This is a genomic window from Actinoallomurus soli, assembly GCF_024055715.1.
Lineage (GTDB): Bacteria > Actinomycetota > Actinomycetes > Streptosporangiales > Streptosporangiaceae > Actinoallomurus > Actinoallomurus soli.
The window spans coordinates 338252-453594 of sequence record NZ_JAMXMV010000003.1 but is presented as its reverse complement, the minus strand read 5'-3'; the positions used below and the strand labels follow the sequence as shown (position 1 = coordinate 453594).

At 70.1% G+C, this 115343-nt stretch carries 90 protein-coding genes, 1 pseudogene and 1 riboswitch (2 of these 92 running past the window's edge); of the genes and pseudogenes, 40 read left to right on the top strand and 51 right to left on the bottom strand.

Annotated features, from left to right (window positions below):
- Positions 1–143: the beginning of an SAV_915 family protein gene (locus NDW01_RS11210; protein WP_252819561.1), read on the bottom strand. 214 nt of this gene lie to the left of the window's left edge; the window shows 143 of its 357 coding nt (coding positions 1–143); the start codon lies at positions 141–143; its stop codon lies off the left edge, out of view.
- A 448-nt stretch (positions 144–591) separates the two neighbouring features.
- On the opposite strand from NDW01_RS11210, the gene NDW01_RS11205 reads away from it, so the two are divergent.
- From NDW01_RS11205 to NDW01_RS11190, 4 genes are all read left to right on the top strand, one after another.
- On the top strand, positions 592–1023 hold the full coding sequence (locus tag NDW01_RS11205; protein WP_252819558.1) for an SRPBCC domain-containing protein: 432 nt from the start codon (positions 592–594) through the stop codon (positions 1021–1023).
- Positions 1013–1342 carry an ArsR/SmtB family transcription factor gene (locus tag NDW01_RS11200; protein WP_252819555.1) on the top strand — a complete coding sequence of 110 codons (330 nt, stop codon included), beginning with the start codon at positions 1013–1015 and terminating at the stop codon, positions 1340–1342. Before NDW01_RS11205 ends, NDW01_RS11200 begins: the two co-directional genes overlap by 11 nt.
- Positions 1343–1434: 92 nt before the next feature.
- On the top strand, positions 1435–2184 hold the full coding sequence (locus NDW01_RS11195; protein WP_252819553.1) for a DUF899 family protein: 750 nt from the start codon (positions 1435–1437) through the stop codon (positions 2182–2184).
- A 151-nt stretch (positions 2185–2335) separates the two neighbouring features.
- Complete coding sequence (locus NDW01_RS11190; protein WP_252819551.1) at positions 2336–3832, top strand: glycoside hydrolase family 76 protein; 1497 nt, start codon at positions 2336–2338, stop codon at positions 3830–3832.
- A 32-nt stretch (positions 3833–3864) separates the two neighbouring features.
- Here the strand turns inward: NDW01_RS11190 and NDW01_RS11185 are convergent, their stop codons facing one another.
- From NDW01_RS11185 to NDW01_RS11145, 9 genes are all read right to left on the bottom strand, one after another.
- Positions 3865–4341, bottom strand: coding sequence for a hypothetical protein (locus NDW01_RS11185; protein WP_252819548.1), 477 nt, complete (start codon positions 4339–4341; stop codon positions 3865–3867).
- Between the two features lie 10 nt (positions 4342–4351).
- Positions 4352–4981: a thioredoxin family protein gene (locus NDW01_RS11180; protein ID WP_252819545.1), complete on the bottom strand. Its 630-nt coding sequence runs from the start codon at positions 4979–4981 to the stop codon at positions 4352–4354.
- A 39-nt stretch (positions 4982–5020) separates the two neighbouring features.
- Positions 5021–5800 carry a helix-turn-helix transcriptional regulator gene (locus tag NDW01_RS11175; RefSeq protein WP_252819543.1) on the bottom strand — a complete coding sequence of 260 codons (780 nt, stop codon included), beginning with the start codon at positions 5798–5800 and terminating at the stop codon, positions 5021–5023.
- A 16-nt stretch (positions 5801–5816) separates the two neighbouring features.
- Positions 5817–6749: an alpha/beta hydrolase gene (locus tag NDW01_RS11170; RefSeq protein WP_252819541.1), complete on the bottom strand. Its 933-nt coding sequence runs from the start codon at positions 6747–6749 to the stop codon at positions 5817–5819.
- Between the two features lie 478 nt (positions 6750–7227).
- Complete coding sequence (locus NDW01_RS11165) at positions 7228–7716, bottom strand: cupin domain-containing protein (RefSeq protein WP_252819538.1); 489 nt, start codon at positions 7714–7716, stop codon at positions 7228–7230.
- A 28-nt stretch (positions 7717–7744) separates the two neighbouring features.
- The gene (locus NDW01_RS11160; protein WP_252819535.1) at positions 7745–9145 is read right to left on the bottom strand and encodes an MFS transporter; all 1401 of its coding nucleotides are present in this window, start codon (positions 9143–9145) and stop codon (positions 7745–7747) included.
- Between the two features lie 289 nt (positions 9146–9434).
- Entirely contained in the window at positions 9435–9782 is a 348-nt protein-coding gene (locus tag NDW01_RS11155; protein WP_252819532.1) for an RcnB family protein, read from the bottom strand.
- 171 nt (positions 9783–9953) lie between these two features.
- Complete coding sequence (locus NDW01_RS11150) at positions 9954–10220, bottom strand: Imm7 family immunity protein (RefSeq protein WP_252819529.1); 267 nt, start codon at positions 10218–10220, stop codon at positions 9954–9956.
- Between the two features lie 125 nt (positions 10221–10345).
- The gene (locus NDW01_RS11145; protein WP_252819526.1) at positions 10346–11290 is read right to left on the bottom strand and encodes an SDR family NAD(P)-dependent oxidoreductase; all 945 of its coding nucleotides are present in this window, start codon (positions 11288–11290) and stop codon (positions 10346–10348) included.
- A 185-nt stretch (positions 11291–11475) separates the two neighbouring features.
- On the opposite strand from NDW01_RS11145, the gene NDW01_RS11140 reads away from it, so the two are divergent.
- Positions 11476–12357: a helix-turn-helix transcriptional regulator gene (locus NDW01_RS11140; RefSeq protein WP_252819523.1), complete on the top strand. Its 882-nt coding sequence runs from the start codon at positions 11476–11478 to the stop codon at positions 12355–12357.
- A 53-nt stretch (positions 12358–12410) separates the two neighbouring features.
- Here the strand turns inward: NDW01_RS11140 and NDW01_RS11135 are convergent, their stop codons facing one another.
- The gene (locus NDW01_RS11135) at positions 12411–12872 is read right to left on the bottom strand and encodes a MarR family winged helix-turn-helix transcriptional regulator (protein ID WP_252819521.1); all 462 of its coding nucleotides are present in this window, start codon (positions 12870–12872) and stop codon (positions 12411–12413) included.
- 101 nt (positions 12873–12973) lie between these two features.
- Here NDW01_RS11135 and NDW01_RS11130 point away from each other — a divergent pair, with 101 nt between their 5' ends.
- From NDW01_RS11130 to NDW01_RS11090, 9 genes are all read left to right on the top strand, one after another.
- The gene (locus tag NDW01_RS11130) at positions 12974–13534 is read left to right on the top strand and encodes an NADPH-dependent FMN reductase (RefSeq protein ID WP_252819519.1); all 561 of its coding nucleotides are present in this window, start codon (positions 12974–12976) and stop codon (positions 13532–13534) included.
- Between the two features lie 342 nt (positions 13535–13876).
- Positions 13877–14353, top strand: coding sequence for a hypothetical protein (locus tag NDW01_RS11125; RefSeq protein WP_252819517.1), 477 nt, complete (start codon positions 13877–13879; stop codon positions 14351–14353).
- Between the two features lie 235 nt (positions 14354–14588).
- Positions 14589–15188 carry a hypothetical protein gene (locus NDW01_RS11120; protein WP_252819515.1) on the top strand — a complete coding sequence of 200 codons (600 nt, stop codon included), beginning with the start codon at positions 14589–14591 and terminating at the stop codon, positions 15186–15188.
- Positions 15151–15309, top strand: a complete 159-nt coding sequence (locus NDW01_RS11115; RefSeq protein WP_252819513.1) for a hypothetical protein — start codon at positions 15151–15153, stop codon at positions 15307–15309. The genes NDW01_RS11120 and NDW01_RS11115 overlap by 38 nt, the downstream gene beginning before the upstream one ends.
- 166 nt (positions 15310–15475) lie before the next feature.
- Positions 15476–15733, top strand: coding sequence for a hypothetical protein (locus tag NDW01_RS11110; RefSeq protein WP_252819511.1), 258 nt, complete (start codon positions 15476–15478; stop codon positions 15731–15733).
- Positions 15734–15775: 42 nt separating this feature from the next.
- A complete protein-coding gene (locus NDW01_RS11105; protein ID WP_252819509.1) occupies positions 15776–16477 on the top strand; it encodes a Crp/Fnr family transcriptional regulator in 702 nt (233 codons plus the stop codon).
- 107 nt (positions 16478–16584) lie between these two features.
- Positions 16585–17385 (top strand): hypothetical protein, encoded by an 801-nt coding sequence (locus tag NDW01_RS11100; RefSeq protein WP_252819507.1) that lies wholly within the window; start codon positions 16585–16587, stop codon positions 17383–17385.
- Positions 17382–19349: a hypothetical protein gene (locus tag NDW01_RS11095; RefSeq protein WP_252819505.1), complete on the top strand. Its 1968-nt coding sequence runs from the start codon at positions 17382–17384 to the stop codon at positions 19347–19349. The genes NDW01_RS11100 and NDW01_RS11095 overlap by 4 nt, the downstream gene beginning before the upstream one ends.
- A complete protein-coding gene (locus NDW01_RS11090; RefSeq protein WP_252819503.1) occupies positions 19346–20062 on the top strand; it encodes a hypothetical protein in 717 nt (238 codons plus the stop codon). The genes NDW01_RS11095 and NDW01_RS11090 overlap by 4 nt, the downstream gene beginning before the upstream one ends.
- 201 nt (positions 20063–20263) lie before the next feature.
- Here the strand turns inward: NDW01_RS11090 and NDW01_RS11085 are convergent, their stop codons facing one another.
- From NDW01_RS11085 to NDW01_RS11065, 5 genes are read right to left on the bottom strand one after another with little or no spacing between them, the layout of a single operon-like run.
- Positions 20264–24907 carry a DEAD/DEAH box helicase gene (locus tag NDW01_RS11085; RefSeq protein ID WP_252819501.1) on the bottom strand — a complete coding sequence of 1548 codons (4644 nt, stop codon included), beginning with the start codon at positions 24905–24907 and terminating at the stop codon, positions 20264–20266.
- Positions 24904–28203, bottom strand: a complete 3300-nt coding sequence (locus NDW01_RS11080) for a hypothetical protein (RefSeq protein WP_252819499.1) — start codon at positions 28201–28203, stop codon at positions 24904–24906. The genes NDW01_RS11085 and NDW01_RS11080 overlap by 4 nt, the downstream gene beginning before the upstream one ends.
- Before the next feature lie 60 nt (positions 28204–28263).
- Positions 28264–28638, bottom strand: coding sequence for a DUF6416 domain-containing protein (locus NDW01_RS11075; protein WP_252819497.1), 375 nt, complete (start codon positions 28636–28638; stop codon positions 28264–28266).
- 54 nt (positions 28639–28692) lie between these two features.
- Positions 28693–29691, bottom strand: coding sequence for a CBS domain-containing protein (locus NDW01_RS11070; protein WP_252819495.1), 999 nt, complete (start codon positions 29689–29691; stop codon positions 28693–28695).
- Positions 29692–29699: 8 nt separating this feature from the next.
- The gene (locus tag NDW01_RS11065) at positions 29700–31499 is read right to left on the bottom strand and encodes a GmrSD restriction endonuclease domain-containing protein (protein WP_252819493.1); all 1800 of its coding nucleotides are present in this window, start codon (positions 31497–31499) and stop codon (positions 29700–29702) included.
- Positions 31500–31729: 230 nt separating this feature from the next.
- On the opposite strand from NDW01_RS11065, the gene NDW01_RS11060 reads away from it, so the two are divergent.
- Positions 31730–32434 carry a hypothetical protein gene (locus NDW01_RS11060; protein WP_252819491.1) on the top strand — a complete coding sequence of 235 codons (705 nt, stop codon included), beginning with the start codon at positions 31730–31732 and terminating at the stop codon, positions 32432–32434.
- Between the two features lie 116 nt (positions 32435–32550).
- Positions 32551–34146 (top strand): hypothetical protein, encoded by a 1596-nt coding sequence (locus NDW01_RS11055; protein WP_252819489.1) that lies wholly within the window; start codon positions 32551–32553, stop codon positions 34144–34146.
- 16 nt (positions 34147–34162) lie between these two features.
- Here NDW01_RS11055 and NDW01_RS11050 read toward each other — a convergent pair whose 3' ends face one another.
- The 4 genes from NDW01_RS11050 to NDW01_RS11035 form a co-directional block, all read right to left on the bottom strand.
- On the bottom strand, positions 34163–34663 hold the full coding sequence (locus tag NDW01_RS11050; protein WP_256511316.1) for a DUF6082 family protein: 501 nt from the start codon (positions 34661–34663) through the stop codon (positions 34163–34165).
- 157 nt (positions 34664–34820) lie between these two features.
- Entirely contained in the window at positions 34821–35423 is a 603-nt protein-coding gene (locus tag NDW01_RS11045) for a DUF6879 family protein (protein ID WP_252819485.1), read from the bottom strand.
- Positions 35416–35685: a hypothetical protein gene (locus NDW01_RS11040; protein ID WP_252819483.1), complete on the bottom strand. Its 270-nt coding sequence runs from the start codon at positions 35683–35685 to the stop codon at positions 35416–35418. The genes NDW01_RS11045 and NDW01_RS11040 overlap by 8 nt, the downstream gene beginning before the upstream one ends.
- A 107-nt stretch (positions 35686–35792) precedes the next feature.
- Entirely contained in the window at positions 35793–38456 is a 2664-nt protein-coding gene (locus NDW01_RS11035; protein ID WP_252819481.1) for a DEAD/DEAH box helicase, read from the bottom strand.
- A 512-nt stretch (positions 38457–38968) separates the two neighbouring features.
- Here NDW01_RS11035 and NDW01_RS11030 point away from each other — a divergent pair.
- Positions 38969–40351: pseudogene (locus tag NDW01_RS11030) on the top strand (helicase-related protein); the annotation flags it as partial.
- Between the two features lie 312 nt (positions 40352–40663).
- Here NDW01_RS11030 and NDW01_RS11025 read toward each other — a convergent pair.
- From NDW01_RS11025 to NDW01_RS11005, 6 genes are all read right to left on the bottom strand, one after another.
- Positions 40664–43795 carry a type I restriction endonuclease subunit R gene (locus NDW01_RS11025; RefSeq protein ID WP_252819479.1) on the bottom strand — a complete coding sequence of 1044 codons (3132 nt, stop codon included), beginning with the start codon at positions 43793–43795 and terminating at the stop codon, positions 40664–40666.
- Positions 43795–44997 (bottom strand): restriction endonuclease subunit S, encoded by a 1203-nt coding sequence (locus NDW01_RS11020; protein ID WP_252819477.1) that lies wholly within the window; start codon positions 44995–44997, stop codon positions 43795–43797. Before NDW01_RS11020 ends, NDW01_RS11025 begins: the two co-directional genes overlap by 1 nt.
- Positions 44994–46739: a type I restriction-modification system subunit M gene (locus tag NDW01_RS11015; protein ID WP_252819476.1), complete on the bottom strand. Its 1746-nt coding sequence runs from the start codon at positions 46737–46739 to the stop codon at positions 44994–44996. The genes NDW01_RS11020 and NDW01_RS11015 overlap by 4 nt, the downstream gene beginning before the upstream one ends.
- Positions 46740–47126: 387 nt before the next feature.
- Positions 47127–47456 (bottom strand): hypothetical protein, encoded by a 330-nt coding sequence (locus tag NDW01_RS11010; protein ID WP_252819474.1) that lies wholly within the window; start codon positions 47454–47456, stop codon positions 47127–47129.
- 649 nt (positions 47457–48105) lie between these two features.
- Positions 48106–48237, bottom strand: coding sequence for a DUF397 domain-containing protein (locus NDW01_RS44315; RefSeq protein WP_406567712.1), 132 nt, complete (start codon positions 48235–48237; stop codon positions 48106–48108).
- Positions 48237–49115 (bottom strand): helix-turn-helix domain-containing protein, encoded by an 879-nt coding sequence (locus NDW01_RS11005; protein WP_252819471.1) that lies wholly within the window; start codon positions 49113–49115, stop codon positions 48237–48239. Before NDW01_RS11005 ends, NDW01_RS44315 begins: the two co-directional genes overlap by 1 nt.
- A 344-nt stretch (positions 49116–49459) precedes the next feature.
- Here NDW01_RS11005 and NDW01_RS11000 point away from each other — a divergent pair, with 344 nt between their 5' ends.
- From NDW01_RS11000 to NDW01_RS10985, 4 genes are read left to right on the top strand one after another with little or no spacing between them, the layout of a single operon-like run.
- Positions 49460–50206 carry a class I SAM-dependent methyltransferase gene (locus tag NDW01_RS11000; protein ID WP_252819469.1) on the top strand — a complete coding sequence of 249 codons (747 nt, stop codon included), beginning with the start codon at positions 49460–49462 and terminating at the stop codon, positions 50204–50206.
- On the top strand, positions 50203–52836 hold the full coding sequence (locus NDW01_RS10995; protein ID WP_252819468.1) for an SUMF1/EgtB/PvdO family nonheme iron enzyme: 2634 nt from the start codon (positions 50203–50205) through the stop codon (positions 52834–52836). The genes NDW01_RS11000 and NDW01_RS10995 overlap by 4 nt, the downstream gene beginning before the upstream one ends.
- Positions 52833–53111 (top strand): hypothetical protein, encoded by a 279-nt coding sequence (locus tag NDW01_RS10990; RefSeq protein WP_252819466.1) that lies wholly within the window; start codon positions 52833–52835, stop codon positions 53109–53111. Before NDW01_RS10995 ends, NDW01_RS10990 begins: the two co-directional genes overlap by 4 nt.
- On the top strand, positions 53108–54337 hold the full coding sequence (locus NDW01_RS10985) for a hypothetical protein (RefSeq protein ID WP_252819464.1): 1230 nt from the start codon (positions 53108–53110) through the stop codon (positions 54335–54337). Before NDW01_RS10990 ends, NDW01_RS10985 begins: the two co-directional genes overlap by 4 nt.
- Before the next feature lie 84 nt (positions 54338–54421).
- On the opposite strand, the gene NDW01_RS10980 is transcribed toward NDW01_RS10985, so the two are convergent.
- Positions 54422–55657, bottom strand: coding sequence for an HNH endonuclease signature motif containing protein (locus tag NDW01_RS10980; RefSeq protein ID WP_252819462.1), 1236 nt, complete (start codon positions 55655–55657; stop codon positions 54422–54424).
- 396 nt (positions 55658–56053) lie between these two features.
- Here NDW01_RS10980 and NDW01_RS10975 point away from each other — a divergent pair, with 396 nt between their 5' ends.
- On the top strand, positions 56054–57067 hold the full coding sequence (locus NDW01_RS10975) for an endonuclease/exonuclease/phosphatase family protein (RefSeq protein ID WP_406567716.1): 1014 nt from the start codon (positions 56054–56056) through the stop codon (positions 57065–57067).
- Between the two features lie 403 nt (positions 57068–57470).
- Here NDW01_RS10975 and NDW01_RS10970 read toward each other — a convergent pair whose 3' ends face one another.
- The 5 genes from NDW01_RS10970 to NDW01_RS10950 form a co-directional block, all read right to left on the bottom strand.
- Positions 57471–57755, bottom strand: a complete 285-nt coding sequence (locus NDW01_RS10970) for a hypothetical protein (RefSeq protein ID WP_252819458.1) — start codon at positions 57753–57755, stop codon at positions 57471–57473.
- A 57-nt stretch (positions 57756–57812) separates the two neighbouring features.
- Positions 57813–58079 (bottom strand): hypothetical protein, encoded by a 267-nt coding sequence (locus tag NDW01_RS10965; RefSeq protein WP_252819455.1) that lies wholly within the window; start codon positions 58077–58079, stop codon positions 57813–57815.
- 65 nt (positions 58080–58144) lie between these two features.
- Positions 58145–58486 (bottom strand): hypothetical protein, encoded by a 342-nt coding sequence (locus NDW01_RS10960; protein WP_252819453.1) that lies wholly within the window; start codon positions 58484–58486, stop codon positions 58145–58147.
- Positions 58479–59807, bottom strand: a complete 1329-nt coding sequence (locus NDW01_RS10955) for a WXG100-like domain-containing protein (RefSeq protein ID WP_454923413.1) — start codon at positions 59805–59807, stop codon at positions 58479–58481. The genes NDW01_RS10960 and NDW01_RS10955 overlap by 8 nt, the downstream gene beginning before the upstream one ends.
- A gap of 68 nt (positions 59808–59875) precedes the next feature.
- Positions 59876–60172 carry a WXG100 family type VII secretion target gene (locus NDW01_RS10950; protein ID WP_252819449.1) on the bottom strand — a complete coding sequence of 99 codons (297 nt, stop codon included), beginning with the start codon at positions 60170–60172 and terminating at the stop codon, positions 59876–59878.
- A gap of 264 nt (positions 60173–60436) precedes the next feature.
- Here NDW01_RS10950 and mscL point away from each other — a divergent pair, with 264 nt between their 5' ends.
- Positions 60437–60889: a large-conductance mechanosensitive channel protein MscL gene (gene mscL, locus NDW01_RS10945; RefSeq protein WP_252819448.1), complete on the top strand. Its 453-nt coding sequence runs from the start codon at positions 60437–60439 to the stop codon at positions 60887–60889.
- 346 nt (positions 60890–61235) lie between these two features.
- The gene (locus tag NDW01_RS10940) at positions 61236–61484 is read left to right on the top strand and encodes an ATP-binding protein (protein ID WP_252819445.1); all 249 of its coding nucleotides are present in this window, start codon (positions 61236–61238) and stop codon (positions 61482–61484) included.
- Positions 61485–62102: 618 nt separating this feature from the next.
- Here the strand turns inward: NDW01_RS10940 and NDW01_RS10935 are convergent.
- Positions 62103–63008, bottom strand: coding sequence for a helix-turn-helix transcriptional regulator (locus NDW01_RS10935; protein WP_252819443.1), 906 nt, complete (start codon positions 63006–63008; stop codon positions 62103–62105).
- A gap of 147 nt (positions 63009–63155) precedes the next feature.
- Positions 63156–64061 carry an aldo/keto reductase gene (locus tag NDW01_RS10930; protein ID WP_252819441.1) on the bottom strand — a complete coding sequence of 302 codons (906 nt, stop codon included), beginning with the start codon at positions 64059–64061 and terminating at the stop codon, positions 63156–63158.
- A 301-nt stretch (positions 64062–64362) separates the two neighbouring features.
- A riboswitch (guanidine-III (ykkC-III) riboswitch) is annotated at positions 64363–64422 on the top strand.
- A 34-nt stretch (positions 64423–64456) separates the two neighbouring features.
- Between NDW01_RS10930 and NDW01_RS10925 the strand changes: the two genes are divergently transcribed.
- The 3 genes from NDW01_RS10925 (at position 64457) to NDW01_RS10915 (ending at position 67822) form a co-directional block, all read left to right on the top strand.
- On the top strand, positions 64457–64771 hold the full coding sequence (locus NDW01_RS10925) for a DMT family transporter (RefSeq protein WP_252819439.1): 315 nt from the start codon (positions 64457–64459) through the stop codon (positions 64769–64771).
- Between the two features lie 204 nt (positions 64772–64975).
- A complete protein-coding gene (locus NDW01_RS10920) occupies positions 64976–66403 on the top strand; it encodes a sialidase family protein (RefSeq protein WP_252819437.1) in 1428 nt (475 codons plus the stop codon).
- Between the two features lie 177 nt (positions 66404–66580).
- Positions 66581–67822 carry a PP2C family protein-serine/threonine phosphatase gene (locus tag NDW01_RS10915; RefSeq protein ID WP_252819435.1) on the top strand — a complete coding sequence of 414 codons (1242 nt, stop codon included), beginning with the start codon at positions 66581–66583 and terminating at the stop codon, positions 67820–67822.
- Positions 67823–67849: 27 nt separating this feature from the next.
- On the opposite strand, the gene NDW01_RS10910 is transcribed toward NDW01_RS10915, so the two are convergent.
- Complete coding sequence (locus NDW01_RS10910) at positions 67850–68350, bottom strand: hypothetical protein (protein ID WP_252819433.1); 501 nt, start codon at positions 68348–68350, stop codon at positions 67850–67852.
- Positions 68351–68627: 277 nt separating this feature from the next.
- Here NDW01_RS10910 and NDW01_RS10905 point away from each other — a divergent pair, with 277 nt between their 5' ends.
- Together NDW01_RS10905 and NDW01_RS10900 are read left to right on the top strand one after the other, a co-directional pair.
- Positions 68628–69107 (top strand): ATP-binding protein, encoded by a 480-nt coding sequence (locus NDW01_RS10905; protein ID WP_252819431.1) that lies wholly within the window; start codon positions 68628–68630, stop codon positions 69105–69107.
- Positions 69108–69284: 177 nt separating this feature from the next.
- Positions 69285–69698, top strand: coding sequence for a hypothetical protein (locus NDW01_RS10900; RefSeq protein WP_252819429.1), 414 nt, complete (start codon positions 69285–69287; stop codon positions 69696–69698).
- Positions 69699–69737: 39 nt separating this feature from the next.
- Here NDW01_RS10900 and NDW01_RS10895 read toward each other — a convergent pair whose 3' ends face one another.
- A complete protein-coding gene (locus NDW01_RS10895) occupies positions 69738–74072 on the bottom strand; it encodes an AAA domain-containing protein (RefSeq protein ID WP_252819426.1) in 4335 nt (1444 codons plus the stop codon).
- A gap of 225 nt (positions 74073–74297) precedes the next feature.
- Here NDW01_RS10895 and NDW01_RS10890 point away from each other — a divergent pair, with 225 nt between their 5' ends.
- Together NDW01_RS10890 and rox are read left to right on the top strand one after the other, a co-directional pair.
- Entirely contained in the window at positions 74298–74921 is a 624-nt protein-coding gene (locus NDW01_RS10890) for a DUF6000 family protein (RefSeq protein ID WP_252819424.1), read from the top strand.
- A gap of 254 nt (positions 74922–75175) precedes the next feature.
- Positions 75176–76603 carry a rifampin monooxygenase gene (gene rox, locus NDW01_RS10885; protein WP_252819422.1) on the top strand — a complete coding sequence of 476 codons (1428 nt, stop codon included), beginning with the start codon at positions 75176–75178 and terminating at the stop codon, positions 76601–76603.
- Positions 76604–76682: 79 nt separating this feature from the next.
- Here rox and NDW01_RS10880 read toward each other — a convergent pair whose 3' ends face one another.
- Positions 76683–77612, bottom strand: coding sequence for a helix-turn-helix domain-containing protein (locus NDW01_RS10880; protein WP_252819419.1), 930 nt, complete (start codon positions 77610–77612; stop codon positions 76683–76685).
- Positions 77613–77770: 158 nt separating this feature from the next.
- On the opposite strand from NDW01_RS10880, the gene NDW01_RS10875 reads away from it, so the two are divergent.
- Positions 77771–78493 (top strand): alpha/beta fold hydrolase, encoded by a 723-nt coding sequence (locus tag NDW01_RS10875; protein WP_252819417.1) that lies wholly within the window; start codon positions 77771–77773, stop codon positions 78491–78493.
- Here NDW01_RS10875 and NDW01_RS44310 read toward each other — a convergent pair.
- From NDW01_RS44310 to NDW01_RS10840, 8 genes are all read right to left on the bottom strand, one after another.
- Positions 78480–78692 carry a DUF2399 domain-containing protein gene (locus NDW01_RS44310; RefSeq protein ID WP_406567715.1) on the bottom strand — a complete coding sequence of 71 codons (213 nt, stop codon included), beginning with the start codon at positions 78690–78692 and terminating at the stop codon, positions 78480–78482. The genes NDW01_RS10875 and NDW01_RS44310 overlap by 14 nt on opposite strands.
- Before the next feature lie 69 nt (positions 78693–78761).
- The gene (locus NDW01_RS10870) at positions 78762–79379 is read right to left on the bottom strand and encodes a hypothetical protein (RefSeq protein WP_252819415.1); all 618 of its coding nucleotides are present in this window, start codon (positions 79377–79379) and stop codon (positions 78762–78764) included.
- Positions 79380–79870: 491 nt separating this feature from the next.
- Entirely contained in the window at positions 79871–81151 is a 1281-nt protein-coding gene (locus NDW01_RS10865) for a DUF2399 domain-containing protein (protein ID WP_252819413.1), read from the bottom strand.
- The gene (locus NDW01_RS10860) at positions 81148–85761 is read right to left on the bottom strand and encodes a hypothetical protein (protein WP_252819411.1); all 4614 of its coding nucleotides are present in this window, start codon (positions 85759–85761) and stop codon (positions 81148–81150) included. The genes NDW01_RS10865 and NDW01_RS10860 overlap by 4 nt, the downstream gene beginning before the upstream one ends.
- An 11-nt stretch (positions 85762–85772) precedes the next feature.
- A complete protein-coding gene (locus tag NDW01_RS10855; protein ID WP_252782561.1) occupies positions 85773–86567 on the bottom strand; it encodes a hypothetical protein in 795 nt (264 codons plus the stop codon).
- Positions 86564–88051, bottom strand: coding sequence for a hypothetical protein (locus tag NDW01_RS10850; RefSeq protein ID WP_252819410.1), 1488 nt, complete (start codon positions 88049–88051; stop codon positions 86564–86566). Before NDW01_RS10850 ends, NDW01_RS10855 begins: the two co-directional genes overlap by 4 nt.
- A gap of 90 nt (positions 88052–88141) precedes the next feature.
- Positions 88142–89293, bottom strand: coding sequence for an NAD(P)/FAD-dependent oxidoreductase (locus tag NDW01_RS10845; protein WP_252819408.1), 1152 nt, complete (start codon positions 89291–89293; stop codon positions 88142–88144).
- A gap of 119 nt (positions 89294–89412) precedes the next feature.
- On the bottom strand, positions 89413–90285 hold the full coding sequence (locus tag NDW01_RS10840; RefSeq protein ID WP_252819405.1) for an RNA polymerase sigma-70 factor: 873 nt from the start codon (positions 90283–90285) through the stop codon (positions 89413–89415).
- Positions 90286–90568: 283 nt separating this feature from the next.
- Between NDW01_RS10840 and NDW01_RS10835 the strand changes: the two genes are divergently transcribed.
- From NDW01_RS10835 to NDW01_RS10825, 3 genes are all read left to right on the top strand, one after another.
- Entirely contained in the window at positions 90569–92515 is a 1947-nt protein-coding gene (locus NDW01_RS10835; protein WP_252819404.1) for a hypothetical protein, read from the top strand.
- A gap of 1 nt (position 92516) precedes the next feature.
- The gene (locus tag NDW01_RS10830; RefSeq protein WP_252819403.1) at positions 92517–94034 is read left to right on the top strand and encodes an ABC transporter substrate-binding protein; all 1518 of its coding nucleotides are present in this window, start codon (positions 92517–92519) and stop codon (positions 94032–94034) included.
- Positions 94035–94173: 139 nt separating this feature from the next.
- Positions 94174–96486 (top strand): penicillin acylase family protein, encoded by a 2313-nt coding sequence (locus NDW01_RS10825; protein WP_252819401.1) that lies wholly within the window; start codon positions 94174–94176, stop codon positions 96484–96486.
- A gap of 210 nt (positions 96487–96696) precedes the next feature.
- Here NDW01_RS10825 and NDW01_RS10820 read toward each other — a convergent pair whose 3' ends face one another.
- From NDW01_RS10820 to NDW01_RS10800, 5 genes are read right to left on the bottom strand one after another with little or no spacing between them, the layout of a single operon-like run.
- On the bottom strand, positions 96697–98034 hold the full coding sequence (locus NDW01_RS10820) for a UDP-glucose dehydrogenase family protein (RefSeq protein ID WP_252819399.1): 1338 nt from the start codon (positions 98032–98034) through the stop codon (positions 96697–96699).
- Positions 98035–98048: 14 nt separating this feature from the next.
- On the bottom strand, positions 98049–99185 hold the full coding sequence (locus tag NDW01_RS43745) for a right-handed parallel beta-helix repeat-containing protein (RefSeq protein ID WP_252819397.1): 1137 nt from the start codon (positions 99183–99185) through the stop codon (positions 98049–98051).
- Positions 99182–101161: a right-handed parallel beta-helix repeat-containing protein gene (locus tag NDW01_RS10810; RefSeq protein ID WP_252819395.1), complete on the bottom strand. Its 1980-nt coding sequence runs from the start codon at positions 101159–101161 to the stop codon at positions 99182–99184. Before NDW01_RS10810 ends, NDW01_RS43745 begins: the two co-directional genes overlap by 4 nt.
- A 36-nt stretch (positions 101162–101197) precedes the next feature.
- Positions 101198–103135 (bottom strand): right-handed parallel beta-helix repeat-containing protein, encoded by a 1938-nt coding sequence (locus tag NDW01_RS43740; RefSeq protein WP_252819393.1) that lies wholly within the window; start codon positions 103133–103135, stop codon positions 101198–101200.
- Position 103136: 1 nt separating this feature from the next.
- Positions 103137–104402, bottom strand: coding sequence for a glycosyltransferase family 2 protein (locus NDW01_RS10800; protein ID WP_252819390.1), 1266 nt, complete (start codon positions 104400–104402; stop codon positions 103137–103139).
- 1066 nt (positions 104403–105468) lie between these two features.
- Here NDW01_RS10800 and NDW01_RS10795 point away from each other — a divergent pair.
- Positions 105469–106278: an SAM-dependent methyltransferase gene (locus NDW01_RS10795; protein ID WP_252819388.1), complete on the top strand. Its 810-nt coding sequence runs from the start codon at positions 105469–105471 to the stop codon at positions 106276–106278.
- 3 nt (positions 106279–106281) lie between these two features.
- On the opposite strand, the gene NDW01_RS10790 is transcribed toward NDW01_RS10795, so the two are convergent.
- The gene (locus tag NDW01_RS10790; protein ID WP_252819856.1) at positions 106282–107109 is read right to left on the bottom strand and encodes an SAM-dependent methyltransferase; all 828 of its coding nucleotides are present in this window, start codon (positions 107107–107109) and stop codon (positions 106282–106284) included.
- 177 nt (positions 107110–107286) lie between these two features.
- Between NDW01_RS10790 and NDW01_RS10785 the strand changes: the two genes are divergently transcribed.
- The 4 genes from NDW01_RS10785 to NDW01_RS10770 all read left to right on the top strand — a co-directional run.
- Positions 107287–108195, top strand: coding sequence for a helix-turn-helix domain-containing protein (locus NDW01_RS10785; protein ID WP_406567711.1), 909 nt, complete (start codon positions 107287–107289; stop codon positions 108193–108195).
- 70 nt (positions 108196–108265) lie between these two features.
- On the top strand, positions 108266–110626 hold the full coding sequence (gene pabB, locus NDW01_RS10780; RefSeq protein WP_252819386.1) for an aminodeoxychorismate synthase component I: 2361 nt from the start codon (positions 108266–108268) through the stop codon (positions 110624–110626).
- Positions 110627–110662: 36 nt separating this feature from the next.
- On the top strand, positions 110663–111949 hold the full coding sequence (locus NDW01_RS10775; protein WP_252819384.1) for a serine/threonine-protein kinase: 1287 nt from the start codon (positions 110663–110665) through the stop codon (positions 111947–111949).
- A 466-nt stretch (positions 111950–112415) separates the two neighbouring features.
- Positions 112416–115343, top strand: partial view of an AAA family ATPase gene (locus NDW01_RS10770; RefSeq protein WP_252819381.1) — the 5' portion only. It continues 1293 nt past the right edge of the window; only the first 2928 of its 4221 coding nucleotides appear in the window; its start codon is at positions 112416–112418; the stop codon falls past the right edge of the window.

Sequence of the window (115343 nt, the reverse complement as noted above, 5' to 3'; positions counted from 1 at the left end):
CCATCGTCGAGCCTGCGGAGCTCGAACGAGATGGGCTGCGGCGCGGTGCTTCCGGTGTCGCGGTAAGGCTTGGTCGGCACATAGACGAAGGCGATTTCGGGCGCTGTGTCCTGGCGCTCTTCAGTCACATCTTCGGAATCCACAGCGGCCTCATCCTGATGACTGGACGGCTCTGTCGACTCGGGTGGTGGAGGTGTGTCTTCGCGAGGTCGGTCGTCGTTGCGCGGAGGTGTCGGATGAATGACCGTACCGAGTAGGTCACTGAGAGATTTCTCGCCGTCCACCGCTGCCTTCGCCTCTCTCCCGTTCCGTTCGAGTGCCGATGTTACCGTCAGCGCCCAGTTCTTTGCATTACGGATATCACCCCGCGAATCGGTGCATCCCTAATAAGAGTTACCAGCATCCCTTCTTGGCTGCCGCGCTGACCACCTGGCCGTCGAGCGCGGCGGACCTCGCGGACCGGAGACCCTTCGCGGCGAGCCGCACCGCCAAGTCCGGCGGCATTCCAGGCTTGGTCAGAAGGTTGATGCAACCGATCGGTTGCGACTAGTGTGGCAACCGATCGGTTGCAACTCGTCTGAGGAGGCTGTCGTGGGTTTTCCTGACCGCATCGAGCGGACCGTCGAGGTCACCGCCCCGCCGAGCAAGGTATGGGCGGCGCTCACCACCGCCGAGGGGCTGGCCTCCTGGTTCGGCGACGGGGCGACCATCGACCTGCGCCCGGGCGGCGCGGCGCGGATGACGTGGGCCGGCGGTCAATCCGTCGACATGCGGGTCGAACGGGTCGAGGAGCCGACGGTGTTCGGGTTCACCTGGCAGATCCAGGAACTGCCGAAGGACGATCCACGCCGCACGTACGTCGAGTTCACCCTCGAACCGCTCGGCGCGGGCACCCGGCTCACCGTGGTCGAGACCGGCTTCGCCCAGCTCCCCGAGGACGTCCACCGCAAGGAGTACGACGCCCACACCCAGGGCTGGGCGAGCGAACTCGGCGAGCTGGTCGCCCACCTTGATGCCGCCTGACATCGAAGCGGTCGCCGAGCAGGTCTTCGTCGCCCTGGCCGACCCGACCCGGCGCGCCATCCTGGCCGAGCTGGCCTCGACGGGCCCGGCCACGGCCACCGACCTGGCCGCCCGGCTGCCCATCACGCGTCAGGCGGTCGCCAAGCACCTGGCCCTGCTCACCGACGCCGGCCTGGTCACGGCCGAGCCGGGGGAGCGGCGCCGGGTGCGGTACCGGCTCCGCTCCGAGCCGATGCGGGTGGCGCAGCAGTTCCTGGCGGCCCTCGCCCGCGACTGGGACGGCCGGCTCGACGCGTTGAAGAACCACCTCGACCAGTGATCCCCGCCCGGTGACGACGACCGGAGCGGGAGACGAACGAACGAATCGACGGAGACGCCGCCGCCCACCGCGGCGGCGTTCGGAGGCGCTCAATGAACGACGACTCGACGAACGCGGGCCTGCCGGCGGTGGTCGACCGGGCCACCTGGCAGGCCGAACTGGACGCGCTGCGGGTACGGGAGAAGGCCCATACCCGTGAGGGTGACGCGATCGCGGCGGCCCGCCGCCGGCTGCCGATGGTGGAGGTGGACTCCACCATCCCGCTCATCGGCCCGCACGGGCCGGTCACGCTGCTGGACGCCTTCGAGGGCCGCCGGCAGCTGATCGCCTACTTCCACATGTGGCACACCGGCCATCCCGCCGCCGAGCAGTGCGAGGGCTGCACGTTCTACAACGGGCAGGTTCGCGAGCTGTCCTACCTGCACTCCCGCGACGTCACGTACGCCACCTTCTGCCAGGGCCCGTACGAGGAGAGCGTCCGCTACCGGGACTTCATGGGCTGGGACGTGCCCTGGTACTCCGTGCGTGACTCCGCCGACCGTCTGCTCCCCGGACGCCAGGTCGGAATGTTCCACCTGGTCTGCTACCTGCGCGACGGCGACCGCGTCTTCGAGACCTACTGGACCAACGGCCGCGGCGTCGAGGTGATGGACTACAGCTACGGGCTCCTGGACCTGACCGCGTACGGCCGGCAGGAGACCTGGGAGGACTCGCCCGCCGGCCGGCCGCAGAAGTGGGACGCCGCCACCGGTGACACGGTCCGCACCGACGGACGTCCCACCGCCCAGTGGTCCCGCCTGGAGTCCGGCCGTTCCGACGACCTGGGCGCCACCGGGGGCTGAGCCCCTGCCGGCTCGTACGGCCCGGGTGGTCACGGAACCGGCGGAAGGCGCCGGCCCATCCCTTCGTCACCGGCTCTCATCCGATGCCGGTCGCAGCCTCGTAGCGTCGTTGACCATTGACGTGACCGTCTGTGCGGATCAATAGTCGGTCATGTCGTCCTCCCGCCCCGCTCCAGGCCGACGGAGCCCCGCCCGCCCATCGATTCGCCGGTTCATCCGCCTCCTGACGACCGCCTCTCTCCTCGCCGCCGCCGCGCTCCCCGCATTCGCCGGTACGAGCGCGGCCGCCGCGTCCATCTGCGACAAGTACTGCGACGGCCGCGACCCGGCCCAGACCGCCGGCGACCGTACGCCCGTCCAGGCCACCATCTACTCGCGGCAGATCACCCTCCACTTCGACGACCCCGACGACATGGCCTGGGCGAGCATCGACAACGGCAACCCGGCCGACGAGGTGTGGCTGGACCGTTCATTCGACGGCGGGGGGAGCTGGAGCCAGGGCAGCAAGCTCGGCGACACCACCGTCCCGAGCGGCAGCCGCGGCTGGCGCACCCTCATGTACAACGTCGACGACTGGAACAACCGCGGCGTCGGCGCCGTACGCGCCTGCGGCAAGGCCGGCGACCGCGCCGAGATCGCCTGCACCCCCTGGGCCCGTACGACCTGGAACGCCGGCAGCCGCTCCACCGCGGCGGCGACCGCGCTGATGATGTACTACAACAACGGCACCGGCCTGTGGAACACCACCAACTGGTGGAACTCCGCCAACGCGCTGACCGCCATCATCGACAACGTCCGGGTCAGCGGAATGGGCAGCTACAAGTACGCGGTCGCCACCACGTACGACGACAACCTGTCCGCCCAGGGCGGCCAGTTCCGCAACGACTACATGGACGACACCGGCTGGTGGGGTCTGACCTGGGTCGACGCGTACGACCTGACCGGCGACAGCCGCTACCTGAACACCGCCAAGACCGACGCCGACTGGATGACCTCCTACGGCGACGGCACCTGCGGCGGCGGCGTCTGGTGGCGCACCCAGCGCGACTACAAGAACGCCATCACCAACGAGCTGTACCTTCAGCTCACCGCCGCCCTGCACAACCGCATCCCCGGCGACACGAAGTACCTCACCCAGGCGAAGAACGAATGGTCCTGGTTCAAGGCCTCCGGGATGATCAACTCATCCCATCTGATCAACGACGGCCTGACCACGTCGACGTGCAAGAACAACGGCCAGCCGGTCTACACCTACAACCAGGGCGTCATCCTGAACGGCCTCACCGAGCTGTACCGCGCCACCGGCGACGCCGGCGTGCTCACCGACGCCCGTACGCTCGCGGGCGCCTCCACGACCGACCCGACCCTCAACCCGAACGGCATCCTCGCCGACCCGGGCGAACCCCAGTCCAACGGCGGAGCGGACGGCCCGTCGTTCAAGGGCGTGTACGCCCGGGGCCTGGCCGCCCTGAACAAGACGCTGAGCGACCACCCCTACACGGCCTACCTGACCCGCCAGGCGAACTCGGCGTACGCCTACGACCGCAACCCTCTGGACCAGTACGGCTACCACTGGGCCGGCCCGCTCGACTCCACCGACGCCGCCCGCCAGCAGAGCGCCCTGGACCTGATGAACGCCGCCGGGTGACGGAACCCGGCGTCCGCCGGTCCGGCCGCGGCTCAGCGGAGACGGATCACCGTCCGGTGATCGATGACCGGCGCCAGGCACGTGACGGCGCTGCACGCCCCGTACGACACCACGACGTCCGCGGTCCTGCCGGTACGGCGGACGGGGAGCGTCACGGTGACCGGACCGTCCGGGTAGACCGGGAGTCGTACACCGAGAGCCGGCAGGCTCAGCGTCCGCGGGGTCTCGTTCGCCGTCGCCGTCCCCGTGGCGACCAGCCCGCCGCGAACGCGCAGGCTGGTGGGCACGCCAAGGCCATCGATGCCGCCCTGGGGAAGGCCGATGCTGTAAAGGTGGAACCCGGCTCGGGTGGGCCGGTAGACCCCCCTCACGGTCGTCCGGGAGACCGCGAGCGTCACCTCGACGCCGCTGCTCGCGAAACGAACCGTCGTCGTCCGTGCCGGCGCGTGGCCGCATCCGGTGAGCAGCAACGACGCCGCCGCGCACACCGCCGGCAGGCGGCCTCGCACGGGTGGCGCCTCAGCCACGCGCCGGCCGGAGTGCCCGGCCCATCGCGGAAGGAGCAGCCGTCGGCTCGTCTTGTGCCGCGTAGCGCTTCAGCCACGCGGCGAGCGCTCTGGTCGGAATGCCCGGGTCGTTGGGGAAGGGACGACCGTCGATCTCGGCTCGCCTCCGGCCGTCGGGCTGGAGGATGAGAAGCGCCGGGATGCCGGTGGCATTCAGGTCGAGCCGGTATCTGCGCGCCACGTCCATATTGCGGTTGAACCTGCCGACGTCGACCGTCACAACGTGATAGCCGGCGAGTACGCGGTGCACGTCCTTGGCGCGGAACTCGTGCTCGACGACCTTGCAGTTCGGGCACCAGTCCGCGCTGAAGTCCAGCAGGATCGGCCGCTTGTCGATCCCGGAGCGCGCCAGCGCGGCCGTGATCTCGGCCTTCGGGTGCGGGTGCCGGGAGAACCCGTCCCCGTAGACCTCCGGAGGGAACGTCGACGGAGCCGGCGAGGGGGTCGCGGACGCCGGAGGGGAACCGGCGGAGAGGGCGGCGGCAGGACGTGAGCCGCGTGAACTCGCAGCCACGCCGTTGCCACCGCAGGCGGCGGTGGTCGCCGCGAGGACGGCGAGTACGAGGGGGAACTTCCGCGGCACGTATGCTCCCGGACGTCGGAGACAGGGCAATGGTGATCATTATGGTGCCGAGGTCCGACACGGCCGTCCGCTCGACTCCGTACCTCGTCGGTTCGTCCCTTCCCCGGAGGTCGTGAGTGGGGCCAGTGCCGCGGGTCGTACCGCGTCGGCGCCGGCGGAGCCGAGCAGGAGTTCGGTCAGGTCGTGGGGCCGTGCCCGGTCACCCGTGAGAGCCGCCGCCGTGATCCGGTCGAGCCGGAAGCCCCGGCCGGCGCGGCGGGTGCGGCACCAGGCGATGAGGTACCAGCGGCCGTCGGCGGTGAGCAGCCCGGCCGGTTCCACGACACGGTCGCTCGCGTTCCCCGCCGCGTCGGTGTAGGACAGCCGCAGCACCATCGCGTCGGCGAGCGCCCGCTCCACCACGCTACGGACCGCGGCGTCGCCGCGCGTCGGCACGGTGACGATCCGGGCGGCGAGTCTTCGGGCCGCCGCCGATGCCGGCCCGGTCATCGACGCCGCGATCTTCTGAGCCGCCGTACGGGCCGCGCCGGCGTAGGGAGTGGAGGCGTCGGACGCGGCGAGCACGGCGGTCAGCGCCGAGGCCTCCTCGGCGGTGAGGTGGATCGGCGGCAGAGTCATCTCCGGGTCGATCGACCAGCCTCCGCCTCGCCCGGGTACGCAGCGCACCGGGACACCGGCCTCCATCAGCGCCTGGAGGTCGCGCTGGACCGTACGCGCGCTGACCTCGAACCGCGCGGCGAGCGCCGTGACCGTCAGCGGCCGCCGCCTCGCCGCGCGCAGCTCCTCCACCAGCGCGTACAGCCGCGCGGTTCGGTTCATGCGGCCGACGCTACCCTCACGCGGACGCCAGGAAGTCCTGCTGCCGCCGCAGCTCCCGCTCGGTGACGGTCAGGGGGAACAGGGTGAAGCCGTGCATCGCGCCGGCGACGATCCCGAGCCGCACGGGCGCACCCGCCGCCTGCCACCGCGCGGCCAGGAACAGCGAGTCGTCCAGCAGCGGATCCTCGGTGCCGACGACGATCCGGGCCGGCGGCATCCCGTTCAGGTTCGCGTACAGGGGCGAGATCTCCGGGTCGCGGCGCTGTTCTTCGCTCAGCCCCGGCGTGAACAGTTCATAACCGCCCTGAAGGGAGTCGGTGTTGCTCAGCAGTCGCCGGGCGCCGAACCTCCGCTGGCTCGGTGTCATCGACAGGTCGTACGGGCCGAACAGCAGGTGGGCCGCCCGGAACGCGCCGGTGACGCCGTGCCGGTCGCGAAGGCGCAGCAGGGTCAGCATGCTGAGGTGGGCACCGGCCGATTCGCCGCCGATCATCAGCCGTTCGGAACCGAACTCGGCCGCGGCGTGTTCCACCAGCCATCGGGCGGCCGCCTCGCAGTCGTCGGGCCCGGCGGGGAAGGGGTGTTCCGGCGCGAGGCGGTAGTCCACGCTCACCACGGCCAGCCGCGCCTGCTCGGCGAGTCGCCAGAGCCGTTCGTCCTGCCCGTCCGCGGATCCGAACGCCCAGCCGCCTCCGTGGATGTGCAGGTAGACACCGTCGACGCGCTCCGGTGCGAAGATTCGTACCTTCACTCCGCCTTCGACGACGCGGTCCCGGCCCTGCGGCAGTCGCACCGGTGGGGTGTCGCCGGCGAGCCGGTTGCGCCGCAGGTATGCCAGCGTGGCCGCGTCCGGTGCGCGTCCGCGAGCGGGACGGCTCGCGGCGGCGGCCTCGAACTGCTCGTTGAACGCCAGGGTCTCGCGCAGGCAATCTTCATCTGTGATCGTCATGCCGTCGAGAGTCGCAGCCGCCCGCGACAACACCCTGTCACCCTTTCTTCGTGAGCCGCGTCACGATCGGCCGGCGTCGCACGCATCCCGTGGGCCACCCCGCCGGGTGCGAAGACCACCGCTCCGGTACCCGTCCGGCAGCCACTCGCCGGCGACGTGGGAGTCATGGTGGCCGTCGCGGTGGTCACAGACTCGCGGCGAGTGCCCGTGCTCCCCGTACCGCGAGGGCGACGCTCGTCAGCGTGGGGTTGCAGGCGTTGGCGGTGGGATCAGACCGTTACCGGCGAGGACCAGGCCGCTCATGCCCCGGGGACGGGAGTAGGAGTCGCAGACGCTGGTGCCGTCATCGGCGGGGCTCCGCATCGTCCCGTTCGGTGAGCTCGTAGGCGATCCGGATGCCGGGCAGGCCGGCGTCTCCCACTCGGCGGGGTCGATGAAGGCGATGCGTTCGGTGCCGGTCGGCCGGGGGTGGCACAGGTCAGCGCTCCGGAAGCGGCCCGATCAGCTCGATGCTGTACTCGGCCCCCAGCGCCCGAATCCGCTCCGGCGTCACCGCGTCCGCCTCGATCGCGCGATGGACGTCGCGGAAGAAGCCCTCCGGGCCGCCGGGGATGATCGCCGTCAGCTTGCGCCCGCCCGCCGGTCCGGCACGCAGCCCGTGGACCAGCCCGCCGGGTACGAAGACCACCGCTCCGGCGCCGGCCGGCAGCCACTCGCCGGCGACGTAGAAGTCGTAGTGCCCGTCGAGGATGTACCAGAGTTCGGCGACGTCGTGCCGGTGCAGGGGCGTGGCGAACCCGGGCGCGTCGACGCCCTCCAGCAGCCCGAGCCCGCCCCCGGTGGACTCCGCGGACGCCTTGATCCTCATCGCCGAGTCTTCGGACGCCGCCGCCGGCTCTCCCTCGCCCGCGGCCAGAACATACGGGCGCAGCGGCCGGCCCGTCGTCCCGTTCTCGTATATCCGCACAAAACGATCTTGACACGTTCCGGCTCGCTTATTGATCTTGAGTGTGAGGGCGGCGGCCGGTGGGCACCGACGCCGGGCGCGCGGCCCTCTCGAGGCTGCGGCCGGTGCTGCGCGGCCCGAGCACCGCGACGTCCAGGCACAGCAGCACCAGGACGACCGCCGAACCGGTGAAGACCACCCCCGCGCCAAGGCTCTGCAGCGCGTGAAGTGCGACGAACGGCAGGATCGCCGACGTGGCCCGGGACAGGGAGTAGGCGACGCTGATGGCGCTGCTGCGGATGCCCGTCGGGAAGATCTCCGCCTGGTAGGAGTGGAAGGCGTTGGAGAAGACGTTCGACGCACAGGTCAGCACGAACCCGCCGACCACGATGAGCGCGGTGGCGCGACCGTACCCGAACACCAGTCCGGCCGCGGCCATGACCAGCGCCGAGCCGATGATCAGCGCCTTGCGTTCGACCCGTTCGATGACGGGGATGGACAGCGCCGAGCCGACGGGATAGCCGATGAAGCTGACGGCCGCGTACCCCAGGGACTGCACGACGTCGAACCCCTTGGCGTGCAGGACCACCGGTGCGAGCGATCCGAACCCGTAGTAGCCCACGGTCTGCAGCACCTGGAAGATCCACAGCATGACCGTGCGGCGGCGGTACTCGCCGGCGAAGATCTCGGCGACGCCGGCCCGCGCGGCGGGCGCGTCCGCGTCCGGGTCCGCCGTCACCTGCGGCAGCGGGCCGTCCGCGGTGGCCTCGACGCGAGCGACGATCTCCTGGGCCTCGGCCGTACGGCCCTGGGCGACGAGCCAGCGCGGCGACTCCGGCAGCCGACCGCGCAGCACCCACACGATCAGCGCGCCGAGCGCGCCGACGACCAGCAGCCAGCGCCAGCCGTCGATGAGCAGATGCCGCCCGGCGACGAACCGGCCGCCGAGGAACGCGGCGACGGGCACCCCGCAGAAGCCGATGGTGTACGCCCAGGCGAGATAGCGGCCGCGGCCCCCGCGCGGCATGAACTCGCTGACGTACGTGTCGACCAGCGTCAGTTCGGCACCGAGCGCCAGACCGCCGAGGAACCGCAGGATCAGGAAGGCTCCAAGATCGGGCGCGAAGGCGGTGAGCAGGGAGAGCAGCGAGTACAGACCGAGGTTGACCAGGAACATCCGCCGCCGGCCGAACCGGTCCGCGGCGACACCCAGGCCGATCGCACCGACGAACATCCCGGCGAAACCCGACGCGATGACCAGAGACTTGCCGTCGGTGCCCAGGTGCCACTGCTCGGTCAGCACGGCTCCCAGCACGCCGCCGAGGAACACCTCGTACAGGTCGAAGAAGGTGCCCAGGCCCACCACGACGATCAGCATCCAGTGCCATCGCGTCACCGGCAGCCGATCGAGCCGCGCGGCGATGGAACGAGCGTCCGCGTCCAAAACCACGGGAGGACTCCTCACATGTCGGGGGCGGGCGCATGAAACCACCCTGCGCGACGCCGACGCCACGGTCCGTCCACCATCTGAGACGCACGACGACGTCACTCACCGACCGGGCGTCCCACCGCCCCGGCCGATGACCAGGCCGACGAACGGCGGACTCGGTGATCTCGCCGCTCACCTGCGCCGTCCACGACGCCGCCCACCAGATCCTCGGTCGGCTCGACCGGGATCATGCCGACGTGGCGGCCGACCGCGAGGCGGTCCTGTTCGGTGAGGTCTTGGTCGGGGCGGTTCAGGAGGCGAGGGTGGCCGCGCAGCTTTCGCAGCGGGCCTTGGCGACCCGGGAGGTGTCGCCCTCAGTGGCCTGGGCGGGATGTTCCGCGCTGACGCGGTCCCAGAGAGCAGGATGGGGATCGGGTATCCAACCCCAGCCGTTCTCCGGGTCGAGCACCTGTTCTTCGGTCATGTGCGTGCAGGCACCGGGAACGTGAGCGATATTCCGGCTCGAAATCAGCAGGGTGTCAGGGCCGAACCGGACCCAGCGGTAGCCGCCCATGTACGGGCGACGCGGCACGGATCGGGGAAGATCGCACGCGCAGCCGAGACCGACGATAAGCCCGCATTTCTCACACTCGGTCATGCCCTAGGAGCCTAACGAGCCCACTGCGGCCTCGGGGCTCCAGACATACGGAGATGGGCCCCAGGCATGTGCCTCTACCGCTGTATCCGGCGAAACCGTCAGCCCCGTGTCGTGCGTTCGCGATGGCACGGAGGCCACGGGCGGAGACCTGACGGGCCTTCCCCTGAACTGTCAGTCCTCTGGATCTTCGATCATTGGAACGCAGGGAGACAGGAAGGAGTCGGACTGCTGGGACACCAGGCCATGGCGCATGACCAGGACCTGGGATTCGTTGGCCTTGCCGGTGGGGTCCTCGTCATCGCGCAGGTAGAGCACTCCGTAGGAGCCCGGCGCCACCTCGCCGACCCGGCGGAACGTATCGATGACGGCTTGACCCTCTCCGAGCGTCCTCATCACCGGCCGAGCTCTGATCGTCACCCAGGCGTGGTACTCGAACATCTCGCCTCTCCCCAGCGGAAGGGCTCCGCATCGATTGTGACCGGCCCTCCGGATGACGGCGGCCGGTTCCCTGGCGCCGTTCGCCGACGACGGGCCGGAGGGTGCCCTGCCGGGGCCGATCAGGATCACCGATCGGCGGCGGCGATCAGGTCGAGCGAGAGCCGCCACAGCCGGGCCGCCTTGTCCGCGTCGAGTGCGTAGTCCGCGACGCCGCGACGTACGCCCGGCCGGTGGGGTTCGGCCTCCTGGCAGTCCTCGAAGTACTTCCCGGTGACGCCCTCGACCAGGGGCGAGGCGGCGAGCAGCACCGAGGTCGCGGCGCCCTGCTCGATGTCCTTGACCGACACACCGGTGCTCTGCCCGGGTTCGAATGAGGCCGGGGCGTTCGTGGGCTCGCCGATGTGGCGCGCGAGGTTGGTGGCTGCGATGCGCCCGGGGTTGAGGGCGTTTACGGCGATGCCGTCGACGGCCCACCGGCGGGCGGCCTCGACCGCGAACAGGATGTTCGCCGTCTTCGACTGGCTGTAGGCCGCCCAGGGGTCGTACGGGCGGTGCTCGAAGTTGACGTCCTCGAACAGCACCTCGCCGTTGACGTGCCCGACCGAGCTGACGACGACGACCCGGGCGCCGCCCGCCTCCGCGAGCGCGTCGTGCAGGCCGGTGGTGAGCGCGAAGTGACCGAGGTGGTTCACGGCGAACTGCAGCTCCCAGCCTTCCGGAGTCCGCGTCTCCGGCGAGGCCATCACCCCGGCGTTGTCCACGAGGATGTGCAGCGGCCCGTCCCATGCGGCCGTGAACGCCGCGATCGACGCCCGGTCGGCCAGATCGAGCGGCGCCACCCGTACGCCGCCGGTCGCGTCCGTGATGCCGGCGGCGACCTTCTCGCCCGCCGCGACATCGCGTACAGCGAGGGTGACCTCGGCGCCGGCGGCGCCGAGCGCCCGTGCGGTCTCCGCGCCGATGCCCGACGAGGCCCCGGTGACGATCGCCCGGCGACCGGTGAGGTCGACGCCCGCGACGACCTCGGCCGCGGTGGTGCGCGCGCCGAACGGAGTGGTGACATGTGCCATGGTGAGAAAGCCTTCCTGTGCCGCCGCCCGGCGATGGTCGCGCGCCGGGCGGTGAATGCCGTCCTCTCCAGGGAAGCAGCCCAGACCAGGCCGCCGGGCGCCACGACGGGCCTCGCTCGACCGGGGGTCCGGCAGTACCCCTCTGGCGCCGGATCCACTGCGGCCGCGCACGTACGGTGGAGGGCATGGACGTGCATCCTTCCGCGCGACGCGACCGCTCCGAGCTGGGGGAGTTCCTCCGTACGCGTCGCGGGCGGGTCACGCCCGAGGACGCCGGCCTGACCCCCGTGCCGACGGTGCGCCGGGTGCCGGGGCTGCGCCGTGAGGAGGTCGCGCAGCTCGCCGGGGTGAGCGTCGACTACTACGTCCGTCTCGAACGCGGCCGGGACGTCAACGTCTCCGAGGCCGTCCTGGACGCCATCGCCCGCGCCCTGCGCCTCACCGACGACGAGCGCTTCCACCTGTACGCGCTCGCCCGTCCCGTACGAGGCCGGCACCGGCCGCAGCCGCCGCAGCGGGTACGGCCCAGCATCCACCGGATCCTGGAGACGATGGGCGACCACCCGGCGCTCGTGGTCGGCCACCGCACCGACGTGCTGGCCGCCAACCGGATGGCGCGGGCGCTCCTCACCGACTTCGACGCCCTGCCGTACCGCGAGCGGAACATGGCACGCTTCATCTTCCTGGACGACGCCGCCCGCAGCCTGTACGCGGACTGGGAGACCGTCGCGCGCAGCAGCGTCGCGGCCCTGCACCTGTACGCGGGGCGGCACCCGCACGACCCCCGGCTCGCCGAGCTCGTCGGCGAGTTGTCCGTGCGCGACCAGGACTTCCGCCGCTGGTGGGCCGGCCATGACGTGGCGCGCCGCACGCACGGTTCCAAGCGCTTTCACCATCCGGTGGTGGGCGACCTGACGCTGAACTACGACGTCCTCGCGGCGACCGACGACCCCGACCAGCTCCTGGGCGTCTACACCGCCGAGCCGGGAAGCCCCTCGGAGGAGTCCCTTCGCCTGCTGTCCGCCTGGACCGCCGACGCCGACACGGCCACTCCGTACGCCCGGTGAACGTCGGGCCGCCGTCGGCCGCCCCTGATCGACTCCCCGATTCCGGCGGTGCCTCAGGTCGCCGGGGCGATCCGCTTCAGGACGTCGGTCAGCCTGGCCAGGTCCTCGCCTTGGACGTGGTCGAGGACCTGCCGCCGGACGCTGGCCAGATGAGCGGGCCAGGACTCCTCCAGGCGCGCGAGGCCGGCCTCGGTGATTACGGCGTTGGAGCCGCGGCGGTCGTCGTCGCACTTCACGCGCTTGACCAGGTCCAGGCGCTCCAGCCGTTCGACGATGCGCGTGATGCCGCTCAGGGAGAGGTTGCAGCTGGCCGCGAGCTCGCTCATGCGCATGAGCCGTCCAGGGGCCTCGGACAGGTGCATCAGGGCCGTGTACTCCGAGAGCGGTAGCTGACGGGCGCGCGCCATGTCCGCGTCGACGCTGCGAGGCAGCACCTGGATCACCCGGCCGAGGGCACGGATGAAGGCCTCCTCTTCGGCGGTCATCGGGACGATGGGATCTCCGGGGACGCTCATGAGCCCAGGTTAGTGCTTGACGAAGCAAGTATCTATATAGTTTGCTTGCTCAATCAAGTAAATCCGGCTGCGAGCCGGATGAGCACGACCCGGAGAAGAACATGACGAAGATCGGCATCATCCTCGGCAGCACCCGCCCCGGCCGCAACGGCGAGGCCGTCGCCCGGTGGGTCTACGACATCGCCACCCGGCGCACCGACGCGGAGTTCGAACTCGTCGACCTGCTCGACTACAAGCTCCCGCACCTGGACGAGGCGATCCCGCCGTCGCTCGGCCAGTACACCCAGCCGCACACCCTGGCCTGGGCGGAGAAGATCGCCTCCTTCGACGGCTTCATCATGGTGACGCCGGAGTACAACCACTCCACGTCCGCGGCGCTGAAGAACGCCATCGACTTCCTCTTCGCGGAGTGGACCAACAAGGCGGTCGGCTTCGTCAGCTACGGCTCGGTCGGCGGCGCCCGCGCCGTCGAGCACCTGCGCCTGGTGGCGGGCGAACTCATGATGGCCGACGTCCGCGCCCAGGTCGCGCTGTCCCTGTTCCACGACTTCGAGAACTTCAGTGTCTTCAAGCCCGGCGACCACCAGGTCGAGGCCCTGAACACCACGCTCGACCAGGTCCTCGCCTGGAGCAAGGCCCTCGCCCCGCTGCGCGGAGAGTAGGACCGATCCGGCTCCCCGTACTCGGCGCCGCGGACCGCGCCGGCCCCACGCTCGTCACCGCATCGGCCCTCTCTCACAGCGGTAGGCCGGGCGGGCGGGCGGCTTGGGGCCTGCGCGGAGCTCGTCGCCAGGACTGCTCGCGGATGGACGGCGGCCGTTCCACGGCCTCTTCGGACTCCACCGTTTTCCGCGAAGCGCCCGGCATTCCGCCGGGACATGTCACAAGATGCGGTAGGAGGGCCCAGGACGCCTGCGGCCGGCCGTGATCTCACCAGGGAGACGCGGATGGCCGCAGTCGGTCCGTCCGCTCGTCGATGTGAGAGAAGCGAGAAGAGACAGGCGATGCTCGAAGCGGTCAGGATCCATGGACGCTCCGTCGTGGCGTTCCTGCTTCTCGGGATGACCGCTGCCCCACTCGCGGCCTGCTCACATGGGAAGAAGACGGAAGCCACCACCTGCGCGTCACCGAAGGTGGTCATCACCATCGGAAGCAAGCAGATCGCGGCCAGCTCCTGCAGCGACGAATATGTCACGCAGCCCACTGAGACGGTTCGCGTCGGCCGGCGAATCGAAGTCGTCGCCCGCGCCGGCGAGGCGATTCCCTTTAGCGATGAGCAGCTGGTCCTCCGCGAGGTCTCCCACACCAGTGACCGCCGGACCGCCGAGTACCAGGCGCTCCGGCCCGGCAGAGCCGGACTCGACATCCACTACGGGCCGCCGTGTCCGGACTCCGAAGAAACAGGCGAACCCACCTCGCCTCGCCACTCCGGCTCGGACATCTGTGTCCTGCTGCCGGTCCGGGTCCTCCCGGCGAATTGAGGGCCACTCGGCGCAGTTATTTCGGCCGATCCCCATGAAGGAGCAGGTCGTCCGCTTATGGCCATAGATCAATAAGGGCGATCTCGACGGCTAGCGTGTTGCTCACGTATTTCTACCTGCTTCTGGCGGTACGGGGTCCAGAAAAGAAGCCAGGCAGGTCCGAGAGCACGTGCGGGACACGTGAGGGGAACAGATGCGACGGGCCACGTGGGGAATCGTCAGCGGAGCGGCACTCATGGTGATGAGCCTGACGGCCGCCACCCCCGCACCCACGTCGGGCAGGACTAACGGCACCACCACCGAGTGCCACCAGATTCCGATACTGAACACGTACTACACCAACTCCGCGGGAAGGCGCTCGGCGGCACCTTCAGCAGACTCGTCGACGACAGGCGTCTACACCATCTATGGCGGCCCCATGTCGGTCACCGCGCCGCCCAAGACCTGGAACCCTGTCACCGCGAAGGACGCGGAGATTCAGCGTTACGGTCTCTATCCCCGGCCGAAGTCACCCGCGCGGCGCAAGATCTGGCAGGAGATGTACTCCCACCTGACACCCTGGGTCGTCCCCGACATGTGCGCCACGAGCGTCTACGCGGCCACTCCGAAATACCCGACCAAGAACGTGCCGACCTGGTCGGGCGCCGTGGCGAAGAAGGCCAAGAGCGCTCCGGCATTCACGGGAGCCTCCTACATTTTCGACGAGCCGTCGTTCGATGGTGTCTGCACCACCGCGTGCTCCTATAACCTCTGGTCCGGCCTGGGCGGAACCGAAGATGGCCGTCTCATGCAGAACGGTGTCGACAACATCGGCGGAAAAAGGCCCCAACGATGACTACGCCTGGTGGGAGGTGCTGAGCAAGGACCGGAAGAACTACCTCCCGGAGATGAAGGTCAAGAACTTCGGCGTCCGAGCCGGTGACCGGGTGTTCGCCGGGACCAGCTACTACGCCTAGGCAAGAGCTAACCGGGCCAGGAGTCCTTCCCCGAGATCCAGCAGGTCGCCCGGCTCGACGAACTCATCGGTGAGCCGTCCGTACGCGATCAGGTCTTCCGCCGCTGGTGGGCTGGCCCCCGACGCGGTCCGCCGCCCGCACGGTCCTTAAGCGCTTCCCCCATGCCGTGGTCGGCGACCTGCCGCTGAACTGCGACGTCCTCGCGGCGACCGACCCGGATGCGCTCGCCGAGGCGATGCCGTCGCCGAATTTCGACATGGCGAAACAGTCGCCTGTCACAAATCCGCCGACGATCTTCACGGGCTTCGAGCGCCGAAGTGTTCTGGCCGGAGATCCCCAACCGGTGCGCGTGGAAGGACGCCGGAGCCATCAGCCGACCCTCGTTCCGGGGAGACCTTTCACGGAACGCAGAGTGAGGGCATGATGTCGGTGCGGCGTTGTCTCTCCTAGGGAGGGTCCGGATTCGGTGACGGACGGGCGACGGCTCAGCGGGTTGGGTGGGCTACTCCCACCTGAGGCCTGGCGCGCTCTGATCGACGACGGCCACCTGCGTCGCCACAAGCCCGGCGAGACGCTCGTACGGCGCGGTGAGCCGGGTGGGTTCGTATACGCGCTGGTGGCAGGCCTGGTCAAGGTGACCAGGAGCGAGCGTCAGGGCACTGAACTCCTCCTCGCCGTCCGAGGTCCGGGCGAGGTCATCGGAGATCGCTCCGTGCTCGACGGCGGGCCGCGGTCGGCGACCGTGATCACGCTCGACCACTGCGAAACCGCCGGCCTGCCGGCCCGGCGGTTCCGCGAGCTGATGACGATTCACGACTGCGACGACATCCTCATCCGGCACGCGTTGGCCCGGTTACGGGACCGCGAGGACCGGTGGGCCGAGAAGGCGACGTTGCCGGCCGGTCCGCTGGTGGCCCGGGAACTCCTTCGCCTGGTGGCAGAGACCGGTGACGTCCCGACCGGGCCGCTCGGAGTGAATCTTCGACTGTCCCAGGAAGACCTCGCGGCTTTTGTCGGCCTGTCCCGCAGCGCCGTGGCGGGCGAGTTGCAACGCCTGCGCTCCCTCGGCGTCGTGAGTACGGCCCGCCGCCGTGTCATCATCCGTGACGTCTTGCGGCTTCAAGCCCTGGCCGAGCATGCGAGCGCCTGGCCGATGACCGCCGAGTGACGCGGCTTACTCTCGTTCTGTCGATTCCTGGACGGTTCTCAGCGCCGCTCCTCCGGAGACTGTGGCCCACCCCGTGACGCGGGGCCCATCGTCTCGAAGGAGCAGCCGTGACCCCCGATCCCTTCGCCGCCCACCAGTACGAGTACCGCGCCATCGTCGGTGTCGACACCAAGTCCTTCACCGGGAATCCGAGCAGCCGGCAGCCGTACCTCAGCGCACGGATCCCCGCCGTCCTCGAGGAGGCGTTCGACCGATCCGGGCTCGCCGAAGCCTGGAAGAACGCCCGCTTCCCGCAGGACACCGGCGACGGCCACGTGGTCGGCACCGATCCGCGCTGGCTGCCGTCCCTGGTCTCGCCGTTCCCCGACGTCCTGCAGGAGGTCCTGGAGAAGGAGGACGCCCACCTGCGCGCGATCGACCGGAACCTGCGCATGCGGCTGCGGGTCAGCATCCACGCCGGCCTGCTCCCGGACAGCGGTCAGGGCCTGCGCACCGACGGCAAGGGCAAGCCGATGAACGACGCACACCGGCTGCTCGACTCGACCCCGGTACGCGACGCGCTGAAGGACTCGGACCCGGACGTCACACTCGTGGCGGTCATCATCTCCCAGCACGTGTTCGAGAACTTCGTTCAGGAGCACTTCAGCAGGCTGCATCCGTCGAGGCTCAAGCCGGTCGAGGCGCGTGTGGAGGGCAAGGTCTTCGCCGAGCAGGCCTGGCTGTACGTGCCCAAGCCGTCGACCGGCCACCCGGGCGACGACGCGGGTGACCCGGCCCGGCCCGACCCGGCTCCGCCGACGCCGTCGGCGAGCGGCGGAACCGTCGTCACCGGCAACAGCGGCGCCGTGGCGTGGAACAACAGCGCCGGCGGCGACTTCAACCAGAGCGTCGGTGGTGACGGGCGATGACCGACCCCGACAGGAAGATCACCGACAACTCCGGCGCCGTCGCGACGGGCAACACCATCGGCGGTGACCTCAACCAGTACGTCAACTCGACCGTCCTTCACCAGTACTTCCGCGAGGTCATTCGCAGGCTTCGTCTGGATCCGGCCTACGTCCGTGAGCTGTTGCGCACCTACGAACCGCCGCCGGGCCGCGACCAGGCGGCCGAGGTGCTGGACCGCCACCATGCGGTCGTACTGATCGGCGGCGAGGGCACCGGCCGCCGTACGACCGCCGTGCAACTCCTCCACGAGCGGAACGTCACGCTGCACGAACTCGTCCCAGAGCCAGGCCAGGATCTGACCGCCGAGCCGCCGTGCGAGCCGAGGTGCGGTTACCTGTACGCCGCCGACGCGCTGGACGCGACCAGCATCCAGGACTACGCGGCCCGGCTCCGCGACAACGATTCGTACCTGGTCGTGTGGACGACGCAGGACGTCACCCAGCACACCGGGACGTTCGCGGCCGACGTCGGGATCCACCTGGAGCCGCCTCTGCCCGAGAACGTCTTCCGCCGGAACCTGACCGCGCGCCTTCTCCCCGCCGAGGCCACCTGGTGGCGCGACCGCCAGGACCTCGAACCCATCATCAAGGGCGCCCACCCGGCGGACGTCGTACGGCTCGTGAAGCTGATCCCGCCCACCATGGCGGTCCACGGCTGCACGGAAGCGGCCGTCGCCGACCTCATCGAGGCATACCGGAGCTGGGAGGGCTACCTCCAGACCAGGTTCGCGCCATCAGCGTTGCACCTGCGGGAACGCGTACGCCTCATCGCCGTCGCCCTGGTGGAGAACGCCCCCGAACAGACGGCGTACGAGGCCGCGACCGCGCTGGCGGAGAGACTCGGCGTCCCCACCGAAGAAGGCCACGGTCTCGCCGGGGCAGGTACCCGCTGCCTGCGTGACGGAGGCGAGATCAGGTGCGACGACGGCGTCGTACGGTTCGCCAAGCCGGCCTTCGCCGAGTCGGTCCTGGAATACGTCGCGCGGACCTATCCCGAGGTCTGGCGGCAGGTACGGGAGTGGACGATCGAACTGCCCCGGCGGCTGAGCAGTGATCCCGATGCCCCGGCCGTCCTCGCCCGGCTGGCCCGTACGGTGGTGCAAGTCGCGGGTCGCCGGAACGACCTCGAACTCGTACGGCGGGCGACGGAGGGCTGGTCCACATCCGGGACGCGACCGCTCGCTGTCGAGATGCTCGGTATGGCGGCGGTCGACACCACACTGGGCCGGGGGACGCGCCAGTGGATGTACGACAGCGCCTACCACCGTAGAGGCACGGTGCCGACGCTGACCGCCATCGCGGAGGCCTGCGCCAGGTACGGCACCGTCTACCCCGACAACGCGCTCACCCGCCTGCGTCACCTCGCCGCCGTCGAGCAGGAGACCGTACGGAACACCGTACGGCAGGCCGTCACCGACCTGGCCGGTGACGACCGCGTGCGGGTGAGGATTCTCGACGGCCTCGGAACCTGGCTGCAAGGCACGAAGGGCCGGGCCGTCGGCTGCGAAGCCTTCCTCGACGTCATGGAGACTCGGGACGACCAAGATCGCTTCGCGACGATCGGTGAGGCGGCGCGGCGTCGCACGGACCGCCTCATGGAGGCACTCCGCAAGGGCTGGGGAGCAGCGCTCGTCGAACCCGCCACCACGGACCGCGCCCGTACGCTCATCGCGACCTGGCTCGACGACGCCCTTGTCTCCCTGGAGGCCGGCGACGTGGACCGTCCCCGGGTGGTCGTCGGTGTCCTCGGCCAGGCGGCCAGAGAGGACCCCCGCTACCTGCCGAGACTCGTCCGTGCGGTGGACGCCTGGTACGCCCGGTCGGAGCAGACCCCGGATTGCAAGGCCTTCTCCCGGACGCTCATCGACACCGCCACATCCAATGACCCGCTGATGGCCGCCCAGAGGGAAGAGGACAAGGAATGACCACCTCGTACGCCACCGGATCGAGCTTCCGGCAGTTCATCCGCGGCCTGTTCGAGCGCACCGTCGAGCATCAGACCCAGTTCCCGGCGCGGCTGCCCAGCGACGTCGACGGACTGACGTTCAACGCGGTCTTCGCCATGACGTGGGAGAACCGCGCGACCGGAGCGCACCACCGCACCCCGGAGGACGCCGCCAGAGATCACGTGCGCACCCTCGCGTCCACCATCACCGCCCAGATGTCCGTCCTCGACCCGCTCGCGGCGGAGCACCGGCTGAATGCCCAACTCGGCTATCCGCACCCGGTGCCCCACAGCCCCGCCGTCATCACCCACGCGACCGCCAGGATCACGGTCGACGAGGACACGATCAGGACGGCGCGGGAGAGCGAGAAGAACCGCGCGAAGCTCGACGACATGCGGCTCCTCAAGGACCATGTCCTGGCCGATCCCGTCATGGCGTGTGCCTGGTGGCTGGCCGACCATCCCGAACGCCTTGAGAAGCTCGCGACCATGGGCCCCGTCTTCGACCGTCTCGCCGCCCTCACCACCGCGAACGACGGCCGCGCGAACACCCTGCTGCAGGTCGCCGACGTGCTGGAGCGCTTCGTCTCCGGCCTCGAGGCCATCGACCGCCAGCGCCTGATCGAGAACACCGCCCACGTCATGACCACGTACGGCCGCCCCGACCTCGCAGACGAACTCAAGGGCGTGTGAACGACGCGTCCTTGGTCAGAGCGGGTATCACCGCGGCGGAAGTTCCTCACTGTCGTAGAGCCTCCACACGGGCACTCGAACGGCCGTCTCGACCGTCGAGCAGCTCACGGCGGCGCGCTCCCGGCGAAGAGAGACGTACGCGTGCCCTTCGACGTTGGACCACACGATCGCCATACGAGAACACGCGCCGACCTCCAGGATTCACTCAATGATTTCCCGGATCAAACCGTGCTCCGAGTGGAGGCTGTGGAGAGTCCGCAGGGCCTCACCGCGGCCGAGGTTCTCGTGGAAGCGCTGATTGCTGAAGCTCCTCAGGCAGCCGTAGCAGGAGGTCTCCTCGCCGCAGTCGCAGGATGAGACGCGCTGCAACGCCGCTTCCACCACCTGGTCGAGGGCGCCGGCGATGCGCAGGACGCCGCCTGCGCCGCCGGGGACGGCGTCGAACATGACGATGCCGACTCCGCCTCCCGGACGCCGGTGCAGAGTGCCGTCGATGTCCTCGCGGCTGAGCTGGAGGCGTTCCGCAGCGCCCTCGAGCAGCGCGTACAGCAGCGACTGCCATGCCGTGACACCGGCGTCCACCGGCATGGCCAGGCGGTCGAGGGTGAGGTCCAGGAGATCGGTCTCGTAACGGTGGGCCAGTGATCGTTGCCGCATCGGCCCGGTGCACTCACTGTCCCGCAGCAGGTGCTGGTGGGCAGTGATCCTCTTCCCGTCCAGGGGCCGCCCGGCCCCGCACCAATCGCAGATCAGGTACCCGGCGCCGGTGGGTCCTTCGGAGATGGCGATCAGCTCACCCCGGGACCCCGCACGGGCTCGCACCGTGCCGGCGTTCGGTGTCTTCCAGAGGACCTCGGTCACGTCCTCGGCGGCGAGGGACAGGACGTAGGTGGCGCCGTTCCAGCTTCGCTTGGGCGGCGTCGTGGTCGTCCTGGCGGGGTCGGACTCGGCGACGAAACCGAACTCGGGGACGTAGTACTGGTTCGGCTTGCGGTGGGACACCGACGAGCAGGACGGGCAGGTCGGGTCGATGTCCTCGTCGCCCTCCCAGTAGTGCTGGCACTGGTCACAGATGAAGTAGGACCGCCCGACGAGCTCGCGGTCGGGCAGACGGTAGACGCCGCCGGAGCGCCACAGCCGGCCGCCGGCGACGACCTGCGATCCGGGCGCGTACTCGTAGATCGCCGAGGACAGGTCACGGGTGAGTTCGAGCTTCCGGCCGACCGGGGAGTTGGAGTAGGCGGTGCGCAGCTCGACGGTGTCGACGGGGAAGCCGTACTTCGGCAGGATGTTCCGGCTCGCCAGGAAGCCGATGAGGTTGCGCCGGGTGAGGGTGTTGATCGTCTTCTCGTAGCGTTCCACGAGGTGGCCGGCCCGGTCCTCGAACGCTCGCCGCCGGCGTTCTTCGAAGACCTCGACGTCCTGGGCGAGCTGGGCCCTGACCGTCTCCAGCAGCTTGCAGAGTTCGTCCACCCACGCGCCGGAGTCGACCCCGATCTCTCGTCGTACCTCGTCCGGGAGGACTCGCCGAAGCGATCGCGAGACGCCTTCGGGCACCGGTGACAGGAACGATCGAACGCGCGTGACGGGCGCGTCGTCACCGATGAAGAAGTCTCCGGCGGTCGTCCAGGTCTCCCCGCTGGTGTCCTTGGCGTGGCGGAAGAAGGCGGCCAGCGCGATGGAGTGAGCGTGGCGCCGGTCGATCCGTTCGTTGCCGAGGGGGACGTACGGCGCCCGTACCTTGCCCGCGATCATCGACGCGGGCCTCTGGTAGCAGGACAGGTCGTGGGAGCGCCGCTGCGCGTAGGTGACGACGAGCGCGGCGGAGTCCGTACGGCGCCCGGCGCGGCCGGCGCGCTGGACGTAGTTCGCGGTGGTGGGCGGCATGTTCCGCAGGAGCACGGACTGCAGCTCACCGACGTCCACGCCGAGCTCGAACGTGGTCGAGCAGGACAGCACGTTGACCTGGCCCCGGACGAACCGCTGCTGGATGTCGGCGGCCTCCGTGCTCGTCCACTGGGCGGTGTGCTCTTGGGCGCTCATGGGGACGGGATTCATCGCGCGGTAGAGCACCCGGTAGTGGCTGTCGTCGGCCTCGGGCGCGGGAACCGTGAACTCCACGAGCCTGCCCTGGCAGCCGAGGGTCGGGCAGACGCCTCGTACGCTCACCGAGACGATGCGCTGGCAGAGTTCGCAGCGGTACACCGTCTGAGCGGCAGGCACGAGCCGGAGCCAGGTGTGGTCGATCTGGCGTACGGTGCCGAGGCGGGCGACGTTGGCCGTGGTCAGCCACCCGTCGTGCCAGCCGGTGATCACTTTCCAGCAGCCCCGCAGCACGTCGGCCGGATCCATGTCCGACCCCAGCGCCTGCAGGACCCGCCGTACGTAGTCGAGGCGGCGGTTGACGCCGCGGGTGGGCAGCCAGCTCAGCACCTTGCGGGAGGGCTCGGAGCCGTTCTCCCGCACGTAGATCGGCCCGCGGCGCGGATCGAACGCCTCGTCTCGCGGGTCCACTGCCTCGGGCATGTCGACGACGCCCTGCTGGCGCAGGCTCCGTACCAGCTCCGACAGGAGGGACCAGGACTCGTCCTCGGCCAGGCCCATCGCCCCGAACACCGGCGGAAGTTTCCAGCGCCGGTCCCGCCCGAGCTCGACCCGTAGGAGGCCCAGGCCTTCGAGGGACTGCCGGTCGTCGAGGGAGACGAGCTCCTGCATGATCCACAGCCCGGCCTTGCGCTCCCGCTCCTGACGGGAGTCCTTCCGGGTGAAGACGTGCGCGCGGTCCGCGGCCTTGGCGACGTGGAAGGTCAGGTCGTCGACGGTCAACGGCTCGTCGTCGCGCGTCCCGGCCCGCAGCCCTTCCAGGATCAGCCGGCGGTGCTGGATGGAGGAGTAACTGGACTGCAGGTAGGGCGCGAAGAAGGCCGCCGCCTGCCGGCTGTCGCTGAAGGTGAGGAGCTTGCGGCCCTCCCCCGGCTGATCGGCCAGGACGTCGTCGTCGGCGGGAGGCTGCGCCTGGTACAACGCCGTGGCGAGGACTGCGACCGCCGCGTCGTTGCCGCTCTCGAACAGCCGCACCATGCCGCTGCCACGCGCGCCGCAGGCCGCGCAGCCGTCCGGAGACTCCTGCCGGATGGTGAGCAGCCGGACGGGCCAGAGCCGGGTGCCGGTGCAGTCGTCCCGCCCGCAGGTGCTCCGCGCGGTGGTGTGCAGACCGCCGCAGGCGGCGCACAGGAACCGGTCGTGGCCGTCGAGCCGGTGCGTCTCCTCCAGATCCTCATCGTCCTGGTCGACGACCATCGGAGCGTCGCCGAGCAGCAGCCAGGACCGGCGTACGTCCCGCTTGACCTGGGGCACGAAGCGGTCTCCGCCCAGCACCGTGCCGGTGAGGTGCACGGCGCCGCATCGCTTGCAGGCGCCGAACTCGAACATCGCCCCCTGGCACGACTCGCAGATCTCGTGCCGGCCCAGGGACACATGCGGGCCGGACGCGGTGAGGCAGGTGAAGGCCCCCTCGGTCGCACGGGCGAAGAGGTGGTACCGCGCGGACAGGACCGGAGACCCGGCGTCGTCGTGGACCTTGCTGCCGACGGCGACCAGGGCCGCCAGCGTCTCACGCGCCTGCTCATCTCCCGGGAACAGCACGCGCGCGAGGTCGTCGAAGTCGCTCGGCCCACCGGCGAGCCGTTGCCGCAGGCGCGCCATGGTGTGCTCGTGCGCGAGCGCGAGACCGGCGTCCTCCTGCTCGAAGCCGTGCTCCTTCGCGGACCGTACGAGCTCCGTCGCCGGGTCCTCGGAGACGGCGAGCTTGCGGTACGCAGACGCGGGCAGCGGTCCCCAGAACGGGCCACTCGGCATGTCGACGCGGGTGGCGCTCACCAGGTCCTGGCGAGTCGAGTCCGCCTCGACCCACTCGAACGGCACGTCGAACAGCTTCGTGGCGAAGTCCATGACGGCCGGCTCGTCGTCGCCTACCGTCGCGCTGGTGGCGATGCACTGGAGCGAGGCGTCCGGGGCGACCCGGTCCCGCAGCCGGCGCAGCAGCATCGCCACCTCGGCCGCCTTGGCACCGTCGTACACGTGCGCCTCGTCCAGGGCGATGAACCGCCAGCTCTGACCTTCGAACAGCTCCAGGTCGGCCGGCCGGAGCAGCAGGTACTCCAGCATGGCGTAGTTGGTCAGCAGCAGATGCGGCGGCCGGTCCCGCATCTCCTCGCGGCTGAGCAGCTCGTTCGGCAGCCGGGGTTCGCCCGGGTTCAGCGACTCGAAGGTGGACTGTCCTTCACCGGCCCGGTGCGGGGTGTCGCCGGTGTACCGGCCGAAGGTGAGGTACGGGACGTGGGCGAGCAGTTGGCGCAGGCGCTTGAGCTGGTCGTTGGCCAGCGCGTTCATCGGGTAGAGCAGCAGCGCCCGTACGCCGGGGCCGAGCTCGCCGCGGGCGTGCTCGGCGGCCAGTGAGTCGAGGATCGGCAGCAGGAAGCTCTCGGTCTTGCCGGACCCGGTGCCGGTCGCGACGACGAGGTTGCGGCCCTGCGCGGCCTTGCGCAGGGCGTTCTCCTGGTGCTTGTACAGCGGCCGGTCGAGCGGCAGCGCGGAGCTCGCCAGCGCTGCGAAGGACCGGTCGAGGACGCCCTCGCCGATCAGCTCGCGCAGCGTGGCGCCGGGAGCGTACGGCGGCGTGGCCTCCAGCAGCGGGCCCTTGGCGAGGATGGGGCTGCGGGTGATCTCCGCGGCGAGCGCGTCGCCGATGCCGGGTTCCCGGACGGGGAGCAGTGACCGCAGGTAGCGGCGGTAACTCTCGACGATGAGTTCACTGGTCGCCAGGGCATCCAGGGTGTTGCTCACTGCGTCTCCGTACGTCCGAGGCCGACGAGAAGCTCGGCCAGGATGAGGTCGATGGTGATCAGATCCGGTGCCACGTCGGCCAGGCGGGCCCAGTCGGCGCGCATCAGCTGTTCGGCGTCGCGGCATGCGGTGTCACCGCGAGCGGCCAGGCGGGCGAGGACGGCCAGCGCCGCCGACGCGGCGGGGAGCGCGAACCAGCCGCCTCTGTCCTTGGGGTTCCGCCGCGCCTCGACCTGGGCGGTCAGCTCGGGTCGGTCCTTCAACAGCGCGAGGGCCGTGTGCACGACGTTCTTCGCGCCCCTGCCGACGCTTTTGACGTCGGGATTCTCGCGGCGGTCGAAGAGCCGGCGGGCGGCGACCAGGCGGGTGTCGGGGTCGAGCAGTGCCTGCGGGACCACCTGGGCGGCCCGCCAGATGCTCTCGATCCGCCGAGGCTCCATGTGCACCATGAGCTCGGCCTCCGGGCCGAACCGGCCGATCGCGGCGTGCGGGTCGCCGCCGCCTTCTTTAATGTCCGTCAGGGTGGTGCCGCACTGTTGCTCCGCGGCCTCGAAGCAGTCGGGGTCCCGCAGCCCACCGGCCAGCGCGGCGAGCACGGGTGCCACCGGCCACAGCCTGCGCGCCTCGCCGGCGTGGGCGGGATCCGGCACGGCCGTCGCCGCCAGACCGGAGGAGATCACCGCCGCCGTGGTGCGGCCGGGCTCCAGCCCCAGATCGGCCAGCGCGCTGATCGCCTCCAGCGGGCGGTGCCGGATCGGGCGGGCACAGGCCGCCAGGAAACGCGGCTGTTCGGAACGGATCCGGAGGCGTGGCGCCAGCCGTACCATCGTCCAGACCCGTCGCAGGTCACCGACGTGCTCGGGGAACTCACCCGCGCCCGCGATGAAACGCGCCAGCGCCGTCTCCTCGACGTCATCGCCGATCAGGTACCCGTCGCCCACGGAGGGCATGAACTTCTCCGGCCAGTCCGGCCATTCGGCGGGTGTCCACGGATCGTCCACCTGAAGCACGACGAACAGCGTGCCGGCGTGCCGGAGCTCGTCCGGGAGCCGGATGAACCCGTCCTCGGTGACCGGGACGACCAGCGGTTCCCGCCAGGGCGCGGTTTTGACGTACACGCCCGCGGTCAGCCCTTCGATGGGAGCACAGTCGATCAGCCGCAGCCCGTCGTCGTCCCGCTCGACGCGGTCGGCGAGCCGGCGCGGCCGTACGTACGCGACGCGGACCTGCCGGCCGAGGTCGAGCACCAGTGCCGCGCGTTGATGCTCGGTGACCGTGTCGATGATCCGGGTCAGGTCGTAGCGCGCGGTGCCGTTCTGGGGACGCCCGCTGGGCGGTACGTCCTGGACCATCTGGTCTCCCACGCAGACCAGAAGCGGTGGGACGGTCGTCGCGCCGGGAACCTGCACCAGCAGGGCTCCGGGGTCTTCGGCGAACACCTCGGCGGGGATCCGCAGCGGACCCGCCCGCCAGATCAGCGACTCGTCCGGCCGCTCGTGCATCACCTGCAGGTGCGGCGGCCTGATGACCAGCGGCTCGGACTCCTGACCGGCCCGGAACTCGATGACCGCGGCCCGCTTGGCGGGACCGAAGGAGACGGTGCGCGGATGCGCGGCGGCGCCGACGGGCGCGGAGATCTCGGCCCGCGCGTTCGTCAGGCCGGCGACGTCGAACAGCCGGACGGCGGGCGTGAACGAGACGCCGACGCCCTCGGCGATGAAGACCGTACGAGCGGCGCCCCGGCCCAGCGGCCCCCGGACCGCGATGTCGAACGAGCCGAGCAACGGCCGCGGCAGCGCGTCCCACAGTCCGGCGACCGTGCATGACTCGGTGATCTCCCGAGTCTCGGAGACGCCGGGACCGCCCCCGCTCGGCCGGATGTCGATCGTCCACGCGGTCTTCGCGCCGGCCTCGGCGGGCAGCCAGATCTCCGGAACCCGCGCGTGCACGGGAGTGCCGTACGGCGTGGTCACCCCGGGCACGGGAGCACCGGTGGAGATCCGCGGCCGGGTGAAGCCGCGTACCGGCCGCCGGCTCGCCGGGAACCCGGACAGTCCCAGGGACTGCGCCCGTTCGAGGGACACCTGCTGCAACCGCCAGCCGTTCCAGCCGAGCGGGAGCTGCCCCTCGACGGTGACCCGGACCTCACCGTCGGCGGTCAGCTCCTCCTCGGCCGGGTAGGCGACCCACACGTTGTCGGGCGGCAGCGGCAGGTTCGCCGCCACCCTTCTGCCATCCTCGGTGAAGACCAGCATCGGCGCACCGGGATCGACGACGTTCAGCTCCGTCTCATGGTCCCAGCCGTCCATCGCGACCACCACGGTGCGCACCGGCCGGAGCAGCGGGAACGTGGTGGCCGGCACGGCCTCGGCCGACCCCTCCCACTGCGCCTGGCTGCGAACCGTCGTGCTCACGCCGTCGGCGGTCACCCGCCACCGGGCGACCCCGTCCGGGGTGTCGCCGACGGCGGGCAGCACCACCTCGACCCCGCGGCCGAACGGGTCGAGCGCGATCCGGGGCCGTTCGGAGCGGGTCCGTGCCGAGGAGTCCGACCGCATCGCCCGCAGGTCGAGCCGTCCTTCGGCCGCGAGCCGCTGCGCGTGCTCCATGACGCGGGTCGGAAGGCCCACCCCGTCGAGATCCGGCGCCGGCGCGCGCAGCCGGTCGAGCAGGTCGAAGGTACGGTCGACGAAGTCGAACGCGTAGTCCGACCCGTACTTCAGGAACCGCTGGGCGGGCATGTCGAGTTCGTTCAGGCGATGCGGCCGCCCGGTCGCCCAGTCGAGGAAGTGCCCGGCGTCCAGCCCGGGTTCGACGGTGCGGCGGTGCGCGATCAGCCGGAAGTAGTCCTCCAGGCAGTACGTGGGGATGCCGGTGTGCATGAGCATGGGCCCGAGGTACGGCATGGGCAGCTCGGGGAACGTCGGCAGGCCCAGCTCCTCCAGCGCGGTGAGGAACCCATGCCCCCAGACCGCCCGGTCGTCGAGGTGGCCCTGGTAGCCCAGCCCCTTCCACAGGCGGGGCCAGAGCTCACCCCGCTCGTAGTCCCGCGCCGCGATGCCGGTGATCGCCACCGCGACGCAGGCCGGCCGGGTGACGAACATCCGGCCGACCTGCTCGGTTCCGGCGTGCTTGGCGTAGAGGCCGCCGAGCACCCGCGCGACCTGCCGCCAGTGGTCCTCCTTGACCTCCAACTCGGCGACCAGCGAATATCCGCGCAGCCGCCCGGCCCACTGTTTCTCCCGGATGCGGAGGAGCTCCATGGAGGTGACCTTTTTCGGGCCTTGTTCGGCCAATGAAATCCTCCTCGTCATGTGCGATCCGGACGACCGGGAGATCCTCCGCCGGACCTTTGGTCAGCGGTCTTGGCGTGCCTCACGGAACAGGGCCGCCACTCTCGGCTTCATCGCGTAGTGAGTAGCTCGACCATTCCGGCCGGCCCACCAGGAGAAAGGAAATATACGGTCGTGCTGCTTGCACCACGCCGAATAACCTTGCAGAGCGCTCGCGACGGCGTGTGCGTTCTTGAAACGGTTCCCCGTCAGCTCTATCAGCTCGGGCACTGACAGCATCTGCCCTGGATGGTCGACCAGCACCTTGTGGATCAGGTAGGTGCTCGTCGGCAGTTGGTCCTGGGTCGCTGCCAGGTCCCGGTCATCCGGGCCCCATTCTGGACCCTGGTGTCCTCCACTTTCCTTCGACCACATCGGGTCGTCGTCTGTGAGGATCAACGTGACGTCCTCTCCTCGGCGTATCTCGGTCGGGTGAGTCGGCACCGTGCGCGGTCAGGTCAGCTGCTTGAGGAGACCGGCGAACTGGTGCAGGCGGGTCAGTTTCTGCTCCGTGAGGGGGGCCGGGTCGAAGTGAGCGATCTCGTTCCGGATCAGGCGTACGCGATCAAGGTCATTCAGGAACTCCGCGCGGTCGACGCCCGTCCAGCCGAGAGCCTTCCAGTTCTCGTCCTTCTTCAGCAGCCGCTGATATCCGCTGAACATCAGGTCCGCGATGTTGCCCGTCTTCTTGTTGTTGGGCTGGACATCACAGATGACGTCCGCTGAGAGGGCCCTGCCAAGGCACTTGCGCAGCCGCTGCTCGATCTCGCCGACGAGAAAGAACGGCTTCGCCGTCGCCTCGAAACGCGCGGTGATGTCCGAGGCGGTCACGATGCCGGTGAACTTGCCGTTGTTCTCCCGCACCAAGAGGTATCCGTACTCGCTGACGGCGGGAAGGTGGGCGAAGAGCTCTTGGTGGACTTCGGCGATGGGCAACGAGTCGGTGACCATCGCCTCGGCCAGGGTCGGCTGCTTCCCGGTCGCGTACCGCGTGGCGATCGAGCTCCAGGTGATGACACCGTGGAGATGGGCGAGCCCATCGATGACCGGCAGCTGTGAGAAGTTGTGGATCCACATCATGTGGGTGGCCTGCGCCAACGTGGCATTCGGAGGGACCGAGGTCAGGTCGCCCCGGGCCGACGGCAGGTCACCGATCTTGAAGGACTGCTGAGGCACGGCGCTGGACGGTGTGTCCTGTTCCCCTTCGCCATCGCCGTCGCCGTCCTCGGCGGATGGTATGGCCTCCGCGGCGACGATGTGCACCTCGGTCGTGGCCGGGCACGTCGCGAACGAGGGAACGGTGGACAGGCCCGCCTCGGCGAGCGCCTGCTGGATCCGGGGCACGGTGTCGAAGTTGCGGACCCGGACCCCGAACAGGTCGAGCAGGTCCCGGAGCAGAATCGTCCGGCCCTTGAGCGCGAGAAGATCCTCGGAAGAGGGATCGCGGAACACGGCAGACCTCACCAAGCCCCGCCGCGCCGTACGACGCGCTTGCCCATCGCGGCTTCCACCAGTGCCAGCAGACGCTCCGAACGGTCCTCGTAGAAACGGTCGAACTTCTCCTCGTGCAGAGTCACCGGGTCGATGAGGTGCGTGGCCACCACATCGTCGAACCACTCCGCGCGCATCCCGGACGCCCGGGCGAGCGTCTTGAGGTAGGACGAAGGGGATCCCGTCATGCTCTTGTTCGCCTGGGAGGACAGGACGGTCTTGTTGACGATCGAGGACTGGCGTCCATCGTCGGGGTTGTGACGGGCGAACCAGCTCTTGGGGAAGATGTACCGGACGTCGATGTTCTGCTCGGCGATCTGAGTCGCCGTCAGCGGCTCCTCGGTATGCGCCCAGTCGACCGCGCCCTGCTTGATGATGAGGGCGTAGATCCCCTTGTACGCCGCGCTGAGGCGCGAAGTCAGGCTGTTGATCCGGTCGGCGATGAACGCGGCCTCGGTGATCGTGTCCGGGACGCCGTCCTCGGTGCCGCGCCAGGCGACGAGCTGCTCGACGTCGCGGGAGAATCGGCTCTCCGTCGCGCTGCCGTACATCTCGCCCAGCACGCCGCACCAGTACCACTGCGTGATCCTCTCGAGCACCTCCGGCTCGTCGGTCCTCTCCTCGAGGATCACGCGGACGGCGGCCAGCGGAACCAACTGCGTACGGTAGGGCAGGTCGATGCTCCGCACGATGCACTGGCGGGCGAGGAAGTCGCCCACCCAGGTGAAAGCGTCCGCGACTCGCGGCTCGAGCCGGCGGAAGTCGGCCAGCGGCAGTCTCAGCAGGTCACGCCGCTTGCAGGCGACCGTCGCGGCTCTGCCTTGCTGCTTGAGCTCCCAGGAGTGGACGAGGCTGACCGCCTGAAGGAAGTCGCTGTTGCTCAGGCCGTCCTCGACGCCGTTCTCGAACCGGCCGAAGACCGGAAACTCCGTGCACAGGCGCTTCTTGATGTCCCCCCAGACGTCGGGAAGCCGGTAGTCGTCCCTGAATTCCCGCCTGTACGTCCGGTCACCCGCGTACGTCGCGGTCAGCAGCTCGAAGACGTTGAGCGGCACGCCGCCGGTGTTGACTCGCTCGAACACCGAGCACACGGCGTCCTTCGTCGTGTTGTGGGCCAGCCGGATCATCGGGATCTGGAAGGACAGGATGTTGTGGAGCACGCGGTCTCCGAACTGTGACCAGACGTCCCAGTTCCGATCGTCGGCCTTGACGAAGCCCCGCTGCCAGTCGCCGACGCGGGTGTTGTCGAACACCAGGTGCAGGGGGAAGTAACCGGCCGCGCACTCCAGTTCCTTCGTGCTGAGATCGAGCTTCACCTTGCGCGCGAAGTCCTCGCGTAGCACCCGGTCCTCGGGGACCGAGATTATCGCGTCGTCGCGGTCGGCGTTCGGGTCGACGGCCTTGGCGATGTCGATGTAGTACCAGCGGCGAAGCTTCTTGCCACGGGCGTCCTCGGTCTCCACCGGCCGGCCGGATCGCAGCGCCTGGAACAGCGATGTGAGCCGCTGCTGGCCGTCCAGCAGCAGGAGGTCGGGCACCTCGTCGGCGGCGCTGTCCGCCCCGGTGAGCGTACGCGCCTTGAACTGCGGCTCCCCGCCGGTTTCGAGCGTCATCACGACCCCGAGCGGATAATCGAGGGTCACCGTGGCGATGAGCGCCTTGATCCTCTCGTCGTCCCACTTCCAGTTCCGCTGGAAGTCGGGAAGCTGGATTTTTCCGGTCGCGACCTGGTCGAGCACGAAGCTCAGCCTCGGACTATCGAGCGCCACGGTGACGTCGTCCCCTTCTGACCCTGAAACTGGATAACGGGCCATCACATCTCGACCGTCACCGAAGTGTCAAGGAATCTCACGGAAACGACATTACTGTCATGCGCTATTCCGGGTTTTGGTCAGAGCACAATCCAAGTGGGATGCAGGGACAGTGCCCATCGAGCGTCTCGCTCCACCGGTCATTGCAAGACTTGGTGGGAGTTCGAAAGATATGTCACCCTTTGAACATGAACGCTGACGAGTTGAACGCGAACACTGACGAGGCAACGGCGATGGCCAAGCAACTGCCCCCGCTCGACGAACTCGGGACCACCATGGCGGAGCAGTTGCTGAAGGTCGTCGATGAGGGTGCTGGTCCGCTTACGGGCTCGCGCGACTACGCCGAAGACAGACTGAATCGGTTCGGCGACCCGGAGGAAGCGATCAATCGGATCATCATGGAGACCATGGTGTCGTCGACGACGGCTGGGTTTGCGACTGGATTAGGGCACCTCGCCGCGTTGCCCCGACCCCTGTCCGCGAACGTCACTCGCCAGGCGATCTTGAACGCTCGGATGGTCGGCGCAATCGCGCACCTTCGTGGCTGGGACTTGCAGGATGAGTTCGTCCGAAACGGCATCCTGATCACGATTGCGGGTGGTAGGCCTAACGCTGCGCTCGCCGACTTCGGCGTGACCGTTGCGCAGAAGAGCGCCGAGGTTGCGATCAAGAAGCTGCCGGTCGCCACCGTCCGTGAGATCAATAAGCGTGCCGGATTCATGCTGGTCGCGAAGTATGGAACGGAGCGACCGGCCATCACGCTGGCGAAGCTCGTGCCGGGCGTCGGCGGCGTCGTTGGCGGCGCGGTCGACGCCACGTTCACTCGGTTTGTTGCGCGTTTGGCAAGGAGGTCGTTCCCCGCAGCCGCGCCAACGGTCGATGTGACGGAATGACGTTGGGGTTAGCTCTCTGAATGAGTCTTCGGCTTGCGTCACACCTCGCCTCGACTTCCTGATCAGTCTTCCCCAGCCCCCGCCCAAGAGCCGCTGACGTCTGGAAAGGTGGCACCATGCAGCCGCCGCCCAACGCCGTCGACGCCGTTCTGGACGCCCACGACAGCATCGACGTTCCGGTCCTCGTACGTTCCGCGCCCGCGAGGCGACCGACGCCACACTGGCATTGGGCTCGCGAACCATGGCCTGAGCTGGGTGCTGTACCGCCGAACGGCTGGTACCTGGTCACCACGACGTGGCGAGAGATCCTGAAACACGCCGCCGATGTGGGGCGTGACGTCACTCCGTGGCTGAGGGCGGTGCCGCAGCTGGCAGGTCAGGAGTTGCTGGCCCGTATCTCGCCTCTGCGGGCGTACTTGTCTCTCCAGGCCGCCAAGTTCATGCCTTACCCGCATAACGCCGGTCGCCGATTGGTGGCCAGCATCGCCCATGAGCATGGCACCGAGAGGAGCGCTCGGGGTGCCTTCGCATATCGGCTCGGGATGACCATGGCACAGTGGGCGTGTTGCGGACTGATGGGGCTTGGTCCCACCACGCATGCCGAGACAGGAGGCCCGAACGGCATCCCCGGGTTCGCCAACCCGTACGAGCGCAGGCCGGACCTTTGGGGAAGGCATCCTTCCGACGCGCGGTGTTGGTGGCTGATCGAAGCCAAAGCGGCGCGGAAGATCGGTCTACCCCAGCTCCGGGAAGGGGTGGAGCAGCTGCGCGCGGGCAGCAGCCTCATGGGCGGTGAGCCGCACCGCCTCCTGCTCTGCGGCACGTCCCTGCACGATCAGGTGTTCATGACGATCGACGACCTGGCGATCGACGACACCGGGCCCGACGGCACCGGGCCTTCCGGCACCGGCACCGGGCCTTCCGGCACCGGGCCTTCCGGCACCGGGCCCGTTGTGTCTTCTGCTGATGGAGGGCCGGACGCGGAGGACCACCTTGACGAGGACGATGACGCGCTCCTGGCCGTCGCTGAGGCGCAGCTGCTCATTTACCTGAACCTTCGTTACGGTCCCCAGTCCGATCTGCGGTTGGTGCCACTCAGCCCCGCCCGCCGGAACAGGCCGCGCATGCGTACAGGCTCCCTGACCCTCCTGGAGTCCGACCTCGAAACGATCGAGTTCCGCAACGAGCTCAGGACGGGACCGGCGACGAGCGGAAGAGATCTCTGGAGCGCCACGAATGCGAGCGCCTTCTTGGTAGGGCGCGTCCTGGGAACCGACGTGCTGCTGGGCATGTCCCGTCGGCTGTTCGCCGCCTGTGCGCGTGTCCATGAGGAGCATATGGAGGTCGCCGGAGAAATCGCTTCTCGCTTCGGACCGCCGGTAAGCGATCACGCGATTGAAGAGGCCGAATATCAATCGGGAATCCCGCGCACCACGGACACATGGGCTCCGGAAGACGACGACCAGTTGGCCGAGTTCCGCTACCAGGGCCGCGCGCAGCATCGAGAGCTGATGGACGAACGGCGCGGACGACTCCGACTGGCTGTTCGCCGCGCATACCAACGCGCGGGTGAGGCATCCTGGTCGGATCTGGCTGCGGATCGTCGTCCGCAGGTCGTCATCGACGACCCGTCTGTCCTGGAAGGAGCGACGGCGGAAACCTATATCGCCGTACAGGCCGATGATCCGCTGCTTTCTGCAGTCGGTCAGTAAGCTTCCCCGTTCTCCGCTAAGCCCCTGGTCGTGCACCTTCGGCCGAAGGCCCGGGCGTGACGGCCCTGAGGTACTCCTCATCCAGGATCCGATGGAAACGCCGTGCCCCGCGGCTCTCGACCGTGCCGACGCGGATGGACCGCGCGTCGGCCCAGAAACGGCGACCTGGTGGAGCCCGGAACATATGGGCCGCAGCCTCACGCAGGTGAGTCTCGGTGAGCTGCCCCAGTTCGTACCTGCTCTCCCAGTACGAAAGGATCATGTTGACGTACAACGCCTGACGGGTCTCAACGGGATCATTGGTCGAGTAGTACGGGCCCCAGCACTCCAGATAGGCGGGGTCGTCCATCGCCATCTTGAGCAGGTCGGTATGGATCAGCCGCGACGCCTGCTCGCGATTCGCCTTCGACTCGCGCGCCTGCAGGACGAGTGACACACCGACTCCGACCAGGGCAAGGACGGACAGCAGAGCGGCGGCGCACCGTAGGTCTGCCCGATATTCCCCCGTCGCGCCCATGAGCCCTGGTTCCCGCCGAACAGGTCGAGCGCCAGCGGCGAGATGGCGACCAGGATGATGGAGACCGCCGCGAGCGCGATGGCGGCCAGGCGCCCCAACAGCAGCCCCGTCGACGTCGTTCGTCGTGGCCGCCCTGTCATGGGCCCTTCACCTGCTCCTAGGAACGCGCGCTGCTGAGGACGTTCGTCCGCGCCAGGAAAGCACCGAGGTCCTCGCCCTGCTCCCACAGACCCGCCACCTCGGGAAGGCAGGCGGCCGTGACCCGGGGCGCGGTCACCAGCTTGGCGCCGGTGACGACACCGCCGGCGTCGTAGTGCACCTGGTAGGCGATGTGCTCGCCGAGCATGATCACCTCGGGCACCGGGCGGCCGGAAGCCTCCAGGACCGCCAGGGCGGAGGACGAGAGCACCCGGATGCGCTCGCCGAGTTCAGCGCGGATCCGCAGGACGTTCAGCTCCCAGGCCAAGTAATCGGTCACGGGGAGATCGACGATCCGGACCCGGCGCTGGACGATGCCCTGGGCGTCGAGACGCCGCTGGAGTTCGGCGATGCCGGCGCGCATCTCCTCGGCGAGGGCCAGGGAACGCTCGCGGTCTCCTTCGGCCCACGCCACCCAACTCGGCACGTCGGGCTCCCGGAAGCTCTGGCGTCTTTCGAGCTTCCAGGTGGCGTCGACCTGCCAGAGGCGCGAGCCGAAGTCGGCGAAGTAGTCGTCCAGTTCGAGCTCGATGCCGGGGAGCTCCGGGATTCGTTCAAGCATCGGGGATGTGCGGCTTGGCGGCGATGAGCATGGTCCGTGGGATGACGACCAGCCGCTCGTCGGCGACGATGCTGACGTCCTCGGGCAGGCGTGCCTTGTACGCCTCGGTCATGTCGCGGCCGATCACCGCGATGTCGCCGTTGTCGAGTTCCCAGATGTCAGGGCACGCCGGGGTGGCATTCGTGTTCCCCAGTTCGAGGGCCGACTTGCCGAGCCGCCGTCTGAACCCGGCTGCCGGGTCGGCCTCCCACGGTCGCTTCATCGCGCCTCCGCGTTGCTTCCCGCTCGGCTTCGAGCATCACATGGCGACCCGGCTCGGACAACGACCTCCCGCGTAAGACCGGCAGACGTCGCCGCTGCGATAGCGGTTCAGCTTCCGGCGGGGGTGCGTTCGGCGAGGCGTCGGCGTTCGGCGGCGATGACCTGGCGGACGAGGTCGGCCTCGGACAGGTCGACGGCCTCGGGGGTGGAGTCGGCCATGGCACTGACCCGGGCGAAGTCGTCGAACAGCCGCTGCTTCCCGGCCAGCAGCTCGACGATCCGCTGGTCGACGCTGTCCTCGGACAGCAGCCGGTGGACCTGCACGGAGTGCACCTGTCCCATCCGGTGGGCGCGGGCGATGGCCTGGGCCTCGGTGGTGGGCTTGAGCTGCGGCTCGCAGATGACGACGACGGACGCGGACTGGATATTGAGCCCGACGCCGCCGGCCACGATCTGCGCGACCAGCACGGCTCCGCCCCCGGCCGACGCGAAGTCGTCCACCATCCGCTGCCGTTGGTGCGCCGCCACCGATCCCGTCAGGGGCCCGAACACCGGTCCTCGCAGCGACCGGACGACCAGGTCCAGGACCTCCCGGAAGTAGGAGAACACGATGACCCGCCGGCCGTTCGCCTCCGCCTCACGCACGATCTCGGTGAGCCGCTGCACCTTCGCGGACCGGGGCCCTTGGAGCATGGCCGCCTGGCGCATCTGCATGAAGTTGGAGTCCTCGACGGCGGCGCGGTAGGCGGCGGCGTCGGGTGTGGTCATGGGCAGCCATTCGGCGACCTCGATGAGCTCCGGGAGCTCGGTGAGCACGTCTTCCTGGTTGCGGCGCAGGTACGCGGGTGCGATCTGTCGCCGGAACCTGATCGGCGACAGGTCCGTGGCGTCGACGACGAGGTCGGGGCGGATGTACGACGCCAGGTTGCGGAACTCGTCGACCCGGTTCTCCATCGGCGTTCCGGTGAGGAGGAGCACGCGGTCGCAGCGCGCGATGAACCTGTTGGTGCGGATCGTCCGCTGCGCCTCCGGGTTCTTGATGTAGTGCGCCTCGTCGACCACGACGCAGGCCAGGTCACTGGTGTTCGGTGTGGCCGACTCCCACCACGCCAGGGTCTCGTACGTCGTGACGGCGACCCCGCCGTCGCGTACCCAGGCCCGGGCCGCGTGCTCGCGGTCCGGCCCGTGGACCCGGTGCGGCCGGAGCTTGGACTTCTCGCCGATCTCGCGGATCCAGTTGGTCACGACCGCGGCCGGGCAGATGACGAGGAAGTGCGTCTCACCCCGGCTGCGCAGGTGGGCGAGGACGGCGAGGGCCTCCACGGACTTACCGAGGCCCATCTCGTCCCCGATAATCACCTTGCGCTGCACGAGCGCGAACCGCGCCGCGAAGCTCTGGTACCCGCGCAGGGACGCGGTCAGGTACTCGCCGCTGAGCGCCTGGTCGCGTACGGCCTTGATGATCTCCTCGGGGAGGTCGCCGTGCGCCGCGTCCTCGTTCTCGGTGAGGAAGCCGAGCTCGGAGAGCATGGCGAAGTAGTCGGCGGGCCGGGCGAGAAAGTCCTCCCATGGGTCCGCGGCGGCGCTTCCCTGGCGGCGGGAGTCGGGGGAGGCGCCGAGCAGGGCGGCGCGCCGTTTGACGATGTCGATGCTCTCGCGCAGGCCCGCGACCGGGAGCGTCCTCGTCGGAATCACCAGGAGATGACTCGTCCTGCGGCCGATCGCCGCCCGCAACGGCGCGAGCTCGGCCGCGCGCTCGAGGTCGGCCGCTGCGCCACGGGTCTGCCGGCACGCGTCCCACTCGGCGAGGCGGCGCAACAGCTCGGTGGTCTCCGGACGGCGGTTGCCGACGTCGATCCGTACGGGCATCTCGTCGTACGCCGTCTGCCGGAGCGTCCGCGCGGCTCCGAGCATGTGCCGCGCCGAGGCCTCTCCGATGCCCGGGAGGGCGTGGAGGGGCCCGCGCCAGTCCAGCACCTCCTGCACCGTACGGATGCCCGCCTGGGTGAGCGCGCCCAGCCGGAGGCGTTCGCCGGTGGCCTCCTTCAACGCCTCGACCGGCATCTCCTGCAGGACGCGCCGTACGTCGGCGTCTCGGACCTGCTGTCCCGCGTCGTGCGCGGCCTTGCGGTACGAGGCCTCGCCCGCAACGGCGCGGTCGATGACGTCGAGGGCCTCGGCCAGGCCGTCGACGGCGGACCGGTCGAGGATCTCGGGCTCCGCGGCGCCCCGCCCCGGGAGGAGGTCGAAGGCGAGGGCCGGATCGAGCAGCGCCGCGAACCCGGCTTCCCCCCGGTCGACGGGAGCGGTGAAGGAACTCATCCGTTCCAGCCGCTGCGGTCCGTCCTTCGCGGCGACCATCGCATGCCGGCTGCGCAGGTACTCGGCCGCCTCGTCGGCCGTCTGCCTCTTCGCCGCACCGGTGAACAGGCGCCGTACGCCGAGCACGGGGGTCACGTCGGCGAGGGCGCGGGGAACGGAGTCGGTGAGCAGCCGCAGCAGGTTCTGGTCGGACGTCGTCGTCACCGGCAGGTACGCGCGCTCCCGCAGGCGCCGGACGGCCCCGGAATCGTCCCCGCCGAGGGAGACCACCCGCCAGGCCGACTCGCCCGCGCGGCCGATGACGACGCTGCGCGCGTGGAGGACCTGTTCGACGTTGCGAGCGGCGTCGGAGACGGCCTGGCGCCAAGCCTGTACGCCCGCGGCTCGCTCACTCCATCGCCGGAAGTCCGCTACGAGGTGCCGGAGCTGTTCGCGCTCTGTTCTGTTCATGCCTCGCCACGGAGAGAGTCGACGGGTCAGCGTGAGTGATGGTAAAGGAGAAACCAGTGACGGGGAATGCGACCTTCGAGGCCGCGGCCGGTGCGGACGTCGTGCTCAGCGGCGAAGTCGCGTCCGCCGGTGGGGTCCTGCGGGCGGGCTGTGGATCGGGAGGTGGCGGGTGAGGCTCGAGGAGCTCACGCCCGGTGTCCGGGTGACGGGGGTCGTGCCCGGCGAGACGGTCTCGGTGATCGCGGCGCAGTGGCACGGCTCGGACGACGTGGAGCTGACCTACCAGACCCTGGGCGGGGGACTGAGCCAGCGGATGCTCTCCCGCGCCGACGAGGCCGGGCTGAGCCGCTCCGACGCGGGCAGCCGGCCGTACGACGCCGACGCCGAGGAGTTCCGGCTGGTCGCCGAGGCGCAGCGAATCTCGCTGGCCGGGCTGTTCGACCCGATTGCTCGCGGTGGCCACCAGCGACGTGCAGCCGCTGCCGCACCAGATCCGGGCGGTGTACGGCGAGATGCTCGACCGTACGCCGCTGCGGTTCCTGCTGGCCGACGACCCGGGCGCCGGCAAGACCATCATGGCCGGGCTGTACATCAAGGAGCTCCTGCTCCGCGACGACGTGAAGCGCTGCCTGATCGTGGCGCCCGGCGGGCTGGTCGACCAGTGGCAGGACGAGCTGTTCCTCAAGTTCGGCCTGCGCTTCGACATCCTGAACACCGCGATGGTCGACGCCGCGTTCGGCTCGACCGTGTTCGAGCAGTACCCGCTGCTCATCGCGCGGATGGACCAGCTCGCCCGCAACGAGACCCTGACCGCTCAGCTCGACGACGCCGAGTTCGACCTGGTCGTCGTGGACGAGGCGCACCGGATGGGCGCGCACTGGTTCGGCGGGAGGCTGACCAAGACCCGGCGGTTCCAGCTCGGCGAGAGGCTGCGCGACCGCACCCGTCACCTGCTGCTGATGACGGCCACCCCGCACGCGGGCAAAGAGGAGGACTTCCAGCTCTTCCTCACCCTCCTCGAACGCGACGGCTTCGAGGGCCGGTTCACGGCCGGCGTGCACCGGGCGGACACCAGCGGGCTGATGCGCCGCATGGTCAAGGAGGACCTGCTCACGTTCGACGGCCGGCCGCTGTTCCCCGAGCGCATCGCCCAGACCGTCCCGTACCAGCTCACCGAGGATGAGCAGGACCTGTACGAGCGCGTCACCGAGTACGTCCGCGAGGGCATGAACCGCGCCGCGCGCCTGGACGACAAGCGCCGCAACACGGTGGGCTTCGCGCTCACGGTGCTCCAGCGGCGCCTCGCCTCCAGCCCCGAGGCGATCCACCAGTCCCTCGTACGCCGCGCCGAACGCCTCACCCGCCACCGCGACGACCTCCTCCACGGCCGCCGAATCACCGACGACCCCGCCCCCATCGACCCGGCCGACTGGGACGACGACGAGCACAGCGCCGACGAGGTCGAACGCGTCGAGGAGGAGCTGCTGGACGCGGCCACCACCGCCCGTACGATCGAGGAGCTCAACGCCGAGCTCGCCGACCTCGACCGGCTCATCCACGTCGCCCGCCGCGTCCGCGACCTCGACACCGACCGCAAGTGGGTCGAGCTGCGCCGGATCCTGCAGGACGACCTCATCAACCCGGGCGCCGACAAGCCGCGCAAGCTCATCATCTTCACCGAGCACCGCGACACCCTCGCGTACCTCGCCCGCAAGATCCGCGCGCTGTTCGGCAGGCCGGACACGGTCCAGGCCATCCACGGCGGCGTACGGCGTTCCGACCGGCGTGCCATCACCGAGGAGTTCACCAAGAACCCCGCCTGCCAGGTTCTCCTGGCCACTGATGCGGCCGGTGAGGGCCTTAACCTCCAGGCCGCCCACCTGATGGTCAACTACGACCTCCCGTGGAATCCGAACCGCATCGAGCAGCGCTTCGGCCGAATCCACCGCATCGGCCAGACCGAGGTCTGCCGCCTGTGGAACCTCGTCGCCGCCAACACCCGCGAAGGCGAGGTCTTCACCCGGCTGCTGCAGAAGATCGAGGAACAGCGCAAGGCGTACGGCGGCAAGGTCTTCGACGTCCTGGGCTCGGCGTTCGACGAGACGCCGCTGCGCGAGCTGCTGATCGAGGCCATCGGGTACCTATCTCGGAGGGTGAACAAACGGGCGGCACCATCAAGGGTTGCGGGTGATCGATTGCCTCGCCCTTCAAACGACACCCTTGTCGATCGCGGCCTCGTAGAACGCATCGGCGAGCGCCATGATGATTTCGTTGATCGCAGGCCCGTCGGTGAAGAAGTAGTCGGCCATGGTGTTGTGCGCCGCCTGGTTGTCGGCGATGGCCTCGGTGACGGCGGACTGGAAGTCCTGCGATTCCATGAACTGCTTCTTCGAGTTCACCTGGGTCTGCTGCACCAGGTCCGGGTTGGCGAGCAGCCGCTGCACGAGCCCCTGCACGAACTCCCGGATCTGGGACTCGGCGAACGACTGGGCGCCAAAGAGGTCGTTCATCTTGTCGATAACGACCTGGAGCGCGACGTACTTCGGCTCCTTCTTGGTGCCGGTGCCTGCTGCGCTGATCCCCTTCAGCTCGCCGTCTCCAGTCAGTGAAATGTCGACGGCGATCTTCTTGGTGTGCTTCACCCCGACCAGGACCACGTCGGAAAGGTCGACGTCGGCGCTCCAGGAGGACTCGGCGATGACCTTCTCCAGGAGTCGGAGGAAGGTCGAGAGCATCTCCATGTACGTGTCGCCGTAGTTGACGATCTGGCTCATGAAGTCGTAGAGCCGCACGTAGGTGGAGACGTCCTTGCGGAAGAGGTCGAGGGCATTGAGCGTGACCTTGTCCTCGGCCTCGATCGCTGCCGCGTAGCGACGCCGGAAGTCGTGCTGGGCCGGGCTGATCGCCGCCGAGAGTGCGTTGTTGCCCTTGCGGGTGACCCACAGTTCGGCGACCTGGCGAACCTGCTCCTCGGTGTAGATCCCCGCCTGGGCGAGCTTGTTCGCCAGGTGTACGACGACGTACGGGTCGGTCTCGGTCTCCAGGGTGGCGTTGGTGAAGTACGGCTCGAAGGCGGCTCTGATGTCCTCGGGCTTGTTGACGAAGTCGATGACGAAGGTCTTGGCCTTCTGCTCCCCGCTGGCGGTGCGGTGGGTTCGGTTGAGCCGGGAGAGCGTCTGCACGGCGGTCACCCCGGAGAGCTTCCTGTCGATGTACATCGCCGAGAGCAGGGGCTGGTCGAAGCCAGTCTGGAACTTGTTGGCGACCAGCATGATCTTGTACGTTTCGCCCTTGAACGCCGCGGCCAGGTCGGCGCCCGCTCCGGGGTTCATGCTGGCCTCGGTGAACTCGTCGTCCTTGGACGGCGTCGGCCCCCAGTCCTGGCTCCACTTCTCGCTCTCGGCCATCGACACCGAACCGGAGAACGCGACCAGGGTCCGGTAGTTGTACGACGCGTCCTCGGTGGCTCGCTTGGCGATGTAGGCGTCGATCGCCTTCTTGTACTTCACCGCAGCCTTGCGCGAGTCGGTGACGACCATCGCCTTCGCCTTGCCCTCCAGAAGATGGGCGACGTTGGCGTGGAAGTGCTCGACGATGATCTGCACCTTCCGGCTGATATTGGTCGGATGCAGCTGCACCCACCGCATCAGCCCCTTGCGCGCAGCCGACTCCTCAACCTCGCCACCGTCGCCGCTCTCGGCCTTACCGGCGATCTTCAACGCAGTGTCGTAGGACTGGTAGCCCTTGAGTACGTCGAGGATGTAGCCCTCCTCGATCGCCTGCTTCATCGAGTACAGGTGGAACTCATGCGGTTTGCCATCCGGCCCCTTGCGGCCGAACAGTTCTTTGGTCTTGTTCTTCGGGGTTGCGGTGAAGGCGAAGTAGGAGATGTTCTCCGACTCGGCCCGCTCGGCCATCTCCGAGGCCAAGACCGCCTCGACGTCGATCGAGCCGCCGTCCTCGATCTCCTTGATCTCCTCGGCGGTCAGAACCTGCTTCAGCTTGGAGGAAATCTGCCCCGACTGCGAGGAGTGCGCCTCATCGGCGATGACGGCGAACCGCTTGCCCTTCAGGCCGGAGTCGCCCCGGATCTCATCGAGCGCATACGGGAAGGTCTGAATCGTCACCGCGATGATCAACTCGCCACTCTTCAGCACCTGTGCCAGCAAGCCGGACTTCGACTTTACGCCAGCCTTACGCACGTCCTCGGGGGTGATAGTCGCAAAGATCTTCCCGGAACCGTCCATCTGCCGGATCGCGTCCTGAAGCTGCCCATCGAGCACCCTGCGGTCCACGACCACGATGACCGAGTCGAAGACCTTCTCATCGTCGATGTGCAGCCTGGCGAGACGGTGCGCCGTCCAGGCGATCGTGTTCGTTTTCCCCGATCCCGCGGAGTGCTCGATTAGGTAGCGCTGGCCGACCCCCTCTTCTGCCACAGCAGCCACGATGTTCGTGACCGCCTCCCACTGGTGGAACCGGGGGAACAGCATGCTCGTACGACGCACCGACGTGCCGGTCGCGACATCCCACTCCTCCTTGGTCTCCACGATCACCAGCCGGCCGATGATGTTCAGCCAGGCGTTCTTCTCCCAGACCCGCTCCCACAGGTACGCCGTCGCCGACCTCCCGTCCGCGCCGGGCGGGTTCCCGGCACCGTCGTCGAAGCCGGTGTTGAACGGCAGGAATTGCGTCTTCTCGCCCTCCAGCCGGGTGGTCATCGCGGCCAGGTCGTTGGAGACCGCGAAGTGGACCAGCGCCCGATGCCCGAACGACAGCAGCGGCTCACGCCGACCGTTGGTCAGCGGATTGCGCTCTTTCCGGTACTGCTGGACCGCCTCGTCCAGCGACTGGGTGAAGTCGGTCTTCAGTTCCACCGTCGCGACCGGGAGCCCGTTGACGAAGAACACCAGGTCGATGCTGCGCTGGTCGGCGGTCGAGAAGCGAACCTGTCGCATCACTCGGACGCGCATCGCCGCATATTCGGCGTTCGTTGTCGCGTTCAGCGTCGTCTCGGGCCGGAACTGCGCCATCTTCAACCGGCCACCGCCGATGTACTGCACCCCGGTCCGCAGGATGTTCAGCATCCCGCCGCCATGCTCCAGCGGCTTGTCGAGCGCCGTCGTCAGCACATCGAGGAACTTCGCCTGCGACCCCGCCGCCTTCAACGCCTTCTCGTACGCTGGCTTCTGGGTCGCCTCCAGCCACGCGAACAGATCCTCGGGGAACAGCGCCCGCTCACGGTCATAGCCGGTGTCGTTGGCCGAGTACAGCCACCCGTGGGCCGCAAGGTGCTCGCAGATCTCGGCCTCGAAGACAACTTCGTTGTGATCGGCCATCACGCCACCTTGGAGACGTCGATCTGACCCGTAACTGCCGCCGTGATCAGCGCAGACCGCCGCTCGCGGGCGAGCTCGATGAACCGCTCCGACTCGGTGATGAGTTGGTCGATCTTTGCTGTCTGTTCGTCCAATTCATCGGCAATGCGTCGCTGTTCGTCGAGATTAGGCAACCAGATCGGCGTCGTACGCAACACCGGCAGTCGAACGTTAGCCACGGTCGATCCGTTCGCCGAGAGAACAAAGTAGTCTTGAACGCGGTCGGAGTAGATCTGCCAGAGCAAGAACCTCCCAATACACGCGGAAGAGTCAATCCGGAGCAACACCATCCGCTGGCCTAGGCAGATCCGATTGTTTGGCACCATGCAAGCCTCGCCGGCGGGCGCTTCGCGCGTGAATAGAACATCGCCGATAGCTGGTGCCCCCCCAGCGTTACGGGCGCTCCATGTGTCAGCCGTGACAGGAATCCCATTTCCCGGTCGGAACTTCCCATGCCGAACTGAGGCGGTTCGAACGGCTTCGTACTCGCCGTCGTCAGACGCTTCTGGAGTTGTGTGCGGGCAATCAACGACGTCGATGCACGCGTTCTGGAGACGTGCATTGGGCATCCGATCACAGAAGGCGACCTCAACAAGTGAGTGTCGCCGCTCGTGGAGCATCTCGATCAGGCGCTGCTGCTCCTCGATGAGGGTGTCGATGCGGGCGGTCTCGCGGTCGAGGTAATCACATACCCGCCGCTGGTACTCCAATGGCGGAACGGGGATCGGAAGCTCGGCGAGCGTGCCCCAGCGACGGAAGTCAGCGCCACCTTCTCGGATACCTCGGGCCATCGCCTTCGTATAACCCGTCGCTGCTTGGATCCTGATCACGTGAGCGACATACCGCAAGTCGACGGCGCCAACCGGCTCGCACACCGAGACGACTGGACTCATTGCGCCAGCCGAGTCTGAAATTCCAACCGATCCTCGCAAGATGTCGAGGCCATGCACAACAAAGTCTCCGACCTCGACGCCCTGAAAGGACGAAAGATCTGCGGCCTCGTGGTAACGCTCCTTCTTGCGATTCGAGCGCAAAGTAACTTGACCGTCCGTGTAGGCGGTGACGATCGCCGCCCCCTCGGGGATAGGACGTTCGAGCCGCCGGAACAAACGGCCGAACGGCAACTGTGGAAGTTCCGGCGCTCCGGGCCAGGTAAGCGTCATCCCTCGACCTCTCGCAGGAGGTCGAGGATCTTGGCGACCTGTTTATCCAGGTCGGCGTCGATCTCGGCGAGCGGCCGGGGCGGGACGTACTTGTAGAAATGCCGGGTGAAGGGTATCTCATAGCCGGTCTTGACCTTGGCCCAGTCGATCCAGGCGTCGGGTACGTGCGGCTTCACCTCGGTGTCGAAGTATGACTGGATGACCTCGGCCTTGCCCGCAGGTCCGGCGGTCGAGCCGCCGTAGGTGAAGGGCACGTTCTCGGTATCGCGCTTCTTTGAGTCGGGCTTCGGCTTCGCCTTGCGGTCGACGACAGGCTTGCCACACTCATCCAGCAGCGGGCGCTCGACAGTGATGGTCCAGTAGCCGAATTCGTCGTTGCGTAGCACCTTGGAGAAGTCGGGGTCGGCGTCGGTGAAGTCGGCGTACAGGCGGAGGATCTGGGCGCGGTCGGTGTCGCTGATCTCGCGGCCCTTGGAGCCGAGGTTCTTGCGCATCTTGGTCCAGAACGAGGTGCCGTCGATGAGCTGGACCAAGCCCTTGCGGTCGGGGTGCTTGTTGTTGTCGAGGATCCAGATGTAGGTGGCAATGCCGGTGTTGAAGAACATGTTGGTCGGCAGCGCGACGATCGCCTCGACCAGATCGCTCTCCAACAGCCACCTGCGGATGTTGGACGGTCCGGACTCCGCGGCCCCGTTGAAGAGCGGCGAGCCGTTCATGACGATCCCGGCCCGGCCGCCGCCGTCTTCGGGGGCGCGCATCTTGTGCGCCAGGTGCAGCAGGAAGAGCATCTGCCCGTCTGAGGTCGCTGGCAGGCCCGGCGCGAAGCGGCCGTACGGGCCGGCCTCGTCGCGCTCTTTGGTGACGGCCTTGGCGTACTGCTTCCAGTCGACGCCGTACGGCGGGTTGGACATGCAGAAGTCGAACTGGCGGCCCTTGAAGGCGTCGTCGGTGAGCGTGTTGCCGAAGGCGATGTTGGACGCGTCGTGGCCCTTGGCGAGCAGGTCGGACTTACAGATCGCGTACGACTGGGGGTTGTACTCCTGGCCGTACAGGCTCAGCCGGGCGTCCGGGTTCTGTGCGAGTAGGTGCTCCTCTGCTAGGGCGAGCATGCCGCCGGTGCCAGCGGTGGGATCGTAGAGCGTGCGGACGATGCCTGCCTCGGTCAGGTCGGCGTCCTTCTCGGCGAAGAGCAGGTCGACCAGCAGCCGGATCGCGTCGCGCGGCGTGTAGTGGTCACCGGAGGTCTCGTTCGCGGCCTCGTTGAACTTGCGAATGATGTACTCGAACGCGTCCCCCATGTCGGCGTTGGACACGACATCGGGGTGCAGGTCGACGGCGCCGAAGGACTTCACGATCTCGCGCAGGAGACCGGCCTTCTCCAGGGCGATGATCTCCTTCTTGAAATCGAAGTACTCGAACACATCGACATCGGGGGAGAACCGGTCGACGTAGTCGACGAGGTTGTCCTCGAGCCCGTCCGCGTCCTTCAGAAGGTTGGCGAAGCTGTACTTCGACGTGTTGTAGAACGGCCGGCCGGTGGCCTTCTTGACCTGGATCCGGAGCCGGTTCGGGTTCTCGTATGCCGCAGCCAGGTCCCGGACGGTCTCGCGGTCCGGCTCCAAGATGCAGTCGAGGCGCCGAAGGATCGTAAACGGGAGGATTACGTTGCCGTACTGGTTGGGGCGGTAGGGACCCCGAAGCTGGTCGGCAATCGACCAGATGAAACTACCGAGCGTGCTCACAAGCCTCCTCACAGAAATCACTCAGCGTGCATGGCTGCGTCGGCCCACTGGGGTAGTCGCGCCCCCGCAAGGCAACGCACGTCCGCGGCCATCTTCGCGCACCTCAGCCTCCTGCGTACGCGGGCCGTCAGGCGGGATTGCAGGCCCGCCTGCACCGTAGCGAAGGGGGCCGACACAAAGCGCCAGCAACGAGAGGTCAGGCACCTCGGCGCACTCCGCCTCGCACAGGCCGCACCCGGCAGCTCTGGACCACCGCGGCCGATGGCCAGAACCGGCAGGGCCCTTCGGCGTCGCATGCGATCGGTTGCTGACCTTGGACCCGCTCCGCGCCGGTCTGAACCGCGGTTACAAGGAAGGACGCCATGTCGGGCGGGAGCGCAGCCGGTTTCAGGCCACCGTGGAGCCACCCCGCTCATAAGGTCGAACAGTAACGACCCCGTTCTTGGTCCTCCTCTGATGTGAGGTCACCACATGCCGGGAAGGGGATTGGCGTTTCTGGCCCTCAACTACTGGGTCGGAGAACGACCCGAAGCCCTCGGTGTTCTCGGTGAGGCCATGCCCCTTGGAGCGACTGATGAGCACGCCGGTCGCTACGACGAGGGCCGTGCCGCCTATGATGATCTCTTTATTCTTCTTGAACAGGTTCTTCAGCCTCTCGGCGACGGAGGTGGTCTCGTCGTCCTCGGAGGTGGTCTGGTCGGGCTCGGAGGCGTTCACTCGCTCAGACCTACCGGATCCACCCCTCAACTGTCAGGCAATCACGCGACATCACCTGATCAAGTTCAGTAGGCGTCATGATCTGTGTCGTTCGGGCGGTTGCTGTTCAAGACGATCGCCGTTTGTGGTTATCGCCAGTCGCGGCTGAGGGCGATCGCTGCCGCGCGGCTTCCGGTGCTCGGCCGTGGCCGGCCCTGCGCTCCGGGTCCGCTTGCCACCGGATACTGGGCTCCCCGCCGCACGGAGCTCGCCAACCGACAGGAACCTGGAGGGTGTGACCGCCGCGACCCTGCAGACGGCAGACGTCGGCGACGCTCCGAGGACCGGATTCCGTAATCGACATGCACGGACCTTCCCGGGCATCCTTCGCATAACACAACCGGTTCTGATCACGCTCAGGCCAGGGCCCCCTCCGCCGCGTCTCCCTTCGCGCCATCGTGGGATATACGCGGGATGAATCCTCCGCTCGCAGAGCGGTCGCCGGAGGAATGTCGAGGCCAGTAGGGGGTGTGACGTCGAGATCGCCGACCCTATTCAAATCCGCCTGCGCTCGGTGCGGCATCTCCTGTTGTACAGCACGGAAGTAAGGCGCGGCGCCCGAGGAGACCGCGCGGTTGGCGTGCGTTAACGGTAACTGACAAAAACATAATTACAGCTGGCCCGAAAGTTTTGCTGCAACGCTACTCTGTTCGGCCTCCGACACGTTGATGGCTGCAACCTCTACGCACGCTGAGTTAGGTTCGCTCCGCCGGGACTTCCGCCAATCACTGTTCGTGGTCACTATGTCGGCTCTCTCTCGTCGCTGATCTGGCTGGCGAGTGCACTCAGAAAGCTGAGACTTCTTACCTCCGACAGTGCTGCCTCTCGTACATATTGATACCTGCGGAGGTATCGCGCTACCTCCTCTGGCTCTGTATGGAATATCTCAGCGGCCACCGTTTGTACAGTCGCCATCGTAGGATCTGCGGGATCTGGAAACGTGTAGACGATCAACTGAGCTCCCGGAGTCAGCGCAGATGCGACCCCTGTGACCAGGGGAAATATCCGCACAGTGACTCGAGCGTGGGTCTCAGCGACCCTGATTACGTGATTCAGTTGGGCGCACATGACGTCAGGCGGGACGGTAAAACGGCGGAGGCCGACTTCATCGAGGATGACCTCGTACTCCGGCCCATCTGGGCGGAGTACGGTCCGCTGACGTTGGAGTCTCGCCTCGACGAGGCGTTCGGGGATGTAGGTGATGGGGCCTTCGGCCTTGGCGTGCTCGATCAGTGCCCAGGTGTAGTCCGGGGTCTGCAGGATGCCGGGCATGGCGCCGGGCTGGTATTCGCGGATTGTCTTCGCGCCGGACTCGATGTCGGCGTACAGCCGCTGTCGGTCGCCCATCGCGTCGCCGTATGAGTCCCACCAGCCACGTTCGGCGGCGTCGCGGGCGATGCGGACGATGTCGTGCCACTTGTCGCCTGTCACGCCCAGGACGTCGAGGATCTTCATGACGTCGGCGAGGTCTGGCCGTACGTGTGCGTTCTCCAGCTTGGAGATCTTCATGCGCGACTGGTGGATCCGGCACGCCAGCTGGTCGGCGGTCAGGCCGCGCGCTTCGCGGAGCGTACGCAACTCGGTGGCGAGGCGTCGCCGGCGGACGAAGGGGCTGCTCATCGTCGACCTCCCCGGGCCGTCGATCAGGGGGTATTGGAGCCGATTACAGCATGTGTTGTTCGAACACGCTGCGGAATCAACGGACATTCGCGCAGGTCCAATGCCCGAACCGGTGCGCGGCGTGAACGTTCGGCTCTGGAGCGCTCTCTACCCGAGGGCTAAAGACCGGTGGCTGTGTGTCAGACCGAATCGCACTCGAAGAAGATGACCGGGCTACGCGATTCGACTCTCGCACCGACGGAGCGGTTCCCCGATGGCCTTGACTGGTCAGGGTCGGGAAGTCCACAACCACGCAGGTTACGGTTAGTGCGAGGTCGAGTTGATGGGCTGGAGGAATCCCCACGGTGCAGGGCGAGACACGGGCTCACTATGACCGGCTGGCGGACAGCTACGACGAGAACTGGGCGTACAGCCCTGAGTTCATCGGCTGGATGACGGGATGCATCCTCGATCGGCTCGATCCCGCGCCCGGAGATCGGGTCGCCGACGTCGGATGCGGCACCGGCCTTTACGCGCGGGGGCTGGCCGAGCGGGCGGGCCGGGTGGTGTGCGTCGATCCGTCGGCGAAGATGCTGAAGCAGCTGCCCACCGGAGACTCCTACCTCCCAGTGGAGGCATCGGCGGAACAGCTTGCGTCGGGTGAGGTGCCGCTGCCGTACGACCGGTTCGACACCGTCCTGGTCAAGGAGGCCATCCACCACGTCGATGACCGCCGAGCGGTGTTGCGTGGCCTCGCCGACCTGCTGGCCGACGGCGGCCGTCTGCTGGTGGTGATGCTCCCCACGCGCATCGAGTATCCGCTGTTCGGCGAGGCCATCGCCATGTTCGAACGGCTGCAGCCGGACCCCGAGGACATCGCCGCGTACCTGCGGGACGCCGGCCTGCGGGTCGGCCTCGACTATGCGTCCTTCCCGCTGTCGTTCAGCAAGGCCCGGTACCTGACGATGGTGCGGAATCGGTACATGTCCCTGCTGTCGTGCTTCGACGACGAGCAGATCGAGGCTGGCATCGCGGAGATCGACAAGCGGTACCCCGGCGAGCGGTTGAGCTTCCCCGACCGGTTCGCCTTCGTCCGGGGGGTGCGCTCGTGAGCCCGCAACTGGATGAACGCCTGCACCGGCTGAAGACCGAACTCGACGACCATTCCCGGATCGCGACGTTCCTCGGCCTGGATTTCGAGCGTCCCATCAAGTCGCTCGGCGACGGGTACCCCGAGAACGCCATCTCGTGGGTCGGGAAGATCACCGAGCGGATCCTCAAGCAGCTCTGGCGGCACCACGACGTGCCCGGCGACCCGTCCGGCAAGTCGCTGAGCGAGCTGATCAAAGGCTGCCAGACGCACATCGCCAGCGGCGCCGTGCTGGACGCGCTCCGCGACATCCAGCGGCTGCGGAACCGCTCCGCGCACGACGGGTACGAGATCGCCGAAGAGGACGGGCTGACCGCCGTACGCCGGCTGCTGGATGTGCTCGTCTGGTTCACCAGCACCGGCAGCGTCGTGCTCACCGGAGACGTACCACGACTGACTCCGCTCGTCGCCAAGAAGGCGGAGTTCCTCGCCGGCCTCTACCTGACGCTGGACTTTCGGCCGGTCAAACGGTTCGAACTGTCTCAGCACACCGTCTACCAGCTGTTCAGCCGGGAGACCGGTCTGCGGACCGAGTACGTCGAGCTGCTGCTGACCCGGCACATCGGCGAGCTGCACCAGGTGCTGCGGAGCACCGGCGGCGAGCTGCTGCAGACGCGGCTGCCCAAGCTCACCCGGTTCCTCGTCGTGGACGAACAGGACGAGGAGGCCGAGGCGTTCGAGGACTACCGGGTCGTCACGTACGACCGGTTCATGGAGACCGTCGTCGATGTGGACGCGCACCTGGACGCGGCGGCCGAGGCGCACCCGGCGCTCGGCGCGCTGCCCGCACCGGAACGGCTGCCGATCGCGGCGGACCTGCTGACCACCGACGAGCGTTCGGGCGAGATGGCGCTCTCCCGGCTGGGCGACGCCATGGACCTGCTCGGTGACGTGGCCCTGACCGGTGGGAACGTCCTGGTCGTCGGCCGGTCGGGGAGTGGCAAGAGCACGCTGTTGAAACGGCTGGTCGCGGACGGCCGGGACGCGGACGTACGGCGTTACCGCTTCTACTTCGACATGAGCCTCAAGCGGAAGGACGAGAGCTTCAGAGACTTCGTCACTCGTACGCTCGCCGACTGCATGTCGGTCGAGACGTCCCGTGTCTTCGACGTCTTCCACTACTTCGCCCGATCCGGGTCGGTCGTGTGCGCGCTGGACGGCATTGACGAGGCCGTGCACGAGACGACCCTCACCGGGTTCCTGGACCTGTTCGCCGAGCTCGCCGAGATCCTGTCGGCCGAGTCCGCGGTCGTCATGAGCTCCCGGGTGTCGTTTTTGGAGGACTCACCCGAGGTACGCCGGCTGCTCGACGGCACCGCGCTGATGTCGGAGAAGCTCGTCCAGCACCTGCACGCTCAGGGCGTCGACCCTTTGAAGATCCCGCGGTTCTCCGCGCTGCACCTGCACGACGTCGACTTCGACGGCGACGGCACCGACGACGGCTCACCGCTGGAACTGCGGCTGTCGCGCATGCTCGGACACGAGGCACCACTGCCGGACCTGCTGTGGACCCACCTCGAACAGGCCGTCGCCGACGCCGGGATCCCCGAGCAGATCCCGCAGCTCGTCGACTACTTCGGCGGCGCGGCGCTGCAGGGCCGTACGACGTTCACGCTGATCGACGTGTGCAACGCGCTGGGGATCGGCTGCTTCGAGGGCGGCAGGATCGCCTTCGAGGCGTTCAAGCTATGGCCGCTGTTCCGGCCCGCCGGAGACGAGCGGATCGCCTTCACCCACTCCGCCTACCAGGAACTGCTCGCCGCAGAACACCTCCGGCGCGACCGCCCGGCGAGCGGGTCGACGCTGTCCGCGCAGACCCGCGCGTTCCTGCACCACCGCTCCCGGAACGACGACACCACCGACGACTGCGTGCTGCCGGCCGGGACGTACCTCGTCGGCCCGAGTCACCACCTGATGCTCCGCACCGTCGAACGGCCCGTGCGCTTCGACCGGTACGCCGTGACCGTCGGCCGCTACAAGCGGTTCCTCGCCGCCGTCGAGCGCGACGGATCGGCCGAGTGGGACCACCCCGACATGCCGCCCGACCAGACCCACCAGCCATGGCGCGAACGGCTCGCCGTCCCCGACTACTACGACGACCCCGCGTACGACGACCACCCGGCGGTCTGCATCAACTGGTGGAACGCCTACGCCTTCGCGCGCTTCGAAGGGAAACGCCTGCCGACCTCCCTGGAATGGGAGGCCGCCGCCCGCGGTGCCGACGGGCGTCTCTTCCCCTGGGGCGACGACCTCGACCTGGAGGCCGTCAACTGCGCCGACACCTGGAGCGGACGCCCGCTCGTCACGTACGAGGTCTGGAAGGAAGAACTCGACCGCGGCGGCCTGCGCGACGCCACCCGCGTGCAGGTCGACGCGAATCCGCGGAACCGCTCACCCTTCGGGATCCGGCAGATGGTGGGCAACGTCTGGGAACTCACCTCGACCGTCATCGAAGAGACCGGCGACATCGTGATGTGCGGCGGCTCGTACGACAACCCCTACCGCGCCGTCCAGACCTCGTCGAAGGGCCTGTACCGGCGCCGCGGCGCCAGCAACGTCGTCGGCTTCCGCTGTGTGGAGGACCTCGGATGACCGAACCTTCGGCCAACGCCCGGCAGCGACTCGGGCGCATCGTCGAACGCCGCCCCTTCGGCAGCGGCCAGGCCGGGCGAACAGGTGTCTACGTCGTCCGTGACGTCGACACGGGAGACGACTACACCTTCATGTACGCCGACATAGTCACCGAAGGGTTCCGGACCATCCGCACCGGAGAACGCGTGCGGTTCATCGACGACCCCGACCGGCCCAGCGAGGCCACCTACATCATCCGCCTCGACCTCCCCGAGGTAGAGGCCTACTACCGATGACCCGGCCGGCGCGCGCCGTCATCACCGCCGTCTACCAGGCGACCTTCCCCAAGACACCGGACTGGGCCGAAGGCCCGCTGCCGTTCGAGTACGGCGACGTACGCGCCGGCGCCGACGAGCGCTCCACCTACTATCCGCCGCGTACGGCCCGCCTGCTGTACGGGTCGACCGGCCGGCCCCGCCGCTGGCACAAGCTCCTCGACCTGCGGACGGGCGGCGTTGAGATCCAGGGGATGGAAGCCGTCTGCCTGCGTGAGGAGCCCGGCGCGCACGGCCTGGTCATCGTGCATCTCAAGACCGTCGATGCCCACCCGCTCGACGTCGTCCGGGCGCTCGCCCGGCGACGAGGCACACGGCTCGATGGATTCGACCCACGGGAACTCGTCGATGAACAGGCCGTCCTCGACGCGGCCGTGTCGTACACCCTCAGCTTCGTCACGCAGCGGGGCCGCTGGTTCCCTCGCCTCTACCGGCATCTGCGGTACGCGCGCTGGTCGAGCGCCGACCAATGGCTCTGGGCGTTGGCGTCGCGTACGAACGTCGCCGACCATCCGCCGGACCCTCGGCAGCTGCCGATACCGCAGAACACCGGACCCTCCGGCTTCGACTTCGTCCGGCTGTCCGCGGACTGGCGCGGCCTCGTCCTCCGCGATGGTCTGTCACTGGTGGGCTGTCGTCCCGACGAAGGACCCCGTGACCCCTTCTACAACCACGCCGAGCTGTACTTCCACAGCATCTACCTCGACGCCGTGCTCATCGGCGTTCTCCAACTGCAGGGCATCAGTGACCTCGAGGACGCCCTCGTCTCGGCACTCGACGCGCCGTTCGCCTCGGCGATGGCCGAGCTCGAACGGCGGGTGACGCTGTTCCGGCACGAACTGTGGTGGCAGCACCTGTCCACGCACGGCGTCCCCAACCAGCTGCTCGGCGCCTACCAGCGCCAGCACCGGCTCCGTGAGCGCTTCGAACAGGTGCTCACGGAGATCAGCGACTACAACCGGCTGACGAGGGACGATGAGAAACGCTACGTCAACAACGCTCTGGTCCTGTTCACCCTCGTCACCGTGCCGGCAGGCCTCGCCCTCGCGCTCCTGCAGGCCCTCGGCTCGCACAGCCCATGGATGTTCGGCATCGTTCTCGCCGCCTGCCTCGTCTTCACGGCAGCCCTGCTGACCACCCGTACGGCCCGCGTGGTTCTCCGCTCCGTACGTAAGCGGTTCAGGTAGGTTCGGGTATCCGGCCAGGTTCACCACGTGCCGCCCACGCCCTCGTGGCCGCGGCCGACCACTCAGAACTTGCGAACCCGAAAGTCAGCCGCCCGTACACATCCACTGGTCGTGGAGTTCGCGTGCCCGCTGAGTTAGTACGGGAATGAGCTGGTGGCGGCTCTGCCCGTGCGTCTTGACCCGATGGCAGTCGGGGCACAGGGCGATCATCTGGACGGGATGGTCACGGCCGCCGTCGGCCAGCTGCTCGACGTGGTCGACTTCCAGGAGCGGCTCTCCGCGATCGTTGCGGTCCGGGGCCGGCTTGGCGCATCCGGGGTTCTCGCAGCGGCCTTCGCTCCGGAGCAGGACCGCCCGGCGAGCGACGCCGATCCGGATCGGGTCGCCTGCGATCCTGGTGCGCCGCTGCCCGTGCGTGCGGGTCTCCCGGCGCGCCACCAGTTCGCACAGTCGGGCGTAGTCGGATCTGGCTGCCTCGGGGGAGCGCCCGCGCGCCGTCTCCTGGTCGGAGCTTCCACGCGGTGGTGCCTCGTCGGCGGCGACGCCTTCGTCGTAGAGCCCGACGGCGGTGAGGAGGCCGCTCTCGTCGAAGTCGTCGAAGAACCGCGCGGCGATCGCGTCGATCATGCGGACCCGCGCCGGGCCCGAGCGGCGGGCGAGCGCGTACACGAACTCTGGCAGGCCACCTTCGGGTTCCTGTTCGGCGAACCACGCCCATGCGGCGGTGCCGTGGGCTCGTGGGACGTCGGTGCGGCCGGGCAAGTCCCACAGCCCGGCATTGAACAGCGCGGCGATCGGGTAGTCCGGCCGGCCATGGCGGCTTTCGCCATCCCGGCGATAAGCCTGCAGCAGCGGGCTCAGCGCGGCAACGGTGTCGGCCCATCCCAGAAGGCGGTCCTGTCCGGCGCGGGCGCGACCGATCGCCCACAGGAGGACAACGGCCTGCTTGAGCATCGGTTTGCCGGAGGCTGAGGCGGGACGCAGGTCGCCGATGGCCGAGGCGATCTCGTCCGCGGTCTGAAAGCTGGACGAGTCGCCGTTGGGTGCGCTGGTCACTTCGAAGCCGAGGCGCCGTAGCACGGTCACGGCGTGGTCCCTGCCGCCGGAGAACTCCTTCGCCGCCAGGGGAGAGCGGCCGGGCAGGTGGCCGTGGGCGGCTCCCGCGATGGCCTTGGAGTCGTAGCGCGCTCCGTCGTGCAGGAGCCAGTACCGGCGGGAGGAGTCGAACCCGTACTTCTCCAGGAAGGCGTCACGGCCCAGCCGGTCGAACTCGGCGATCGCGGCGAGGACCGCTTCGCGCGTGATGTCGGTGAGCGCCATGATCGAACCGTACGCCCGGTATGCGACAGATGGGGCGTAGGCGGGAGCCGCATGAGGCGGCCCGCGCGCGCTCTGCTCGGTGTTCGCCGGGCAGGCCGTCGCCGTTGGCGGCGATGCGTTCGGCGATCTCGTCACCGGAAGGGCAGGGCTTCGTCCTCGACGACCAGCACACGCATGCTCTCGATGCCAGGAGCGGGCGCATATCGTCGGCGTATCGAAAATCGCATACGCGCTCGCAACACCACGCTGCCTTGACTAGCGGTATGGCTCGAACCCGAGGATGCCGCAGTGACCGGTAGTGAGCGAGAACAGGCCATCGCGCAGGCGGACACCGCGGAGACCGGGCAGGGGGGCACCGGCCGCTCGGATACCGGCTCCCGCATCTGGCGCGCGGGCATCCGCCGGGCGATCCGCGTCGGCTGCCGGCCGGGGCCCTGGAAGCGTGGCCTGATCCTCGCGGCGCTGGCGCTGCTCCTCGGCCTGGTCATGCTGCTGCACGCGCAGATCCCGAACCGGATCGGGAACCTCGGCAGCCTGGTGGAGACCTTCCTGCCGTGGTTCGGCCTGTTCGTCCCGGTGCTGCTGGCCGGGGCGCTCTGGCGCCGCTCCGCCTCCGCGGTGGCCGCGCTGCTGCTGCCGGTCACGGTGTGGCCGGCCCTCTTCGGCGGGCTGCTCAGCGACAAGTCCCACCACCCGGGCGGCGACCTCACCGTGGTCAGCCACAACGTCAGCGCCGGCAACCCCGACCCGGCCGGAACCGCCAGGGACCTGATCGCGTCCGGGGCGGACGTCGTAGCGCTGGAGGAGCTGGCGCAACCCGACGCGCGGCTGATGGTCGACCCCACCGAACTGCGCGCCCGGCAGGCCACGATCACGTACGCGAAGATGCTGGGGGAGGCGTACCCGTACCACACGATGCAAGGCAACGTCGGGCTGTGGAGCAGGCTGCCGTTGTCGGACACCCGGCCGCTCGACATCGGTGGCGACCCGACGATGAACGAGACCCGGGCGCTGCGCGCCACGGTGACCACGGACCAGGGGCCGCTGGCCGTGTACGTGGCTCATCTGGGGTCCGTACGGGTGATGCCCAGGCGGGGCTTCTGGACGAGTGAGCGGAACGCCGGTGCGCATGCGCTCGCCAAGGCCATCGCTGCCGAGCAGAACAAGCGGGTGGTGCTGCTCGGCGACCTGAACGGCACTACGGACGACCGTGCGTTCGCCGGCCTCACCTCGCGGCTGCGTTCGGCCCAGGACGTCGCCGGGGGCGGCTTCGGGTTCACCTGGCCGGCGAGCTTCCCGATGGTGCGGCTCGACCAGATCCTGGTCCGAGGTGTGCAGCCGGTACGTTCGTGGGTGCTACCGGCCACCGGCAGCGACCACCTCCCGGTGGCAGCCGGAATCAGTTGGTGAACCCGCCGAAGCACCGGCTCTGTGCCGGGCTTCGGGACTCCGAGCTCCAGGTCGGCTTCGTCCGACGGGCGCTGAAGTCGACGATCTACAGCCAACAGCGAGACGCCCCGCGGCACGTCAGCGTGGTTGCATCGTAGCGGCCAAGATTGTTTGCAGGTCATCGGCGGCGACGGCTCGCCAACCGGCATGCTTCGCGGTTTCGAAGATTCAGACGCTGCCTCCTCGATTGAAGGCGCGCCTCAACGAACACATGCGCATGTCTCGACATTTTCCCTCTTCGGTGATGCGCTACGGATGGCCGAGTAGACCGAGATCGGATGCGGAGATGGCTGCGTGCGTGCGCAATACTGGCCTCGCCTATCGGATACGGAATACCAGGAACGGCGTGCATAGTCGTCGGTGTTCATGGCTCTCGTGCCTCGGATGCGGGCATTGCCCACTGCAGCAGTTCTACATCGAACTCCACAAGGACCTCGATGAGCTCGCCGGTCCGTCGCTCTCGGATGCGTCCTTCATAGAGTTCGTAGTAAGAGAACTCGTCGACCTTCTCGGCGTCGGTCAACGCGCCCAACGCCTCACCCTTGACCGATCCCCATGGCCGTAGGTCCTCAAGCGTCTCGATACGGGGTGCCGTCATGTCCGGCCGGCGACCGAGACGCTGACCCCAGGCGTAGCCGAGCCTAGCCACGTTGACGAGATAGTCGAAATCATGAAAGGCGGGAAGGCGAAATCCGACTACCCTTGATCACATCAATCTTTCGGATTCGGGCATCTCGTCCGCGGTCAAGTCCCTCTCGTATTCTGGTGCGCCCATCATCGATATCTCGATGTCTACTTTATGATGCATCTTGGCGAGGTCCGTATGGTTCGAAGCCCTGAGAATGTCCTTAGCCTCGTCCCGCGTCGCATGGAGGCGATCGAGAACCTCCTGGACCTGATCCGAGTAGGGCATGAAGGCCAGAACATAAAGCTGGAACTCTCTGAGTCCGAATGCATCCATGAAGATGGGCACTTCAGTATAAGCGTACGGTTCCGGCCGGGATCGTTTTCATTGGTCTCCAGGGGCTGATGTGCGTGTCACCCGGTGCCCTGAACGCGCTGATCGCCCTTGGGGGTGGTCGATAGCCAGCAGAGTCCGCCGGAGGGTTTCCAATCAGTACTTTCGCAGGCGGCGACGATGCGTTCGATGGTCTTCGTCGTCGAGGTCGCCCAAGGCTCGAATCCGCTCTCGCCGAGGTCGCCGACGAGCACAAGCTCTTCGGACAGCAGGAACTCGAGGGCTTCGATCGCTAGCCTCTTGAAGTCGGATCCTGAATTCGACGCCGACTCTCTGGCGTACCAAATGAGACTGTCCAGCGGAACCCAGTCGTCTGCTCCTTCGCGCAGGACTTCGTCGGCTATCTCATGAGCTTCAGTCATCGACGTGTACCTTCAATGGCCTTGAATCGGTTGGGAAGATGTCTATTGTCTCGCCACCTGACTTGGATGCCGTGCGCCACTGGACGACGGTACCATCACTCAGCCGGTACACCTCTGGGATCTTAGGCCCTCGGGCGGGCATCTGTTCTCCGCCCCGTGTCATCGTGTCGAATAGATTGCGCAACTCGGTGGGATTGTCGACTACTTTGACGCTTCCTGGTTGCCTTCCGGCTTTAAGAGAATCGAAGATGGAACGCCAACCGGTCGCCGTCCCCTCTGTCGCCGCCATGCCGTCTTCGAGGGCGGGCTCGAGCTCTTCCTCGACCTCGGTCTCGATCAGGGTGATGGTCGGGATGGTGCTTAATGCGATGGTGAGGGCGCCGATGATGTCGCCGGACAGCAGGGACAGCATCATGGCGGTGACCGAGCTGACCAGTTCATGGGCGGTGGGCGAGAGGACCGCGGTGACCTCGGCGGCGTCCGCGACGCCGGCCGGGGCGTCGGATCCGCCGCCGGTGGGCGCGGTGAGGATGAGGCCACCCGCGGTGGTGAGCGCGACGCCGATCCCGGCGCCCACCAGTTCCCACTTCATCTTGGTGCGGGCGCCGCGGACCTTCCCGGCGTACTGCTCGCACGCGTCGGCCATGGCGGAGCAGGCGTCTTCGAGTTTGCCGAGCACGCCACCGCCGCCTGGGGTCCAGATCTTGCCGTAGTAGTCGTACATCGCGTCGATGTCCGGACCGCTGCTGGTGTCGGTGATCGTGCCGATCGTCCAGTTCAGCCAGTCACCGATCGAGTGGATCTCCTTGGCCGCCGCTCTCCAGACCCCGGCCGCGGCCTTCAGCCGGGCGACCGAGGCGTTGGGCCACAGCTTCGCCAGCGGTCCGGGCAGCCCCGACCCGCCCCGGCCCATGGCCGGGGCCGGCACGGCCATCGACATGCTCGGGTACACCCGCGCGAACGGCAGTTTCACCGCGGCGCCGCCCGGCCGGTCCGCACGCGAATGATGGTCGGCCTTCAGATGGTTGTTGGCCATCTGGGTCAGTCCTTTGGACGTGCCGCCCAGGTGGATGATCCCGGCGCCGAAGCCCTTCCAGCTCGTCTTGAGCGCCGCATCGTACTTTCCGGCGAACGCCTTGGCCGGTTCGCCCGTCCCGGCCATGCCCGCGTTGGCGTCCAGCCCGGACCGCAGCCGCATCCAGGCATCGGCCAGGTGTTGCTGGCCGGTCGCGAAGTTCTCCGCCGCGTGCTGCACCGACTCGGGTGTGATGTCGACGCGGGCAGCGATCCCCGGCGGTAACGGCGTCGGCCGACCTTCCACCAACCGGGCGAACTTCGGTGGCGAAGCCGGCACGGCACCGGAAGGGGGCGCCGGCGGTCGCGGAGGCGTCATGCGCCGCGCCACATCCGTACATTCGCCGACAGCGACCGGCCGTAGTTGCGGTGCGCGACTCCGATCACTTTCTTCAGCCCGTCCAGCCGGTGGGCCATGTCATCGGCCGCCGCCCGCCATGCTTCGCGGCTGTGCTCGTACGCGAGCCGGGCGTCCCCGTCCCAAGAGTCCAGATCGGACGACAGGTCGCGCTCCAGATCGGCCAGCGTCTTCCGCAGGGACTTCAGAACTTCCGCGAAGGCCCGCTCGCCCGCGGCCAAGGCCGCCAGCTCGGCGCGGATCCGGTCGCTCATCCACCTCACCCCGCCGAAAAGCGACATATCCCGCCCAGAACGTACAAGCCCTGACTCGGCATGTCGATGGCCGTGCAGCCCGTCACTCCGGCGTCGGGCGAGGCGATGAGCAGCCCCGCCGGCGGAACGCCGGCCGAGCCGTCCCGGCCACGCGACCTGCAGGTCCGCTCGGCAGAACGCCTTGACCTATGCCATACCGAACCGCCAACCTGTAGCGCGCCGGTCCGGTCACGGGTACACCGCGCTGTCTGGGAAGGTAAACAGGTGCTCAAGGGCTTCAAGGACTTCATCTCTCGCGGCAACGTCATCGAGCTGGCCGTCGCCGTGGTGATCGGCACGGCGTTCACGGCGATCGTCACGTCGGTCACCAAAGGCGTCATCCAGCCGGTCATCAACGCGCTCGGCGGCGCTCACGCGGCGCAGGGACTGGGCTTTCACGTCTGGCCCAGCAACCCGTCGACGTTCGTCGACCTCGGCTCGGTGATCAACGCCGCCATCAACTTCCTCATCGTGGCCGCGGTGCTCTACTTCCTGTTCATGCTGCCGATGAACCAGCTGCGGGAACGGCGCAAGCGCGGCGAGGAGCCCGGCCCGGCGGATCCCCCGGACGTCGAGCTGCTCCGGGAGATCCGGGATCTGCTCAAGCAGCAGCGCCTTGACGCCACGGACCACGGAGGGCCCTCCACCCCTCCGCGCAGCACCCTGCCCCCGCGCTGACACCGTCAGCGCCGAGCGTTCGGCCCGGTGACCGTGCGGCCGGGCGACGCGCCGGCGCGGCACGCCGCTCGGCCGCGCGTGCGAACCGCGGGTCACCGTGCCCTCCACCGCGTACGGACTGCGGGAGATGCGTCGCCTGCGGTTGAGCCGAGGAGCGTGCCCGGCGGCCCGGCGACGGGCGCCGACGAACTCCTCGGTGAGGTACCCGATGCCGCTTGCCCTCTGACGTCCGCCGAGCCCGTCCTGTACTGGCGGCGGACCTTCCCCGGCCGTCCCGACCAGGCCCGCGCCGTACGGCGGTTCGTCGCCACCCTGCCGCCGCTCCGGTCACGGCGGGTCGTTCACGGTGGGCGTTCGCCACGCCGCGGGATGCACGGCCGTCTCGGTCGCCGACGAGGGCCGCCCGGCCGCGCCGGTCGTCACCGACGCCGGCGATCTCGACGAATCCGGGCGCGGCCTGCGGACGATCGCGATCCTCGCCGACAGCTGGGGCCGGCACGGCGATCACACCGGCCGTACGGTCACGGTGATCTTCGCTCCGGCTGGTCGCCTCAGGACTTCGCGGTCAGAAGGTCCCGGCGCCGATTCCTGGTAGAGCGGGCCACCCGGCGGACCTCATGGGTGCACCCGTGGGGGTGGAGGCGGGGGTTGAGGCAGGTGTCGCGCTCGTACTCGTCCGCCTCCCAGCTCTCCGTCACATACTGGGGGGCGGTTAGGGAGCCGGTGGACTCCTGCTCGGTGGCGGCCGAGCTGAGGAGGCTCGCGAGCCCGTCGCCGAGACCGGAAATGTCTTTATGGCCGGGTTTTTGCTCGAGGCGGTTAAGGGCGAGGACGGCTCCCCCCAGCACAACCGTCGCGCCAACGACGGCACCCACTTTGCCAGTGGCTCCGAGGCCGTTCCATCGGTCAGCGATGCGCTGACGGATGGACCTGTCGCTGCCTTCTGGTGTCGGGGCGGAAGGGTCAGGATCACCATTAGCAGGGCGGGGTGTCTCGTCCGGTTCTGCCATCTGACAAGTCGTCCTCTCTGCTCGCGGAATCGGCAGTCTAGATGCTGGTCAACCTCGTGCGGCCCGGAATCGTCGGACCCGGCTCCGCCGGCGACTACCAGCCAGCGGAGCGACTCCCGGCATGGCTCGGAGACCAAGCCGGGTCGTGCACCCGTAGCCGGCGCGCCAGCCCCTATGCCGCCGCGGTCCGGGTCGCCAACGCTTCATCGCGGAGCGTCAGCGCTGTACCACTGATCGCGTCGACTCAGTGTTCGCCGGGAGTAGCGCTCTGTCGCGGCCCAGCTCGCGAGCATGCGCAGGGCGTCCTCGGAGGTGGAGCCGGCTTCGGCGGTGTAGGCCAGGAGCGTGAGGCCCGGGTCCGAGCCGAGGTCCAGGGCCTCGAAGGACAGGGTGAGATCGCCGACGACGGCGTGGTGCAGCTTCTTCGTGCCGGTGCGATGGAACCGGACGTCGTGCGCCGCCCACCGGGACCGGAAGTCCTCGCTGCGCGTCGAGAGTTCGCCGATGAGGTCGGACAGGTCACGGTCGTACGGGTTGCCGCCGGCGGCGGAGCGCAGGATCGCGACGGTGTCGTCGGCGGCCGTCTCCCAGTCCGCGTAGAAGTCCGTGCTGCGGGGATCGAGGAAGGCGAACCGCGCGAGGTTGGCCGGACGGCCGGACTCGCTGAAGGCGCCGGCGTACAGCGCGCGTCCGAGCCGGTTGGCCGCCAGGATGTCCATCCGGTCGTTCAGGATTCCGGCTGCGGCCTCCGTCATCGCGTCCAGCAGCTGCTGGAGGGCCGGACGGACACCCCGCGGGGTCGCGCGGCGCCGCCTGGCGGGGGTGGTGTTCGCGGCGCGCGCGAGGTCCCGTAGGTGTGCGTGCTCCGCCTCGTCGAGCCGCAGGACACGTGCGATCGAGTCCAGTACGTGCTCCGACACGCCCCGGAGGCGGCCGCGTTCGAGACGGTTGTAGTAGTCGACGCTCACGCCGGCCAGCAGGGCGACCTCTTCGCGGCGGAGTCCCGGCACACGGCGTATCCCGCCGTAGGCCGGAAGACCGGCGTCGTCCGGGGTGATCCTGGCGCGACGGGAGGTCAGGAAGTCGCGTACTTCGTTCTCCAGGCCCATGAATCGAGGTTAGATCAGCCGCGACCGCGTCCGGGAGGTACTGGCAGTACACCCGAACGTGGCCGCTGCGGCCCCCGCGCCGCGCAGGGGGCGCGCCCTGAAGGCGAGCCCTCCGCGCGGCGCGGCGGACGTGGACGGGGGCGCCGGTCACGCCTCCGGGATCGGCCAGTTGCCGGTCTCCAGCGTGACGGCCGCCGGATCGGGGCCGTTGCGAACGCCCTTGTCGAGCGCGTCGAGCGCCGCCAGTTCCTCGCCGCTGAGCTTGAGGTCGAAGACGTCGAAGTTCTCGGCGATGCGTGCGGGCTTGATCGACTTCGGGATCACCGAGCGCCCCTGCTGCAGGTGCCAGGCGAGCATCACTTGAGCGGCGGTCCTGCCGTGCGTTTCGGCGATGCCGAGGATCACCGGCTCGGCGAGCGTGCTGGTGCGGTTCTCGGCGGACCAGCCGAGCGGGTCCGGGTAGAAGGTGACACCGCCGATGGGCGACCACGCCTGCGTCAGGATGCCGTGTTTGGCGTGCGCCTGCCGCACGTCGTGCTGGCCGAAGTACGGGTGCAGTTCGACCTGGTTGACGGCGGGCACGATCTCGGTGCGTTCGAGGAGTGCCTCGATGTGGTCGGCGGTGAAGTTGGAGACGCCGATCGAGCGCACCCTGCCGTCGGCGAGGAGCTTCTCCAGCGCCCGGTAGGAGGCGATGGTCCGGTCGAAGGCCGAGGGCAGCGGCTGGTGCAGGATCAGCAGGTCGATCCGGTCGACACCCAGCTTCCCCGCGCTCTTGTCGAACGCGTGGAGGGTCTTCTCGTAGCCGTAGTCGGTGATCCAGACCTTCGTCTCGATGAAGACCTCGGACCGGTCGACGCCCGAACGACGAATGCCCTCCCCGACCTCGCGCTCGTTGAAGTAGACGGCCGCGGTGTCGATGTGGCGGTAACCGGTGGCGAGCGCGGCCTCCACGGCCGCGGTGGTCTCCTCCGACGCGCTCTGGTACACGCCCAACCCGAGCGCCGGCATCGTGACACCGTTGTTCAGGGTGAGCAGAGGTGCAGCGGACATGACGATCCTTCTCTCATTCCGGGATCGGGCCCCAGGGGAGTGGCGGAGCCCGCACCTCCATTGGGCACCCCGTCTCGCACGCTGCGGAAGGTCGTGCTCATCCAGGTACTGCGAGTCCACCCCACGGCCGCGTCGATGACCGGTCGGACGGTCCTGGCCGGCGATCTGACCCGCGAACGCCGCGAGCCGCGGCCGATCGACGGACTCGCAGCAGTGCACCTGCGGTCGCCGCCTGAGCAGGTCGGCCGGCGGTGGCCGCACCCACGTCCGTGCTTGCTAGCCTCGGAAGTGGACGGCCCCTGACATGCCGCGGCCGGCCCCGGACGAGCACGTCGTACCCGGCAGGACAAGACGACGTAGTCACTAGTCAGTCTTCTCCCCGGAGGTACGTCGTCGTGGCGTGGATCGTTCTCGTCGTCTCGGGTCTCATGGAGACCGTCTGGGCCGCCGCCCTGTCGTCCTCGCACGGCCTCAGCCGCGTACGCCCGAGCGCGCTGTTCGTTGTCGCGCTGATCGCCAGCATGGCCGGCCTGTCGTACGCCCTCCGCGACATCCCGATCGGCACCGGTTACGCGGTGTGGGTGGGGATCGGGGCCGTCGGCACGGCCGTGTACGGGATGGCCGTCCTCGGTGAGCCGGCCACCGCCGCCCGCCTGGTCTGCCTCGCACTGATCATCGGTGGTGTCGTGGGGCTCAAGTTCCTGCACTGACGCGCCTCTCCGCGAGCGTCCGCACGGCCTCTTCGTCGATCTTGCTGAGCCAAGACGGGGACGAAGATGATCTTGAACCTGTAACGTCGGTCGCGCCGTTCGGCGCGTGCCGGCACCACGTTGCCCGGTCAGGTGGCGCTGCCACCTGCGCAGACACTCCCATCGAGGATGAGGAAGGCACCGTTGAAACGACGTTCCAGGTCAATGATGGTCACGGCGGCCACCGTGTTCGCCTGCGCCGTTGCGACCCAGCCCGCGTTCGCGGACGGCTCCGACCCTGCCAGTGTGGTGCGGGTATCGGGCACCAGCGCGCTGCCGGCGGGTTGCGGGCAGCCCGAGGGCGACGGCTACGTGCTGAACCCGAACACCGAGGTCCAGCCCATGGTCGCGCGGGACCCGAAGCGGCCGTGGCATCTCGTCACCATCTACCAGCAGGACCGCTGGAACCGGTACGGCAGCAACGGAGCCGTCGCCGCCGTGTCCGACGACTACGGCGCGACGTGGCATCCGTCGGCGAGCCGGCCCGCGTTCTCCCGGTGCAACGGCGGCACCGCGGCGAACGGCGGGGACTACGACGTCACGACGGACCACTGGGTCACGATGACGCCGTCCGGTGCGGCGGTGGCCGCGTCGTTCTCGCTGTCGCGTACCGGTGAGGTGACGGCGATCCTGGTGTCGCGGTCCGGTGACGGCGGCAAGCACTGGGACGCCCCGGCGACCCTGCAGCGGGACGACGATCCCGAGTTCTTCAACGACCGCCCGTCGATCACCGCCGACCCGTACCACCCGGGCGTGGTCTACGCGGTGTGGGACCGGGTCGACACCCGGTCGGACGGGAGCTGGGTCCAGCCGGTCTACCTGGCGAAGTCGACCGACGATGGGCGCAGCTGGAGCACGAAGAAGGCGTACGACGTCCCCACCAACAGCGGCGCCATCGGCACCGAGCTCGTACCCATGGCGGACGGGACGCTGCTGATCGGCATGCACGACGAGACCGACACCACCGCCGCCACCCAGGTCATCCGCTCGACCGACGGCGGCGCCACCTGGTCGGCGCCGACGCTGAACGTCGCGGCACCCTTCACCGTGGGTACCAAGATCCCGGACCCCGACGACTCGGGTGACCCGGTGCGCAACGCGACACTGCCGCTGCTGGCGGCCCAGCCGAACAGCACGGTCGTGAACGCGGTCTGGCAGAGCCAGGACGCCGACGGCACCTTCCACGTCGCGTACGCGCGGTCCACGGACGACGGGAAGACCTGGTCGAGCCCGGTTCGCGTGGACAGGACGCCCACCGGTTCGGCCGCGGTACCGGCGGTCGCCGTGTCGCCCGGCGGCACCGTGGCGGTCACGTACTACGACTTCCGGAACAACACCTCCGCCGCCGGCCTGCCCACCGACTTCTGGGCCGTGACCTGCGCGAAGGACTGCACGAGCTCCGGATCGTGGCGCGAGCAGCACATCGAGGGCTCGTTCGACGCGCGGAAGGTGCCGTCGACGAGCTCGGGCCGGATGCTCGGCGACTATACCGGCCTGGTCTCGACCGGCTCGGCCTTCGTGGCCGTGTACGGCGCGGCCACCGGCGACACCGCCAACCCGGTGGACGTCCACAGCGCGACCTTTTACAACTGACCGGCCGGTGCGGGCCGCCGGAGCCGAAGACGCCGGCGGCCCGCACCTCGCGCCGACCCGATCACCGGTGGTGTCGAGGGGTTTGCGGGAAGGCCCGGCCCAGGGGCTCAGAGGATCACCGCACCGTCTGAATTAGCATTTTCTGTGGGGGCAGTCGTCGGGGACGGGCAGGACTCCGTGAGCACTGCGAAGATCGATTTTGGAGCGATGTTCGCCGTCGCTCCGACTCCTTATGCGGTGCTGGACCCCCACCTGGTGATCGCGGACGTCAATCAGGCATTTCTCGACGTGACGGAGCGGACCCGTGATGAGCTGATCGGGAAGGACCTGTTCTCGGTCTTCCCGGCCGATCCCGCGGGCCCCTCCGGTGGCGGGAAGCGCAGGCTGGAGGACTCGCTGCGCTGGGTGGCGACGTCGCGCCGGCCCGACACGATGGCGCCGATCCGGTACGACGTCGCGGTGCCGGGGCGGTCCGGGGAATTCGAGGAGCGCTGGTGGTCGTCGACCATCACCCCCGTGGCCGGCCCGGACGGCACGTTGGCGTGGTTCCTGATGCGGACCGTGGACGTCACGGCGTTCGTCGACTTCTGCGACACCGGCGACCGGCCGTCGCACGAGAACCTGAGCGGGCGGGAGCAGGCGCTGGCCGCCGAGCTGTTCGACCATGCGCTGGAGCTGCAGCGGCTGAACGACGAGCTGCGCCGGTCGTACGCCCGCGAACGCCAGGTCGCCCTCGCCATCCAGGACCGTATGCTGCACACCCCGGACCTGGCCCGGCACCCGGAGATCGCGGTGCGGTACGAGCCGGCGACCGAGTCGCTGCACGTCTGCGGTGACTGGTACGACGTGGCGGACCTGACCGACGGAGTCTTCTCCATGGCGGTCGGCGACGTCGTCGGCCACGGGCTGGAGGCCGCCGCCATCATGGGCACGCTGCGGTTCGTCCTGAGCGGCGCCGTCCGGAACACCCACAGCCCCGCGCAGGCGCTGCAGTCGCTGGACCAGTACGCCGGTTCCGTGGAAGGGGCGCTGGGCGCGACCGCCGTCAAGGCTGTGATCCATCCTCGCAGCCGCCTCATCGCCTACAGCAGCGCCGGTCATCCGCCGCCGGTGCTCGCGCATGCCGGCGGCGGCCACGAACTGCTCGATCGGGCGACCGACCCGCCGCTGGGCGTTCGCCCCGAAGTCGTCCCCCGGCCCCAGGCCACCCTGCAGTACCGCACGGGGGACACCCTCGTGCTCTACACCGACGGGCTCATCGAACGCCGCGGTGAGGACATCGACATCGGGCTGGCCCGGCTGACCGCCACCCTCGCCGAGTACCGGGAACTGCCGCCGCAGGAGCTGGCCGACGCCCTCCTGGACCGGCTCCGCTGCGGTGCCTCCGACGATGTCGCCCTGGTGGTCGTCCGCCTCTGATGAACCGGCCGGAGAGCGGTCCGCCGATCAGGGGATGATGTCGGCGGCGATCGTGATGGTCGAGGTCCGGCAGGTGGACATCCGGCCGGTGAGGTTCGCCTGGGCGGCCGAGTTACTGGCACAGCGCCAGCCGTGAACGGTCGCGACGCCCGCGCTGCCCTGCTTCGGAGTGTCCCGCCGGTAGTAGGTGCGGAAGACGGTGACGGCCGCGGCGCAGTCGACGTGTCCCTTGAGTACGCCGATCACGGCTGCGGGGCCGTTGCCGGGCGGCTGAACGGTGCCGCAGGTCTTACCCGGTCCGGCCGGTGCCGGCGTGCGGGCGGTCCGCGAAGCAGAGGCGTGGTGCGACTTCGTGGGCGCCGGGCTCGGGGCGGAACTGTCCGTCGTCGGGGTGGCCGTGGCGCCGGGCGCCGGCGAGGTGGCCGCGGACGACGGCGATGCCGACGGGGCGGCGGCCCCGCCGTCGTCCCGGCAGGCGCTCAGGGCCAGCAGAACGAGCGGGAGACAGATGACGGCCCCACGATGCATGCGAGAACTCCGGAGACAGACTTCAAGATCCACATAGTCTCCCAGGCGCGCGCTCTGTCCCGTTCCGTCCTGCCCGAGCGCGAGCCGACCGCCGAACGTTCGACGCGGTGACGCTCGGGCACGGTGCTCGCCGGACGGCGGCGTGGCACGGCCTGACGTGCGAGTTCCCGTTCCGGGCGTCCTCGTCCGCCTACCGAATGCGACGACCCGTGTGCCTCGTGTGAGCTGAGAAGCACTCCGGCGGTACGCCGCCGATCCTCCACCCCACGAGGTGTGCATGCTTCTCCCGCAACCGGAACCGGCCGTCGCCGCGCCGGTCATGTACTGGCGGGCGGTGTTCCCCGGCACCCCCGACCAGGCCCACACCGTACGGGCGTTCGTCACCGCGCTGCTGCCCGAACGGCCGCGGCTCGACGAGATCCTCCTGGCCGTCGGTGAACTCGTCGCGAACGCCTTGAGGCACACCCGCTCCGGGCAGGGCGGCTCGTTCACCGTCGACGTCTACCACGCGGCCGGCCGTACGGAGATCTCCGTGACCGACCAGGGCGGCCCGGCCGAACCGGTGGTCGCCGACGCGGACGACCTCGCCGAGTGCGGGCGCGGCCTGCGTACGGTCGCGCTCCTCGCCGACGGCTGGGGCTGGCACGGCGACGACCAGGGCCGTACGGTCACCGCCGTCTTCACCGCGGAACCGCCCGCGACGGCCGGCCTCCCCGCCCCCGAGTCCGGGTCCCAGGCGACCGCCGGGGGGAGGTGAAACCATGGAATACCAGCTCAACGGCGTGTCATGGCGCAAGACGGCACGGTGCGGCGGCTACACGGGCGAGGACGGCGAGGCATGCGTGCTCGTCGCCGTCGTCGAGACGGGCCGGCCGTGAGCGACGGATGGCGGCCCTGGGTTCCGCCCCGGGCCGCGTCCGCGAGAGGAGGCGCCGTGCATTTCCACGCGTACGGCTACCGGGGGCCCGGCGAGGCCGTCCGGCCCTACGACACCGTACGGTCGCCGGGCGGGAGCGGGTTCGAGACCTCGCCCGTCCCACCCGAGCGGACCTCCGCCTGGCTCGCCAAGCCCGCTCGGTTCATCAGGGGCACCTGGGACGACCCGGCCGACGCGGTCGCCTGGCTGGAACGGCAGCACGCCGAGATCGAGCCGCTGATCGCCCACCCCGAGCTGCGACGGCACGCGCCGACCGTACGGGCGATGGCCGCGACCGCCCTCGACACCCTCCGCCGGGGCAACGACGTGGTCTGGGCCTGGTGGCTCACCGGCGGCAACTTCGTTGATCTGGCCGTGATCTGCTGCCCCAACCGTGACCTCAAGGCGCGCTGCCCGCTCGACCGACGATGATGCGGGGCATCGCGCGGTGGAAGCGGCGTTCGGTCTCGTTCATCGTTCGTCTCCGTCGTCTGCGGGGCGGATGCCCAGATCGTCCAGGAGGGGCCACAGGGACGCCATCGCGGTCTCCGGCGAGCGGTGGAAGGCGCTGCCACGGACGCGCCAGAAACGCCAGCCCAGGCGTTCGAGGACGCTCTGGCGGCGCAGGTCGTCCTCCCACTGTTCAGGGCCGTGGTATTTGTCACCGTCGCACTCGATGGCGAGCCTGCGGCCGCCGCCGCGGACGACGAGGTCGATGCGCAGGTTGCCGACGTTGTGCTGCGGGGTGACGAGGTAGCCCCGGGCCAGCAGCATGCGGAGGACGCGGCGCTCGAAGTCGGACTCGCAGCGGGCCTCGAGGTCATGGCCGAGGTCGCGGGAGCGCTGGCCGTCCTGGGCGTACCGGATCAGCGCCGCCCGCTGGTCGTCCGGGTGGAGCTGGTCGGGCTGGACGCTGTGGAACACCCACATCTGGTCGCGGGCGCGGCTGGCGGCGACGTTGATCCGCTGCTCGTACGCCCGGGAGGTGAAGGCGCCGCGCCTGTCGTCGGCGACGACGCTGATGAAGATGACGTCGCGTTCGTCCCCCTGGAAGCTGTACGCGTCGCCGCAGCGCAGCCGGCGGCGTTCGTACTCTTCAGGGCCGAGCTTGTCCAGCAACTGCTGGTCGATGTACTGCGCCTGCCTGCTGGTGCTGCCCAGCAGAGAGATGACGCCCATGGTGCGGCCTTCGTACGCGGGGTCGGCGCAGCACTCGACGAGCTTGTCGACCAGGGCGTTCGCCTCGGCCTCGTTGACGTTGCCGATCGCGAAGTCCTGGCGTACGCCGTCGGGGACGTGGACGGCGCGGACGACCGGGCCGGGCAGGCGGTCGGCGGACTCCTCCCGCAGCGGCTGGATCTCGCCGCCGTAGTAGTGCTGGGAGGAGAACTCGATGATCTGCGGCAGGCAGCGGAAGTGCTCACGCAGCCGGACCACGCCGGGGAAGAGGCGCGCGGACGCGTCGTACAGGCTGGACTCGAGGTCGAGCAGCAGCGCGTTGGGGAACCCGTCCAGGTGGTTGCGGATGAGCTCGTCGACCCGTGCGCGGCCGGTGCCGATCGCGGACGGGCTGATCTGCCGGTCGTCGCCGACCACGACGACCTTGTGACCGAGCCCGAGCAGGCCCAGCGCGAAGGTGTCGCACTGGCTGCTCTCGTCGATGATGACGACGTCGAACGGCGGCGTGACCGTCGGATCGAACGACTCGACGACGCGGTAGTACGGCATGATCCAGACGGGGACCGCGGTCATCGCCAGGGGCATGAGCCGCTGGGCCTCGGCACGCCACTTGTTCGCGCCGGCGCCGGTGCCCTTGCCGATCTTGCGAAGCGTCTGCAGCCAGCCCATGAGGGCCTGACGCTGCGTGTGGCCGAGCCCCTGTTTCATCGCCAGCCAGGCCGACCGGCGGGTGAGCTCGAGCGTGAGCCCGCGCTGGTCCTCCTGCGCCTCGTCCAGGCGCCGCTGCACCTCCGCGAGGTCGTCGGCGTCGATGATCTGGGCCAGCCAGGTCTCGGCGCGCCGCCACTGCCACAGCTGGGCGAGGCCGCCCGGGTCGCCGCACTCGGCCTCGTCGCCGCCGGTGTCCCGGATGCGATCGGCCCATCGGGGCGCGACCGTGGCGAGCCTGCCGTGCAGCTCGATGAGGCGGGCGACCTCCGGGCGGAGCGCGGTGAGGCGCGCGGCGGTGGCCAGGGTCGCGTCCCAGCGCTCCCAGTCGCCGGCGCGGAGCGCGGTCAGCAGGCCGGTCCACAGCGGGCTCGCTCCCGTACGGGCGGCGGACGCCGAGAGCGACTCACCCAGGCGGGCCAGCTCGTCCAGCAGCGACCGCTGCCGGTGCCGGGCGCGCAGGCCGCCGAGCACGTCCGCGATACGGTGCAGGTCATCGGGTGACGGCCGGGCGGGTACGGCGCCGGCGGTCAGGAGATGGGAGAGCGGCTCGCGCAGGCGCGGCCACGTCTCGGCCTCCCAGCGGAGCGCCTCGGTGATCTGCTGGACGCGTTCGTCGATCCACGTCTCGACGGCGGTCAGGCCGGCGGGAACGCCGGGGGCGGACAGCGCCGCGGCGAACTCCTGGCTCCACAGCCCGGCCAGGGCTCCGCGCAGCCGCCGCAGCTCGACGTACGCGATCAGCTTGTCGACGTCCTCGACCGTGCGGGGCTCGTCACCGTCGACACGGAGTGTCCTGAGGAACTGGGCGAGGGACCGGTTGACGAGGGGGGAGACCTTCTTGTTCTCGGCGTAGCGGCGACGCAACTGCCCGAACCGGTCAAGGGCATCGCGGTACGCCAGATCGGAGGGCACCTCGATCTGGGCTCCGGCGAGCGTGGCGCGCAGGCGCGCGCACTGGTGGGCGTCCTGCCGGAGCTTGTCCGTGTGCCCCGACCAGAGGATCAGCCACTGGCGGTCCTGGGCGACCTGGAGACGGAGCCGGGCCAGCCATCCGTCCTCCAGCCCGGCGAGCGTCGTGGCGGCACGGCCGAGATCCTCGGCCAGCCGGTCGAGCACCTCGTCGGCGAACGCGTCGATCCGCGCGGGATCGGCCACGACGTCGCGATAGCCGGCCAGCACCTCGCCCAGTCGGCGCAGCTCGTCGTGCCGGTGCGCCAGCTCGCTCCCGGACGGCAGCCCGCCCGTGGGGGGCAGCTCGGCCCGGCAGGCGGCCGCGTCGTCGGCGCCGATCCGGCGGGCCAGGGCGAACAGCTCGCTCAGCTCGGCGGCACCGAGCGGGCAGCGCGCGTCGACCGGCAGGACGTCGGGGACGCGGGCCAGCGCGTCCTGGTGCCGGGCGAGCCAGTCGGCGACCTCGCCGGCCCGGCGCCGGTGGCCGTCCAGCTCCAGCGCGGCCTGCTCGCGTTCGAGCCCGTCACGCAGGCGTTTCTTCAGGACCAGCACCTCGGCCCCGACCTCGTCGAGGCGCCGGCGAAGGTCCTCCACGGCTCCCGTCTCGCGTACCTCGTCCACACGGTCCGCGGCCGACGTGATGGCCTGGACGGAACGCTGCAGGTCGGTGAGGTGCGCCGACGAGGAGCCCAGTACGGCCAGGGACAGGTCGCGGAGCTCCTCGGGGATCTTGTCGCGCAGCACGGTGAGCGCCTGGTCCTTCTGCGCCGTGACCAGCACGCGTTTGCCGTGCGCCACGAGATGGGACACGAGGTTCGCGATCGTGTGGCTCTTCCCCGTGCCGGGCGGGCCCTGCACGGTGACGCCGCTGTGCGTGGCGAGTTTGCGCGCGATCCGCTCCTGCTCGTCGTTGGCGGGCAGCGGCATGAGGAGGCGCTCCGCGACCGGCGCCCACTCGTCCGTGCGGTCGCCGACCTCCCGCCGGGCCGCGTCCTCGCCCGCCGCGAGGGCGACCATCGGGGCGGGGAGCGTGTCCCGCTCCGCCACCGCCGTCTTGAGCTGCTCGAAGAACCTGAGGAACATCACGCGGCGTTTCCGGACCACCAGCCGCCAGGTGTCGCCGATGACCGGCGAGTCGGTGACCTCGGGCAGGTCCGGCCCGTCGTCGAGCCGGTCGTCCAGGCCCAGCGGCGCCGCGATCCTCCGGTACAGCGGGCGCATCTCGTCGGGGGACCAGACGTCCACCGGCGCGCCGCGCAGCTCTTCACCGATCCGGGTGATCCCGGTCAGGTTCGGGACGCCGAGACCCTGCAGGCAGTCGAGCTCCAGGGCGGGCACGCCGTCGGGGACCACGGACAGATCGCCGGAGTCGTCGTCGAACACGATGCGAACCCGGCTGACCAGCAGCGGGTGGCAGATGCGGTGTCCACCGAACCGCCAGCCCAGGATCCCGTGCCCCCAGACCAGCTCGTACGTCGCCTCGTCGGTGCGCATGCGCTGCCTGAGCTGGAACAGCGTCTCGTACAGGCGGCGCGCTGCGACCGACGGCCGCGCCCGCTCCGCCCAGGGCCGCCACACCTCGGCCACCCAGGCGGAGAACGCCGCCTCCGCGCGGGCACCAGCGCCGTCCGCGTCGTCCTCCGGCAGGCCGAGGCGCGCGGCGAGGTTCGCGGGCGGCCGCGGCGGTGCGTACGGGTCGTCGACGGTGACGCCGCGGAAGCACGGTGCCAGCGCGTGTGGCACGGCGGGCGCCTCCGGCCTGGGCGTCTTGGCCACCCGCAGCCACGCGTCACCCGCCGCCGTGCCCAGGCGCACCGACGGATGCGCCGGAACGTCGGCGGGGGCGATCGGCACGTCGTAATCCCCGACGTGCCGGATCGGTTTGGCGTATACCTCCTGGGCCAGCGCGCCCAGGTAGTCGTAGAGCCGCGTGATGCGGTCGCGGGTCCGCGCGCCATCCGTCATAGGCTCCCCCGTCCGTGTCCTCGACCTCCGCGTCCAGCTTCGCATCGGTCACCGACACCTCTGACGTTCCAGACCGCTCATCGGTGCACAGCGAGGCGTGAACCGGACGCTGATCGTTACGAATTCGAACGCCGGAACAGGTGAGAGCGGTTCGCTTCGTCTCGCCGGCATGCCCGGACCGTCGGCCTGGGCACGGGCCGGACGGCCCAGGTCACCATGGGGGGCATGAGCTTCCGCATGCCGCAGACACCCGAAGAGCTCGCCCTGGTCCGCCGCTACGTGATCTGGTCCGAACGTCCCGGCGGTTCTCGTTACCTCAACCTCCTCCACACCAACGCGCTGCGGGAAGACGAACCCGATCGCGATGCCTTCATCGCCGCGCTGGCCGAAGACGCTCAGGACATCAGCGACGCCGAACTGGCCGAACTGCTCGGATTCGAGTGGCGTGCCCGGCTCACCGCCGCATGGCTCATCGGCCTCGGCAGGCGAACCGGATTCCGGCGGACACTCGGCGACCTGCTGCTGGCCGGCGAACTCGTCTACGCCGGCCAGGGGTACTGCTTCGCGCTCGCGCGTTTCGGTGCACCCGAGGACGCGGAGATTCTGACCGCCTACCTGGACCGGTACCTGCCGAGAGGGGACTGCCACTACAACCAGGACTCGGCCATCGGCGCACTGCTCCACCTCGACGCGAGACTCGGCACGACCCACGCCCAGCGGTTCCTCTGCGCCGACGGCCTGTGGCACCGATCGTCGTTCGCCGCACATGACCCGTTCGACGCCCAGCGAGACATCGAGCGACTCTGCCGGTTCGCCGAACGGGTCACCGATCGTCACAGGCCTCGCTGATCAAGAACACCCGGAAGGTTCGGATTGCGAGCGCCGGTCATGCGACTGGCCGAACTCCCGCGAGTATCGACACGGGAATGGGCGGAATGTCCGCGTTGGGGAAAAGGGATTGTTCATTCCCCTCCAGTTTCAACGTATAGCGCACAGGGGGGCTTGCGGCAAGACCCCCGTCGCACCGCAGAATCGTCGACCGAGACCGGAACCTGCGGCAATTCGACGTCGCACGTCAGGTCCTATCAGACGGGGGGGTTTCCATGATCGACGTGATCGTGGTCGGAGGCGGGCCGACCGGCTTGATGCTGGCCGCCGAGCTGCGGCTGCACGGTGTGCACGTGGTCGTGCTGGAGAGGGACGCGGAGCCGACGAAGATCGCCCGCTCGCTCGGCCTTCATGTGCGCAGCATCGAGGTGATGGATCAGCGCGGCCTGCTGGAGCGGTTCCTCGCGCACGGCAAGCAGTATCAGCTCGGCGGTTACTTCGCCGGTATCAGCAAGCCGTGGCCCGGGCGGCTGGACAGCGCCCACGCGTACATCCTCGGCATCCCACAGCCCATCACCGATCGCCTGCTGGACGAGCACGCGACGGAGGTCGGCGCCGAGATACGGCGCGGTTGCGAGGTGGTCGGGCTGAGCCAGGACACGGACGGAGTGACCGCCGAGCTGGCCGACGGCACGCGGCTGCGCTCGCGCTATCTCGTCGGGTGCGACGGCGGCCGCAGCACGGTGCGCAAACTGCTCGGCGTCGGCTTCCCCGGCGAGCCGACCAGGGCCGAGTGGCTGCTGGGTGAGATGGAGGTGACCGAGGATCCGGCGACGGTCGCCGCCGTCGTCGCGCAGGTCCGCGAAACGCATCATCGGTTCGGCCTCGGGCCTACCGGGGACGGGGTGTACCGCGTGGTCGTGCCCGCCGAGGGGGTGGCCGAGGACCGTACGGTCCCGCCGACCCTTGAGGAGGTCAGGCAGCGGCTCCGGGTGTTCGCCGGCACCGACTTCGGCGTGCACTCACCGCGCTGGCTGTCCCGGTTCGGCGACGCGACCCGGCTGGCCGAACGCTACCGGGTCGGCCGGGTGCTGCTGGCCGGCGACGCGGCGCACGTCCACTCGCCGCTGGGCGGGCAGGGCCTCAACCTCGGCGTCCAGGACGCGTTCAACCTGGGCTGGAAACTGGCCGCCGAAGTCGGCGGCTGGGCGCCGGAGGGGCTGCTGGACAGCTACCACACCGAACGGCACCCCGTGGCCGCCGACGTACTGGACAACATCCGCGCGCAGTCCGAGCTGCTGTCCCTCGAGCCGGGTCCCCAGGCGGTGCGCCGGCTGCTGGCGGAACTGATGGACTTCGAGGAGGTCAACCGGTACCTGATCGGAAAGATCACCGCGATCGACATTCGCTACGACTTCGGGGAGGGGCATGAGCTGCTCGGCCGGCGGATGCGGGACGTGGGGCTGAAGCGAGGCCGCCTCTACGAACTGATGCGCGGTGGTCGCGGGCTGCTGCTCGACCAGACCGGGCGACTGTCGGCCGCCGGGTGGGCCGACCGGGTCGATCACGTCGTCGATGTCAGCGAGGAACTGGACGCGCCTGCCGTGCTCCTGCGGCCGGACGGCCACGTGGCCTGGGTCGGTGAGGATCAGGCGGATCTGCTCGGCCCGATGGAGAGGTGGTTCGGCACGCCTGTCGGCTGAACGCGCGGCCGCAGAGGAGGCGCCCGCGCGGACTCCGGGGGAGGCGGGTGACGGCGCCGGGTCGCGTGACAGGCCGCGATCAGGCCCGGGACCTCGCGTGCGGAGCCGTGGCTCGAGGCGCCGTCGACTCACCGCGGTGCGCATCCGCTCCTCCCCGTTCGTCGGCGGTCGTGCGCCGAGGCACAGCCGGTGCCTGCACGGTGGAGGCGAGGAGCGCCAGGCGGTCGGCGCTGTCACTGCCGGGGTCCGGGTGGTAGATGACGAGCTTCTGCCCGGTCGCGCCGCCGGCGCCCAGTCTCTCCACATTCAGCCGGAGGCCGCCGACCTGAGGATGGTCGATGTGCACGGGTGCGCCCTCGCACGCGCGTACGTCGTGGCGGGCCCAGAGCCGGCTGAAATGAGGGCTGGCGAGAGAGAGCTCGCCGACGAGTTCGATGAACCGGGGGTCGTCCGTGTCGGTGCCGACGGAGTTGCGGAAACCGGCGACCATGATCGCGGTGGCCTTGTTCCAGTCCGGGTGAAGGGCCTGCTCGGCAGGGTCGAGGAACACGTCCCGCAGACGGTTGGCCCCCGGCGTGATTCGCGGTGACACGGCCGTCGCCAAGGCGTTGGCGACGAGGACGTCCAGGTAACGGCTCTCGACGAAGGCGGGCAGCGGGAGCGTGGTCACCAGTTTGGCGATGCCCGGGGCGACGGTCTCCTTCCGGGGGCGACGCCGGTGCCTCCGCGGCCTGTCCACGCCGAGGCGTAGCAGGTAGGCCGTCGCGTCGTCGTCGAGCATCAGCACGCGGGCGATGGACTCGAGGACCTGCGCAGAGGGGTTGCGATCGCGGCCCTGCTCCAGCCGTAGGTAGTAGTCGACGCTGATGCCGGCGAGCATCGCGACCTCCTCACGGCGCAGTCCCGGCACGCGGCGTACTCCCAGGACGGGGATGCCGACCTGTTCCGGAGTGACGCGCTCGCGGCGGGCGCGAATGTAATCACCCAGCAGGTTCGATTCCTCGGTCATCCGTCCACCGTAGTTCGCGCGATGCGGCGCGTGCCTGGTCCTGTCACCCCCAGGGGCGCGGGGGCCCTGGCTCGGTCAGAGCCTCGGCGGCAGCCTGATCGGCGTTCCACCGAGCCGATACCGGCCTGATCGCTAACGAGCACGACGAGGAGCAAGACATGGCGACGTATGTCCTGGTACATGGGGCCTGGCACAGCGGACGGTGCTGGGAGCGGGTGGTTCCGTTCCTGACATCGGCCGGACACCGGGTGCTCACGCCGTCGCTGACCGGCCACGGAGACAAGGCGCACCTGCTCGGCCCCGACGTCGGGCTCGACACGCACGCCGACGACATCGTCGGGCTGATCACCGAGGAGGACCTCACCGAGGTGATCCTCGTAGGACACAGCTACGCCGGACTGGTCATCTCGTCCGCGGCCAACCAGGTCCCGGACCGGATCGCCCACCTGGTCTACCTCGACGCGATGGTCCCCGAAGACGGCGAGAGCGCGGCGGACATCATGCCCATGACCCAGGTCCTGATCGACCGCGCGGCGAAGTCCGACGGTGGCTGGCGGGTTCCGCCTCCCGGCCTGCCGCCGTCCTCGGGTCTGTTCGGGGTCACCGACCCGGCGGATGTCGCCTGGCTGCGCACGATGCTGTCGGATCAGTCGGTGCGTTGCCTCCAGCAACCGGTCCGACTGGACGACCCGGCCGTGAACCTGATCCCGAGGACGCACATCCACTGCGTCGCCGACGTGCCGGAAGGCTATGAACGACGCCCCGTCCCCGCGGTGCAGCCCAACGGCTCTCCCGCCCAGGTGTGGGAATTGCCGACCGGCCACGACTGCATGATCACCATGCCGGCCGAACTCGCCTCGCTCCTGCTCAAGCTCGGGTGACCCGCGGGCTCGTTCCACGCTCGAGGTTTCGTGAACCCGGCTCTCCGCTCGGGCCTTGGGCGACATGCTGCTCGTAGTCGGCCGCTCCCCTGCGCGACGGACGGGCCGCGTATCGGCCGATCATGCGGTTGGCGATGGCGCTCCCCGGCCAGGTGACGTCCCCTCGGAGAAGGCTCCATCGTCGGTGCTCCCTGGCGATCAGGGCGCTGCAGCAGCAGCGCCCGTCAGGGGACCACCATGTGGAGGTCCCGTATCGGCCGTCCGTGGTTCAGCCGCGCCAGGGCGGTGCCGTATGGAACGCCGGGTGCACCTCGATCGTTGGCGCCAAGCCGTGGAGGAGCCGGCGGGCACGCGACAGCGGATGATCGGGGAAGTGCTGGTCCCACCACGGGTCCTCGGACCAGTTGCGGGGGAGACCGCCCTGCACCTCAGGCGCGTACGGGTGCTGGGCCCAGTACCGCATCATCTCCTCAGGGGAACGGCCCTTCCCGTGCTCGGTCATGAAACGGTCGAGCGCCACGGCGTCCCGCATCCCGGTCACCCCCTGTTCGACGCACAGGAACTTGAAGACCAGGCTGCGGTCGGCCCGTGGCAGCGTGAAGGACGGGATGTAGGCCACCCCGGGCCGGTCGGGCAGCGGCAGCTTCACGATCTGCTGGAACGCGGGCAGGCCGTGCAGGGTGACCGGGTCCAGCTCGATCAGGCCTCCGCCGGAGGCGGCCACGCGCGCCACCGTGTCGCGCCGGAGCGCGTCCAAGTCCTCCAGCGGCGCCGCCAGGTTGGGAGGAATGTCGAAGACGTGCAACTCGGCGATGTCGCCGTCGGAGTTCCGGTAGGCGCCGGGCTGCAGCTCTTCCCAGCCGGTCTGGTCGAAGCGAATGGTCATGGGCCGGGAGCCTAGAGGGATCGACAGGACGATCAGCGTACGAAGCGTTCCCTCCGGTGATGGCGGCGGCCCGCTCGCGGACGCTTCAAGCCCAGCGAACCGAGTTCGATGCCGCGACCTCATCCCTGGCGAATGCTGCGTCCTAATAGCAGCGCCCACCAGGAATCACCGCGGCGTGGCGTGCGCTGGTCGTCCGGGCCCCGGGCATGGCCGCATGCTCTCCGCCGGCCTTCGCTCTGCTTACGCCGGGTATGCAGTGGATCGCTCCAGACGCATACCTGGGGTGAGCAGAGCAAAGGTCGTTGGAAGGTCGGCCGTTGCGATGCGGTGCGGGCGGGGGCGGTGAGCAGTGAGGGTCGCCCAAGCCGGAGCCGTTTACGGGAATCGAGCCAGAACCAGACCTTCTCGCGCCGTCCACCGCTGATCGCTCGGCCGAACGACTCGGCGGCGAGCGGGTGTGGCGGAGCGGCAGGGGTGGCCGCCGGTGCGTCTCAGCGGGGGTACAGGTCGGTGGTCCAGGCGTCGTGCGCAGTGAGGTATTGGCGGCCGACGGCCTCCTGGGCGGCACGTTCGCCTGCCATCAGGAGCTCGCGGACCCGGGTGCGGTGCGGCGGGTCGAGCCAGGCGGTGACCTCGTCGGCGGCCGCGGCGGTGAGCTTGCGTTGTCCGCCCTGCGGGCGTGCCCGCTCCAGCAGGGCGCCGTACAGGCCGGTGGCGGGGCGGACGGCGGGCAGGCCCTCGGCGGCGGCGAGTGCTGCGGCGTTCGCGGGGATGCGGAGGCCCTTCTCGTCCAGGTCGCCGAAGTAGGCGACCTCGGCGACGGGCAACGGGAGCCGGGCGATGGACAGGACGGACGCCTCGAAGGCCGCGCCGGCGCCCCAGGCGACCGCGCCGACGCGGTGGCCGGGGCGGTCCCGGAGCGCGTGGACGAGGGAGTCGAACGTGTCGGCGTTCTCCACCACGAGCAACAGGTCGCCGGAGCCCACGGTCTCGCTCGTGAAACGTACGGCCGCGCGGTACGTGACGAGCAGGTCCAGGGTCAGCCGGCCCGGTCCGAACAGGCCGGTCCGCAGTAGCCGGTCCAGGGCCTTCTCGTCGCCGAAGATCTCCAGCGAGCGTTCGCGCAGCGGGGCCGGGGAGGCGTCGCGCCGGGCCGACTTCAGCCACCGGTCGACCGCTTCGAGGCGGTCCCGCTGGGCGGGCGTGATCCGGGTCTCGGGGATCCAGTTCAGGTCGTGGTGCCACACGACCTGGTGACGTACGGGCGCGGGCGTCTGCGGGGCGGGCAGGGTGACGAAGCGGGGTAGCGGCGGGTGCTCCGTACGGTCGTAGGAGCGTTCGCCGGGCAGGGTGAGGAGCCCGGCGCCGGCCAGTTCGGCCAGGACGTCGGCGAGGACGGAGCGGCGGCGGGCGTCCGTGCCGAGGGCCGGGTCGGCCTCGTCGAGGATCGCCCACAGATCGCGCAGGTGGACCCGCCGGTTCTTACGGCCGCGCAGCAGCGCGGCCATCCGCTGTGCACGAACACCGACCCCGCCGCTGCCCGCGCCGCCCCCGCTGCCTGTGCCGCCCGCGCCGCCCCCGCTGCCTGTGCCGCCCGCGCCGCCCCCGCTGCCCGCGCCACCCCCGCGGCCCGTGCCGACGCCGGGCGCGTCCGTGCCGCTTACGCCGGTCCCGAGCCCGTCCGTGCCGCCCGAGCCGACGCCCGCACCGGCCGTGTCGGCCGTTCCGCCGAGCGCGGCGCCGGTCGGGTCGTGGCGGTCGGGGGTGGTCATCGCGCGTCCTCGGCGCCGGTCGGATCGGGCGCTCTGACATCGCCCGCGCTCGCGTCACCCTCGCTCACGCCGCTCGCGCTCGCGTCACCCCTGCTCACGTCGCCCGCGCTCGCGCCACCGCCGTCCGCGTCGGTCGTGCGGGGCCGGGCGGCCTCGGGAGCCGGCGGGCGGGTGAAGGCTCGGGTGGCGGTGACCTCGCCGGTCTCGTCGGGGGCGGGGAGGCCGTCCAGCGAGCGGCGGATCGTCTCGTCGACCGACAGGTACTTCAGGCCGGCGCGCAGGTCGGCGTCGTTGCGGAGGCGGATGATGAGCGGGAACACGCTCAATGCCCCGGTGTCGAACAGCCCGGTCGTGTAGACGAGCTGCACGCCGAGCGCCTCGGCCACGGCGATCTGCAGTTCCAGGAGGTAGCCCGCCGACGCGCGGCCGATCGGGTTGTCCAGGAACAGGACGCCCGCGTGCTGACGGCGGGTGTGGCCGCGGTCGTTGGCGCGCAGGGCCGCCATCGTGCAGTAGAGGATGATCGCGGCGGTGAGGAGCTGGCCGCCGGAGAAGACGTCGCCGATCTCGGCCACCCGGACGCGTTCGGTGCGCAGGACCGCGTCCGGTTTGAGCATGTCGACCCGTACGCCCTTCGGCATCGCCGCCCGGACGCCGCGCAGCAGCAGCGTACGGCCGTCGCGGCGGCCGGCGCCCTTGGCGCGGGCGGGATCGGCGGAGGTGGCGTCGTCGATGACGGCGCCGAGTGCCTCGTCGAGCAGGTGCGGCTCGGCGGTCTCGAACCGGATCCGGAGGAACTCTTGGCCGGACCACTCGCCGAGGCCGTCGGGCAGGGTCGACAGCCGCCGGGAGGTTCGCAGGATGGCGAGCGCCTGGTCGACCATGCCGCGCAGCCGGTCGACGATGGCGGAGCGGTGCCGGTCGATCTGGGCGAGCTCGTCGGTGAGGCTGCGCAGCCGGGGGCGCAGCGCGGGTTCCCACTCCTCGGCGTACGTCGGGAGGCTCTCGCGCTCGACGCCGACGATCTGGCGGCGGACCGGGCTGTCGACCTGGGCGAACCTGTCGTCGGCGGCGTACTTGGCCAGCGCGTCCGCGGCGTTGCGCACGGCGCGGCCGGCGTCGTCGGCCGTCTGCGCGGTGTCGCGGACCTTCCCCATGACGTCGTCCAGGCGGGTCTCGGCCTCGTCCATCGTGCCGCGGAACGGCGCGACCCCCGCGTCGGTCTCCTGCGGCACGAGCTCGCCCAGCCGGTAGGCGTACGCGGCGAGCCGCTCGACGGTACGGCCCGCGGACTCCACCTGGCCGGCGAGGCGCTCCTGCCCGGACCGCAGCTCCTCGTGGGCGCGGCGGGCGGTGTCCCATTCGGCCTCGGCGCGGGCGACCAGCTTCTCCGCCTTGCCGATGGCGGTCGGGCGCTCGTACGGGGCTTCGAGCGTGATCTCCTGCGGCGGGAGCCGGCGGTACTCCTCCTTCAGGCGGGCGTGCAGGCCCACCTGCGTCTCGTGCTCGTCCTCGCGCGCCGCGATGGTGCGTTCGGCGCGGCCGGTGGCGGCGGCGCGGGCGGAGGCGTCGGAGCCGTCCGGGCCGGCCAGCAGGCGTTCGGCGAGGTCGCGGACGCGCGCGTCGATGTTCTTGACCTCGGCGCCGGTCTCGCGTTCGCGGGTCTCGGCGTGGGTGAGGTCCTCGCGGAGGTCGTGGCCGATGCCGGCGCGTTCGTACGCCCGCGCGGCGGACTCGTACGCGTCGCGCAGCACCTGCACCGGCTCCTCGGGCGCGGGGGCGGACGTGTCGAGGGTGCCCGCGCCGGGGATGCGGCTCAGCTCGTCGCGGGCCGTGGTGGCGACCCGCCGCTGGTCGTCGCCCTCGCGGCGGGCCTCGGCGGCGGCGGCGCGGAGGCGTCCGGCGGTCCGCCGGTGTTCCTCGGCGGCCTGGTCGTGGGCGTCCGCCGCCGCGCGGGCACGCCGCACGGTCTCGCGCCATTCCGGCAGGCGGGCGGCGGTCTCGGCGAGCCGGGCGAGCCGTCCGGCGGCGTCGGCGGCCGCCGACTCCTCCTCGCGCCAGGCGGGAAGGCCGCTCTGGATCTCGTCCTCGGCCTGCTCGATCGAGGCGATCCGGCCCTCCAGGTCCTCCAGCCGGGTCTCGGCGGTCGCCAGGGCCTCGTCGGCCTCGGCCTTGTCCGTGCGCAGGCGCTCGAGCGTGCCGGCCGGGTGGGCGCGTCGCCACTGGCGCAGGCGTTCGCGCAGGTCGCGGTCGCCGTGGAGGCGGTCGGTGAGCGCGGCGAGGCGGCCGGCGCGTTCGCGCTGCCGGTCCGCGATGGCCGCGCGCTCTTCCTCGGCGCGCTCCTCGTCGTACATCGCGGGGTTCGGGGGGATGAGGAACCCGACTCCGGCGGCCGGGGGCGCGTCGGGGTCGCCGAGGTCCGCGGTGGTGCCGACGGCGACGAGCCCGGGCGGCAGGATCCGTGCCGCCGTGAGGACCTCCTCGGCGCGTTCGAGGTGGGCGGGGTTGTTCAGGACGATGCCGTCGACCAGGTGCGGGTGGGCGGCGAGCACCCCCTCGCGGCCCTGCGGCGGGAGGGTGGAGAGGTACCGCCAGCCGGACCAGGCGGTGATCTTCTCGTGCTCCAGGACGGCGAGGGCCTCGGTCACGTGGGCGGCGGGCGGCAGCAGGCCGCCGGTGCCGAGCGCGTCGAGGACGCGTTCGTCGGCCGCCGCCTCCATCCGCAGGTCGGCCTGCTCCCGCTCGGCCTCCGTGATCGCGCCGTCGAGCAACTCCAGCAGCACGGGCGCGTCGGTCTCGGGGTCGATCGCGTCGGCGCCGAGCAGCTCGGCCGCCCGCCGGTCGCCGGCCAGCGCCCGCGCGGCCGTCTCGGCGCGGTCGAGGGCGTCGGCGGCGGTCTGCGCCGCGCTCTGCCGTTTCCGGCGGTCCTGCTCGGCCGCGCGGACCTCCGTGCCCAGGCGCTTGCGGTCGGCGGCCATCCCGGACAGGTCCCGCAGGGCCGCCGCGACCCGCTCGGCGGCGTCGGCCGCGCGCTCGCGCGCCTCCTCGGCGGCGGCGCGCACGTCGGCGTCCGCGCCGGGCAGCAGCCCCTCCTCGACGGCGGTACGGACGTCGGCGAGCGCGGCGGTGACGCGCTCCTCGGCCTCGGCCGCCCGGCCGCGTTCGCGCGTCGCCTGCGCGATCGCGTCCTCCAGCGCGGCCTCCTCCTCGCGGGCCTGTTCGGCGCGTTCACCGGCGGTCCGGTCGAGCCGGCCGGCCTCGTCCTCCGCGGCGGTGGCGAGCACGGACAGCCCGCGCGCGAGACGCCGGGCGGCCTCGTCCCGCTCGGCCAGCAGCGGAGCGGCCTTCGACTCGCCCTCGGCGACCAGGCGGCGTACGCGTTCGGCGTCGTCGCAGGCGCGGCGGTAGGCCAGCAGCGTCTCGGCGGCCCGCCACGCGGTGAGGGTCTCGCGGGCCTCGTCGCGCCGCGTCCGCAGGTCCTCCAGCTCCGCCGTCGCCGCCTTCAGGCGCAGGCCCGCGAGCTCGCGGCGCAGCTCGGCGTGGATCCGGCCCAGCCGCCCGGCCCGGCGGCCGGCGTCCTGCTCGCGGTCCACGGCCGTGCGCTCGCGTTCGGTGAGCTCGGCGAGCCGCGCGGTCTCCTGCCGGTGGCGCACGGTGATCGCGGCGCCGAACGTCTCGGCCGCACTCCGGGCCTGAGCCCGCGCGGACTCGGCCTCCCGCAGCGTACGGGCGGCCTCCGTCAGCGGTTCGAGGCGGTCGAGCGCGCCCTGCACGAAGTCGCGCTCGGCCATCAGCCCGTCCCGGCGCGCCAGGCCGGCGGCGTACTGCTCGACGACGTCGCCGAGGCTGCGCAGGTCGTCCTCGTCGAACACGGCGGTCAGCAGCCAGTCGACGAACGCCTCGTCGCTCTTGAACGCGAACGCGTCGGCCGCCTCACCCTCCCCGGCGTTCATCTTGCGCTGGTAGTCGAACAGCTCCGGGTCCAGCCCGAGGTTCGTCAGCCGCATCCGCCACTCGCCGTGGTTGGTCTCCCAGACCACCTGCAGGTGCGGCTCGGCCTTGCCCGCCTCGCCCAGCCGATCGCGGAACCCGCTCATCGACACGACCCGCCCGTCCTGCGTGAACGGCAGTGCGTCCAGGCCGAACGACGCGGTCGGGCTGAAGGAGTACCAGGCCTCGTTCAGGCGGTTCGGGTCCGTGGACACGACGTGGTCGCGCCAGGCCGACACCTTGCCGACGACGACCCGGCGGCCGGTCCGTACGTGCTGCCACTCCAGCGCGACGTGCGCGACGTCCTGGGCCAGCACGAACTTGTCCAGCACGCGGGTGCCGCGCGCCCCGACCACCTGCCGCCGCCCCGGCAGCATCACCGAGAAGATCAGCTTGATGAGGACGGACTTGCCGCCGCCGTTCTCCAGGAACAGCACCGTCGCCGGGCTCGGCCGGCGCGGCACCGCGCGGCCCGGCTCCTCCGCCATCAGGTCGAACAGCGCCTCCCGCTCCGGCCGGGCGACGGGCGCGCCGACCTCCCGCAGGTCGAGCGTGACGTTCTGGTACCGGGCGCCTTTCGGGCCGACCGAGAACAGCCGGACCCGTGCGAGCTCGTACACCACGACTCCGTTCAGAGAGTGTCGGGGGAGACGGCGCGCAGCGTGCCGTGTCCGTCGGTGACCGTGACGACGCCCAGGTCGAGCAGCTCCGCGAACGCGCGGTCGGCGGCGAGTTCGCGCACCTGGACCTGGTAGCGGGGCGTGGTGCGGTACGTGCCGCCGCCCTCGCCGCCCACCTGCGACAGGAACCCCTGCTCGGCGAGGAATCGCAGCGCCTTGTTGACCATGGACCGGGTGGCGTCCGGGGCGAGCCGGCCGTCCTTCGTCGCCGCGGCGGACGGGCGGCGCGCGTAGACCCGCCAGGTCTTCTCCAGGTCGGGCGCCTCCTCCAGCGGATCCAGGCTCTCCTCGGCCGCGGCGGCCTTCTCGTCCAGGACGCGGCACGCCTCGCGTACGACGGCGTCGACCTGCTCGACGCTGACCCGGCCGATGTAGGAGTCGTTCGCCAGGTCGGCCGGGCGCGGGTAGGCGACCGCCGCCACCGCGAGGTGCACCAGCCCGTGCAGCATCCTCTCCCGGCGGTCGCGCGTGGCCGCGCGGCGGGAGTAGTCCTCCATCTTGATCTCGAACAGCGACCCGTCGGTCGCGGCGAGGACGAGGCCGGTCTGCTGGGAGCAGGCGAGGACGGCGAGGCCGAGGCCGTTCGCGACCGCGTTCGTCAGCTCGGCGAAGGTCTCGTCCTCCCGGTAGCGGCGCACGTAGTCGCCGTAGGCCAGGTCGCGGGCCGGCAGCAGCCGGGGCCGCATGCCGAGAGTGATGAACTTCGCGGCCTCGGCGGCGTCCGCGATCGGAACATTCACGCTCACGCGACCGCTCCCTGCTGAGACTCGTCGGATACGCGGGCGAGGCCGACCAGCAGGTCGGCGCCGCCGAACTCCGGGTCCTCCAGCCGCGTGCCGTCGTCGACCGCGACGAGCACCCGGTCGTCGCCCTGCCGGACCGCGACCCCGATCTCGGGGGACACGGCGTGCAGCACCCGCAGGAGGAGCAGGTGCGGCAGGGCCGGGTCGCCGGCGCGCGCCTCGGCGAGCAGCGCGGACAGCCGCCTTGGGGTGTCCGCGAGGTCGAGCAGGTCGTCGGCGCGCGTCCACTGCTCGTCGCTGAAGACGTCCGGGTCCGGCGGGGGCATCAGGTCGGGCTCGGGCAGCGCCCCGGCCAGGTCGTCGCGCTCGGCGGCGGGGGCGATGAGCATGCGCACCACGTCGCGCAGCCGGACCACCGTCGGCGTCGCGAGCCCGGCGCCCCCCTGGAAGAACGCGCCGGCGGGCCCGGCGGCGTCGGCCACGCTCAGCTGCAGCGTGGGGCCGAGCAGCTGGCCGAACAGGTCGACGGTCGCCCGCTGCGGCGGCCCGGAGAACTGCTGGCGGTCCTGCTCGGCGCGGAAGATCGCGTTCGCCTCGATCAGCCGGGCCTGCAGCTGGGTGTGCCGCTTCACGCAGTCGGCGACGATGTCCACCAGGACCGCCGCCCGCCGCTTGCGCTCCGGCTCGGTGGCCTCGTCGCGGGCGCGGCGGATGTTCGCCAGGATCGCGGTCTCGGCGCGGTACCGGGCGGTGACGTGGGTGAGCGCCGCGTCGATCAGCTCGGGGATCTCCTCCTCCCAGTCGACCGACCGCACGTCCCGGCGGGTCGCCTCCAGCTTGCGGCGCAGCCGCTCGGCGTACTGCACGGTCGCGTACCGGGCCTGCTGCGCGGCGGCCTGGGCGTCCGACAGCTTCCCCCGCTCGATCAGGTTGCCGAGCTTGATCTCCGCGGCGATCTGCGCGGACTCGACGTCGGTGTCCAGCGCGCCGATGAGCACGTTGATCGCCTCGTCCGAGGCGCGCAGGTACACCTCGCCGTCGGCGTCCGCGAGCTCGGTGAGGAGCTTGAAGTCGAACGCGAGCCGCTGGTACGCGCCGTCGGCGCCGAACGTCCCGTAGAACACGCGGAAGCCGCGGTCGACGCTGCCGACGTTGATGAGGTTCTCCAGGACCCAGCGGGCGACCTTCTCATGCTCCTGCGGCGCGCGGTCCGGCGCCTGGGCCGCGATGAACGGCAGCACCCGCGCGATCACGGCGTCGTGGTTCGCGCCCCGGTCGAAGTCCATGGTGATGGTCACCTGGTCGATGATCTGGAACGCGATCTCCGCCATCGCGTACACCGAGGCGTCCGCGAAGTCCAGCCGCGTCTTGCGGGTGTCCAGATCGTGGAGAGGCCCGGTGCACGCGAGCGCCTTGAGCCGCCGGACGAGACCGTCATCGAGCAGGGCCGCGGCGGCGACACTCCCGGAGTCCGATTCGTCACTCACGAAGAGTGACTCTAGTGGCGAGGAGTGACAGCGGTGACCTGCTTGCCCCGCCCCGTCATCCCGCGAGGTCTGCCATCGCCCCGCGCCGCCTCACCCGGCGAGGTCGAGCCGGTCGCGGGACGGGCCGCCGCCGGGGGCGAGGGCGACGAGGGCGGGGTGGCGCTGGGCGGCGAAGGCGCTGCGGACGATGGCCTCCTTGTACAGGGCGGCGATCCGGCCGGTGAGGACCAGCCCGACCGGGCTGTCGTCCGCCCGTACGTACTGGATCAGGGCGTCGCGGCGTCCCAGGCTGATGCACTGGTGGACGTACCGGAACCGGAACGGGCTCGGCGCGCGCCGGCCCAGGCCCTGGCGGATCGTACGGGCGACGTGCTGGGCGGCGGGCAGGCCGGTGGCGCACGCCAGGCGCAGCTCCTGCCCGCCCTGCCGGTGCATCGCCGCCGCGTCGCCGATCCCGTACACCTCCGGATGGGACACCGAGCGCAGTGCCGCGTCGACGAGCATCCGGCCGCGCTCGTCCACCGCGAATCCCGCCTGCCGTGCCAGGTGCGGCACCCGGAACCCGGCGGTCCACACGACGGTGCCGGCGGGCACGTGCTCGCCGTCGACCAGGAGCACGCCGTCCGCGCGGACCTCGGCGACCCGCGCGTCCTCCAGGACCTCCACGCCGAGCCGGTCGAACACGCGCCGCAGGTGGCGGCGGCCGCGGTCGGACAGCGCCGCGCCGAGGCGGCCGTCGGTCAGCAGCCGTACGGTCAGGTCCGGCCGCGTCTCCGCGAGTTCGGTCGCCGCCTCGATGCCCGTCAGCCCGCCGCCGACCACCGCGACGGCGCCGCCGCCGGCGAGCCGCTCCCGCAGCCGTACGGCGTCGTCCGCGGTGGCGAGCGGGCAGGCGTGCTCGGCCGCGCCGGGGACGCTCTCGACGTCGGACCGGCTGCCGAGCGCGTAGATGAGGGTGTCGTAGCCGAGCCGCCGCCCGTCGGCCAGCTCGGCCTCGCGCTTCGCGGCGTCGATCGCGGTCACCCGGCCGACGACGAACTCCACGGGTGCTCCGCCGAGCAGCTCCGCGATCGGCCGGGTCCGTACCTCCTGCCCCGTCGCGACCTGGTGGAGCCGGACCCGTTCCACGAAGCGGTCGCTCGCGTTGACCAGGGTCACCCGGGTGTCGCGGTGCCGTGCGGTCAGCTGTGCCGCGACCAGCCCCGAGTAGCCCGCGCCGAGGACCAGAATGCGTGTCGCCATCTCAGTCATCCCTTCGCCGACGGTGTGCCGTCGAAGGGGTGACTCGGCAGCGCCCCCGCTTCGTGACGGTCGGCGCGGTGACCGTGGTCACACTTCCCGTGCCGCCCCGGTGGCCGTGGTCACCGCTCCTGCGCCGCCGCGTAGGCGAGCTTGTCCGGGTTGAGGACGGCGTGCACGGCGGTCACGCGATCGCCCGCGAGGTCGAAGGAAACGATCATGTAGAGCTCGCCAGCCTCGTGCAGGACGAGCGCCGGTTCGCCGTTGACCGTACGGATCGCGATGTCCATGCCGGCCGCGCGCGGGTGGGCGGCCAGGCCGGCGAAGAAGCGTGCCACGCGGACCGGTCCCGTGATCGGGCGCCGGGCGGCCGTGGCCTTGCCGCCGCCGTCGGACCAGGCGACGACGTCCTCGGCGAGCAGCTTCTCCAGGCCGGCGAGGTCGCCCTCCGTGGCGGCGGCCAGGAAGCGGAGCACGATCTCCTCGCGGTGGGCGGTGCTCGGGGCGAACCGCCGCCGGGGTTCGCTCACGTGCGCGCGGGCCCGCCGGTACAGCTGACGGGCGTGCGCCTCGTCGACGCCCAGCACGTCGGCGATCTCCGCGTGCGGGTAGCCGAACGCCTCCCGGAGGACGAACGCCGCGCGCTCGGGTGGGGACAGGCGTTCGAGCAGCATGAGGACGCCGAGGGAGATCGACTCGCGCTGTTCGACGGTCTCCAGTGGGCCGAGCCGGCCGTCCTCGGTGAGCACCGGCTCGGGCAGCCACGGCCCCACGTACCTCTCCCGGCGGGCGCGGGCGGAGCCGAGCCGGCTGAGGCAGAGGTTCGTGACCACCGTGGTGAGCCAGGCGGCGGGGACGTCGACCGGGCCGCTCGCCTCCCAGCGCAGGTAGGCGTCCTGCAGTACGTCCTCGGCCTCGGTGGCCTCCCCGAGCAGCCGGTACGCCAGGCCGAACAGCCGCGCCCGGTTCTCCGTGAACTCCGCCAACTTGTCCATGACTCACCCCGTACGACGCCGATGGACCGCATTATCCACCATTCGCGAATATCCGGGCGACCGGATAGACGGTTTTTGTTCAGCCGAAATGACGCTGAGTGCATTTCCCGGTCCGAGTGAACGAACCGGTATTCATCGTCGTCTTATTGATGCCCAACAAAGACGGCGGTTAGGGTGTCACCACTCTACGGGGATGTGCGGAAAGAGGAGGATACGGGGTTGATGATGCTGCGGTGCGCGGCCGTGCCCTCCGGCTCGGCCACCAGGTCGTCCGGGGGAGTCGGTGCCGGGTAGGGGAGCGCGGCTGTTCGGGCGCGACCGGGCCGTTCTCGTCGTACGGGAGTTCATGGAGCGGCCCGAGCAGGGGCGCAGGCGCACGGCCCGCGAGGCCCCCATTCTGATCTTCGAGGGGCCTGCCGGCAGCGGAAAGACCGCGCTGCTGGATTGTCTGGAGGACGCGCTCGAGAACCGCGTTCCGTACGCCCGGGTGGATTTCGCCAAGATCGGCAACATGGCCGTGTACGAGGTGCTCGCCGCGCTGGCGTTCGAGCTCAATCGTCGATGCGGCGACTACGGCCGGCTCGGGTTCCCCCGGTTCATCGTGGGCCGGGCGGTCATGGAGGATCAGACGATCGATCTCACCAACCGCGTGCGAGCCCGCGCACAGGTCAAGGCACTCCTCGAGAAGTACCGGAACATCGCCGCGCTGCGGGCGCTGATTCAGCGCGTCGCGCCTCCGCTGCAGAAGATCCTCGGCATACCACAGCAGATTCCCGTCACGAGCTTCGCCGACCTCCTCGTCGACGGCCTCATGGCGAGCGGGCGGTGGGGCCGCCAGATGCTGCTCGGCGCCGGCCAGGACTGGTACGGCGACCAGGATCTCGGGCTCGGCGCCGATTCCATCGACGAGCTGGTCCAGCTGAACGCCCGGTTCCGCGCATACGGGACCGACGGCAACCGAGGGATGGTCGACGGGCTGCTGCTGGCGGCGTTCAGCGCCGACCTGCGGGAGGCGTTCAAGAAGGGGCGCGCCGCCAAGCGACAATTCTCGGCCGCCGTACTGCTGGACAACGCCGACCTCCCCGACGGTCAGCACTTCCTCGTCGAACTCGCGCGCATCCGCGAGGCGCGGGCGGCGGGCGACTCCACCGTGCCGCTGGTGTTCGTGGCCACCAGCCGCGGCGTGCTGACCGCACGGGTCGCGCGGAGGGCCCGTCCCTATGCGCAGCCCGAGACCGCCGGCCGCACCGACCATCTGAACCGTGGGCCGGCGGCGCGCTGGTGGTACCCGATCGTGCTGCGCGACCTGAGCGAGAGCGAGGTCGAGACGATGGTGACCGCCCTCGGCCTGCACGGCGCGCCCGACCGCCGCATCGCCGCGATGGTCTATCACTTCACCGGTGGCCATCCCGGCGCGACCCGGTCCCTCCTCGACGCGATCGCGCGGGAGCCCGAGGGCCCGTACGACGTGCGCGCCCTGCTCGACCGTACGGACGACCGCGGCGGCACGCTCGGGGAGCGGCTGCTGGGCGACCTGCTCGCCCACTGCACCAAGCGGCAGGCGGACAAGCTCGTCATCGCGGCGGCCGCCCGCGACCAGGACGAGTCGGACCGGCTGATCACGCCCCGCGGACTGCTGCGGCCGGCCGACGTGGCGAGCCTCTACACGCCGGACCTGTGGGGCGGCGGCGATCCGCCGGAGCCGGCGGTCCTGCACCCCGTGCTGCGGCGCCTGCTGAGCCGCCGCCTGGCCGGGGCGGAGGGCGAGGCCACCTGGGTCACCGTGCACCAGCGCCTCCGCGTGGCGGCCGAGGACGAGGAGGACGAGGCGGGGGAGCTGTACCACGCGCTCGCGCTCGGCGAGATCCCGCTCGTGACACGGCGGCTCGCCACCCGGCTGACCGCGCTCGACGGCGACGCCTGGCTGGCCCTCCTCGACGCGGTCGTCACCGCGCCACGAGCGGCGAGCCGTGGGGACGACCCCGCCGACGAGGCGCAACTGCTGGCCGGCTGGGCGGACGCCGAGGCGGACGCGACGGTCCAGGCGCTCGCGCCGCTGCTGACCGGGCTCTGGGTGGTGACCGACCCGCTGACCGGCGTGCACCGCCGTGACCTCCACCTGGACATCGCCGCGGGCTATGACGCGATCACCCGCTTCTCCCCGCGCCGGCGTCAGGCACTGCGCCAGCGGGCGCAGGACCACCAACAGCAGGCGCTCCTATGGGACTGACATGAGCACTGTCGATAAATCGCCGATCTTCCCGACCGCGCGCCGGCACCGGCGGGCGTGGCTGATCGCCGGGGCGGTCGCGCTGGCCGTCATCGTCGCGGCGGTCCTCATCGTCGTCGTCCTCCGGGACGAAGGGCGCTGCTCGGGTGACGTGGCACGCGTGCACGGAGAGTGCATCGGCGTGTCGGACGGACGCGATCACGAGCACCCGTGGTTCGCCACGCACGGCCAGGACAAGGCGTGGAAGCCGCTCCTCAATGCCATCTGGGCCGAGAACGAGCGGGTGCGCCACAGCGGCAAGCAGTACGTCACGGTGGCCTACCTCGGACCGTTCTCGTTCACCCCGGACCGGGACCTGACGACCGGCCGGACCATCCCCGAACTCGAGGGCGCCTATGTCGGTCAGCTACGGGCCAACCACGGTGAGGGCGGCGGTGACCACCCGCAGATCCGGCTCGTCCTGGCCAACGAGGGCAGCGACCAGAGCCAGTGGAAACGCGTGGTCGACCGGCTCAAGGGCATGACCGGGGCACCGGATCACCTCGTCGCCGTGGCCGGGCTGGCGCTCAGCACCCAGGCGACCGTGCAGGCGGCCGTCGCGCTGTCCAAGGCCGGGATTCCCATGGTCGGGGACGTCATCACGGCCGACGGTTTCGACAGCACCGGCGCGGTACGGGCCGCGGTCGGCCTGGGCGGCGGCCGGATCCCCGGTCTCACCCGCGTGAACCCCCAGGTCGGCGACGAGCTGGCCGCGGTCGGCCAGGTGCTGGCCAAGCGGCACGATCTGCGCACGGCGACCCTGGTGACCGACCAGAGGGCCACCGACCTGTACGCGAAGTCGCTCCGGGACGACTTCACCAAGGATCCCCTGCTCGCCTCCTACCTGCAGCGGCAGCACGCCCTGGAGGAGACCTTCACCGCGGACCGGCCGGACGAGCCGGGGCTGCCGAACCAGTTCTCCGTGATCGCCAGCAACATCTGCGGCTCTAACCAGCCGGACATGGTGTTCTACGCGGGCCGCCAGAAGTTCATCAAGGCGCTGTTCGGCTACCTCGCCGAGCGCTGCCGTCGGCCGATCACGCTGGTCACCGGCTCCGACGCCTCGGCGATGACGACCTATCCGGGGCCCGGCTCGATCGTCTACGCGGCGCTGGCGGACCCGGACGTGCTGGCCGGCGACCGCAACCCGTCCCGCGCCGCGTACCTGAGCTTCCTGGAGGAGTTCCGGCGCCATTTCGACGTCGCGGATCTGCGCAGCGGATGGGCGATCATGGCGCACGACGCGATGCTCACGGCGGCGCAGGCGGTCCGCCGCACCACCGGACCCGCCGCCAAGGACGATCCCGTCCCGGAGAACGTCCGGAACATGCTCTACGCCATGCACACCGCGAACCGCGTGCTCGGCGCGTCCGGCGACATCGACCTCGGCCCGGACGGCGACCCGGCGCACCGTCTCATCCCGGTGCTCCAGATCGCGCCGGACGGACGGCGCACCGTGCTCGACATCCACCGCTCCTGACGCGTCCCGGCGCGCCCGAAGGTCTACGCCTCCGGGCGTACGGGAGCCCGAGGTCATCCGTCCGGCGGACGCGCGGACCCGCCGGACGGCCGATGCGGGGCCGCGATCCGGGGCGGAGCATGAGCCCGAGGTGATCTCCGTGAAGAGATGGAAGCTCGTCACATGCGCGGTGGCGTCGCTCACCGCGCTCCCCCTGGCCGTCGCCGTACCGGCGGGCGCCGCGCCCACCGGGCGGTACCGCGCCGAGATCCGGCGGACGGCGTACGGGATCCCGCACGTCAAGGCGGCCGACTACGCCGGGCTGGGATTCGGTGAGGGGTACGCGTACGCACAGGACAACGTGTGCGTCGAGGCGTCGCGCCTGGTCACGCTGGCCGGGGAGCGGTCGCGGTACTTCGGGCCGGACGCCGCGAACGACGACCCCCTGACCGGCACGTCGAACCTCGACAGCGACGTGTACGAACAGGCCGAGCTGCGGTCCGGCGTCGTACGCCGGCTGATCGCGCAGCCCGCGCCGCTCGGGCCGACGCGGGAGGTGCGGGACCTCGTGCGCGGGTACGTCGCGGGCTACAACCGCTATCTCCGCGACACGGGCGTCTCACGGCTCCCGGACCCGACCTGCCGCGGCGCGGCGTGGGTGCGCCCGATGACGGAGCTGGACGTCTACCGGGACCTCTACCACGTCGTTCAGCTGGAGGGCGCCGAGCAGGCCATCGCGCCGATCGTCAACGCCGCCCCGCCTGCGGCGGGCGCGACCGCGCGGGCGAGGCCGCCCGTCCTGCGGAAGGCCGACGCCGGCAGCAACGCGTACGGGCTGGGCCGGGACGCGACGCGCGGCACGGGCGGCATGGTGCTGGCCAACCCGCACTTCCCCTGGAACGGGATCGGCCGGTTCTACCAGGTGCAGCTCACGATCCCCGGCCGGCTGAACGTCACCGGCGCGGCCCTGTACGGGACGCCGCTGGTCGAGATCGGGCACACCGAGCATCTCGCCTGGAGCCACACCGTCTCCACCGCCGCGCGGGCCGTGTTCTACCGGCTGACGCTCGCGCCCGGGGACCCCACCGCGTACCTCGTCGACGGGCACCGCGAGGCGATGACCCGGCGAACCGTGACGGTCCGGGTGCGCGGCGCGGACGGGCGGCTGAGCAGCGTGAGCCGGACGCTGTACGACTCCCGCTACGGGCCGGTGCTGGCGGACGGCTGGACCACCGCGAACGCGTACGCGATCCGGGACGTCAACGCCCGCAACGTCCGCGCGATGAACACCTGGCTCGCGATGGACCAGGCCGACAGCGTCGCGCAGCTGCGCACGGCGCAGGACACCTACCAGGGCATCCCGTTCACCAACACGATCGCGGCGGACTCGACCGGGCAGGCGTACTACGCCGACGCGTCGGTCGCGCCGCACGTCACCGACGAGCAGCTGAAGAGCTGCGCGGTCGACGGCCCGGAGCCCACGCTGGACGGGTCGGCGTCCCGCTGCGCGTGGGGCAACGACCCCGACGCGATCGAGCCGGGCATCTTCGGGCCCTCCCGCGCGCCGCGCCTGTCCCGCACGGACTACGTCACCAACTCCAACAACAGCCCCTGGCTGACCAACCCGGACGCACCGCTCACCGGGTTCCCGCAGATCTTCGGGGACACGGGCACCCCGCGCTCGCTGCGGACCCGGCTCGGCCTGGACATGGTGCGGCAGCGCCTCGCCGGAACCGATGGGCTCGGGCCGCGCGGGTTCGACCTGACGACCCTGCGGCGGACCATGCTCGGCGACCGTGACCTGAGCGCCGAGCTGCTGCGCGACCAGCTCGTGGCCTACTGCCGCGCACACCCGACGCTGACCGCGACCGACGGATCGCCGGTCGACGTACGCGACGCGTGCCGGGTGCTGGCCGCCTGGGACTCGCGCACCGACCCGGGCAGCAGGGGCGCCGTCCTGTGGCGGGAGTTCCTGAACGGCGCGTCGAGCCCGGCGCTGTTCCGCACGCCGTTCGACCCCGCGCACCCGGTGACCACCCCTCGGGACCTCAACACGGCGGACCCGGCCGTCGGCCGTGCCCTCGCCGACGCCGTCCAGCGGATGGCGTCGCTGCGCGTGCCGCTGGACGAGCCGCTGGGCGCGACGCAGCGGTACGCCGGGATCGCCATCCCCGGCTGCCCGGGCGGCGAGGGCTGCTTCAACGCCGTCTACCCCGCGAGCCCGGTCCTGCAGGCGAACGGCACCTACCCGGACGTGGCCTCCGGCTCCAGCTTCATCATGGCCGTGGCCCTCACCCCGGCCGGGCCGCGGGCCTCGACGATCCTCACCTACTCCGAGTCCGCGAACCCGAACTCGCCGCACCACACCGACCAGACCCGCCTCTTCTCGGCGAAGCAGTGGGTCCCGGACCGGTTCACCGACGCCGAGATCACCGCCGACCCGGCGTACCGCACCACCCGCGTCGCGGGCTGACGAACCTCCGGCTCGGAGAACGGCGCAGGTGAACGCCGTCCCGCCACTCGGGGGAGGGCTTCCTCGTGGCGGGACGGCTCAGGACGCGGTGGTCGTCGTGGAACGGGCGGCACCGGCGCCGCCCGCCCGTTGCACCACGACGATCACCCCGTACCGCCCGGCGCGGCCGGACGCCCCCTCGGATGGGCGACCCGGCCACGCCGTGCGGGGTCAGTTGCGGCCGAGAGCGCGGTACTCCCAGCCGGCGGCACGCCAGGCGTCGGCGTCCAGGGCGTGCCGGCCGTCGACGATCCGCTTGTGCCGGACGACCTCGCCGAGCGCGGCCGGGTCGACCTCGCGGAACTCCGCCCACTCGGTGAGCAGGACCACGACGTCGGCGTCGCGTGCGACGTCGAGGGCGCTGTCGCCGTAGCGGAGCTCCGGGTAGGCGCGACGGGCGTTGTCCAGCGCCGCCGGGTCGAACACCCGGACGTGGCCGCCCAGCCCGTGCATCGTGCGGGCCACGTCGAGGGCAGGCGCGTCGCGGATGTCGTCGGAGTTCGGCTTGAACGCCGCTCCCCACGCCGCGATCCTCGCCCCGGCGAGCTGCCCGCCGAGCAGCTCGCGTACGAGGTCGACCGTACGGGCGCGGCGGCGGCGGTTGATGGCGTCGACCTCGCGCAGGAACGACACGGCCTGGCCGACGCCGATCTCCTCGGCCCGGTGCGCGAAGGCGCGGATGTCCTTGGGCAGGCAGCCGCCGCCGAAGCCGAGGCCGGGGCGCAGGAACTTCCCGCCGATGCGGTCGTCGAGGGCCAGGGAGTCGGCCAGGTCCTTGATGTCGGCGCCGACCGCCTCGCAGACCTCGGCCATCGCGTTGATGTAGGAGATCTTGGTGGCGAGGAAGGAGTTCGCCGCGACCTTGACGAGCTCGGCGGTGGCCAGGTCGGTCCGGACGACCGGCGTGCCCAGGTCCAGGATCGGGGCGAACGCCGCGCGCAGCCGCTCGTTCGCCCAGTCGGAGGCGACACCGAAGACGAGGCGGTCGGGGCGCATCGTGTCCTCGACGGCGAAGCCCTCGCGCAGGAACTCGGGGTTCCACGCCAGCTCGACCTCCGTGCCGGCGGGCGCGAGCTCCTGGATCACGTCGGTGAGGACGTACGCGGTGCCGACCGGGACGGTCGACTTGCCGACCACGAGGGTGCGGCGCTCCAGGTGCGGGGCGAGCGCGCGCACGGCGGCCTGGACGTAGGTCAGGTCGGCGGCGTCGGAGCCCGGCTGCTGCGGCGTTCCGACGCAGATGAAGTGGACGTCGCCGAACGCCCCCGCCTCCTCGAACGAGGTCGTGAAACGCAGCCGTCCGGAGTCGAGCGCCTTCGTGAGAAGCTCCGGCAGGCCGGGTTCGAAGAAGGGCACCTCGCCGGAGGCCAGCTTGGCGATCTTCTTCTCGTCGACGTCCACGCCGAGGACCTCGTACCCCAGGGCCGCCATGCAGACCGCGTGGGTGGCGCCCAGGTAACCGGTGCCGATCACGGTGAGCCGGGGCAGCTCGGTCGGCTTCGGGGTCATGCCTTCTCCTTCGTTCACTTGTTGACGCACTTTCCGTTCTCGGTGAGCCGACCGCCGCTCACCTTGTTGTCGCAGAGGATCGTGTTGCCGCCGGCCGTGTCGTTGATGCCGACACCGTTACCGCCGGCGAGGTCGATCGTGTTGCCGCGGAACACGTTGCCGGTGCCCCAGCCCTTGATGATCTGGTGGGTCTGGAACCCGTCGGCGGGGGTCTTCGTGCCGGTGTTGTCCTGCAGCACGTAGTCGTTGCCCTTGACGTCCACCCAGGAGTCGTTGTGCTTGTCGCCGCCGAGGTTCGATCCGTCGAAGACGTTGCCGATGACGCGGCCGCCGGTCGTGCCCTCCTTGATGTCCACCGCCTCGGCGGTGGCCTGGATGACGTTGCCGCGCACGACGTTGTGGTCGCTCTTGTCCATCTTTCCGCCGGACACCTGGCTCCAGTTCGACTCGGCCGAGCCGAGGTAGACGCCCTCGCCGAACTTCGCGCGCCGCCGGCCGGTGCCCCAGATCTTGTTGTACTGGACGGTGTTCCCGGTGCTGAAGTCGCGCAGGTGGATGGCCTCGTCGCCGATGTCGTGGACGGTCAGGCCCTGGATGACCGAGCCGTTGCTGCCGTCCGCCATCACGCCCTTCTGGCTGTTCTGGACGCTGAAGCCGATCAGGTGCCAGTACGCCGCGTGGTCGAGGTGGAAGGCGTAGCCCTTCTTGATGCCGCCGCCGTCGAGGATCGCCGAGGCGTCCCCGCACAGGCTGATCGGCCGGTCCGCCGTGCCGGAGGCGCGGGTGGCGAACTTCCCCTGGTACGTGCCCGGCGACAGCGTGATGACGTCGCCCGGCTTCGCCTGTTCGAGCGCGCTCTGCAGCGCGTCGGCGCTGTCGACGGTGCGCGTGGCCGACGGGCAGGCGATCTTCCCCGCGCCGGTCGGGACGGGCAGGTCCGGCTCCGGGCCCGCCGACGCGCCGGCGTCCCCTCCGTCGCCGCCGTCGCCGCCGGCGGGGGACGACGCCGGTACGGGCCGGAGGCGGGAGGCGGTCTTGTGGTGCCTCGCCGGCGAGGACCCGCCACGGCCCCCGGCCAGCAGCCAGGTCAGGCCCGCCACGAGGAGCGCGCCGACGACCAGCCCGGAGACGAACTTCAGGTCGATCTTCACAGCGACTCCCGTACCTGCTCGTCCGCGCCACCGGACGGGAGGGCGACCGCCAGCAGATCGGGGCTCGTCTCGGTCGTGTCGACCTTACGCGCGCGCTGCAGCGCCAGCACCGGCCGCTGCTCCAGCTTGCGCTGGTCGTCGTACGGGTGGACGTGGCGGCGGCCGATCCGCAGCCCGCTGCCGCGCGAGCGCAGCGCCGAGACGACGACGAGCAGGAAGACGAGGGTCCAGATGATGTTCATCGGCTTGGCGACCCGCTTGACCTCCGTCCAGAAGCCCGCGGTGTCGTGCCAGCCTGTCGTTCCGTTGTTCGAGATGGCGGCCGTGCCCTTCGCCCGGGACACGTCGAGCGCGCTCGTGCCCGCACCGCCGAACGTGTTGCCCGTGACGCGGGCGCCGCCGACCTGGCCGACCAGCGAGACGCCGTGCCGGGACGCCGACTGCACCGTGTTGCCGATCACCGAGCCCGTCGAGTCGCGCAGGTAGATGGCGGTGTCGGTGTCGTCGACGATGTTGCCGGCGATGTTCGCGGCGGTGACCCCGCCGCGCAGCACGATGCCCTGGCGGGCCTGCCTGCTCAGCTCGTTGCCGGAGATCTGCACGCCGGTCGCGTCGCCGCTCGCCACGATCCCCATGTCACCCCCGACCACCTTGCTCGTCTGCACGGCCAGGTGTGCGCCGCCGAGCAGTTCGACCCCGTAGCGTCGATTGTCCCGCGCCGTGCTGCTGGTGACTGAACTGTCCCCGTACGCGCGCGGGGACTCGCCGCTCGCGGACGGGCCGTTCGCCAGCGGCTGGCCGTTGAGGGTGAAGCCGTTGCCGCCGTTGCCCTCGGCGGTGCAGCCGGTGATGCGGACGTTCTCGGTGCCCCGCGACAGGACGAACCCGTCGCCCCGGCTGCCGGTGACGGTGGTGTTCTCGATGCTGGCGTTCCGGGCGAACCGGTGCATCAGCACACCGTTCACCTGGCTGTTCTCGATCCGGTTGTTCGTGATCTGCGTCCCGTCGGACGCCGAGACGAAGATCCCGTACGCGTCGCCGTCGATGGTGCTGTGGTCGACCGATCCGGTGACGAGGTTGGCGGCCGGGACGAGGAAGCCGACGCTCGTCTTCCCGTTCGACGTCGTGACCTCGACCTCGTTCTGGCCGCCCCGCGTCGTGTCGGTGGTGCCGTCGGCCAGCTCCACGCGCTTGGGCGCCGAGGCGCCCGGGTCGACGCGTTCGGCGGCGTCGTCGGGCCGGTCGCTGCCGGTCATCGCGATCCCGCCGGTGGGGCCGCTCCAGAACCCCAGGCCGGACACCCGGGCGTACTTCATCTGGAACTCGCCGCCGATCGCGCGGATGTAGGCCCGCCCGTCGCCGAGGCGCGTGTCCGTCGTGCCGGACTGGTCGTTCCAGCTCATGATCCGCACCGGGTTCTGCGCCGAACCGTTGATCCGGATGCTGGCGCCGAAGCCGACGATCGAGGTGAACACCCCCGGGACGCTCTTCATCCGGATCGTCAGCGGACCCGCTGAGCTCTGCAGCACCAGCTTGGCACCCGCCGCGACGAAGACGTTCACGCCGAGCACGTACGAGCCGTCGTTCTGCTGCTGGAAGTCCCGCTGGGCGTACTTCTGCAGGTCCGCGACGTAGTACGGCCGGCTGCGCTGCGGCAGCACGAGCGTCTTGCCGATCGAGGACCCGAAGATGTTCGGCTGGCGCATCGCCGCCGCGCGCGGGCCGCCCCGGCGCAGCGTCGAGGTCAGCACCGCGTTGGTCTGCATGATGCGCTGGCTCTCCTGGTCGACCAGCGCCGCCTCCTGCCGCGCGTCGTTCGGCGACACGTCGTCGACGGCCGGCAGACCGGAGGGCTTTTCGGTGTACCGCACGTAGGCGTACGTGCCGCCGGCGGCCAGTCCCAGCACCAGGACGGTGGTGACCAGCCGACGGCCGCGCCGGCGCGGCGCCGCCTCGCCCGAGTCAGGCGCTGCCATCGCGTACCTCCCGCTTTCGCGTCGTCCCCGTGCCGTTCATCGCCCGTCACCGCCGGCGGTGATGCTCCGCAGCGCACGCGCCGGACGCTCCGCGAGCTGCCGCTGCGCCGCGTACGGGTCGATCCCGCGCCGGTTCCGCCGGGGAAGCGCGCGGGACCGGACCATCATGAAGATCACGATGAGGAACACGGCGGCCCAGATGACGTTCATCGGCTTGGCGTACCGCATCGCCTTCGTCAGCAGGCTGGACGTGTCGTCCCAGCCGGAGGTGTCGTTGTTCTCCCGGGTCAGCGTGCCGTGCGAGCCGGCCTTGCTGATCGCGCTCGGCCCGGACCCGCGCAGGGTGTTGCTGACCACCTGCGTGCCGTCCGTGCCGCCGCGCAGCACGATGCCGTGCCGGGTCGCGCCCCGGATGATGTTGCCCGACAGCTTGCCGCTCGAGTTGCGCAGGTAGATGCCGACCTGGACGCCATTGACGAGGTTCCCGGCGACCTGCGCGCCGGTGACCCCCTCGCGCAGCGCGATGCCCTGCCGTCTCTGCCCGCTGAGCTGGTTCCCGGAGATCTGCACGTTCGTGGCCGCGGACCGTACGACGATGCCCATGTCGCTGCCGATGACCTTGCTGGTCTGCACCGCCAGCCGGTTGCCGCCCAGGACCTCGATGCCGTAGTGGCCGTTGTCCCGTGCCGTGCTGCCGTTGACCGAACTGTTGCCGTACGGCTGCGGGGACTCGCCGCTCGCCGACGGGCCGAGCGCGAGCGGCGAACCGTTGAGGGTGTAGCCGTTGCCGTGATTGCGCTCGGACGTGCTGCCGGTGATCCGGACGCCCTCGGTGGCGCGGGACAGGACGAACCCGTCCCCGCCGCTGCCGGTGACCGTGGTGTTCTGGACGCTGGCGTCCTTCGTGTAGCGGTGCAGGAGGATGCCGTGGGCGAGGCTGTTCTCGACCCGGTCGTCGTTGATCTGCGTCTGCGTGGAGCCGGAGACGAAGATCCCGTACGCGTCGCCGGTGATCCGGCTGTGCTCCACCGCCCCGGTGACCAGGCCGGCGGCCGGTACGTGCGACGCGGTGCCGCCCGGTCCGTCCGGGCCCGCCGGGGACACCTCGACGTCGCCGGGTCCCACGGCCTTGGTCTCGTCCTTCTTGCCGGACAACCGCCGCGCCTTGGCCTCGTGCCGCTGCGTCTTGGTCAGGTGCCGGGCCGCGTTGGCGGGCCGCTCCGTTCCCGTCAGTGAGATGCCGCCCGTACGGCCGCTCCAGAAGCCCAGGTCGGACACCTGCGCGTACGACATCCGGAACGCGCCGCCGATCGCGCGGATGTAGGCCCGCCCGTCGTTCACCTGGGTGTCCGGCTGACGCGTCCGCACGTTCCAGCTCATGATGCGGACCGGCGCCTGGGCGGTGCCCTTGATGGTGATGGTCCCGCCGAAACCGACGATCGAGCTGAACGCGCCCGGGACGCTGCCCATCCGGATCGTCAGCGGCCGGCCGTTGCTCTGCAGCGTAAGCTTCGCGCCGTCGGCCACGAAGAGGTGCGCGCTCAGGAGGTACGAGCCGTCGTGCAGCCGCCGGAAGTACCGGCCGCCGTAACGCACCAGGTCCGTGATCGTGTAGGCCGAGTCATCGGTGCGCTGCGGCAGGACGAGCGTCTTGCCGTGCGCCGAGCCGAAGATCTCCGGCTGCTTCCACGTCAGTGACTCCTTGCCGCCCCCCTGCATCAGCGAGGACAGGACGGCGCGGATCTGGATGATCCGCTCGTCCTCCTGGTCGACCAGGGCGGCCTCCCGCCCGCCGTCGTCCTGGGTGGCGGCGGCCCCGGTCTGCGACGGGGCGGGGGAGGGCGTGGCGGCGTGGACGTCCGCGGGCAGCAGCGGCAGGCCGAGTGCGAGTGCCGCGACCAGGAGCCCGCGCGCCCCGGCGTTCACGGGCACGCGGTACCGGCCCGGTCGTGCGCCGGGCGTGGTGGCCGTCACCTCAGACCGCCTGTTCCTGCAGCGTGGCGGCGGTCTGCCCGGCCCCGCCGATCTGGTCGGAGGTGCGTGTCAGCCAGCCCTGCTTGTTCATGGTCACGAAGGCGTAGAGCTTGATCGGCAGCGCGATCAGCATGACCACGACCGCGGTCAGCGGCAGCAGCAGGATCTCGTGCGGGTGCCGCTTGAGGTGCGACCACCCTCGGATGCCACGGCCGACCAGCATCCAGCCCACCGACAGGCCGATGCCGAGCGGACCCATGTGCAGCCGGCTGAAGACGAAGTACCCCAGCGTGACGCCCATCGTGACCGGCGTCAGCAGGATCTGCAGCACGGTGACCTTGGTGACGAAGGGCGTCTTCCACAGCCAGCCCTTCCACAGGGCGGTGAGGTAGCAGCGGTAGGAGTTACGGCTCCAGCGGACGCGCTGCTTGATGAACGCGCGGAAGCTCGCCGGGAACATCGACACCGCGCGGGCCGAGGACTGGTGGACGGTCTTGTAGCCCTGGGAGAGGGTGAGCCAGGTCAGGCGGCCGTCGTCGCCGGCGATGCAGCGGCGGCCCAGGAAGAACTCGTTCTCCAGGTGGTCCACCACGGGCAGGATCACGGAGCGGCGGTAGGCGGCGGTGCGGCCGGACAGGCACGCGACGCCGCCCTTGCTGCCCATGGCCGGGACGTAGTCGTAGTAGCGGAGGTTGACCAGCCAGTCCGCGATGCGCCGCCAGACGCTGGTGGTGCGCTGGTAGACGTTCTGCTGGGTGCCGACGCCGCCGACCTCGGGGTCCTCGAACGGCATCTGCAGGGCGGCCAGCAGCCCGGGCTCCCACCAGGTGTCGGAGTCCGCGAACACGACGACGTCGTACTTGGCCGCCCGGATGCCCACGCCGAGCGCCGAGCGCTTGCCGGCGTGCTCGTAGACCAGCACGGTCAGCCGAGGGTCGGTGACCTTGGCGAGCCGGCGCTGGGCCTCGCGGTCCGCGACGTCGATCACGATGATGACCTCGTCCGGGTCCTGGTCGAGCCAGCTGCTCAGGCAGCGCAGCAGAATGTCCGGGTCCTCCCGGTAGGAGGGGACCACGACCGAGACGGTGGTCGTGAAACCGTTGATGACGGGCTTGTAGAGCCGCGACAGGATCACGCGGTAGAGCCAGAGCGACCAGACCAGAAGACCCGCGAGGCCCAGCGGAACGAAGGTGTGCCAGCCGCCGCCGGCCGTCGCCGACGAGATCCAGGTCCAGGCATGGCTCGACCATGCGGTGATAGACGACAAGGTGATCCTTCCCCCGGCGCCGTCACCGGCGCCAACCCCAAGATCAGCTGGAGAGCCGGGGCTCCCCACGCGTGACCGGGCCCCATTGCCCCACATGTCACGGCAAACACGCTAGACCCCAAAATAACTATCAAACGTTCAAGTATCACTACAAGTTCTCGACCACCGCTGTAACGCCTTCGAAACACGAAAGGTGAAGCATGAAGCGCGTTTCAGGCTTCGGTAGTGGAAGACGGGTTGAATAGGAGGTTGGTTTTAAACCACCTCCAGGTGACCGGAACCCGGTGCCCCGCACTGGGGCCGGGCTGACCGGCCGCTTCGTGATCACGACTGGTCGCGGCGTCACGAGGCGCGTGTGCCAGGGCCGGGCGAGCGCGCCGGGTACCGTCTGCGCCGAGTCGACGATCTTCCTTCGAGAAGTGGCGGTGGGGGCGTCGCCGGTGGCCGGGAGGGCGCCGATTCCGGGTGATGGGGGCGCCGGTAAATCTCCATTCATTTCGCGGTGTCGAACGCTCGATCGTGTGGCGTCGTCCCGTTCCGGAAAACGTGCGCGTCTTTTCGGCTGAGCTTTTTGTCATGGCGCTCCGGTCATCAATGGGTCCGCTCGGCCGGGTCCGCGGTACCCGTTCCTCGCCGCCCTCGGGCCGGATGGGGCGCTCAGAGGCAGGTCGACCGGGTCCGGCGGCCGCGCGGACGTCTCTCGCCGGGCGGGTACGGGGCCGGGGCCGGGCGGTCGTGGGGCGTGCGGTCAAGATGTGAATCGCTCTCACGTCAGAAAACGGAAATTAGCCGCTATTCGGGCAATCTGGCGGCCCTGAGGGTAACGGCGCGGCCCGTGATCCGGGCCACACTGTCAATGGCCAGTCATGGTCCGCGAGGAGCGGTCGGCGGGTCGTGGGCGGCCGCCGCTTGGGGGCGGGCCGGGGGCGCGGCGGGTGGGGCCGCCATGAAGGGCCTCGGCTCCGGAGGCCACCTGTGGCCGTGCCGCGTCGATCGCCGAGCGGGCCGGGGCTCGTGGGCTACGTTCGCAGGGTTGGGGTTAACCGTTTTGGTAGGAGATGCGCCGATGCATGATGAACTGTCCCCGCCGGTCGAGCGCCCCAAGATCGACACCTCGGTGCCGCACTCGGCCAGGATCTTTGGCTACTGGCTGGGCGGCAAGGACAACTACCCGGTGGACCGGGAGGCCGGGGACCGTGTCAAGGAGCTGTTCCCGCAGATCGTCGACCTGGCGCGGATCGGCCGTCACTTCCTCGGCCGCGTGGTCCGGTACCTCGCCGAGGAGGGGGGCGTCCGGCAGTTCCTGGACATCGGCACCGGCCTGCCGACCGTGGACAACACCCATGAGGTCGCCCAGCGGGTCGCCCCCGAGTCGCGTGTCGTCTACGTCGACAACGACCCGCTCGTCCTCGCCCACGCCGAGGCGCTGCTCACCGGACTGCCCGAAGGGGCGACCGAGTACATCCACGCGGACGTGCGCGAGCCGGAGAAGATCCTGGCGGACGCGGCCCGGACGCTGGACTTCGACCGGCCCGTCGCGGTGATCCTCATGGGCATCCTCGCCCACGTGGAGGACTACGACGAGGCGCGGTCGATCGTACGGCGGCTGCTCGACCCGCTCCCGTCCGGCAGCTACCTGGCGGTACGGGACGGCACGGACACGGACCCGGCGTACCGGGAGGCCCTCCGTCAGTACAACGCCACCGGCGCGGTCCCGTACCACCTGCGCAGCCCCGGACAGATCACCGGTTTCCTCGACGGCCTCGACCTCGTCGAGCCGGGGGTCGTGTCCTGCCCCCTGTGGCGGCCCGAGGTCTCGCCGCTGACACCGGCCGAAGAGGTCGCCCTGTACGGCGGCATCGGCCGCAAGCCCTGACCGTCAGGGTTTGCGGCCCATCCCGCCGAGCGTCTCGACGCGGGGCGGGAGGCCGAAGGGGCTGTGCTCCGGACGCCACTGGGAGACGGGAACCACGCCGGGCTCCAGGAGCTCCAGGCCGTCGAAGAACCGGGTGATCTCCTCGGGCGAACGCAGGTGGTACGGCACGGCGCCGCCGCGGTTGTACCGCTGGTGCGCCTCCCGCCGCTTGGGATCGGCGTCGGTGCCGTCGTTCAGCACGAGGTGGCTGCCGGACGGCAGGGCGTCCAGCAGCCGGCGCACGATCGCGTGCGGGCCGTCCCGGTCGTCGAGGTGCCCCATGATGCCCATCAGCATCAGCCCGACCGGGCGGCCGAAGTCGAGGGTCTCGGCGGCCGCCTCGAGGATGCGGTCGGGGTCGCGGACGTCCGCGTCGATGTAGTCGGTGGCCCCCTCGGCCGTGCTGGTCAGGAGGGCGCGGGCGTGCGCCAGCACGAGCGGGTCGTTGTCGACGTAGACGATCCGCGACTCGGGGGCGACCCGCTGGGCGATCTCATGGGTGTTGTCCACGGTCGGCAGGCCCGTGCCGATGTCCAGGAACTGCCGGATCCCGACGTCCTCCGCCAGGTGGCGCACCGCGCGGGCGAGGAAGTGCCGTACGGCGCGGGCGGCGTCGACGATGCCCGGGAAGATCTCGGTGAACTCGTCGCCGGCCTTCCGGTCGACGGGGTAATTGTCCTTTCCGCCGAGCCAGTAGTTCCAGATGCGCGCCGAGTGCGGCACGGTCGTGTCGATCTCCGGTGGCGCCGGTCGTTCGGGCTCGGCGGGGGAGGAGGGGGGTCGGTGGTCGATTCCGGGGTGCTGCCGATCGGATGCGTGCGCGTCGTCGGTCACGGGGAAGACCTTTCCTCGATGCCGCGGGAGGGATGCCGTAGGGCAAACCGTCCAATCCGGTTCGCACGGCCGAGGCTATCGTGAGAAGCTTCGGAAGCGATCAGTGTCGGCGACGGTGGAGCGGAGAGAGACGGCATGGTCACTGGCCCCCTCGCTGGTGGCGTGGCCGACAGCGCTCTGCTGGCCTACCGCCAGGCCGGTCCCACGGTGTTGCGGATGCTCGTCGGCGCCCAGCTCCGCAGGTTGCGTGAGGCCAGCGGCCTCACCTGCCAGAGCGCGGGTGCGGCCATCCAGGCGTCGCACTCCAAGATCAGCCGACTCGAGCTGGGACGGCGCGGTTTCAAGCAGCGTGACGTCGAGGACCTGCTGACGCTGTACGGCGTGGACGGTGGCGCCGAGCGCGCGACCCTGCTCGAACTCGCCGAGCTGGCCACCGCGCCGCCGTGGTGGCGGGAGTACGCCGACGTGGTCCCGCGCTGGTTCGAGGACTACCTCGGGCTGGAGCAGGCCGCCAGCGTCATCCGCTCCTACGAGGTGCAGTTCGTTCCCGGCCTGTTGCAGACGCCGGAGTACGCCCGGGCCGTCGTCCGCCTCGCCCATCGCGAGCAGCCCGAGGCCGTCATCGACCGGCGGGTCGCGCTCCGGATGAAGCGGCAGCGGCTCCTGCTGCACCGGCCGAACCCGCCCAAGCTCTGGGCCGTGATCGATGAGGCGGCGCTGCGCCGCCCGATCGGCGGCGCGGACACCATGCGCGCCCAGCTGCGCCACCTCCTCGAGGTCGCCGAGCTGCCGAACGTCACCGTCGAGGTCATGCCGTTCAGCGCCGGAGGCCATGCCGCGGCGGGCGGCCCGATCACGCTGCTGCGCTTCCCCGAGGACGACATCCCCGACGTCGTCTACCTCGAGCAGCTCACGAACGCCGTCTACGCCACGAAGACGACCGACGTCGACTACTACTGGCACGTTCTCAACCGCGTGGTCATCGAGGCGGAGCCGCCGAACGCCTCAGTCAAGATCCTCCAGCGGATCCTCCGCGAGACCTGAGCCCGGCGCGGCGCGGGGACATATCCTTCGAGGTGAGCTCCGCGGACACCGGCGAGAGATTTCGCGCTCGATGCGAACCCTGCTGATCGATAACTTCGACTCCTTCACCTACAACCTCTTCCATCTGCTGGCCGAGGTGAACGGACGCCCGCCCGTGGTCGTCCGCAACGACGTCGAATGGTCCTCGCTCGACCCGCGCGACTTCGACGGCGTGGTGATCTCTCCGGGGCCCGGGCGTCCCTGCCGGGAACGGGACTTCGGGGTCAGCGCCCGCGCGATCCGCGACTGGGACCGGCCCGTGCTCGGGGTGTGCCTCGGCCACCAGGGACTGTGCGAGCTGTTCGGCGGCACCGTGGGCTACGCCCCCGAGCCCGTGCACGGCATCGCGTCCCCCATCCACCACGACGGGCGGGACCTGTTCGCGGGGATCCCCTCGCCGTTCACCGCCGTCCGCTACCACTCGCTGGCCGTGACCGCGCTGTCGGAGGAGTTCGAGCCGCTCGCCTGGACGCCCGACGGCGTCCTCATGGGCGTACGGCACCGGCGGCGCCCGCTGTGGGGCGTGCAGTTCCACCCGGAGTCGATCGGCACCGAGTACGGCCGGGAGCTTCTCACCAACTTCCGCCACCTCGCCGAGGCCGGCCACCTCGCCGAGGCCGGGAACCTCGCCGAGGCCGGGAACCTCGCCGAGGCCGGGGACCTCGCCGAGGCCGGGGACCTCGCCGAGCCCGGGGGCCCCGTCAAGCCCGGGGACCTCGCCGAGCCCGGCGACCTCGCCGGTGTCCGTGACCTCGCCGACCCCCGGAACCCCGCTGCCGTCGGTGACCTCGCAGGCCACCGGTCCCGTCCGCTCGTGCGGCCGGCTCCCGGCGTGCGGGCGCCGTCCGAGCGGCCGTACCGGCTGCAGGTGCGGCGGATCGAGCGGGCGCCGGATCCGGAGGCCGCCTACCGGGAGCTGTTCGCGGGCCGGCCGCGGAGCTTCTGGCTGGACGGCGCGGCCGGGGCCGCCGTCGGATCCCGCTTCTCGGTCATGGGTGACGGCACCGGCCCACGGTCGGAGTACCTCACCTACCGTGTGCGCGAGGGGACCGTACGGGTGGAGCGGCCGGGGCGGCCCGTCGAGCTCCTCCCGGGACCGTTCCTCGACCGGCTCGACGAGCGCCTCCGGGAGCGCGCCCTGCCGCCGGACGAACGGCTGCCGTTCGACTTCACCCTGGGCTACGTCGGTTACCTCGGTTACGAGCTGAAGGCCGAGACCGGCGGCACCGCCGCGTACGACGCTCCGACGCCCGACGCGGCCCTGCTCTTCGCCGACCGCGCCGTGGTGTTCGACCATCGGGAGCGCACCTGCCACCTGCTGTGCCTCGGCGAGGGTCCCGAGGACCCGTACGCCGCGGCGTGGCTCGACGAGACCGAGGCACGCCTGCTGCGCCTGCCCACCGCGCCCGCCGCGCCCGCCGCGCCCGCCGCGCCCGCCGCGCCCGGCGAGGGCGCCGAGGGCGCCGAGAGCGAACCCCTGTCCCGGCCGGTCCGCGCACCCGCTGCGGCCTCGTCGGATCGTGCGCCCGCGCTTCCGTACGAGCTGCGTCACGGTGAGGACGCCTACCTCAAGCTCATCGGCGAGTGCGCCCGGGAGATCCACGACGGCGAGTCGTACGAGATCTGCCTGACCAACCTGGCCGTCGCCCGCGTGGCCGCCGATCCGCTGCGCACCTACGGGTTCCTGCGCCGGGTGAGTCCCGTCCCGTACGGCGCGCTGCTGGACTTCCCGGGCGTCGCGGTGCTCAGCGCCTCACCCGAACGCTTCCTGTCCGTCGGTGCCGACCGCGTCGTGGAGTCCAAGCCGATCAAGGGCACGCGGCCGCGTGGCACGACGCCGGAGGAGGACGCCGCCCTCCGCCGCGAACTGCGCGACAGCGCCAAGGACCGGGCCGAGAACCTGATGATCGTCGACCTGGTCCGCAACGACCTCGGCGCGGTCTGCGAGGTGGGCTCGGTGCACGTGCCGCGCCTGTTCGCCGTCGAGACGTACGCCCCGGTGCACCAGCTCGTGTCGACCGTCCGTGGGGTGCTGCGGCCCGATGCCTCCGCCGTCGACTGCGTACGGGCGGCGTTCCCCGGAGGCTCGATGACCGGCGCGCCGAAGCTGCGCACCATGGAGATCATCGACCGGCTGGAGGGCGGTCCGCGCGGGGTCTACTCCGGCGCGCTCGGCTGGTTCTCCCTCAGCGGCGCCGCCGACCTGGCGATGGTCATCCGGACGATCGTGATCACGCCCGATACGGTCGGGTTCGGGATCGGCGGGGCGATCGTAACGGCGTCCGATCCGGCCGCGGAGTTCGAGGAGACGCTGGTCAAGGCGAGGGCGATGGCCGTCGCGCTCGGCCTGAGCACCGCGCCCGGCGCCGGACGGCGCTCTCCGGAAGAGTGATCCCTGGCGCCCGGTGTCGGTATCGTGGCGCGAACGATGACTGTCACATTCGGCCCCACCACGGTGCTCGGCGACCGGTACCGCCTGGTCGCGCGCATCGCCGTCGGCGGCCAGGGTGAGGTCTGGCGGGCGGAGGACACCGCCCTCGGCCGCCCGGTCGCGGTCAAGCTCCTGCGCGGCGAGTACGCCGACAGCGTGGAGTTCCGCCAGCGGTTCCGCCTGGAGGCGCGGAACGCCGCCGCCCTGTCGCATCCCGGCATCGCCCAGGTCTTCGACTACGACGAGGGCCGTGACGACGAGCCGCCGTACCTCGTCATGGAGTACGTCGAGGGGGAGTCCCTCGCGGCGACGATCGCACGGGACGCGCCGATGCCGCCGGACCGCGTGCTCGAGATCGTCGCGTCGGCCTCGGCCGCCCTGGCGGTGGCGCACGCCGCCGGGCTCGTGCACCGCGACGTCAAGCCCGGGAACCTCCTGGTGGGCCGCGACGGCACCATAAAGATCACCGACTTCGGGATCGCCCGCGCGGTGGACGCCATTCCGCTCACCCGGACCGGCATGCTGATGGGCACCCCGCTGTACCTCGCGCCCGAGCAGGCGACGGGCAAGCAGGCGACGGCCGCCGCCGACCTGTACGCGCTGGGCATCATCGCGTTCGAGCTGCTCACCGGCCGGCCTCCGTACGAAGGGCCGGCGACCGCCGTGCTCGTCGCCCACCGCGACACCCCGCTGCCCGAGCTCCCGGCGTCCGTGCCGTCCGGCGTCCGCGACCTGGTCCGCGCGCTGACGGCCAAGGACCCGGCGGCGCGGCCCGCCGGAGCGGCGGTCGTCGCCGACCGGGCCGCCCGGCTGCGCGCCGATCCGGGCGTGACGATCGCCGGCGGCACGCGGGTCGACGGGGCCACGGTGCCCCCGGCGTACCCGGTCGGCGCCGCGGTGAGCCCCGCGCCGGTGGGTGCCGCGTCGGGCCACCCGCCGCTCGGCGCACCGCCGGGTGGCGCGACCCAGGTGCTGGCGGTGCCGCCGGTCGCCGACGAGCCGGTCCGGCGGGGCCGGGCGCTTCCGCTGGCGATCGGAGGGCTGGCGATCGCTCTGCTGGCCGGGGGAGTCGGCTGGTTCGCCCGCCCGACGTCACCGCACCACCCTGCCGCCACGCCGTCCTCCTCGGCACCCGTCTCCGCGCGCCCGGTGTCCTCGCACCCGGTCTCCCGGCCGTCGCCGACCGCGCACCGGAGGCCCGTCCACAAGGTGCAGCCCCCGCCGAAGCGGACGATGCCTCGCCCGCCGAAGCACAAGAAGCCCGGGCACGGCAGGCACCACTAGGTTCGCGGCCGCGCGGCCACGAACCGAAGGGGGTCACGACCGGCTTCCGTGCGCCGTGATGGTGGGGAACTCCGGACCGAATCGGCCATTTCAGGCAACCCTGATTCGAAGGACTTCCTGCTCCGGATTCGCCATGGCCCGGGCGGGGTGATTCGTCGTCGTCGCGCTGCCGGAAGATCAACTATTCGTGCACTGCCGACTGCTTCCCCTGTGCGAAACCCGAGCGTATAGTGAATGCATCTCACGGGGGTTTACACCAATTAGTGCAAACCTATGCGGCCTTGTCCGCTAACGCATTAGTCCTGACCTGCAGCGAAGGTATTCCATGCGTATGTGGCGATTCATCGCAGGCGTTGAACTAGAAGATCTCGTCGCCGTTGAGATCGACAATGCGAGAGACCACCTCGGTCTGCTGCCTCCGCACGAAGGCGCACAACTGACCACCGTGCTGGAGAAGTTAAGCGCCATGGCGCCGAGCGATGCGCTCGCCGATGGCGAGCTGGCGGCTCTGATCGAGGGCCTGGTCGCCATTGCCCGCGCGCAGGCGGATTCGGACGACACCGAGGACGCGCTCGACAGGCTCAACGTCGCGCACGAGCTGGCCCGAGGGGGCCGGGTCGGCGGCGGACCGTCACGGCAGATGCGGCTCTGTCTGCAGGCGGCCTGCGACGTGATGATCCGGCAGCAGGTACGAGAGATCGGCGCCTCAGAGGACGGATCGGTCGATGCTCTGATCACCGAGCTCGAAGAGCTGATCAACAAGGTCCACGGGCAATCGATCACCCTCCAATACCGGATCAGGATCAATGAAGTCATCCTGCGTGAGCTGGAGAGCCTGCGCGAGGCGAATGGCGGGGATGTCAATTTCGAGCAGCGGTTGGTCCGGAACAACATCACCGCGGTGCTCGGGCTCGTTCTCCCCCATCACATGAAGAGCGTTCAGGCGAGGTGGCGGGAGATCGCTCGGCACGTCGCTCCCCACGCCCTGCGCTTCGCCGAAGAAGAATACGCCTTGCCGCAGCCTCTGACGGACCTGCTGGGACCGGAGTCGCTGGAGCGACTCGAAGAGGCGGTGTCCTCCGGCGACAACGGCTCGCTCATCGACGCGTTGGCGGACGTGGAAGACCTCCTCACCCAGAACCTCATGCTGAGGCTGAACGTCACCCAGGAGGTCACTCCTCCGGAACGCAAGGTCTTCTCCCGGCCGGGAGTACAGGACCCCCAGTGGCTGAACGCCAAGGCCAAACTCGACCGTAACGATCGCGGCGCCATCCTCGATCTCCGCAACCTGTGGCTGCGCCGTGGACAGAACGTCTACACCCGGATGTGGCTCGCCTACGCCTACGCCAAACTCGGCCGCCCGGGTGAGATCCACGAAGCCATAAGCCTTTACCAGGGGGTCATCGCCGACGAGCGATTCGACCGGGAGCGCAATGGCACCGCTTACTGGAACCTGGCCGTCTCACTCAGCCGGGTGCCCGCGCTCACCGCCGACGCACTCGATGCGCTGCTGCCGGTGCTCGACCTGGAACGCCACCCCGCCGGCGCGCTGGACCTCGCCATGCTCTGGGCACTGCAGCAGGGGCGGACGGAGATCCAGCAGCGGCTGTACGCGAAGTTCCACTATCCGGAGGCGCGTTTGCTCGGCGCCCTGGCGAGTGCCCGCGAAGGCGTCGAGACCGGCGAGCGCACGGCTTCGTCGGAGCATCTGCGCAGGTTGAGCGCGCTCCTGAGCGATCCCGACCATGAGTTCCCCAATCCGGCCGAGCGGATCGATGTCCGCAAGCTCGATCAAGCGGCGAGGGACTTCGTCGGGCTTCACCTCCTGGACGCCGGCATCGAATGGTTCCAGCAGCGGTTGACCTACCCCGGCGAGTTCTACAGTTACAAGAACTGGGAGTGCCTGGCCGACCTGTACGAGCACGCGGGGGATCTCCCCGGCTCCTGGCGCGCCCGATGCCAGAGCATGGAGCGAACCCTCCGGACCAGCGCCAAACAACGGCGACCGGAGATGGCCAGTGGCCCGTTCAAGCGTCTCCTCACCTGGGGAATGCGTCACGGCTTCCAGGAAGAGGCGCTTCGGGAGCTCCGCAAGAACTGGCAGAAGACCACCCTGAGCCCGAGCGAGGTACGGGTCTGGGAGGAGAAGCTCGGCCCGGTCGGCCCGGTCGGCCCGGTGGGCTCGCGGCAGGCCGGTCACTCCGAGGCGAGACCGACCGGCGGCTCCGATCGGACCCGCGGACCGCAGCCGGACGGGCTCAGCGCCACGGCGGCCCAAGAGATCGTGGACCGCCTCGCGCCACGCTTCGAACACGTCTCTTCGGCCCAGGGCCTATCCGCTCTGGCCGCCGAGACGGACGACCTCCTGACCGCCGCCGCTGCTCTCGGCCGGTCCGGCCCGCAGCCGGCGATCAAGGCGATTCGGGCGATCTCCGCCCTGGCGAGCGAGTTCCAGCGCGGCGTGAACGAAACGCGCGCCCAAGCGCTGGACGCGGAGATGCGTGAACACGGTCAGGCGCTTGCGCAGGCGCTGGACGGCGTCCCGCTGGAGTTGCGGGGTCTGGCGCGGGCCTCGCTGAACGTCGTTCAGGGGCTCGCGGCCCACTTGCGCGGTGTCCCCGACCTCAACCTGACGATGCCGCCCGACCTGCACATGACCTTGACCGATCAGGACGTCAGGACCAGATTGGCCATCCGGCTCCACAACCCGGCCGTCGAGGCGGCCCGGCGGGTGCGCGTCGCGTTCAGCTCCGAGACCCCCGAGCTGACAGTGCTCAATCCACTGGTCACTCTGGACGAGATCCCGCCGGAGGAACGGCGGCTCGTCGATGTCGAGGTTCAGCTGACCGGCGCGCCCGCCCCGGCGGCCTGCAAGGTCCTCTGCCACGTCACCTGGGACTCGCTCGGCGTCGAGCGGGAGGTCCACGCGCGTGCCGACGTACCGGTCGGCCCGCCGGGTGATCCGGTGCCCGTGACCGAGCGGTTCGTGCTCGCGGCACCCGTCGCGGCCGACCGAGTCGATCTCTTCCAGGGACGAGATCGGGAGCTCCGTGAACTGCGCGAGGCATTCGCCGGCGGACGGATGCGGCGGCTCTACTTCGTGAACGGCATTCGTAAGGTCGGCAAGTCGACTCTCGTACGCCACCTCGGCAGGGTCTGCGCCCCAGAGGTGCTCACCCTCATGGTCGACTTCGACATCGACACGGGGCTGAACGACAAACGGCTCATCCGCGAGCTCCTTCGCAAGGCGCAGCTTTCCCTGCGGGAGTATCCGGAGTTCGCGGACTACGAGATCCCCCTACCGGGTGCCGCCGACTTCGAACTCGACGCGCCGTGGACCGTCTTCGAGACCTCGCTGCGGGACCTGCAACGCCGGACGGGACGGCAGATCCTG

Bases quoted from the DNA above. Each gene is read 5' to 3' on its own strand.
- NDW01_RS11200 (WP_252819555.1), top strand. From the start codon at position 1,013: ATGCCGCCTGACATCGAAGCGGTCGCCGAGCAGGTCTTCGTCGCCCTG.
- NDW01_RS11195 (WP_252819553.1), top strand. From the start codon at position 1,435: ATGAACGACGACTCGACGAACGCGGGCCTGCCGGCGGTGGTCGACCGG.
- NDW01_RS11190 (WP_252819551.1), top strand. From the start codon at position 2,336: ATGTCGTCCTCCCGCCCCGCTCCAGGCCGACGGAGCCCCGCCCGCCCA.
- NDW01_RS11175 (WP_252819543.1), bottom strand. From the start codon at position 5,800: ATGAACCGAACCGCGCGGCTGTACGCGCTGGTGGAGGAGCTGCGCGCG.
- NDW01_RS11170 (WP_252819541.1), bottom strand. From the start codon at position 6,749: ATGACGATCACAGATGAAGATTGCCTGCGCGAGACCCTGGCGTTCAAC.
- NDW01_RS11155 (WP_252819532.1), bottom strand. From the start codon at position 9,782: ATGACCGAGTGTGAGAAATGCGGGCTTATCGTCGGTCTCGGCTGCGCG.
- NDW01_RS11150 (WP_252819529.1), bottom strand. From the start codon at position 10,220: ATGTTCGAGTACCACGCCTGGGTGACGATCAGAGCTCGGCCGGTGATG.
- NDW01_RS11145 (WP_252819526.1), bottom strand. From the start codon at position 11,290: ATGGCACATGTCACCACTCCGTTCGGCGCGCGCACCACCGCGGCCGAG.
- NDW01_RS11140 (WP_252819523.1), top strand. From the start codon at position 11,476: ATGGACGTGCATCCTTCCGCGCGACGCGACCGCTCCGAGCTGGGGGAG.
- NDW01_RS11135 (WP_252819521.1), bottom strand. From the start codon at position 12,872: ATGAGCGTCCCCGGAGATCCCATCGTCCCGATGACCGCCGAAGAGGAG.
- NDW01_RS11130 (WP_252819519.1), top strand. From the start codon at position 12,974: ATGACGAAGATCGGCATCATCCTCGGCAGCACCCGCCCCGGCCGCAAC.
- NDW01_RS11125 (WP_252819517.1), top strand. From the start codon at position 13,877: ATGCTCGAAGCGGTCAGGATCCATGGACGCTCCGTCGTGGCGTTCCTG.
- NDW01_RS11120 (WP_252819515.1), top strand. From the start codon at position 14,589: ATGGTGATGAGCCTGACGGCCGCCACCCCCGCACCCACGTCGGGCAGG.
- NDW01_RS11095 (WP_252819505.1), top strand. From the start codon at position 17,382: ATGACCGACCCCGACAGGAAGATCACCGACAACTCCGGCGCCGTCGCG.
- NDW01_RS11090 (WP_252819503.1), top strand. From the start codon at position 19,346: ATGACCACCTCGTACGCCACCGGATCGAGCTTCCGGCAGTTCATCCGC.
- NDW01_RS11060 (WP_252819491.1), top strand. From the start codon at position 31,730: ATGAACGCTGACGAGTTGAACGCGAACACTGACGAGGCAACGGCGATG.
- NDW01_RS11055 (WP_252819489.1), top strand. From the start codon at position 32,551: ATGCAGCCGCCGCCCAACGCCGTCGACGCCGTTCTGGACGCCCACGAC.
- NDW01_RS11050 (WP_256511316.1), bottom strand. From the start codon at position 34,663: ATGGGCGCGACGGGGGAATATCGGGCAGACCTACGGTGCGCCGCCGCT.
- NDW01_RS11045 (WP_252819485.1), bottom strand. From the start codon at position 35,423: ATGCTTGAACGAATCCCGGAGCTCCCCGGCATCGAGCTCGAACTGGAC.
- NDW01_RS11040 (WP_252819483.1), bottom strand. From the start codon at position 35,685: ATGAAGCGACCGTGGGAGGCCGACCCGGCAGCCGGGTTCAGACGGCGG.
- NDW01_RS11035 (WP_252819481.1), bottom strand. From the start codon at position 38,456: ATGAACAGAACAGAGCGCGAACAGCTCCGGCACCTCGTAGCGGACTTC.
- NDW01_RS11025 (WP_252819479.1), bottom strand. From the start codon at position 43,795: ATGGCCGATCACAACGAAGTTGTCTTCGAGGCCGAGATCTGCGAGCAC.
- NDW01_RS11020 (WP_252819477.1), bottom strand. From the start codon at position 44,997: ATGACGCTTACCTGGCCCGGAGCGCCGGAACTTCCACAGTTGCCGTTC.
- NDW01_RS11005 (WP_252819471.1), bottom strand. From the start codon at position 49,115: ATGAGCAGCCCCTTCGTCCGCCGGCGACGCCTCGCCACCGAGTTGCGT.
- NDW01_RS10990 (WP_252819466.1), top strand. From the start codon at position 52,833: ATGACCGAACCTTCGGCCAACGCCCGGCAGCGACTCGGGCGCATCGTC.
- NDW01_RS10985 (WP_252819464.1), top strand. From the start codon at position 53,108: ATGACCCGGCCGGCGCGCGCCGTCATCACCGCCGTCTACCAGGCGACC.
- NDW01_RS10980 (WP_252819462.1), bottom strand. From the start codon at position 55,657: ATGGCGCTCACCGACATCACGCGCGAAGCGGTCCTCGCCGCGATCGCC.
- NDW01_RS10960 (WP_252819453.1), bottom strand. From the start codon at position 58,486: ATGACTGAAGCTCATGAGATAGCCGACGAAGTCCTGCGCGAAGGAGCA.
- NDW01_RS10950 (WP_252819449.1), bottom strand. From the start codon at position 60,172: ATGAGCGACCGGATCCGCGCCGAGCTGGCGGCCTTGGCCGCGGGCGAG.
- NDW01_RS10935 (WP_252819443.1), bottom strand. From the start codon at position 63,008: ATGGGCCTGGAGAACGAAGTACGCGACTTCCTGACCTCCCGTCGCGCC.
- NDW01_RS10930 (WP_252819441.1), bottom strand. From the start codon at position 64,061: ATGTCCGCTGCACCTCTGCTCACCCTGAACAACGGTGTCACGATGCCG.
- NDW01_RS10920 (WP_252819437.1), top strand. From the start codon at position 64,976: ATGATGGTCACGGCGGCCACCGTGTTCGCCTGCGCCGTTGCGACCCAG.
- NDW01_RS10910 (WP_252819433.1), bottom strand. From the start codon at position 68,350: ATGCATCGTGGGGCCGTCATCTGTCTCCCGCTCGTTCTGCTGGCCCTG.
- NDW01_RS10905 (WP_252819431.1), top strand. From the start codon at position 68,628: ATGCTTCTCCCGCAACCGGAACCGGCCGTCGCCGCGCCGGTCATGTAC.
- NDW01_RS10895 (WP_252819426.1), bottom strand. From the start codon at position 74,072: ATGACGGATGGCGCGCGGACCCGCGACCGCATCACGCGGCTCTACGAC.
- NDW01_RS10890 (WP_252819424.1), top strand. From the start codon at position 74,298: ATGAGCTTCCGCATGCCGCAGACACCCGAAGAGCTCGCCCTGGTCCGC.
- rox (WP_252819422.1), top strand. From the start codon at position 75,176: ATGATCGACGTGATCGTGGTCGGAGGCGGGCCGACCGGCTTGATGCTG.
- NDW01_RS10880 (WP_252819419.1), bottom strand. From the start codon at position 77,612: ATGACCGAGGAATCGAACCTGCTGGGTGATTACATTCGCGCCCGCCGC.
- NDW01_RS10875 (WP_252819417.1), top strand. From the start codon at position 77,771: ATGGCGACGTATGTCCTGGTACATGGGGCCTGGCACAGCGGACGGTGC.
- NDW01_RS10870 (WP_252819415.1), bottom strand. From the start codon at position 79,379: ATGACCATTCGCTTCGACCAGACCGGCTGGGAAGAGCTGCAGCCCGGC.
- NDW01_RS10865 (WP_252819413.1), bottom strand. From the start codon at position 81,151: ATGACCACCCCCGACCGCCACGACCCGACCGGCGCCGCGCTCGGCGGA.
- NDW01_RS10845 (WP_252819408.1), bottom strand. From the start codon at position 89,293: ATGGCGACACGCATTCTGGTCCTCGGCGCGGGCTACTCGGGGCTGGTC.
- NDW01_RS10840 (WP_252819405.1), bottom strand. From the start codon at position 90,285: ATGGACAAGTTGGCGGAGTTCACGGAGAACCGGGCGCGGCTGTTCGGC.
- NDW01_RS10830 (WP_252819403.1), top strand. From the start codon at position 92,517: ATGAGCACTGTCGATAAATCGCCGATCTTCCCGACCGCGCGCCGGCAC.
- NDW01_RS10820 (WP_252819399.1), bottom strand. From the start codon at position 98,034: ATGACCCCGAAGCCGACCGAGCTGCCCCGGCTCACCGTGATCGGCACC.
- NDW01_RS10810 (WP_252819395.1), bottom strand. From the start codon at position 101,161: ATGGCAGCGCCTGACTCGGGCGAGGCGGCGCCGCGCCGGCGCGGCCGT.
- NDW01_RS10795 (WP_252819388.1), top strand. From the start codon at position 105,469: ATGCATGATGAACTGTCCCCGCCGGTCGAGCGCCCCAAGATCGACACC.
- NDW01_RS10785 (WP_406567711.1), top strand. From the start codon at position 107,287: ATGGTCACTGGCCCCCTCGCTGGTGGCGTGGCCGACAGCGCTCTGCTG.
- pabB (WP_252819386.1), top strand. From the start codon at position 108,266: ATGCGAACCCTGCTGATCGATAACTTCGACTCCTTCACCTACAACCTC.
- NDW01_RS10775 (WP_252819384.1), top strand. From the start codon at position 110,663: ATGACTGTCACATTCGGCCCCACCACGGTGCTCGGCGACCGGTACCGC.